Source organism: Roseovarius sp. MMSF_3359, from assembly GCF_030733385.1.
GTDB lineage: Bacteria > Pseudomonadota > Alphaproteobacteria > Rhodobacterales > Rhodobacteraceae > Roseovarius.
On sequence record NZ_JASHJC010000013.1, the window covers coordinates 1 to 115,343 of the forward strand.

Annotated in this window: 98 protein-coding genes and 1 tRNA gene (1 of these 99 running past the window's edge); 50 read left to right on the forward strand and 49 right to left on the reverse strand. The window is 59.8% G+C overall.

All coding sequences use genetic code 11. The features are described 5' to 3' along the window. Window positions 1–120 precede the first annotated feature (120 nt). On the forward strand, window positions 121–1,011 hold the full coding sequence (crtC, locus tag RBB29_RS17060) for a carotenoid 1,2-hydratase (RefSeq protein WP_306115652.1): 891 nt from the start codon (window positions 121–123) through the stop codon (window positions 1,009–1,011). Here crtC and RBB29_RS17065 read toward each other — a convergent pair. From RBB29_RS17065 to RBB29_RS17075, 3 genes are read right to left on the reverse strand one after another with little or no spacing between them, the layout of a single operon-like run. After that, the gene (locus RBB29_RS17065; RefSeq protein WP_306115648.1) at window positions 1,002–1,460 is read right to left on the reverse strand and encodes a TspO/MBR family protein; all 459 of its coding nucleotides are present in this window, start codon (window positions 1,458–1,460) and stop codon (window positions 1,002–1,004) included. The genes crtC and RBB29_RS17065 overlap by 10 nt on opposite strands. After that, the gene (gene crtB / locus RBB29_RS17070; RefSeq protein ID WP_306115647.1) at window positions 1,457–2,506 is read right to left on the reverse strand and encodes a 15-cis-phytoene synthase; all 1,050 of its coding nucleotides are present in this window, start codon (window positions 2,504–2,506) and stop codon (window positions 1,457–1,459) included. The genes RBB29_RS17065 and crtB overlap by 4 nt, the downstream gene beginning before the upstream one ends. Beyond that, the gene (locus RBB29_RS17075) at window positions 2,503–4,056 is read right to left on the reverse strand and encodes a phytoene desaturase (protein ID WP_306115646.1); all 1,554 of its coding nucleotides are present in this window, start codon (window positions 4,054–4,056) and stop codon (window positions 2,503–2,505) included. Before RBB29_RS17075 ends, crtB begins: the two co-directional genes overlap by 4 nt. Before the next feature lie 117 nt (window positions 4,057–4,173). Between RBB29_RS17075 and crtA the strand changes: the two genes are divergently transcribed. The 9 genes from crtA (at window position 4,174) to RBB29_RS17120 (ending at window position 14,249) form a co-directional block, all read left to right on the forward strand. Next, complete coding sequence (crtA, locus tag RBB29_RS17080) at window positions 4,174–4,872, forward strand: spheroidene monooxygenase (protein ID WP_371931520.1); 699 nt, start codon at window positions 4,174–4,176, stop codon at window positions 4,870–4,872. Further along, complete coding sequence (gene bchI / locus RBB29_RS17085; protein WP_306115645.1) at window positions 4,869–5,873, forward strand: magnesium chelatase ATPase subunit I; 1,005 nt, start codon at window positions 4,869–4,871, stop codon at window positions 5,871–5,873. The genes crtA and bchI overlap by 4 nt, the downstream gene beginning before the upstream one ends. After that, a complete protein-coding gene (locus tag RBB29_RS17090; RefSeq protein ID WP_306115644.1) occupies window positions 5,870–7,543 on the forward strand; it encodes a magnesium chelatase subunit D in 1,674 nt (557 codons plus the stop codon). Before bchI ends, RBB29_RS17090 begins: the two co-directional genes overlap by 4 nt. A gap of 4 nt (window positions 7,544–7,547) precedes the next feature. Further along, window positions 7,548–8,414 carry an alpha/beta fold hydrolase BchO gene (bchO, locus tag RBB29_RS17095; RefSeq protein WP_306121187.1) on the forward strand — a complete coding sequence of 289 codons (867 nt, stop codon included), beginning with the start codon at window positions 7,548–7,550 and terminating at the stop codon, window positions 8,412–8,414. A gap of 173 nt (window positions 8,415–8,587) precedes the next feature. Further along, complete coding sequence (locus RBB29_RS17100) at window positions 8,588–8,965, forward strand: nuclear transport factor 2 family protein (RefSeq protein ID WP_306115642.1); 378 nt, start codon at window positions 8,588–8,590, stop codon at window positions 8,963–8,965. A 217-nt stretch (window positions 8,966–9,182) separates the two neighbouring features. Next, entirely contained in the window at window positions 9,183–10,688 is a 1,506-nt protein-coding gene (locus tag RBB29_RS17105; RefSeq protein ID WP_306115641.1) for a trimethylamine methyltransferase family protein, read from the forward strand. Then, window positions 10,685–11,143 (forward strand): SRPBCC family protein, encoded by a 459-nt coding sequence (locus RBB29_RS17110; RefSeq protein WP_306115640.1) that lies wholly within the window; start codon window positions 10,685–10,687, stop codon window positions 11,141–11,143. The genes RBB29_RS17105 and RBB29_RS17110 overlap by 4 nt, the downstream gene beginning before the upstream one ends. Beyond that, complete coding sequence (locus tag RBB29_RS17115; protein WP_306115639.1) at window positions 11,136–11,840, forward strand: hypothetical protein; 705 nt, start codon at window positions 11,136–11,138, stop codon at window positions 11,838–11,840. The genes RBB29_RS17110 and RBB29_RS17115 overlap by 8 nt, the downstream gene beginning before the upstream one ends. After that, window positions 11,841–14,249: an FAD-dependent oxidoreductase gene (locus RBB29_RS17120; protein WP_306115638.1), complete on the forward strand. Its 2,409-nt coding sequence runs from the start codon at window positions 11,841–11,843 to the stop codon at window positions 14,247–14,249. Here the strand turns inward: RBB29_RS17120 and RBB29_RS17125 are convergent. From RBB29_RS17125 to RBB29_RS17145, 5 genes are all read right to left on the reverse strand, one after another. Next, window positions 14,246–15,166, reverse strand: a complete 921-nt coding sequence (locus RBB29_RS17125) for a LysR family transcriptional regulator (protein WP_306115637.1) — start codon at window positions 15,164–15,166, stop codon at window positions 14,246–14,248. The genes RBB29_RS17120 and RBB29_RS17125 overlap by 4 nt on opposite strands. Before the next feature lie 494 nt (window positions 15,167–15,660). Beyond that, a tRNA-Trp gene (locus tag RBB29_RS17130) sits at window positions 15,661–15,736 on the reverse strand. A gap of 215 nt (window positions 15,737–15,951) precedes the next feature. After that, window positions 15,952–16,431: an ATP-dependent Clp protease adaptor ClpS gene (locus RBB29_RS17135; protein ID WP_306121188.1), complete on the reverse strand. Its 480-nt coding sequence runs from the start codon at window positions 16,429–16,431 to the stop codon at window positions 15,952–15,954. Between the two features lie 411 nt (window positions 16,432–16,842). Next, window positions 16,843–18,018: an elongation factor Tu gene (gene tuf / locus RBB29_RS17140; protein WP_306113447.1), complete on the reverse strand. Its 1,176-nt coding sequence runs from the start codon at window positions 18,016–18,018 to the stop codon at window positions 16,843–16,845. A gap of 113 nt (window positions 18,019–18,131) precedes the next feature. Then, window positions 18,132–18,872, reverse strand: a complete 741-nt coding sequence (locus tag RBB29_RS17145; RefSeq protein WP_306115635.1) for a hypothetical protein — start codon at window positions 18,870–18,872, stop codon at window positions 18,132–18,134. Between the two features lie 115 nt (window positions 18,873–18,987). Between RBB29_RS17145 and RBB29_RS17150 the strand changes: the two genes are divergently transcribed. Continuing rightward, window positions 18,988–20,340 (forward strand): cytochrome P450, encoded by a 1,353-nt coding sequence (locus RBB29_RS17150; protein ID WP_306115634.1) that lies wholly within the window; start codon window positions 18,988–18,990, stop codon window positions 20,338–20,340. A 149-nt stretch (window positions 20,341–20,489) separates the two neighbouring features. Beyond that, a complete protein-coding gene (locus RBB29_RS17155) occupies window positions 20,490–21,767 on the forward strand; it encodes an NADH:flavin oxidoreductase/NADH oxidase family protein (RefSeq protein ID WP_306115633.1) in 1,278 nt (425 codons plus the stop codon). Window positions 21,768–21,842: 75 nt separating this feature from the next. Here the strand turns inward: RBB29_RS17155 and RBB29_RS17160 are convergent, their stop codons facing one another. After that, window positions 21,843–24,146: a DNA topoisomerase IV subunit A gene (locus RBB29_RS17160; protein WP_306115632.1), complete on the reverse strand. Its 2,304-nt coding sequence runs from the start codon at window positions 24,144–24,146 to the stop codon at window positions 21,843–21,845. A gap of 136 nt (window positions 24,147–24,282) precedes the next feature. Between RBB29_RS17160 and RBB29_RS17165 the strand changes: the two genes are divergently transcribed. From RBB29_RS17165 to RBB29_RS17190, 6 genes are all read left to right on the forward strand, one after another. After that, window positions 24,283–24,879 carry an SH3 domain-containing protein gene (locus RBB29_RS17165; RefSeq protein WP_306115631.1) on the forward strand — a complete coding sequence of 199 codons (597 nt, stop codon included), beginning with the start codon at window positions 24,283–24,285 and terminating at the stop codon, window positions 24,877–24,879. 36 nt (window positions 24,880–24,915) lie between these two features. Then, window positions 24,916–25,749: an SDR family NAD(P)-dependent oxidoreductase gene (locus tag RBB29_RS17170; protein WP_306115630.1), complete on the forward strand. Its 834-nt coding sequence runs from the start codon at window positions 24,916–24,918 to the stop codon at window positions 25,747–25,749. 88 nt (window positions 25,750–25,837) lie between these two features. Beyond that, window positions 25,838–26,047 (forward strand): twin transmembrane helix small protein, encoded by a 210-nt coding sequence (locus RBB29_RS17175; RefSeq protein ID WP_306115629.1) that lies wholly within the window; start codon window positions 25,838–25,840, stop codon window positions 26,045–26,047. 1 nt (window position 26,048) lies between these two features. Then, entirely contained in the window at window positions 26,049–26,621 is a 573-nt protein-coding gene (locus RBB29_RS17180; RefSeq protein WP_306115628.1) for a cob(I)yrinic acid a,c-diamide adenosyltransferase, read from the forward strand. 325 nt (window positions 26,622–26,946) lie between these two features. Then, complete coding sequence (locus RBB29_RS17185; protein ID WP_306115627.1) at window positions 26,947–28,104, forward strand: extracellular solute-binding protein; 1,158 nt, start codon at window positions 26,947–26,949, stop codon at window positions 28,102–28,104. 32 nt (window positions 28,105–28,136) lie between these two features. Further along, window positions 28,137–29,738 carry a BCCT family transporter gene (locus RBB29_RS17190; protein ID WP_306115626.1) on the forward strand — a complete coding sequence of 534 codons (1,602 nt, stop codon included), beginning with the start codon at window positions 28,137–28,139 and terminating at the stop codon, window positions 29,736–29,738. A 67-nt stretch (window positions 29,739–29,805) separates the two neighbouring features. Here RBB29_RS17190 and RBB29_RS17195 read toward each other — a convergent pair whose 3' ends face one another. Continuing rightward, a complete protein-coding gene (locus tag RBB29_RS17195) occupies window positions 29,806–30,273 on the reverse strand; it encodes an Lrp/AsnC family transcriptional regulator (protein WP_306115625.1) in 468 nt (155 codons plus the stop codon). Between the two features lie 110 nt (window positions 30,274–30,383). Between RBB29_RS17195 and RBB29_RS17200 the strand changes: the two genes are divergently transcribed. The 3 genes from RBB29_RS17200 to RBB29_RS17210 all read left to right on the forward strand — a co-directional run bounded on the left by RBB29_RS17200 (window position 30,384) and on the right by RBB29_RS17210 (window position 33,318). After that, complete coding sequence (locus tag RBB29_RS17200) at window positions 30,384–31,340, forward strand: ABC transporter substrate-binding protein (RefSeq protein ID WP_371931521.1); 957 nt, start codon at window positions 30,384–30,386, stop codon at window positions 31,338–31,340. Between the two features lie 293 nt (window positions 31,341–31,633). Beyond that, complete coding sequence (locus RBB29_RS17205; RefSeq protein WP_306115624.1) at window positions 31,634–32,392, forward strand: electron transfer flavoprotein subunit beta/FixA family protein; 759 nt, start codon at window positions 31,634–31,636, stop codon at window positions 32,390–32,392. After that, window positions 32,392–33,318 carry an electron transfer flavoprotein subunit alpha/FixB family protein gene (locus tag RBB29_RS17210; protein ID WP_306115623.1) on the forward strand — a complete coding sequence of 309 codons (927 nt, stop codon included), beginning with the start codon at window positions 32,392–32,394 and terminating at the stop codon, window positions 33,316–33,318. Before RBB29_RS17205 ends, RBB29_RS17210 begins: the two co-directional genes overlap by 1 nt. 42 nt (window positions 33,319–33,360) lie before the next feature. On the opposite strand, the gene RBB29_RS17215 is transcribed toward RBB29_RS17210, so the two are convergent. Next, window positions 33,361–34,209, reverse strand: coding sequence for a DUF6473 family protein (locus RBB29_RS17215; protein ID WP_306115622.1), 849 nt, complete (start codon window positions 34,207–34,209; stop codon window positions 33,361–33,363). Between the two features lie 160 nt (window positions 34,210–34,369). Here RBB29_RS17215 and RBB29_RS17220 point away from each other — a divergent pair, with 160 nt between their 5' ends. Further along, window positions 34,370–35,245, forward strand: a complete 876-nt coding sequence (locus RBB29_RS17220) for a 3-hydroxybutyryl-CoA dehydrogenase (protein WP_306115621.1) — start codon at window positions 34,370–34,372, stop codon at window positions 35,243–35,245. A 59-nt stretch (window positions 35,246–35,304) separates the two neighbouring features. On the opposite strand, the gene RBB29_RS17225 is transcribed toward RBB29_RS17220, so the two are convergent. From RBB29_RS17225 to RBB29_RS17250, 6 genes are all read right to left on the reverse strand, one after another. After that, window positions 35,305–36,705 (reverse strand): MATE family efflux transporter, encoded by a 1,401-nt coding sequence (locus RBB29_RS17225; protein WP_306115620.1) that lies wholly within the window; start codon window positions 36,703–36,705, stop codon window positions 35,305–35,307. 217 nt (window positions 36,706–36,922) lie between these two features. Continuing rightward, the gene (locus RBB29_RS17230; protein ID WP_306115619.1) at window positions 36,923–38,047 is read right to left on the reverse strand and encodes a zinc-binding dehydrogenase; all 1,125 of its coding nucleotides are present in this window, start codon (window positions 38,045–38,047) and stop codon (window positions 36,923–36,925) included. Window positions 38,048–38,079: 32 nt separating this feature from the next. Next, window positions 38,080–39,366, reverse strand: coding sequence for a 4-aminobutyrate--2-oxoglutarate transaminase (gene gabT / locus RBB29_RS17235; RefSeq protein WP_306115618.1), 1,287 nt, complete (start codon window positions 39,364–39,366; stop codon window positions 38,080–38,082). Between the two features lie 34 nt (window positions 39,367–39,400). Further along, window positions 39,401–40,759, reverse strand: a complete 1,359-nt coding sequence (locus RBB29_RS17240) for a TRAP transporter large permease subunit (protein WP_306115617.1) — start codon at window positions 40,757–40,759, stop codon at window positions 39,401–39,403. Between the two features lie 6 nt (window positions 40,760–40,765). Next, window positions 40,766–41,356 (reverse strand): TRAP transporter small permease subunit, encoded by a 591-nt coding sequence (locus RBB29_RS17245; protein WP_306115616.1) that lies wholly within the window; start codon window positions 41,354–41,356, stop codon window positions 40,766–40,768. 27 nt (window positions 41,357–41,383) lie between these two features. Continuing rightward, the gene (locus RBB29_RS17250; protein WP_306115615.1) at window positions 41,384–42,409 is read right to left on the reverse strand and encodes a TRAP transporter substrate-binding protein; all 1,026 of its coding nucleotides are present in this window, start codon (window positions 42,407–42,409) and stop codon (window positions 41,384–41,386) included. 220 nt (window positions 42,410–42,629) lie between these two features. Here RBB29_RS17250 and RBB29_RS17255 point away from each other — a divergent pair, with 220 nt between their 5' ends. Further along, window positions 42,630–43,574: a LysR family transcriptional regulator gene (locus RBB29_RS17255; RefSeq protein WP_306115614.1), complete on the forward strand. Its 945-nt coding sequence runs from the start codon at window positions 42,630–42,632 to the stop codon at window positions 43,572–43,574. Here the strand turns inward: RBB29_RS17255 and RBB29_RS17260 are convergent. Beyond that, window positions 43,541–44,584: a GlxA family transcriptional regulator gene (locus tag RBB29_RS17260; RefSeq protein ID WP_306115613.1), complete on the reverse strand. Its 1,044-nt coding sequence runs from the start codon at window positions 44,582–44,584 to the stop codon at window positions 43,541–43,543. The genes RBB29_RS17255 and RBB29_RS17260 overlap by 34 nt on opposite strands. A 19-nt stretch (window positions 44,585–44,603) precedes the next feature. Beyond that, window positions 44,604–45,914 carry a uroporphyrinogen decarboxylase family protein gene (locus tag RBB29_RS17265; RefSeq protein WP_306115612.1) on the reverse strand — a complete coding sequence of 437 codons (1,311 nt, stop codon included), beginning with the start codon at window positions 45,912–45,914 and terminating at the stop codon, window positions 44,604–44,606. Between the two features lie 132 nt (window positions 45,915–46,046). Here RBB29_RS17265 and RBB29_RS17270 point away from each other — a divergent pair, with 132 nt between their 5' ends. Further along, a complete protein-coding gene (locus RBB29_RS17270) occupies window positions 46,047–47,528 on the forward strand; it encodes a PLP-dependent aminotransferase family protein (RefSeq protein WP_306115611.1) in 1,482 nt (493 codons plus the stop codon). 133 nt (window positions 47,529–47,661) lie between these two features. On the opposite strand, the gene RBB29_RS17275 is transcribed toward RBB29_RS17270, so the two are convergent. The 8 genes from RBB29_RS17275 to RBB29_RS17310 all read right to left on the reverse strand — a co-directional run bounded on the left by RBB29_RS17275 (window position 47,662) and on the right by RBB29_RS17310 (window position 58,076). Then, the gene (locus tag RBB29_RS17275; RefSeq protein ID WP_306115610.1) at window positions 47,662–49,770 is read right to left on the reverse strand and encodes a bifunctional diguanylate cyclase/phosphodiesterase; all 2,109 of its coding nucleotides are present in this window, start codon (window positions 49,768–49,770) and stop codon (window positions 47,662–47,664) included. A gap of 5 nt (window positions 49,771–49,775) precedes the next feature. After that, the gene (locus tag RBB29_RS17280; RefSeq protein ID WP_306121193.1) at window positions 49,776–50,723 is read right to left on the reverse strand and encodes a cytochrome-c peroxidase; all 948 of its coding nucleotides are present in this window, start codon (window positions 50,721–50,723) and stop codon (window positions 49,776–49,778) included. Window positions 50,724–50,988: 265 nt separating this feature from the next. Then, window positions 50,989–52,440, reverse strand: a complete 1,452-nt coding sequence (locus RBB29_RS17285; protein WP_306115608.1) for a trimethylamine methyltransferase family protein — start codon at window positions 52,438–52,440, stop codon at window positions 50,989–50,991. Further along, window positions 52,433–53,053, reverse strand: a complete 621-nt coding sequence (locus tag RBB29_RS17290) for a hypothetical protein (RefSeq protein WP_306115607.1) — start codon at window positions 53,051–53,053, stop codon at window positions 52,433–52,435. The genes RBB29_RS17285 and RBB29_RS17290 overlap by 8 nt, the downstream gene beginning before the upstream one ends. 9 nt (window positions 53,054–53,062) lie before the next feature. After that, window positions 53,063–54,160 (reverse strand): hypothetical protein, encoded by a 1,098-nt coding sequence (locus RBB29_RS17295; protein WP_306115606.1) that lies wholly within the window; start codon window positions 54,158–54,160, stop codon window positions 53,063–53,065. An 88-nt stretch (window positions 54,161–54,248) separates the two neighbouring features. Next, a complete protein-coding gene (locus RBB29_RS17300; RefSeq protein WP_306115605.1) occupies window positions 54,249–55,280 on the reverse strand; it encodes a LacI family DNA-binding transcriptional regulator in 1,032 nt (343 codons plus the stop codon). A 201-nt stretch (window positions 55,281–55,481) separates the two neighbouring features. Continuing rightward, window positions 55,482–57,077, reverse strand: coding sequence for an ABC transporter substrate-binding protein (locus RBB29_RS17305; protein WP_306115604.1), 1,596 nt, complete (start codon window positions 57,075–57,077; stop codon window positions 55,482–55,484). A gap of 105 nt (window positions 57,078–57,182) precedes the next feature. Then, window positions 57,183–58,076: a dimethylarginine dimethylaminohydrolase family protein gene (locus RBB29_RS17310; RefSeq protein ID WP_306115603.1), complete on the reverse strand. Its 894-nt coding sequence runs from the start codon at window positions 58,074–58,076 to the stop codon at window positions 57,183–57,185. A gap of 105 nt (window positions 58,077–58,181) precedes the next feature. Between RBB29_RS17310 and RBB29_RS17315 the strand changes: the two genes are divergently transcribed. Then, window positions 58,182–59,096 (forward strand): LysR family transcriptional regulator, encoded by a 915-nt coding sequence (locus tag RBB29_RS17315; RefSeq protein WP_306115602.1) that lies wholly within the window; start codon window positions 58,182–58,184, stop codon window positions 59,094–59,096. Between the two features lie 78 nt (window positions 59,097–59,174). Here the strand turns inward: RBB29_RS17315 and RBB29_RS17320 are convergent, their stop codons facing one another. From RBB29_RS17320 to lpdA, 4 genes are all read right to left on the reverse strand, one after another. Beyond that, the gene (locus tag RBB29_RS17320; RefSeq protein WP_306115601.1) at window positions 59,175–59,588 is read right to left on the reverse strand and encodes a universal stress protein; all 414 of its coding nucleotides are present in this window, start codon (window positions 59,586–59,588) and stop codon (window positions 59,175–59,177) included. Between the two features lie 68 nt (window positions 59,589–59,656). Further along, window positions 59,657–61,027, reverse strand: coding sequence for a sodium:alanine symporter family protein (locus RBB29_RS17325; protein ID WP_306115600.1), 1,371 nt, complete (start codon window positions 61,025–61,027; stop codon window positions 59,657–59,659). A gap of 24 nt (window positions 61,028–61,051) precedes the next feature. Continuing rightward, window positions 61,052–61,996: a lipoyl synthase gene (gene lipA, locus RBB29_RS17330; RefSeq protein ID WP_306115599.1), complete on the reverse strand. Its 945-nt coding sequence runs from the start codon at window positions 61,994–61,996 to the stop codon at window positions 61,052–61,054. A 12-nt stretch (window positions 61,997–62,008) separates the two neighbouring features. Continuing rightward, on the reverse strand, window positions 62,009–63,391 hold the full coding sequence (gene lpdA / locus RBB29_RS17335) for a dihydrolipoyl dehydrogenase (RefSeq protein ID WP_306115598.1): 1,383 nt from the start codon (window positions 63,389–63,391) through the stop codon (window positions 62,009–62,011). 171 nt (window positions 63,392–63,562) lie between these two features. Between lpdA and RBB29_RS17340 the strand changes: the two genes are divergently transcribed. Further along, window positions 63,563–64,177, forward strand: coding sequence for a helix-turn-helix domain-containing protein (locus tag RBB29_RS17340; RefSeq protein ID WP_306115597.1), 615 nt, complete (start codon window positions 63,563–63,565; stop codon window positions 64,175–64,177). Window positions 64,178–64,271: 94 nt separating this feature from the next. Here the strand turns inward: RBB29_RS17340 and RBB29_RS17345 are convergent, their stop codons facing one another. Genes RBB29_RS17345 through RBB29_RS17360 form a run of 4 tightly spaced genes read right to left on the reverse strand, consistent with a single transcriptional unit; the run spans window position 64,272 to window position 68,168 of the window. Further along, window positions 64,272–64,835: a membrane integrity-associated transporter subunit PqiC gene (locus RBB29_RS17345; protein ID WP_306115596.1), complete on the reverse strand. Its 564-nt coding sequence runs from the start codon at window positions 64,833–64,835 to the stop codon at window positions 64,272–64,274. 2 nt (window positions 64,836–64,837) lie between these two features. Next, window positions 64,838–66,922 (reverse strand): MlaD family protein, encoded by a 2,085-nt coding sequence (locus RBB29_RS17350; RefSeq protein WP_306115595.1) that lies wholly within the window; start codon window positions 66,920–66,922, stop codon window positions 64,838–64,840. After that, window positions 66,919–67,566, reverse strand: coding sequence for a paraquat-inducible protein A (locus tag RBB29_RS17355; RefSeq protein WP_306115594.1), 648 nt, complete (start codon window positions 67,564–67,566; stop codon window positions 66,919–66,921). The genes RBB29_RS17350 and RBB29_RS17355 overlap by 4 nt, the downstream gene beginning before the upstream one ends. Then, window positions 67,542–68,168, reverse strand: a complete 627-nt coding sequence (locus tag RBB29_RS17360) for a paraquat-inducible protein A (protein WP_306115593.1) — start codon at window positions 68,166–68,168, stop codon at window positions 67,542–67,544. The genes RBB29_RS17355 and RBB29_RS17360 overlap by 25 nt, the downstream gene beginning before the upstream one ends. A 144-nt stretch (window positions 68,169–68,312) precedes the next feature. Here RBB29_RS17360 and RBB29_RS17365 point away from each other — a divergent pair, with 144 nt between their 5' ends. Genes RBB29_RS17365 through RBB29_RS17395 form a run of 7 tightly spaced genes read left to right on the forward strand, consistent with a single transcriptional unit; the run spans window position 68,313 to window position 74,819 of the window. Beyond that, entirely contained in the window at window positions 68,313–69,050 is a 738-nt protein-coding gene (locus tag RBB29_RS17365) for a GntR family transcriptional regulator (RefSeq protein ID WP_306115592.1), read from the forward strand. 10 nt (window positions 69,051–69,060) lie between these two features. After that, window positions 69,061–70,095 (forward strand): ADP-ribosylglycohydrolase family protein, encoded by a 1,035-nt coding sequence (locus RBB29_RS17370; protein WP_306115591.1) that lies wholly within the window; start codon window positions 69,061–69,063, stop codon window positions 70,093–70,095. Continuing rightward, entirely contained in the window at window positions 70,092–71,024 is a 933-nt protein-coding gene (locus RBB29_RS17375) for a PfkB family carbohydrate kinase (RefSeq protein ID WP_306115590.1), read from the forward strand. The genes RBB29_RS17370 and RBB29_RS17375 overlap by 4 nt, the downstream gene beginning before the upstream one ends. A gap of 38 nt (window positions 71,025–71,062) precedes the next feature. Continuing rightward, entirely contained in the window at window positions 71,063–72,103 is a 1,041-nt protein-coding gene (locus RBB29_RS17380) for a PotD/PotF family extracellular solute-binding protein (RefSeq protein WP_306115589.1), read from the forward strand. Window positions 72,104–72,124: 21 nt separating this feature from the next. Then, window positions 72,125–72,988 carry an ABC transporter permease gene (locus tag RBB29_RS17385; protein ID WP_306115588.1) on the forward strand — a complete coding sequence of 288 codons (864 nt, stop codon included), beginning with the start codon at window positions 72,125–72,127 and terminating at the stop codon, window positions 72,986–72,988. Continuing rightward, entirely contained in the window at window positions 72,985–73,770 is a 786-nt protein-coding gene (locus RBB29_RS17390; protein WP_306115587.1) for an ABC transporter permease, read from the forward strand. The genes RBB29_RS17385 and RBB29_RS17390 overlap by 4 nt, the downstream gene beginning before the upstream one ends. Next, a complete protein-coding gene (locus tag RBB29_RS17395; protein ID WP_306115586.1) occupies window positions 73,770–74,819 on the forward strand; it encodes an ABC transporter ATP-binding protein in 1,050 nt (349 codons plus the stop codon). Before RBB29_RS17390 ends, RBB29_RS17395 begins: the two co-directional genes overlap by 1 nt. Window positions 74,820–74,914: 95 nt before the next feature. On the opposite strand, the gene RBB29_RS17400 is transcribed toward RBB29_RS17395, so the two are convergent. The 3 genes from RBB29_RS17400 to RBB29_RS17410 all read right to left on the reverse strand — a co-directional run bounded on the left by RBB29_RS17400 (window position 74,915) and on the right by RBB29_RS17410 (window position 79,598). After that, window positions 74,915–76,099, reverse strand: coding sequence for an MFS transporter (locus RBB29_RS17400; protein ID WP_306115585.1), 1,185 nt, complete (start codon window positions 76,097–76,099; stop codon window positions 74,915–74,917). Window positions 76,100–76,115: 16 nt separating this feature from the next. After that, a complete protein-coding gene (locus RBB29_RS17405) occupies window positions 76,116–76,904 on the reverse strand; it encodes a hypothetical protein (RefSeq protein WP_306115584.1) in 789 nt (262 codons plus the stop codon). Window positions 76,905–77,720: 816 nt separating this feature from the next. After that, on the reverse strand, window positions 77,721–79,598 hold the full coding sequence (locus tag RBB29_RS17410; RefSeq protein WP_306115581.1) for an EAL domain-containing protein: 1,878 nt from the start codon (window positions 79,596–79,598) through the stop codon (window positions 77,721–77,723). 563 nt (window positions 79,599–80,161) lie between these two features. Between RBB29_RS17410 and RBB29_RS17415 the strand changes: the two genes are divergently transcribed. Further along, window positions 80,162–80,701 carry a GNAT family N-acetyltransferase gene (locus RBB29_RS17415; protein WP_306115580.1) on the forward strand — a complete coding sequence of 180 codons (540 nt, stop codon included), beginning with the start codon at window positions 80,162–80,164 and terminating at the stop codon, window positions 80,699–80,701. Window positions 80,702–80,912: 211 nt separating this feature from the next. Here RBB29_RS17415 and RBB29_RS17420 read toward each other — a convergent pair whose 3' ends face one another. Continuing rightward, window positions 80,913–82,235, reverse strand: coding sequence for a tetratricopeptide repeat protein (locus tag RBB29_RS17420; protein WP_306121189.1), 1,323 nt, complete (start codon window positions 82,233–82,235; stop codon window positions 80,913–80,915). A 291-nt stretch (window positions 82,236–82,526) separates the two neighbouring features. Here RBB29_RS17420 and RBB29_RS17425 point away from each other — a divergent pair, with 291 nt between their 5' ends. The 5 genes from RBB29_RS17425 (at window position 82,527) to RBB29_RS17445 (ending at window position 87,915) form a co-directional block, all read left to right on the forward strand. Then, entirely contained in the window at window positions 82,527–83,141 is a 615-nt protein-coding gene (locus RBB29_RS17425) for a TetR/AcrR family transcriptional regulator (RefSeq protein WP_306115578.1), read from the forward strand. A 51-nt stretch (window positions 83,142–83,192) separates the two neighbouring features. Continuing rightward, complete coding sequence (locus RBB29_RS17430) at window positions 83,193–84,428, forward strand: adenylate/guanylate cyclase domain-containing protein (RefSeq protein WP_306115577.1); 1,236 nt, start codon at window positions 83,193–83,195, stop codon at window positions 84,426–84,428. Window positions 84,429–84,507: 79 nt separating this feature from the next. Continuing rightward, entirely contained in the window at window positions 84,508–85,680 is a 1,173-nt protein-coding gene (locus tag RBB29_RS17435; RefSeq protein ID WP_306115576.1) for an adenylate/guanylate cyclase domain-containing protein, read from the forward strand. Window positions 85,681–85,710: 30 nt separating this feature from the next. Continuing rightward, a complete protein-coding gene (locus RBB29_RS17440) occupies window positions 85,711–86,916 on the forward strand; it encodes a DUF3095 domain-containing protein (protein WP_306115575.1) in 1,206 nt (401 codons plus the stop codon). Between the two features lie 147 nt (window positions 86,917–87,063). Continuing rightward, on the forward strand, window positions 87,064–87,915 hold the full coding sequence (locus tag RBB29_RS17445; protein ID WP_306115574.1) for a hypothetical protein: 852 nt from the start codon (window positions 87,064–87,066) through the stop codon (window positions 87,913–87,915). A 52-nt stretch (window positions 87,916–87,967) separates the two neighbouring features. Here the strand turns inward: RBB29_RS17445 and RBB29_RS17450 are convergent, their stop codons facing one another. After that, the gene (locus RBB29_RS17450; RefSeq protein WP_306115573.1) at window positions 87,968–88,591 is read right to left on the reverse strand and encodes a Crp/Fnr family transcriptional regulator; all 624 of its coding nucleotides are present in this window, start codon (window positions 88,589–88,591) and stop codon (window positions 87,968–87,970) included. A gap of 117 nt (window positions 88,592–88,708) precedes the next feature. Next, window positions 88,709–90,127: an MATE family efflux transporter gene (locus RBB29_RS17455; RefSeq protein WP_306115572.1), complete on the reverse strand. Its 1,419-nt coding sequence runs from the start codon at window positions 90,125–90,127 to the stop codon at window positions 88,709–88,711. 500 nt (window positions 90,128–90,627) lie between these two features. Here RBB29_RS17455 and RBB29_RS17460 point away from each other — a divergent pair, with 500 nt between their 5' ends. From RBB29_RS17460 to RBB29_RS17485, 6 genes are all read left to right on the forward strand, one after another. Further along, window positions 90,628–92,322 carry an adenylate/guanylate cyclase domain-containing protein gene (locus RBB29_RS17460; protein WP_306121190.1) on the forward strand — a complete coding sequence of 565 codons (1,695 nt, stop codon included), beginning with the start codon at window positions 90,628–90,630 and terminating at the stop codon, window positions 92,320–92,322. Window positions 92,323–92,852: 530 nt separating this feature from the next. Beyond that, window positions 92,853–93,629 carry a hypothetical protein gene (locus RBB29_RS17465; protein ID WP_306115570.1) on the forward strand — a complete coding sequence of 259 codons (777 nt, stop codon included), beginning with the start codon at window positions 92,853–92,855 and terminating at the stop codon, window positions 93,627–93,629. A gap of 279 nt (window positions 93,630–93,908) precedes the next feature. Beyond that, entirely contained in the window at window positions 93,909–95,048 is a 1,140-nt protein-coding gene (locus RBB29_RS17470) for an AAA family ATPase (RefSeq protein WP_306115569.1), read from the forward strand. Window positions 95,049–95,057: 9 nt separating this feature from the next. Next, on the forward strand, window positions 95,058–95,483 hold the full coding sequence (locus RBB29_RS17475) for a hypothetical protein (protein ID WP_306115568.1): 426 nt from the start codon (window positions 95,058–95,060) through the stop codon (window positions 95,481–95,483). Then, window positions 95,480–97,354 (forward strand): hypothetical protein, encoded by a 1,875-nt coding sequence (locus RBB29_RS17480; protein ID WP_306115567.1) that lies wholly within the window; start codon window positions 95,480–95,482, stop codon window positions 97,352–97,354. The genes RBB29_RS17475 and RBB29_RS17480 overlap by 4 nt, the downstream gene beginning before the upstream one ends. Next, window positions 97,339–100,338 (forward strand): hypothetical protein, encoded by a 3,000-nt coding sequence (locus tag RBB29_RS17485; protein ID WP_306115566.1) that lies wholly within the window; start codon window positions 97,339–97,341, stop codon window positions 100,336–100,338. Before RBB29_RS17480 ends, RBB29_RS17485 begins: the two co-directional genes overlap by 16 nt. Before the next feature lie 238 nt (window positions 100,339–100,576). Here the strand turns inward: RBB29_RS17485 and aguB are convergent, their stop codons facing one another. The 5 genes from aguB to RBB29_RS17510 form a co-directional block, all read right to left on the reverse strand. Further along, window positions 100,577–101,458: an N-carbamoylputrescine amidase gene (gene aguB, locus RBB29_RS17490; RefSeq protein ID WP_306115565.1), complete on the reverse strand. Its 882-nt coding sequence runs from the start codon at window positions 101,456–101,458 to the stop codon at window positions 100,577–100,579. A gap of 85 nt (window positions 101,459–101,543) precedes the next feature. After that, window positions 101,544–102,581, reverse strand: a complete 1,038-nt coding sequence (locus RBB29_RS17495; RefSeq protein WP_306115564.1) for an extracellular solute-binding protein — start codon at window positions 102,579–102,581, stop codon at window positions 101,544–101,546. A gap of 20 nt (window positions 102,582–102,601) precedes the next feature. Next, window positions 102,602–103,405 (reverse strand): ABC transporter permease, encoded by an 804-nt coding sequence (locus RBB29_RS17500; RefSeq protein ID WP_306115563.1) that lies wholly within the window; start codon window positions 103,403–103,405, stop codon window positions 102,602–102,604. After that, on the reverse strand, window positions 103,405–104,298 hold the full coding sequence (locus tag RBB29_RS17505) for an ABC transporter permease (RefSeq protein ID WP_306115562.1): 894 nt from the start codon (window positions 104,296–104,298) through the stop codon (window positions 103,405–103,407). The genes RBB29_RS17500 and RBB29_RS17505 overlap by 1 nt, the downstream gene beginning before the upstream one ends. Beyond that, a complete protein-coding gene (locus tag RBB29_RS17510) occupies window positions 104,295–105,350 on the reverse strand; it encodes an ABC transporter ATP-binding protein (protein WP_306115561.1) in 1,056 nt (351 codons plus the stop codon). The genes RBB29_RS17505 and RBB29_RS17510 overlap by 4 nt, the downstream gene beginning before the upstream one ends. A gap of 1,497 nt (window positions 105,351–106,847) precedes the next feature. On the opposite strand from RBB29_RS17510, the gene RBB29_RS17515 reads away from it, so the two are divergent. Both RBB29_RS17515 and RBB29_RS17520 read left to right on the forward strand, forming a co-directional pair. Then, the gene (locus RBB29_RS17515; protein WP_306115560.1) at window positions 106,848–107,840 is read left to right on the forward strand and encodes an App1 family protein; all 993 of its coding nucleotides are present in this window, start codon (window positions 106,848–106,850) and stop codon (window positions 107,838–107,840) included. Window positions 107,841–107,850: 10 nt separating this feature from the next. Continuing rightward, on the forward strand, window positions 107,851–108,318 hold the full coding sequence (locus tag RBB29_RS17520; RefSeq protein ID WP_306115559.1) for a CreA family protein: 468 nt from the start codon (window positions 107,851–107,853) through the stop codon (window positions 108,316–108,318). Window positions 108,319–108,356: 38 nt separating this feature from the next. Here RBB29_RS17520 and RBB29_RS17525 read toward each other — a convergent pair whose 3' ends face one another. After that, on the reverse strand, window positions 108,357–109,733 hold the full coding sequence (locus tag RBB29_RS17525) for a mechanosensitive ion channel family protein (RefSeq protein ID WP_306121191.1): 1,377 nt from the start codon (window positions 109,731–109,733) through the stop codon (window positions 108,357–108,359). 298 nt (window positions 109,734–110,031) lie between these two features. After that, window positions 110,032–110,988, reverse strand: coding sequence for a PRC-barrel domain-containing protein (locus RBB29_RS17530; protein ID WP_306115557.1), 957 nt, complete (start codon window positions 110,986–110,988; stop codon window positions 110,032–110,034). 382 nt (window positions 110,989–111,370) lie between these two features. On the opposite strand from RBB29_RS17530, the gene RBB29_RS17535 reads away from it, so the two are divergent. Further along, window positions 111,371–112,447, forward strand: coding sequence for an AI-2E family transporter (locus tag RBB29_RS17535; protein ID WP_306115556.1), 1,077 nt, complete (start codon window positions 111,371–111,373; stop codon window positions 112,445–112,447). A 585-nt stretch (window positions 112,448–113,032) separates the two neighbouring features. Here RBB29_RS17535 and RBB29_RS17540 read toward each other — a convergent pair. Then, window positions 113,033–113,377 carry a DUF202 domain-containing protein gene (locus RBB29_RS17540; RefSeq protein WP_306115555.1) on the reverse strand — a complete coding sequence of 115 codons (345 nt, stop codon included), beginning with the start codon at window positions 113,375–113,377 and terminating at the stop codon, window positions 113,033–113,035. 260 nt (window positions 113,378–113,637) lie between these two features. Here RBB29_RS17540 and RBB29_RS17545 point away from each other — a divergent pair, with 260 nt between their 5' ends. Further along, window positions 113,638–114,537, forward strand: coding sequence for a mechanosensitive ion channel family protein (locus tag RBB29_RS17545; RefSeq protein ID WP_306115554.1), 900 nt, complete (start codon window positions 113,638–113,640; stop codon window positions 114,535–114,537). After that, window positions 114,538–115,343: the 5' portion of a DUF2254 domain-containing protein gene (locus RBB29_RS17550; RefSeq protein WP_306115553.1), read on the forward strand. 415 nt of this gene lie beyond the right edge of the window; 806 of the gene's 1,221 nt are visible here — the first part of the coding sequence; it begins with the start codon at window positions 114,538–114,540; its stop codon lies off the right edge, out of view.

The window sequence follows — 115,343 nt, forward strand, 5'->3', positions numbered from 1 at the left end:
GGGGGCGGGCATCCCGATGGCAACGCTTTCCGCCCGGCACGCGGCCGAGGCGATCTTGAACGGCCGAACTTCGACATCGACGTGCCGCCAAACGGCTACGCCTGGTGGTATGTCGACGGCATCCGCCACGGCGGCGGCTGCGCGATCAGTGTCATCGGGTTCATAGGGTCGGTCTTTTCCCCCTGGTACGCCTGGTCGGGGCGGCGCCGTCCACAGAACCACGTCTGCATCAACGTGGCGACCTATGGGCCCGGTGGCCGCTTTGCCATGACCGACCGTGGCGAAGCAGCCCTGCGGCAGAGCCGCGATGCGTTTACCGTTGGCCCATCGTCGATGCGCTGGCGCGATGGTCAACTTGTCATTCATGTCGATGAGATTTCCGCGCCCCCGCTTGTCTCCCGCATGCGCGGCACGATCACGCTCACCCCTGCCGCGCTCTCGTCGGTCGAAGTGACGCTCACCCCCGATGGCAGCCATGTCTGGCGGCCCTTTGCGCCGACCTGCGATATCAGCGTCGATCTGGAGGCGCCCGGCTGGCAGTGGGAGGGTCATGGCTATTTCGACGCCAATTTCGGAACCCGCGCTCTTGAGCAGGATTTCACCTATTGGACCTGGGGGCGCTTCCCGGTGGACGGCGGCAGCACCTGTTTTTATGACGCCACGCTCCGAAACGGCGACACCCTGTCACTTGGTGCGCATTTTGACCAGGACGGCCATGCGTCCGAGGTCACGCCACCTCCCAAGGCCCGCCTGCCGCGGAGCTTGTGGGCGGTCGCGCGTGAAACACGCGCTGACCCCGGGACCCACCCGCGACAGGTTCAAAACATGCTGGACGCGCCGTTCTATACCCGTTCGGTCGTGACGACGCATATCCATGGTCAGCAGAGTACCGGGGTTCATGAGGCGCTTGACCTGCGGCGATTCCGCTCGCCATTCCTGAAACCCATGCTGGCCTGCCGCGTCCCCCGGCGCGCAGGATGGCGTTTCGAGACGCCGAAGGCTCAGGCGTGACCCGGATTAAGCCGCATCACTGAATAGTTCAGCGCCGCCGCGATGGATACCCAGGCCAGGTAAGGGAGAAACAGCAGTCCAGCCAGCCAGTCCACCTGCCAAAGTGCGACCATCGCCGCAGCGACAGACATCCACAGGCAGGCCAGAACGAACAAACCCGCCCTGATCTTGCGCAACCCGAAAAAGACCGGTGTCCAAAGCGTATTCAACGCGATCTGAAGCGCCCAAAGCGCCAGGGCCAATCCATTTTCGGGGCTAACCGCAACCCGCGCACCAGCATAGGCCATGCAGAAGTAAAGCGTGGTCCAGGCCAGCGGGAACACGAAGTTGGGCGGCGTCCAGGTCGGCTTTTCAAGCTCGTCATACCATGTCCCCGGCGGGAACATGGCCCCGGTTGCGCCCGCCGCGAAACAGGCCGCGAGGAAGATGGCGAAGTAGACCCAGATCATACCGGTTTTCTAACAGGACGCCCGGCGCGCATCAACGCCGCGCGCTCGGCATTGTCCCGGGCCTTGAGACCGGCAAGGGTTGCATAGAGCGCGTCGGACCAACCGGTTTCCGGCACGGTCCGGTCCGATGCCGCCTCGACCAGAAAGGCGGTCTCGGACAGGGGTTTTGCGTGAATGACCGGCGAACGCGGCATCACCGTCGTGCCAAGCGCCCGGACAATCGACAGCGAGAGCCAGCCGAGCTTCTGCCGCCCCGACGTATGGGCCCGGTGGTTGATCGCATCGCATGCGGAGCGCCGCAACGCCCCGCCAATTCCGGCATAAACGTAACGCGCCGCAAAGATCCCGGGCCTGCAGGTCGGGGGCAAAGCGCCGATCCCGGCCTCGGACCGGACATAGAGCGCGTCCGCCTCCCGCAGGAGCCGTTCGATCAGGGACCGCAGCGCATCGGACATGACCGGTGCCGCCAGGAACGCATCGGGATCAAGCCCCGCGCCTGTCATCCAACCCGTCGGGATATAGAGCCTTCCTTCGCGGGCGTCCTCGCCCACATCGCGCGCGATATTGGTCAGTTGCATGGCCACGCCAAGATCACAGGCGCGGGCCAGCGCATCAGGGTCGCGCACCCGCATGAGCACGCACATCATGGCCCCCACCGCCGACGCCACCCGTGCCGAATAGGCGCGCAATTCCGGCAACGTGGCATAGCGGCGCTCCATCGCGTCCCACGCCAACCCTTCCAACAATGCCTCGGGCAGCGCGCTTGGCATCTGGAAGTCTTCGATGATCGCGGCAAAAGCCCGATCCGCGGGCGCGTTACGGGGCCGACCTGCATAAGCCAGGTCAAGCCGCTCGTGGAGGCGCAGAACCGCATCGGCCTTTTCCGGATGCAAATCGACCGCATCATCGGCCAAGCGGCAGAACGCATAAAGCGCCAACGCCGGATCACGCAAATTGCGCGGCAACAGCCGGGAGGCCGCATGAAAGGACCGCGACCCGTGTCGGATCGCCTCGACGCAATGGGCCATATCTTTCGGATCGATCATCGCGGCACCATCCTCTCGGCATCCGGAACCAACTGATCCAGCACCTCTGCACTGGTCACGACACTTGGCAGGCCCGCGCCGGGATGCGTTCCCGCCCCCACGAGGTACAGGCCCTTTGCCTCTTCGCTGACGTTATGCGGCCGGAACCACGCGCTTTGCAGGATCCGCGGCTCGAGCGAGAAACCGGCCCCATGCGGGCTTAGGTAGCGGTCACGAAAGGTATCGGGCGTGAAGACCAGCGACTCGGTCAGATGCGCCCCCAGACCGGGCAGCAATTGATCTTCAAGGACCGCCTGCATCTTTCGGCGGTAAGGGTCGGCCATCGCAACCCAATCCACCGGGTTTTCATGTCCGAGATGCGGTACCGGGCTGAGCGCATAGAACGTATCGTCCCCGTCCGGCGCAGCATCCGGGTCAGTCACCGAGGGGCGGTGGACGTAAAGGCTCATGTCCTCCGCCAGTTTGCCGTGGATGAAGATATCGTCCAGCAATCCCTTGTAACGTGGTCCGTTGACGATCGTATGGTGCCCCACATCCGGCCAGTTGTCCCGGGTACCCCGGGTCCCAAAGTACCAGACGAAAAGGCTCATCGACCAGCGTGCGCGGCGCAGACGCGCGCCGGTCCAGCGACGCCGCCGCATGTTGCGCAACAGATGGTCATAGGTATGGCCCGCATCGGCATTCGACACGACGATATCGGCGTCGAGCCTCTCTCCACCGGTGAGTTGCACCCCCTTCGCCGCGCCGTCGCGCACAACGATTTCGTCAACTTCCGCACCTTGCCGGACAAGCCCGCCTTGTTCTTCGATGACACCCCGCATGGCCTGCGCGATCGCATCAACACCGCCAATCGCGTAATGCACGCCAAACGCCTTTTCCAGATGGCTGACCAGGATATACATCGACGTCACCCGCGTCGGATCCCCGCCGATGAAAAGCGGGTGCAGAGACAACGCCATCCGGAGCCGCTCATCCCTGACGCGCCTGGCGGCATGGCCATAAACGGACCGGTCGGCGCGCAATGCGGCAAATCCCGGCAATTCCCGGACCACATCCCAAAGCCGGTTCATCGGCTTCCGGCCAAGCCCTTCGAACCCGAAATGATAGCGCCGCTCGCTGTCACGCAGGAACCTTTCGTAGCCCGCCACGTCACCCGGCGACAATCGCGCCACCTCGGCGCGCATCTTCTCGTCGTCGGGAAACACTTTGAACCTGCTGCCATCCGGCCAGCGGATTTCGTAATAGGGGTCGAGGGGGACAAGGGTGACATCGCGGTCGAAGTCCCGGCCGCACGCCCGCCAGAGATCGCGAAAGACCTGCGGTACAGTGACAATCGTCGGGCCCAGATCGAACCGGTAGCCATTTTGCCAGATGCACGACCCGCGCCCGCCCGGACTTTCAAGCCGGTCCAGGACCGTGACCCGATATCCCCTGGCACCCAGCCGCATCGCAGACGCCAGCCCGCCAAGGCCCGCGCCGATGACAACCGCATGCGGGCGCGCGGATGTCGCCAGTCTTTCGCCTTCGAAAGATTCGGGACGTGTCAACATTACTTAAGTGTACATGTGTCTAGTTTAGTTGACAATCTTTCCCTGCAACGCTTTTCTGTAGGTCAATAGCGTGCCACTATCCGAAAGCGCCCGTGAAGGAGGTTCGCCATCCAGACCGTGTCACTGAGTTTTTTTCGCTTTCCGCCCGGCCTTAGCCGGCTCTGGGCCTTTGCGATGATGGGTCTGGCCCGTCCGCAGATGCGCAAGCTACAGGGGGTCGGTTTCTGGAAACTCTGCGGATCCGGCACCGGGGAAGGGTTCACGCCGATCCCGAACACCGCGGTTTATGCCATCCTCGCGACCTGGCCCGATGAGGCAACGGCACGGCAGCAGACCCAATCGGCATGCATCTTTCGCCGGTACCGAAAACGTTCCAGCGAGTCCTGGACCGTCTTCTTGGCCCCTGTTTCTTCTCGGGGGGAATGGTCGGGCAAATCCCCCTTTGACCCCACCGAAGACGGATTGAACGGCCCCGTCGCCGCCCTCACCCGAGCCACGCTCCGGCCCCTGGCGGCGCTCAGGTTCTGGCGAAGGGTTCCCGATATCAGCGACGTGATCGGCGATGATGGCAACGTCATCTTCAAGATAGGCGTCGGTGAAGTGCCGTTGATGCACCAAATCACATTCTCCATCTGGCCCGATACCCAAACAATGGCGGCCTTTGCCCGTGCCGACGGCCCCCATGCCCGCGCAATCCGTGCGGTGCGCGACGGCAACTGGTTCAGGGAAGAGCTTTACGCCCGCTTCCGGATATTAGGCGACAGCGGTACATGGCATGGCCATAGCCCCCTGACACTGACGGAGGGGGCAACATGACCCAACCCTTCCCCTTTTCCGCCATCGTGGGGCAGGAGCAGATGAAGCTCGCCCTGATCCTGACCGCAATAGATCCCGGCCTCGGCGGCGTTCTGGTCTTTGGCGACCGCGGCACCGGCAAATCGACCGCGGTCCGCGCCCTGGCGGCCTTGTTGCCGCCAATCACGGCAGTCTCGGATTGCCCTGTCAATTCAGAATCGAGGGGCGATTGCCCCGACTGGGCCGAGATCACATCGGACAATCTGGTCAAGCGTCCCACGCCGGTGGTCGATCTGCCCCTTGGCGTGACCGAGGACCGCGTGTCCGGTGCGCTTGACATCGAACGTGCGCTCACCCGCGGGGAAAAGGCATTCGAACCCGGGCTTCTGGCCGCCGCCAATCGCGGGTATCTCTATATCGACGAGGTCAACCTGCTGGAGGATCACATCGTCGACCTGCTGCTCGACGTGGCGCAATCCGGCGTGAATGCTGTCGAGCGCGAAGGGCTGTCCATCCGCCACCCTGCCCGTTTTGTCCTGATCGGCTCCGGCAACCCGGAAGAGGGCGAATTGCGGCCGCAATTGCTCGACCGGTTCGGCCTGTCCGTCGATATCGCCACGCCGGACAGTATCGACGACCGGATCGAAGTGATCCGCCGCCGGGATGCGTTTGAGACCGACACCAAGGCCTTCATGACCCGCTGGCGCCGGGCCGACGGGCGTATCCGCAAGAAGATAATGACCGCGCGCGACACCCTGCACCAGACCGAGGCACCCGACGATATCCTGCGGGATTGTGCGGCGCTTAGCCTTGCGCTTGGAACCGATGGATTGCGGGGCGAGCTTACCCTGATGCGGGCAGCCCGCGCCTATGCTGCGTTCAAGGCTGCCGCCCGCATCGACCGGTCGCATTTGCGCAACATCGCGGCCATGGCGCTCAGCCACCGGTTGAGGCGCGATCCATTGGATGAAGCCGGATCAACCACCCGCGTCAACCGCGTTGTCAAAGACCTTCTGGGATGAGCGCGCCTGCCGCCTCCGCACGGTATGCGGCGCGGGCGCTGGCGGCTTTATCTGTCGATCCCATCGGCCTCAAGGGCATGGTTGTCCAAGCCCGCGTCGGACCCGCGCGCACCGCTTTCGAAGCGGTATTGCCCCGGTTACCCGGCCCCCTTCGCCGGATCCCGCCCTCGGTTTCTGACACGCAGCTTTTCGGCGGCCTCAACCTCGCGGCGACCCTTGCCGAAAATCGCCCCGTGCGCGATCCCGGATTACAGCAGAGCGCCGCGACGATCATCGTGCCGATGGCCGAACGCATCACGCCTGGCCTTGCCGCGCGCCTGTCTCGCATACTTGACGATGACAGCGGTCACATCATGATCCTGCTGGACGAGGGAGCCGACGAGGACGAGGCGCCGCCCGGCGCCCTGTTGGATCGCCTGGCCTTTCATGTGGATCTGAACGACGTACCGGCGCGTGGCGCGCGCTTCCTGCTCCCGGCCCCGGCGGATATCGCGGATGCCCGGGGGCGCCTGCCGCAGGTGGCCTATCACGACGATGCCGCAGGCAAGATGACCGCCATCGCCGCACGATTTGGCATCGACAGCCTGCGCGCACCGCTCCTGGCGCTGCGCACGGCCCGGGCGCTTGCGGCGCTCGATCACTGCGACCATGTCGAGGAAGAGCACCTGCGTGAAGCGGCCGAGATGGTCTTTCCAAGCCGCGCCCGCGCCTTCCCGGCGCCGGACGACCCGCAGACCACGGATGATCCCGGCACCGACGGCAGAACCGATGATGATGAAAGCGCCGATCCCACAACGATTCCCGACGAAATCCTTGTCGATGCGGTGGCGGCGCGACTGCCACATGACCTTCTTGAGCAAAACCTCCGCCGAGAACGGTCGCGAAATCGGTCAGGCGGCAACGGTGCCGGCGCCAGGAAGATCGGGAACAGACGCGGGCGCCCATTGCCGTCGCGCCCAGGCAAACCCGATGGCAGGAACCGTATTGACCCGGTCGCCACCTTGCGGGTCGCGGCCCCCTGGCAACGGCTCCGACGGCGCAACGATACGGCTGGAAGGTCCGTCATCATCGACCCATCGGATATCCGCATCCGCCGTTTCGAGGAACGCTCCGACCGGCTTCTGATCTTTGCGGTTGACGCCTCCGGGTCATCCGCCGCGGCGCGCCTTGCCGAGGCGAAGGGGGCTGTCGAATTACTCCTCGCGCGCGCTTACGCGAAACGCGATCAGGTGGCCTTGATTGCCTTCCGGGGCCAGGAGGCGAATCTGCTGCTGCCGCCGACACGCTCACTCGTGCAGGGCAAACGCCGTTTGGCGGCACTGCCCGGTGGCGGCGGCACCCCTTTGGCGGCGGGTTTGCAGGCCGCGGCATCCCTGATGCAGGTATCGCGCCGGCAAGGGATGCATCCCATGCTGGCGCTCCTCACCGACGCGCGGGCCAATATCGGGCTGGACGGCACGCCCGGACGCGCCGCCGCCTGGTCGGAGGCACGCACCCTTGCCGGGCAGATCCATGCGCTTGGCCTCGCCAGCGTGGTGGTCGATATCTCCGTAAGGCCGGGCCACCAGGCGGAACAGCTGGCGACGGACCTGGGCGGCGACTACCTTGCCCTGCCCCGCGCCGATGCCCGCCGGATCAGCCGCGCCGTCGATACCGCCCTGGACGGCTGAGGCCATGGATTGGGAACGCGATCTTCCAACCTGGCCACTCAACCATCTGTCCCGCCGGATCACCCATCGCGCGCATCGGTGGCATGTGCAGGAAACCGGTACCGGTGACACGCTTCTCCTGCTGCACGGTGCCGGTGCCTCGACCCATACCTGGCGCGATATCATTCCGATCCTGGCCAGATCACATCACGTCATCGCCCTCGACCTGCCCGGGCAAGGTTTCACCCAGGTGACCAGCCGGGGGCGACATGGGCTGCAAGCGATGGCCCGGGATATCGACGCGCTTTGCAAGATGCAGAATTGGGCGCCATCGGCGATTATCGGGCATTCCGCCGGCGCTGCAGTGGCGCTTGAAATGTCGCGATTGGCCGAGGATCAGACTGCCTCCCCACCGGCGGTCATCGGGATAAACCCGGCTCTTGAACGGTTCGATGGCATGGCGGGATGGTTGTTTCCGCTTCTGGCAAAGCTGCTGGCGCTGAACCCGTTCTCCTCCTACCTCTTTGCCGCCGGGCGAAACAGCCGCACCCGCGCCCGGCGCCTCATCGAACGCACCGGGTCTCACCTGAGCGATGAGGGTATCGACTACTATGCAAGGCTGATCTCGGACCGCGATCACGTCGAAGGGGCGTTGCAGATGATGGCGCAATGGCAAATCGACGGCCTGCTCGACCGCCTCAGCAGTCTCAGCACACGCTGCCTGTTTATCGTCGGTGACAAGGACGGCGCGGTCAAACCGGAGACCTCTGAAACCGCCGCCAGCAGGATCGCGCAGGCAGAGGTCGTGCATTTTGTCGATCTGGGGCATCTCGCCCATGAGGAGCGGCCCGACGATGTGACACAGACGATCGACGCCTGGCTAAATAGGTAGCAACCATCGGAACCAAAAAAACCCGTCGCGGAACAAGAATGCCCTCGTCAATGCGCTCGCTGATCCGGCCTACATGGCCTCTCTCCCAATTGGCCCATCAGGCATCTTGATCCTGGTCAAGTTACACGGCGGCTTTCATTGTTACCCTCGGCGGACAAACGAGGAGAAGTCGCATGGAAGACCTAATCCAACTTGGCCGCGAATTCGTTGAGGCGATGCGGAACCGCCGTGGCATCGCGCATGTCGACGACATCTATGCCGAAAACGCGGAGTCGATCGAGGCAGTTGTACCACCCGGACGCGATGTGCGGATTGCCAGGGGGCGCGGCGCGATCAAGGCGAAGCGTGAGGATTGGCTGGCAACGCACGAAATCCAAAAACTCGAAGCCGATGGGCCTTATGTGCACCCGCCCAACCGCTTTGCCGTGCGTTTCGACGCCGAGGTGACGCAGAAAGCCTCCGGTGAACAGATGAAGCTCCGTGAGGTCGCAATTTATACCATTGAAGGTACGAAGATCGTACGCGAAGAGTTCTTCATGTTACCGAAATAGGCGAGACGCCAAGCCATGGTGCATGGCGGTAGCGCCGACGCGTAGCCGGTGTCTGTCCGCCTGACGGTGGCACCGCAAGTTGGTTGGCCTTTCTTGCCGAATGACCCCGAAACTCGGGGCTTTCCCGGATTGATGAATTCCACTCATCATCTTGACCGATTTATTGAATTTTCGGCAAATCAGTTTTGCGCTCTAATGGCGACACTGAGGAGCGAGAATGGCAAACCGCGCGGGAAAACGGCAGCGCAATGCGACCGGCACGGTCCGGGAGGTTTCAACAGACATCCACACAGGTGGTGATCTGCGGCCTTTATCTGCCGCCGATTTGTCGATGATCGTTTCACATGCGTTTGACATCCTTTCGACTGTCGGCATGTCCGGTCTGACGGAAATGGCGACAGAACGCGCGTTGACCGCTGGCGCAAGGCTCCGGCCGGACGGAAGGATCTGCTTTCCGGCCGGGATGGTCCGGGAGGCGCTGGAACGGGCCCCGAAGCGGATCGCGCTGCCCGGTTTCACGCCAGACCGAGATCTGCAAATCGGCGGTGGGGCTGTTCACATCGGTACCGGGGGCGCGGCGGTACAGACGCTCGACGCCGCGACCGCCAAGTATCGTGACAGCCATCTCAGCGACCTCCACAACCTGATGCGCGTCGTCGATGCCTCGCCCAATATCCATTATGGTGTGCGCCCTGTCATCGCGCGCGACATGGAAGACCCGTTCGAACTGGACGTGAATTCCGCCTTTGCCTGCCTGAAGGCAACCTCGAAGCCTATCGGCATCAGCTTTTGCCAGCCGGGCCATGTCGCCCCGATCGTCGAGATGTTCGACACCGCGCTTGGACGGTCGGGCGGTTTCCGCGAGCGGCCCTTCTGCATGGCGGTCATCGTGCATGTCGTCCCACCCCTGACCTATGCGCCCGAGGGAATCCTGACCCTCGAAAACGCGGTGCGCGCGGGCATGATACCGCAGATTTGCTCCGCCGGTCAGGCCGGCGCCACGAGCCCCGTCACCCTGGCCGGCGCTCTTGCACAGGGGTTGGCGGAGTGTCTCGCAGGTCTCGTCGTGGTTGACGGCATCCGCCACGGCGCGCCCTGTATCTATGCGCTGATGCCGTTTATCTCGGATCTGCGCACCGGCGCGATGAGCGGCGGCGGCGGAGAGGCCGCCATCGCCAATGCCGCAGCGGCGCAGCTTCTGGCGCATATCGGCCTGCCATCGACCGTGTCGGCCGGCATGACGGATTCGAAACTGGCCGACGCGCAGGCAGGCTATGAAAAAGGCTATACCATCGCGATGGCCGGGCATGCGGGGGCCGACATGATAAACCTTTCGGTCGGGATGCTGGGCTCGATCATGGTGGCCAGCCCGGAAGCGATGGTTATTGATGACGACATGTGCGGCGCAATCCTTCGGTCGATCAGGGGCATCGAAGTATCCGAGGCCACGCTGGACCTTTCGGCGGTCGAACGAGTGGTTAGCCAGGACGGGCATTACCTTGGTGAGGAGGAAACCCTCAAGCGCATGAAATCGGACTACTATTACCCTTCCCTTGCGGACCGCCAAAGCGTTGATGATTGGATCGATTCAGGCCGCCCTACGATCTGGGACCGCGCGCAGGAGCGGGTGGCAGAGATCCTTGCCGCTCCACACCCCGCGCATCTGAGCCCCGCGGTCGAGGCGCGAGTTCGCGCCGATTTCCCCATAAGGCTTGAGCCATGAAAGGAGCCGATATGCATGTCTTTCGCAGCATGATCATCGACGCAGATATCGACCGGGTCTGGTCCAGCGTCCGCGCGTTCGATGGCGTGGTCAACTGGAACCCGGGCGTCGTGAAGGCCACGTTGGAGGGCGGCGCACCTACCGCAACCGGGACGGTTCGCACACTCGACATCGTTGACGGGACGGTGTTTCGCGAAACCCTCCTGGCCCATTCGGACAACGCGCATCTCTACACCTATGACATCATCGAAAGCCCGCTGCCTGTGACCGGTTATGTCTCGACCCATCGCTTCATCCCGATCACCCATACAAGGCAAACGCTGGGGATCTGGGAAAGTCGTTTTGACTGCGCACCTGAAGATGCCACGCAGATGCAAAAAATTGTCGGTGACGACATCTATATCGGCGGTATGGCCGGGTTGAATGCGTATTTGAAGGAGAACGAAAATGGCTGACACCTTGGCCCCGCGCGCCGTGATCGGCGTCATGACACCGGCGATGAATACCGTCGTTCAACCGGAACTCGAACTCCTGCGGCCCGAGGGCGTGACCAACCAGATGCAACGCTTTCGCCTCGGTGGTGACGCAATCTCGGATGACCTGCCCGACGAAGTGGACAAGCTGATGGATTGCGCGCCCAAGGCGATCGCCATTGGCCTGACCACGGACGCCGGACCGGGCGGCCCGCAGAAACTCAAGGCCCGCTGCGCCGAGATCTCGGCTCGGGTCGGTATCCCGGTTCTGGGAGCGTCCCAGGCCGACTATGCGGCCTTGGGCATTCTGGACGCGCAACGTGTCGGTATCGTCACGCCTTTCAACGCCGACGTGGACGCGGTGGTGAGGGCAAATACCGAAGCGGCAGGGTTCAACGTCGTCGCCATCAAGGGGACGCAGGCCCCGTCCCTGCCGGCCATCTGCGAGACACCGCTTGACGACATCAGGGATGTTTTCGCACAGGTGGCCGCGTCGGAATGCGACGTCATTCTTCAGGTCGGGACCGCGCTTCCGGTCGTCGCGCTGCTCGCCGAACTGGAGACTACGCATGGAAAACCCATCGTGGCCTGCAACGCGGCAGTCTATTGGCAGACCCTGCGCAGCATCGGGATCACCGACCCCATAAAGGGCTATGGTCAATTGCTGGCGGATCACTGAATGCGCCGTCATGCCCAGGTCGTTGTCATTGGCGGCGGCGCTGTCGGGGCCTCCATCCTCTACCATCTGGCGCGCGCAGGGATCACCGATACCGTATTGCTCGAAAAGAACGAGTTGACTGCCGGATCAACCTGGCATGCCGCAGGCAACATTCCGACCTACGCGAATTCGTGGCTGGGCATGCGGGCCGGGAACTATGCCTGGCAGCTTTACAAGGAACTTGCCCAGGATCCGGAAGCGCCGATCACCTACCGCCATACGTCTGCGATCTGGCCCGCACACACGCCCGAGCGGATGCAACTGTTCCAGCACCTGTGTGGCGTGTCCCGGTCCGCGGGGTTCGAGCTGTCGATACTGAGCCCTGCGCAGATCGAAGAAATGCACCCCTACTGGAAAGCGGATGAGACCGTGCTTGGTGGCATTCTCGATCCTTATGAAGGCGATATAGACCCCAACCAACTGACCCAGGCGCTTGCCAGGCATGCGCGGGATCTGGGCGCCGAAATCCGGCGCTTTACCCGCGTAACCGGGCTTGCACAAAAACGCTCGGGTGAGTGGGAAGTGGAAACACCGGACGGCGCGGTCATCGCCGAAACCGTGGTCAATGCCGCCGGATCCAGCGGTGCGATGATCGCCGCCATGGCAGGGCTGCACCTGCCGGTCGTCACGCTTGAACATCAATACATGGTGACGACCGCTTTGCCGCAACTCGAAGCCGACACCAACCTGTTCCCCCTGATCCGCGACCCTGACATTCGCTTCTACCTGCGCCGCGAACGCAATGCATTGCTGCTGGGGTCCTACGCGCATGAAGGCCGTCCCGTTTGGCGCGATGGCGTTCCACCGGATTTCGACCACCAGCTTTTTGCCGATGATATCGACGGCATGATGGCCGTGTTCGAAGCGGCGGCAACCCACGTGCCGATCTTGGCGGAGGCCGGTGCACAGAACTTCGTCAACGGGCCAATTCCCTATTCGCCGGATGCCTTGCCATTGGTGGGACCCGCCGGTGGTGCGCGCAACTTCTTCCATGCAACCGGCGTCCAGATCGGCATCACCCATTCCGCCGCGATCGGCAAGGCGATTACGGAATGGCTCACCGATGGCGAGACGGAATGGGACCTGTCCGCCTGGGACCCGCGCCGCTTCGGGCCTTGGGCCACGCAGGACTACGCCACGGCCCGTGCGTCTGAGCATTACGATCTGCAATACGCGATCCCCTTCCCCCATCGCATCATGACCTCGGGGCGGCCGGTCAAGCGAACGCCGCTCCATGATCTCCTGAAAAACCAGGGGGCTATCATGGGTCAGATTGGCGGTTGGGAGCGTGCCTTTTGGTTCAATCACCGCAATGCGTCCCATCCCGATACGCTCAGCTTTGACCACGAACCCTGGCAGGACGCGGTACGGATCGAATGCGAAACCGTGCGCGATGCCGTCGGCGTCATGGATCACGGGGGTTTCACCAAGTTCGTCCTGGAGGGGCCCGATGCTGCGGAAGTACTGGGCACGGTTGTCTGCGGCACGCTACCGCCCCCGGGTCGTGTCCGTCTGGCCTACATGTTGACGCCGAAGGGGCGCATCTGGTCCGAGGCAACGATCGCCAGGCTGGCGGGGAACCGGTTCCTGCTCTGCGGCCCCACGCTCGCGGTGGATCGGGATTTCGATTGGATTTCGGCGCAGATCAGCGGCGCGGATGTATCGCTGAGCCAGGGCTATGCCCATGACGGCGCGCTCCTCGTGATGGGGCCGGAATCCCGCGCGCTTTTAAGTACCCTGACAACGGGCGACCTGAACGCGCCCTGGATGAGTGTCACCGAGTGTGAGGTCGCGGGCGTTCCGGTGACGGCCCTGCGTGTCAGCTATGTGGGTGAGCTTGGGTGGGAACTGCACGTGGCCTCCGACAACCTGTTGCCCCTCTACGATGCGATCCGGGACGCGGGCAGGTCGCACGGCATCTATAATTTCGGATCCTACGCGCTGAACGCCATGCGGATCGAGAAAGGGTATCACGGCTGGGGTGCTGATTTCGGCACCGAATACACGTTGTTTGATGCAGGCCTTGCGAAATTTGCCAACTTGTCCAAGGGGACGTTCACGGGCCGGGATGCCGCGTTGCGGCAGGCCGATGTGCCAACGGACTGGACCTTCATCGGCCTGGAAGTGATCGATCCCGGGCCTGAGCCTCTCCCTTCCGACCCGATCGTCAGGGATGGCCGTACCATCGGATACCTCACATCAGTCTCGATGGGGTATCGTACCGGCAAACTTCTCGCGCTTGGATATGTCGAGAGTGGCGCCCTGGCGATGGGGGACACCTGCTGCGTCCAGGCGTTCGGCGTCATGCGCGCAGCTCGGCGCCACGCGCCGCAGGTTTATGACCCGGCAAACGAAAAGCTGCGTGCCTAGCCAAAACCGCCATTACGTGATGCCCATTTGGCCAGCGCCTGCCCAACCGCAAGGATCGGCCCCGAGCTGCTGTCTTCCGAGCGCATCAGGGCCTGCCATGGCACCTCTATCCCATCCTTGCCGACACGCGCCCCGAAGATGCGCCCGGCCTTGATCGCGGGGCGCACCGCCCACCCGGCCAGGACACTGCTGCCCTGCCCGGCGGCGACAAGCTCGACAATGGCCTCGGGCAATTCCACTGTCGTGGTCCAACGGGGATACCGTTCAGATGGGCGAAACAGCCGTGCAAACTCCCGATCCGGTTCAGGCGTCAAGGCATAGGTGATAAAATCCTCACCCTCGATATCGTCGCCTTCGACGAAATCGCGACCGGCAAGATGATGGTCAGGCGGAAAGATAAATATCAACTCGTCCCTGAAGAGCGGGATTTGGTGCGTGCCGATAAGCGGCGTGTCACCAGAGGTCACGATGAGATCGACATGCCGGTTGGTCAACGCCCGCACCGGCTCGCGGGTACCGCTTGCCATCACCTGCAACTCGATCCCCGGCAGATGGTCGCGCAGATATTCGGTGAAGCCGGGCAGCCAATGATAGGAGCTGTAAGCCTCGATCGCGATGCGGACGATATGCTCGGCACCTCGGTCCATGCGTTTGACGTCCCGCTCGGCACGGTCCATCTCCGCGAGCAGTCGCTCCGCAGTCTCCGCCAGGTACTCCGCCGCCGGTGTCATACGCAGCCGCTTATGCGTGCGCGTGAAAAGCACCAGGTCAAGCCGGCGCTCCGCCTCCCGGATACGATGCGACAGGGCCGAAGAGGTAACTCCCAACGCCTCCGCCGCGTCCGTAACACGTCCGTGCTTTGCAATGGCACGGATCATCTTGAGATGGCGCAGATCAAGTAAAGGGCCGTCAGCCATCACCGTACCTGAAAAAATTTCACGAATTGCTTGTTTCTCTTTATATCAATTCATCTTGGATTAACGCAATTCTCAACCGTTGGCAGGATTTGATCTTACCAACTGCCCTCCCAACCCAACCTTCTCATTGAATTCTGCAAAAGAAAATCAAAAGGCGGCACCAACAATCGACACAAGATTTCAATCGTAAAGGCCCGTGTAGAGTATTTTACCCATCTCAAGGCGGTCGACCAAAGCAATCCAAAAGGCTGCAACTAGGAGTCCTTGCTTCGGGACTTACCCAAAGCGGCATCAATTTCGACCGGGAATCGCCTGTGTTTTACCGGGATGAAGACCTTGTCAGCCTCAAAACCAAGCGGACTCCGCCACAAGAGCGATCAAGTAAGACAATGCAGTCAGCGAATAGAACCGTCGCGCCAAAAAAATACGCCCTGCGACGCCAAACGGCAGACCCGGACGTCAAGGCGCAGGTGCAAGAAAGTTACTTGATTTGTTGGCAGGGGCAGCAGGGTTCGAACCCGCGACCTACGGTTTTGGAGACCGTCGCTCTACCAGCTGAGCTATACCCCTAAGGCCACGGCAGGGAGTATGACACCTTGAGCCGGGAATCAAGACGGCATTCGTGCAAACGTGGTCAGAAATTTCACATAGCCGTCCCGATCCACATCTTAAGGTGGCAAACATCGTTAACCGGCGAGAGGTCTGCTTGTTTTCCCGATACGATCGACCCCGCCCGAGCCATCATGTACCGAGGTCGAGACATCATCGGAACCGCATCCACCGAGTTATAGAAATACCATCAGCGCAACGACCAAGGCCAAGCAAACGCAAAGCATCAAGAACTCAACGTTCAATCTCGTTTCTTTTGCCAAGAACTGGTCAAAATCTCTTGCAGAATTGAGATGTCTTGACGTTACCAAATAATGCCCGGCGATGGTCTGAACCGGGTAGAACACATAGTCGACCGGGTGGCTTATCTTGGCGTTACTTTCCTCCAAGCGGCCCTGAATTCGATCAAGCAAGTCATCTTCACAAACAGCGGCGATTTCCTGGCCCGAATTGTGGACCCTCATCGCAATCTCAAAGGCTTCACAAGTCGGCATCCCGAAGGAATAGCTTAGCAGCGCCACAACATGATCGCCCCGTGTTTTGGAGTTGTTGCGAAATTCGAATACAAAATATGTCATATCTAACCCCCCGTACTGAGCCCGGCGTCTTTGCACGTTTCCCGTTCTAATGCCTCTAGGTATGACCAGCGCAGCCATGTGTGTTCTGCTTCGCCCACGCTTCACGCCGACAAGGATCGAGATAATGCTCACAATCCTGCCCGGGATGAAAACTACAAGAGACGGCAACACCCACATAGAAGCTCGGAAAGAAGAACAATATGAGAAGTACAACGAACCACCCAGTCGCCCTTATGGAACTTGTCGACCGCCATCTGAATTCGCCGTTTCGTCTGCGCACAATCAAATAGGTAAGTCCCGCCGGCACGAGCAGCCCGACAAACCATTGTGCAAGAATAGGAAAGTAAACGGTCATTGAATCGCAAGTTACCCAATTGGTACGCTAAGTTGTACCGTAGCAACTGGCCAGTTCTATGTCCTGTTTATGACATAGAAATGCAAAAGGGCGCCCCAAATGGGACGCCCTTTCAGAATGATCCGGGGTGCGGATTATTCGATAATTTTGGCGACGACGCCTGCGCCGACGGTGCGGCCGCCTTCGCGGATGGCGAAGCGCAGGCCGTCTTCCATTGCGATCGGTGCGATCAGCTCGACGGTGAACTTCAGGTTGTCGCCCGGCATCACCATCTCGGTGCCCGAGGGCAGCTCAACCGTGCCGGTCACGTCGGTGGTCCGGAAGTAGAACTGCGGGCGGTAGTTCGCGAAGAACGGCGTGTGACGGCCACCTTCCTCTTTGGTGAGGATGTAGGCTTCGGCCTCGAACTTGGTGTGCGGCGTCACCGAACCCGGCTTGCACAGAACCTGACCACGCTCAACGCCGTCACGGTCGATACCGCGCAGAAGCGCGCCGATGTTGTCGCCCGCTTCACCGCGATCGAGCAGCTTGCGGAACATTTCAACGCCGGTGCAGGTGGTCTTCTTGGTGTCGCGGATGCCGACGATTTCGATCTCGTCGCCCACGTTGATCACACCGCGCTCAACCCGGCCGGTCACAACCGTACCACGGCCCGAGATCGAGAACACGTCTTCAACCGGCATCAGGAACGGCTGATCCACGGCGCGCGCCGGCGTCGGGATGTATTCGTCAACGGCGGCCATCAGCTTCTTGATCGACTCTTCGCCGATCGCCTCGTCACGACCTTCCATCGCGGCCAGGGCCGAGCCCGGGATCACGGGAATGTCGTCGCCGGGGAATTCATACGAGCTCAGGAGCTCGCGGATTTCCATTTCCACCAGTTCCAGCAGTTCGTCATCGTCCACCTGGTCAACTTTGTTCATGTAAACAACGATGTAGGGGATGCCGACCTGACGACCCAGCAGGATGTGCTCGCGGGTCTGGGGCATCGGGCCATCGGCCGCGTTCACCACCAGGATCGCGCCGTCCATCTGCGCCGCACCGGTGATCATGTTCTTGACGTAGTCCGCGTGGCCGGGGCAGTCGACGTGGGCATAGTGACGGCTGTCGGTCTCGTATTCCACGTGAGCGGTCGAAATCGTGATCCCGCGGGCTTTCTCCTCGGGCGCGCCGTCGATCTGGTCATAGGCCTTGAAATCACCAAAATACTTGGTAATCGCCGCCGTCAGCGTCGTCTTGCCGTGATCCACGTGACCAATGGTCCCGATGTTCACATGCGGTTTAGAACGATCAAACTTTTCCTTTGCCATGTCTCGAGGCGCCTTGTCTGTTGGGGGGCCATGCGGGCCCGATTGTGTTCTCCGCGCGCCGTGTATTGGCTTGCGCGCAGAAAATCAAGCAGTTCGTACGGAAAACAGATGTTTCAGCCGTCTTCGTCCGCAGCGGGCGGCACCACGTCGGGCTCTTCCAACACCACCGCCGCTGCAGCCGCCGCCGCGGCCGCGTCGCTGCTGGGCTCCGTGGCGGTGCCCGAAGCCTCCGCGTCAGGTTCGACCGTCGCGTCATCTGCCTCATCCTCTATCCGGTTGCCCAGAATATCCAATTTTTCCTTGGCGGGGCGGCCATCCTTTTCGAACCAGCCGAATTCGTTGTTTTGCTTGATCAACCAGGTTTCGATCTGCTTGGCCGCGTTGCGGGTCAGGTTGTGCATCTGTTTCTGCTTCGACTGCGTCAGCCCGGACCCCAGAACCGTCCGACCTGAAACCGTTTCAACAACGGTGATCAGCTCCGGTTTTTCGTTCAACTTGGTCTGCGTGGCATCGTCCCAGGCGGTCACGTTCAGAATCAGGGCGGATTTCGGGGATGCCACGATCGGCACACCGGGAATCGCCAAGACATACCCTTCCAGGCTGATGCCCAGATGATAGAGCTTTTCGCCCTCGTACCTGGAAAACCGCTCGTCAATCGCGGTTTTCATCACCGCCAACCACTCACCCTTGCTGGCCTCCCGCGACGCGGGGCCTTTGGTCAGATTGGGCGCCACCACCACGTTATGCCCGAGGTGGAAATTGCCGAGATAGGCCGGCTCCTCTTCAAGGTCATTGGGGTTGGTACATGCCGCCAAGGCAAGGGCGGTCACGATCACGGCTGCCAGACGAAACATTTTCTTCCCCCACTCGATGTTTCCAACCCGGATACCGCAGCCCGGCGCGCGGCGCAACGATTTGCCCTGAACCGTGGCCCCACCTATATCTGGGGGAACAAGGAAAGGTTCGACCATGTCGTCGCTGCAACTCCCCGTTCATGTGCCTTTGGTGACCGAACCGATGGGCATCTGGCAAAGCCTGCAGGCAGCCCGGCACAACCTGCTGAGCATCATCCCACAGATTGCCACCAAGCAACCAATGGTGACCGGCCGCACCGGCAAACGCTGGCACATGGTCATGGACCCCGAAGCGATCCGCCGGATGCTTTTGGAGAACCTCGACAATTACCCCAAATCCATCGTCACCAAGAACCTCTTGCGCCCGGCCATCGGCGACAGCCTTTTTATTGCCGAAGGCGCACATTGGCGCTGGCAACGGCGCACCGCGGCGCCGGTCTTTTCCCATCGCAACGTGCAGAACCTGGCGCCCATCATGGCCGAGGCCGCAGAGCGCAGTTGTGACCGGATCGCCGCCGCTGGCCCCCGCGCCATCGACATGGCCGAGGACATGGTCCGGACCACCTTTGACGTCATCAGCGAAGTCACATTTTCCGGTGATGGCACCTTCGATGGGCAGGCGGTCCATCGGTCGATTGACGCCTATATCGCCGAGGCGGGCAAAATCTCTCTCTTCGATATACTAGGCTTTCCTGACTGGGTGCCGCGCCCGGGGCGGATGATGACCGGCAAGGCAGTCAACCAGATGAAGCGCGTGGCCGACGAGGCGGTCGAGGCGCGCCGCGCACGGGGCACGAAGGGTGTGCCGGACCTGCTGGACCTGCTTCTGGCCGGTGAAGACCCCGAAACCAAGCGGACCATGAATACCGCGGAGCTGCGCGACAACCTGCTGACCTTCATCGTGGCGGGCCATGAGACCACCGCGCTGACCCTGGCCTGGTCGCTCTATCTCTGCGCCTTTGACCAGGAGGTGCAGGACCGCGCCCGGGCCGAGGCGCAGGCCGTGCTGGAGGGGCGCACCGCCACGGGCGAAGACGTGGCAAACCTGCCCTTCATCCGCATGATCGCCGACGAGGCGCTGCGGCTCTATCCCCCGGCGGCGATGGTGTCGCGCACGGCGCAATCCGCCGATACGCTCTGCGGGCGCGAGGTGCGCGCGGGTGACACGGTCATTATCCCGATCTACGCGCTGCACCGGAATGAACTCCTGTGGGAAGACGCCGACGCCTTCCGCCCCGACCGGTTTGCCGACCGCAAGGCCATCGAACGCTACGCCTACCTGCCCTTCGGCGATGGCCCCCGCATCTGCATCGGTGCCAGTTTCGCCTTGCAAGAGGCCGTCATTATCCTCGCCACGCTTCTATCGCGCTTCAAATTCACCCGCGTCGAAGGCCGCGACCCCGATCCGGTGATGATCCTGACCCTGCGCCCCGAAGGCGGCGTCTGGCTTGAGGCGGAACCGGTCTGAATTTCCGACTGGCCGACGGCCTATCGCTCTGTCTGTCCGCAACACCCATCTCATTCAAACTTGCCAACACCTGTTGCTCTCGGGCACCTTCGCCCGGCGACACCCGGAAAATCCGCGTCGTTTGCATTGGTTCAAGAAGGTCGCATGTCATGACGAAAAACGCTCTGTCTGAACCAATTGAACTTCCATGCGGTGTCCGGCTGAAAAACCGGTTTTTCAAAAGCGCGATGACCGAAGCTCTCGCGGATGCGAATGACGACCCGACACACGCTCATGAAACTCTCTATCGGCGCTGGTCCCAGGGTGGCATGGCCGTGCAAGTCACCGGGAACGTGATGGTCGACAAGCGGTATCTCGAACGGCCTGGAAACGTGGTCGTGGAGAACGAGCGCAATATCGAAGCCTTGCGGAACTGGGCCAGTGCGGCGAAGGCCGAGGGCTGCCAGATCTGGATGCAAATAAGCCACCCCGGCCGCCAATGCCCGATTGTCGTGAATACACGACCGCTGTCACCCTCCGCCGAGAAACTCCGTATTCTGGGGCTTTTCGGGAAACCGAAGGCGATGTCCCACGTGGATATCGAAGAGGCTATCACCCGGTATGGCAGAACGGCGCAGATCGCCCGCGAGGCCGGGTTCGACGGTGTTCAGATCCACGGGGCGCATGGCTACCTTATCAGTCAGTTCCTGTCGCCGATCACCAATCGACGCTCGGACGAATGGGGCGGGTCGCTTGAAGGGCGCGCCAGGTTTCTGCGAAGGGTATATCAGGCCGTGCGCGCCGCCGTTGGGCCGGACTTCCCTGTCGCGATCAAGCTCAACTCGGCCGATTTTCAGAAGGGCGGGTTCACGCTTGAGGAAAGCTGCACCGTGGCAAGGTGGCTGGAGGAGGCCGGGATCGACCTCATCGAACTCTCCGGCGGCACCTATGAACAGATGAGTTTTGTGAATGGCACGCCCGACGAGCCGCGCGAGAGCACGAAGCGGCGCGAAGCCTATTTCCTGGACTATGCTAGAGAAGTTCGACAGGCGGTGAAGGTGCCAATCGTGGTCACCGGGGGATTTCGCAGCCTGCCCGCCATGGAGCACGCCATCGCGCAGGATGGCATCGACCTGATCGGCCTGGCACGACCGCTATGCGTCCATCCCGACGCCGCCGCTCATTTGCTTGGTGGCAGCGTCGAGCGGATCGGCGTGAACGAAGACGGATTGACCATCGGACGCGGGCGCCTCGGCGCGAACACGCGGAATTGGCTGGTCAACCTGATAAACACGGTGTCGCAGGTCGAGTTCTACGGCTGGCAGATGACCCGCATGTCACGTGGGCTGCCGCCGCAGACCGTGGCGCGCAACAACGCAATCGCATATTTCCTCTGGTATCTCAGCCGAACCACATGGCTCGGGTTGCGCCGCAAGGTGGGCCGTTGACGACCACCTCGACAGCCCGAACCGCTTTTGCGGCCTCTTGCGCACTCAAACCACGTCCGGCGCCACCGCCGGCGCTCAGGTAAACTTGTTATCCCGCGGGAACCCGCGCGGGGCCATACGGCCAGCGGATGCCCGTTTGCCGGTCCATTCGACCAATTCCGTCTCGGTCCGGGTGCGGCCAGCGGGGTCAAGCCAGCTCAGGCCCTCCGACAAAGTGAATGTCGTCGCGTCGCTCAGCCCGCCATCCTTGTACTTTTGCAACCTTACACCCTTGCCACGACCCATTTCCGGCAGTTCTTCCAAGGCAAAAACCAACACTTTGCGGTTTTCGCCAACGCAGGCCACATGGTCACCTGCAATCGGCTGACAGACCTGCGCCCGCACGCCTTCTTTGACGTTGAGCACCTGCTTGCCCGAGCGCGTCTGTGCCAGAACATCGTCTTCGGGCACCACGAACCCGTCGCCCGCGCTCGACGCGACCAACAATTTGCGTCCGGGCTGGTGAATGAACAGATCGACAATCTCGGCCTCGTTCGGCAGATCGACCATCAGGCGCAACGGCTCACCCATGCCCCGCCCACCGGGCAGGTTCGCAGCACTCACCGTGTAAAACCGCCCGTTCGACCCGAAAGCCAGAAGGCGGTCTGTTGTCTCGGCGTGGAACATGAAGCGCGGCGCGTCGCCATCCTTGAACTTCAACTCGCGGGTCAGGTCGATATGGCCGGTCATGGCGCGAATCCAGCCCATCTGAGAGCAGACCACGGTAATCGGCTCACGGTCGATCATCGCCTCGATCGGAACCTCTTCGACCTCTGCGGCCTCCTCGATCAGGGTCCGCCGCGCGCCGCCTTCGTAATCCTTACCGAAGGTTTTCTTCACCTCTTTGAGCTGATCCGAGATCGACTGCCATTGCAGGTCTTCGCTGTCCAGAAGGTCTTCGAGCCCCGCGCGTTCTTCCATCAACTCGGCCTGCTCGCGCAGAAGCTCCATCTCTTCGAGCCGCCGCAAAGAGCGCAGGCGCATGTTGAGGATCGCTTCTGCCTGAAGCTCCGACAATTCGCCCTCACCGGGCGGGGGCGGCACATAATCAGCCTCATCGCGGGCGCGGACATGGGTTTTCGACCAATCCTCCCGCATCAGCGCCGCCTTGGGGTCGTCGTCATAGCGGATAATGTCGATCACCCGGTCGAGGTTGAGGAAGGCCACGACCAGCCCTTCGAGCACCTCCAGCCGGTGGTCGATCTTTTCCATCCGGTGCTGCGACCGGCGGATCAGGACCTCCTGCCGGAAATCGAGGAAGGCGCGCAGCACCTCTTTCATGCTGCACACCTTGGGCGTCACCCCGTCGATCAGCACGTTCATGTTGAGCGAGAACCGCACTTCGAGGTCGGAGTTGCGGTAAAGCATCCCCATCAGCACCTCGGGATCGACGTTCTTGGAGCGCGGCTCGAGGATCAGGCGGATATCCTCGGCGCTTTCGTCGCGCACATCGGCGAGGATCGGCACTTTCTTGGTCTGGATCACCTCCGCGATCTTCTCGATCAGCTTGGATTTCTGCACCTGGTAGGGGATCTCGGTGACCACGATCTGCCACTGACCCCGGCCCATATCCTCGACCTCGTAGCGGCACCGCAGCCGGAACGATCCCCGCCCCGTGCGGTAGGCCTGCGCGATGTTTTCGGGCGGCTCAACCACGACACCGCCGGTCGGGAAGTCGGGACCGGGTACGTATTTCAGCAGCGTGTCGTCGCGCGCGTCCGGCGTGCGGATCAAGTGCAGGCAGGCATCGCACAGCTCAGCGATGTTGTGGGGCGGGATGTTCGTCGCCATGCCCACGGCGATGCCCGATGACCCATTGGCCAGCAGGTTGGGGAAGGTCGCGGGCAGCACCACCGGTTCGGTCAGGGTGCCATCGTAATTGTCGCGGAAATCAACGGCGTTTTCGGTCAACCCTTCGAGCAGCGCCTCGGCCACCGCGGTCATCCGCGCCTCGGTGTATCGGCTCGCCGCCGGGTTATCGCCGTCGATATTGCCGAAATTCCCCTGCCCGTCCACCAGCGGGTAGCGCACGGCGAAATCCTGCGCCAGCCGCGCCATCGCGTCATAAATCGCCGCGTCGCCATGCGGGTGATAGTTGCCCATGACGTCGCCGCTGATCTTGGCAGACTTTCTGAACCCTCCGTTGGAACTTAACCGGAGTTCGCGCATTGCATACAGGATACGGCGATGAACCGGCTTCAACCCGTCCCGTGCATCCGGGAGCGCCCGGTGCATGATCGTGCTCAGCGCATAGGTCAGATACCTGTCGCCGATGGCACGGCGCAGCGGCTCGGCCACTGTTTCGGGGCTGATATTGGGGTCATCCAGCGTTTCACTCATAGATGCTGTGATACCCAAGCCGGAATCGCCCGTAAAGCGGGTTCGGGGAAAGTTTTCCGCTTTTCCCATGATCAGAACCGGGGAATCGGATATGATACAGATGTTGTTACTTTGGTTTGGTAAATAGGAGTCGCGCATGTGGCGCTTTATTCTTGTGACATTTGCCTTTCTTGGCTGGTCTTTCTACGTACTTAGCGGCGGGGCCGATTATGAGCCGCGCACCCAATCCTGGCAGGCGCGTGCGAAACTCGATGACATTCGCCCCCTTGCCCGCCCCACGGCGGTAGACGTGGCCTCCCTTCCAACTGGCGAAGAGGTCACTGACGGTATCGACGAGGTGTCGCGCGCCCTCTCGTCGCTTGATGATCTCAACCTGACGAAAGAAGGCCGTTTCGAGGTCACCCTAGCCGCCTTGGGCGATGACGCCGCCCCTTCCACAGGTTTCGAAGCCGACGCGCAGAAGGCCGAAGACCTCACCGCCACGCCCGTTATCGAGCCCGAACCCGCCGTGGTCGAGCCCGCCCCGGTGCAGGATCTGCGGCGCGTCACGGGCAGTGTCGTGAACATGCGCGATGGTCCCAGCACGTTCTACCTTGCCATCGGCAAGCTGCGCGCAGGTGATGCGGTCGAGGTTCTTGAAAACCCCGGCGAAGGCTGGTTGAAAATCCGCGTGGCCGACACCGGACAGGAAGGCTGGATGGCCGATTGGCTGGTGACGGCGGCTGCAAACTGATTGCAACCGGACGCGCCCCGCGCCACTCTCGCGGGCATGACACAGAAATCCATCCTCATCACCGGTTGCTCATCCGGCATCGGCTATGACGCCGCCCATGGCATGAAGGCACGCGGCTGGCGCGTCTTTGCCGCCTGCCGCAAACAGGCCGACTGCGACCGCCTGATCGCCGAAGGGCTGGAAAGCCCGCGTCTCGACTACCAGGACGGCAAAACCATCGAAACAGCCGTGGCCGAGGTGCTGGAGGCAACAGGCGGCACGCTCGACGCGCTTTTCAACAATGGCGCATTCGGTTGCCCGGGCGCGGTCGAAGACCTGCCTGGCGACGCCCTGCGTGATATCTTCGAGGCCAACTTCTTCGGCTGGCACGAATTGACGCGACTTTTGATCCCGGTGATGCGGGCACAGGGCCACGGGCGGATCGTGCAATGCTCCTCGGTCCTGGGATTTGTCACCCTGCCCTGGCGCGGCGCCTATAACAGCACAAAGTTCGCGCTTGAGGGCCTGACCGATACGCTCAGGATCGAGATGATGGGGACCGGGGTCGAGGTCATCCTGATCGAGCCTGGCCCGGTCACCTCCAAAATCCGGGTCAATTCGATCCCACATTTCGAACGCTGGATCGATTGGGAGAATTCGCCGCGCGCAGAACAATACCGCGCCAAGCTGCTCAAACGTCTCTATGAACATAACGGCAGCAAGGACACGTTCGAACTGCCCGCCTCCGCCGTGACCAAGAAACTCGTTCACGCTGTCGAGGCCCGCCGCCCCAGGGCGCGCTATTACGTGACAACGCCGACCTACTTCATGGGCATATTACGGCGCATTCTGCCGACCCGCGCACTCGACTGGGTCCTCTCCCGCACATAGCGAAGGTTTGCCCGCGTCACATTTACCCTTTTGCTTTCTGCGCAACGCCGCCTACATGGGGTCACAGATTCGATGCGAAGGACAGAAAATGGCAGACGACCCCCTTTTCTACGTCGTGGCGGTGGCTTGTCTCGTGGTGGCCGGCATCATGATGTTCGGCGTCATAACCTTTGGCCGGGGCGGCGAATTCAACCGCAAACACGCCAACAAGATCATGCGCTGGCGGATCGGCGCGCAGTTTATCGCGGTGGTCCTGATCCTGCTCTTCGTATTCATCCGCAGACAGACGGGGCAATGACATGGTCGTTCTAAACAAGATCTACACGCGGACCGGCGATGCCGGGGAAACCGCGCTTGGCAACGGTGACCGGGTGGCCAAACATTCGGCCCGGGTAAATGCCTACGGCACCACCGACGAGGTGAACGCCACCGTGGGCCTTGCGCGTCTGCACGCTTCGGGCGACGTGGATGAGGCTCTGGCCCGGATACAGAATGACCTCTTTGACCTGGGCGCCGATCTCTGCCGCCCGGATATGGAGAAGGATGCCGAGGCCGAGTATCCGCCCCTGCGGATGAGCGACACTCAAGTTGATCGCCTGGAGGCCGAGATCGACCAGATGAACAAGGCGCTTGAGCCACTGCGCAGCTTCATCCTGCCCGGTGGATCGCCGCTGGCGGCCTACCTGCATCTCTGTCGTACCGTGTGCCGCCGTGGTGAACGCCTGTCGGTGGAGTTGTCGACAGTCGAAGCGGTCAACCCCGCGGCCATCAAGTATCTCAACCGCCTGAGCGACTGGTTTTTCTGCGCCGCGCGGATCGCCAATGACGGTGGCAAGACCGACGTCCTATGGGTCCCTGGCGCAAATCGCTGACCGCCCCGCAGGCCTCAACCACACCCCCCCGATTTGAACCGAAGAAAACCGACAATGCCGCGCGATTTCCCCGCGCGGCATTTGCATTTCACACCCGGGCATTTCGAGGCGACACCCCAGGGCATTGCCGAGACGATCCGCCGCTTTTGTCGGTTTCAAGATCATTTATGTCGATTCCTTATACCGGGTGGTTTCGGATTCAATTCAATCTTTCCTTATGAAATCTTCAGAACTTCTGAAGCTCTAAAGCGAACACCCCAGCACTCAGGCGAGCTCGCCCGGGTGACAAAAACCATGGGGCAATCGGAAACAAGGGAGGACGACAATGAAGTCAAACGACATGGGTTTGTCGGCAAGGGCGGGTATATTCTGCGCCTTGCTGACGATGACGGCGCTGCCAGCCGCGGTTACCGCGCAGAGCACCGCCGGCCTGGAAGGGGCCACACCACCCCCGGAAATTACCTTCACCTCGTGGACAGGCCCCTATATGCGCAGCCAGATGCTGGGCTTCGTGCGTCCGTATGAGACTGAGAAGCGCACCCGCGTTCACGTCGAACATTACAATGGCGGCATCGACGAAATCCGCGACCAGGTCGAATCCGCCAATGTCATCTGGGACGTGGTGGACCTGACCCAGGCGGATTCGCTACGCGCCTGCAAGGAAGGGCTTTTGGAGGATCTTTCCGATATCTCCCTGCCCGCCGGCGCCGATGGCACCCCCGCCGAAGATGACTTTGTCGAAGGCGCGCTGAACGATTGCGGTGTTGGCGTGATCGTCTGGGGCACGGCATTTGCCTACAAGAACGACGCGTTCGAGGGTAACACCCCCGCAACCATCAACGACTTCTTCGACACCAAGAAATTCCCCGGGGCGCGTGCCATTCGCAACGATCCCACCGTGATCATGGAATGGGCATTGATGGCCGATGGGGTCGCACGTGAAGATGTCTACGCGACGCTCGAAACCGATGAAGGTGTCGAACGCGCGTTTGAAAAAATGGATTCGATCCGCGCGGGCCTTCAAACCTGGCAGGCGGGACGCGAACCGGTGCGTATGCTGAACGCCGGCGAGGTCTCCATGTCGATGATCTGGGCCACGACCGGGGTCGTCGCCTCACGCGAGGAAGGGGCCGATTTCACGGTCAACATGGACGGCCGCGTGATCGAGCTTGACCTCTTCGGCATTCCAAAAGGCAGCCGCTACAAGGAAGAGGCCAAGGATTTCATCCGCTTCGCCAGCAGCACCAATTCGCTGGCAAACATGGTGGGCTTCCTGCCTAACGGCCCCACGCGCAAATCATCCCTGTCCCGCCTGACCGACGACACTCTGTCGCAGATCCCCAACGGACCTGCCTATGAAGACAAGCTGCACATCATGTCGGACGCCGCATGGTGGGCGGACAATCACGCCCGCCTCGAAGAGAAATTCGACATCTGGATGTCCGCCGGTGCCCGCCAGGGTGCCTCCGGAACAGTCCGGTGAGCGGCAAGAACGGGACAGAGAGGTAACAAGACATGAGTGATCAAACGACTAACAAACCCGACAATCTGGTCGCGAAATCAGGCCTGTTCGCGGGGATGAACCCGCTTATGGGCATCCTGTCGATGGTGATGATCATCGGCTTCGTGCTCTACACGATCATGGACGTGGAACGCTCCAGCGAAGTTTTTGCGCTCGGCAAGGATTTCATCATCAACACGATGGACTGGTTCTATGTGATCGTGGTCAACGTGGCGCTTTTCTTCGTCTTCTGGCTGCTGGTCAGCCGGTTTGGCGATGTGAAACTTGGCAAGGATGACGACGAACCCGATTTTTCAACTTTCTCCTGGATCTGCATGCTCTTCAGCGCGGGCCTGGGATCGGGCCTGATCTATTGGGGCGTGGCCGAACCGATGTATCATATCCAGGGCAGCCCGTTCATGGAGCGCGCTGGCGCGGAGGCGGGCAGTGTTGATGCGGCCATTTCGGCGGTGACTGTCACCAACTTCCACTGGGGTTTCCACGGCTGGGGGCTTTACGTCCTTGTCGGGCTGAGCCTCGCCTATTTCTCCTATCGCCGTGACCTGCCGCTGACCCTGCGGACAGCGCTTTACCCGGTACTCAAGGACAAGATCTATGGCCCCTGGGGTCACCTGGTAGATCTGATTGGCGTGTTCGGTACGATCTTTGGCCTCGCCACATCGCTCGGCCTTGGCGTCACGCCCATTGCCGCCGGTCTCGAGAACCTCGGCTGGATGTCCAACACCCAGACGAACCAGCTCATCCTCGTGGCGATCATCACCTGCCTCGGCACCGCCTCGGCGGCCTCGGGTGTGGGCAAGGGCGTTCGGATCCTTTCGGAATGCAACGTGATGGCCTCGATTGGCCTGCTGATCCTGTTCATCATCCTCGGCCCCACGGCCTTCTTGCTCGGCATCACCATTTCCGGCTTTGGCGACTACCTGTGGAACGTCATCCCGATGGGCTTCTGGATCAATGGCGATCCCGAGAACCAATGGCAAAGCTGGTGGACCATCTTCTATTGGGGCTGGTGGATCGCGTGGTGCCCGTTCGTGGGCCTCTTCATCGCGCGCGTCTCCAAGGGTCGCACCATCCGGCAGTTCTGCTTCTGCGTCCTGCTGATCCCGACCTCGGTCGTGATGCTCTGGATGGGTGTCTTTGGCGGTGCTGCCGCTGGCGTTGACCTGTTCTACGGGGCGGGCGTAATGGACGCGGTCAATGACGACTACGCCGCGGGCGTGTTCAAGACCGTCGCAGGCTTCGGCTATAGCTGGCTGACCTACCCGATCACGGTGCTCATCACGATCCTGCTGATCTCGTGGTTCGTCACATCGTCGGACTCGGGCACGCTGGTGATGTGCACGATGCTGTCGATGGGCGATGAGAACCCACCGGTCAAATTCCGCATCTTCTGGGGCCTGACGGCGGGTATCGTGGCCGGTGTCCTGATGCTGGCGGGCGGGCTCAGCGCGCTGCAAACCGCGTCGATCGTGGCCGGTCTGCCGATTGCGGTGATCTTGCTCTTCATGACCTACGGCATGGTCAAGTCGCTCTACGAAGACCACCCGGCACCGGATGTCGAGGACAAGTACGACCTCGAGTTCCTCAACCGGTAAAGCCGGAAAGGCACAAGTTCAGAAAGGGGCGGTTCACCGCCCCTTTTTTCATGTGATATCCCAGACATTAGGGGACAAGAGCAGTCTCTTTGACCTGACCAATCACGAACCGCGAATCGATGGCGTAGACACTGGGGAGATTGACCAGATATTCACGCAGATACTTGTCATAGCACTTCATGCTTTTGACCCGCATCGACAGAAGATAACAGTTCGGCCCCGCAAGCAGATCGCACCGCTGAACCTCGGGCATCTGTTTCACGGCGCTTTCGAACTCTGTCATCATCTGCGCGCTGCCAGTGGTTAATGTCACGAGGACATAGATCGCCAGGTCCAACCCGCATTTCTCTGGGTCGATTACAACACGGTACCCGGCAATGACACCGCTTTGTTCCAGCCGCTTGATCCTGCGGCGGACAGGTGTCGGGGAAAGCCCAACCCGTTCGGCCACCTTCTCGACGCTGGCGCGGCCATCCTCGCTCAACACCTGCAGGATTGCCCGGTCGATACGGTCCACCGCTCCTCCATCATCCATGATAGCTGAAATCCTCTACACTTTTTCAAATTACCCGGATTTTAGGTCAGATTTCTCCAACCCGATAGCTTCATGATGTTCAAGATAGCGATAACAATGGAGGAAATATAATGAACCCGGTGAAACTTACCACCATGTCCACGGTCCTGGCTTTGACGCCGCTGCTGGTCAGCGCGGCAGACAGCAGCGATCCGATCGTCATCCCGATCCATAACTGGTCCAGTCAGATCGTGATGAGCAACGTGGTCGGGCAGATCTTCGAATCCATGGGAAACAACGTCGAATTCGTCACCACCGACAGCCAGGCGGTCTACGAATCCCTTCGCCTGGGGGACGTGACACTGGAGCTTGAGGTCTGGGAAGGCGCGTTTGGCAAGTCCTTCACCGCCGCATTGGAGAAGGGCGGGCTGCATGATGCGGGTGACCATGATGCCGTCACCCGCGAGGACTGGTGGTACCCGATGTGGAGCAAGGACGCCTGCCCGGGCCTGCCTGATTGGAAGGCCCTTAACGACTGCGCCGAGCTTTTTGCCACGGCCGAGACCGGCGGCAAAGGGCGTTATCTTGATGGGCCGGTGGACTGGCTGAAACATGCGCAGGAAAAGGTTGAGGCCCTCGAAATGGACTTCGTGGTCATCAATGCCGGGTCAGCCGCGGCACTCTGGGCCGAAATCGGTGCTGCGGAAAAAGACAATCGCCCGGTGGTCGTGTTTAACTGGACGCCCAATTTCGCCGAAGCCGTCTGGCCCGGTGAGTTCGTCGAGTTCCCCGCCTGGGAAGACGGTTGCGACAAGGACCCGTCGCTTGGCCCCAATCCCGACAAACCACATGATTGCGGCAATCCGGCCAATGGATACCTTAAGAAGGCCGCGTGGGATGGCATGCCCGAAAAGTGGCCAAATGCCTACAAGGTTCTGCAAGCGATTTCCTTTACCAATCCGCAAATCGCGGAAATGGCCAAGCTCGTGGACATTGACGAGTTGGAGCCGGAAGATGCCGCCGCCGAATGGCTGGACGCCAACGAGGACATTTGGCAGCCCTGGGTCGCTGCCGCCAGTGGCTCGTAACGCGAGCGGCTGAGACGAACCGGGGCTCTCCCCGCCCCGGTTCACCGCCCCCGGAAACCCTCATTTGGTCTGACCGCCTCCGGGTGGAATTCGCCCCGGGCGGTGGCATTTGAGCATGAATCGGCGGATCAACCGCCCATTTTCTTGCGGTCATACCGGAAACGCGACGTCGTAGGACGCAAACGTGACGATTTTTCCCTGTTGCCGCGATTAACAGTTCTATATCAAACGCCAGAGAGCTTTCTGGGGAGTCGCAATCGCGGCTCTCCGTCATTTTAACGGAGACCATGCCAATGAAGGTGCTCGTACCTGTCAAACGCGTGATTGACTATAACGTGAAGGTTCGCGTGAAAGCGGATGGAAGCGGTGTCGATCTTGCCAATGTGAAAATGTCGATGAACCCCTTCGACGAGATTGCCGTCGAGGAGGCCATCCGCCTGAGGGAAGCCGGCAAGGCTGATGAGGTGATCGCGGTGTCGATCGGCGTCAAGCAGGCGCAGGAAACCCTGCGGACCGCGCTGGCCATGGGTGCGGATCGCGCGATCCTGGTTGTGGCCGCCGATGACGTTCACACCGATATCGAGCCGCTGGCCGTTGCCAAGATCCTCAAGGCCATCGTCGACGAAGAGCAGCCCGGCATCGTTCTGGCGGGCAAGCAGGCGATTGACAATGACATGAACGCCACCGGTCAGATGCTGTCGGCGCTTCTCGGCTGGTCGCAGGGCACGTTTGCCTCGAAGCTGGACATCGAGGGCGATCACGCGCTGGTCACCCGCGAAGTGGATGGCGGTTTGCAGACGATCAAGGTCGCGATGCCGTCGATCATCACGGTCGACCTGCGCCTGAACGAGCCGCGCTATGCGTCGCTGCCCAACATCATGAAGGCCAAGAAAAAGCCGCTGGACGAAAAAACCGCCGCCGATTACGGCGTCGACGTCACGCCGCGCCTGGAAATCGTCAAGACCGACGAGCCCGAGGCGCGCAAGGCCGGTGAAATCGTGGGCTCGGTGGACGAGCTTGTGTCGAAACTCAAAGAAGCGGGGGCTGTATAATGGCTGTTCTTCTTCTCGCCGAAGTAACCGATGGCGAACTGGCGCTGGACGCGACCGCAAAGGCCGTCACTGCCGCAAGCAAACTGGGTGATGTGACCGCGCTCTGCTGTGGCGGGTCCGCTGCCGCTGCGGGTGAAGCCGCGGCCAAGATCGACGGTGTGGCCAAGGTGCTGGTCGCCGAAGACGACAGCCTGGGTCACCGCCTGGCGGAATCGACCGCGGCCCTGATCGTGTCGCTGGCCGGTGATTACGAACACATCGTGGCCCCTGCGACCACCGACGCCAAGAACGTGATGCCCCGTGTCGCAGCCCTGCTCGATGCGATGGTGATCTCGGATGTCTCCGGCGTTGTCGATGGCAACACGTTCGAACGCCCGATCTATGCGGGTAACGCGATCCAGACGGTGAAATCGTCGGACGCCAAGAAGGTCGTGACCTTCCGGACGGCGACATTCGACGCCGCGGGCGAAGGCGGGTCGGCCTCGGTCGAAACCGTCTCTGCCGCCGCCAATCCGGGCCTGTCTGAGTGGGTCGAAGACAAGGTTGCCGAAAGCGACCGCCCCGAGCTGACCTCGGCCGGCGTGGTTGTCTCCGGTGGCCGTGGTGTTGGCTCGGAAGAGGACTTCAAGATCATCGAAGCCCTCGCCGACAAGCTCGGCGCCGCCGTGGGTGCGTCCCGCGCCGCGGTGGATTCAGGCTTCGCCCCGAACGACTGGCAGGTGGGTCAGACCGGCAAGGTTGTCGCGCCCGATCTTTATGTCGCTGTCGGCATCTCCGGTGCGATCCAACACCTTGCAGGCATGAAGGACAGCAAGGTCATCGTGGCCATCAACAAGGACGAAGAAGCCCCGATCTTCCAGGTCGCCGACTACGGCCTCGTCGCAGACCTCTTCCAAGCCGTCCCAGAACTCACCGAAAAACTCTGAGACCTACCCGGTCAGCAATAACCTACAAAAGGCCCGCAAAAATCAGCGGGCCTTTTTCGTTTCCTGCACCATGCCCTCGACCAGCGGTCCCAACGCCTCTGCCACCTGGTAGTGAACCGTTGGCCCAAGAACCTCTTGCGCAGCGGGCGTCTCCAGCTCGGAAAACCGCATGCCCTTGGTGCCTTCGGTCTTGATCGCATCACCGGCCACGACTTCGATCATCTGTTCGGCCATGGGGCGCAGGGTCTCGACCATTTGCCGGGACACGCAGATCGGGTCATATTCCACCCGCGTTTGCGCGGTATGTTCCTCGGGTTTGCGCGCCGACATCCATAGCAGGATGACCTTGCTGTCGATCTTCTGCAGAAGAAGCTGCATCCGCGATATCCACGCGGTCTGAATCTCTTCGATCACCGTGGCGAAGCGTTCTTCCGATACCTTTTGCAGCCGTTCCAGCATATGCCGGACAAAATGAAACTCGGTAAAGTCGACCTCTCCATAGATCGCGCGCAGGGTGCCCGAAGCCTCAAGAAACCTGTCATTCCGGCGCGGATGTACCGAGTAGAACCGGTTGGTCATGTTGGTCACACACGGCACCTGCAGGATCGTGACCGCAGAATTGGCCGTGGCCATCAGGACCCCGATATCGTTGAGATACACATCGACACCGGCATTCGGCCAACCAAAGTTGACGCATTTTACACCGGTTCGTGCTTCGATCAGGGCCGGATAGGGCTGTTCGATGAATTTGCCATAGGTGTCCGTCCCCCCCAGAAATGCGGCATATGGCGCCTGCAATTTCCGCTGCGGGCCGCGAAACTTGAGTTTCGACCCCGGATATTCACACGGTAGATATTCAAGGGGATTGCTCCCCAGTCTTTCGAAGGCCATTCCAAACCCCATTTCTCACTTACCCGGGCACAGATTCGGCCAAAGCGGTTGAGAATTATCTAATGCGCGAATTCACCACAGTTTTTAACGATCTCCGGCCCTTGCGGCTCGCCCCTCGGGGGGCCTATGTTGACCACAAATGACGTGAAAGGGCGTTCAAATGGCGATCCAGACAATCGGCGTGATCGGGGCGGGGCAGATGGGCAATGGTATCGCCCATGTGATGGCGCTTGCGGAATACAATGTCCTGCTGACCGATATCAGCCAGGATGCGCTGGACAGTGCCATGGAAACCATCAAGGGGAACATGACCCGCCAGGTCAGCCGCGAGAAAATCAGCCAGGCCGACATGGACGGCGCGTTGGGTCGCATCGAGACGACACTGACCCTGACCGATCTTGGCAAGACTGACCTGGTGATCGAGGCCGCGACCGAGCGCGAAACGGTCAAGCAGGCGATTTTTGACGAGCTGCTGCCCCATCTGCAACCGCATACGATCCTGACCTCGAACACCTCGTCGATTTCGATCACACGTCTGGCAAGCCGGACGGACCGTCCCGAGAAGTTCATGGGGTTCCATTTCATGAACCCGGTTCCGGTCATGCAACTGGTCGAGCTGATCCGGGGCATCGCGACCGATACCGAAACTTTTGATGCTTGCATGGAAGTCGTCGAGAAGATCAGGAAGACGTCGGCCACGGCCGAGGATTTCCCCGGTTTCATCGTGAACCGCATCCTGATGCCGATGATCAACGAGGCGGTCTATACGCTCTACGAGGGTGTGGGCAATGTGAAGTCGATCGACCAATCCATGCGCCTTGGGGCAAATCACCCGATGGGGCCGCTGGAACTCGCTGATTTCATCGGTCTGGACACCTGTCTTGCGATCATGAACGTGCTGCATGACGGGCTGGCCGATACCAAATACCGCCCCTGCCCGCTTCTGACGAAGTATGTCGAGGCCGGGTGGCTGGGCCGCAAGACTGGCCGTGGGTTTTACGACTACCGCGGTGAAGAGCCCGTTCCGACGCGCTGACATCCCCAGACCCTGACGATGGCAAGGTCAGACGCTCTGTCGGACCACCGGTCCTGACCCTAGCGAATGCACCTGTTGCTGACGATCTGAAGCCGATATTGCTGCGGGCAAAGATGCGGCATGAAGAGCCGTCTGCCGGGATCACCGATCACTCGGAAGCTCAGCCAGACCGCCACGACCGCGAAGAGGACACCGCCCACGGCCTGTCCGATCAACACGCCCGGCGCGCCCCACCAGGCCGCGAAGACCACGACAAACGGCCAGGTGCCTAGCGTGTGCCGCCCCCAGTTGATCCAACTGGAATAGACCGGGTAGCCCAGATTGTTGAAAGAGGCGTTGGAGACGAAAATGGCACCGTTGAAGAAGTTCGCCAGCGCCAGCGGGCCGCAGAACCAGTAGATCAAGATGCGCGCATCCCCTTTTGCCCCGAACATGTCGGCCAATGGGACGCGGACCAGATAAAGCACCAGCGCGGCAAGCAGCACGTAGATCGACAGGAATTTCAACCCGTCGATATAGCTTTCGCGGACCCGGTCCAGACGCGATGCCCCGAAATTCTGCCCGATGATCGGCCCGATGGCCCCCGAGAGCGCCAGGACCACCGCAAAAACCACCGGTGTCAGCCGTCCGATCACCGCCATGCCGGCCACCGCTTCGGTACCGAACCGCGCCATTTCGCGGGTGACGATGGCAGTACCCAAGGGTGTCGCGATATTGGTCAGAACCGCAGGTACGGCGATGCCGATCACTTCGAGCAAGTCCCTCGACACTTCACGGGGCCGGAACCCAGCAAAGGCATCGTATTCCCGGATCGCCGGGTAAAGCGCGAACCCCATGGTGGCCATCCGGGCGATGGCCGTGGCCCAGGCCGCGCCTTCGAGACCCAGCCCGAGGGAAAAGATGAAGATCGGGTCCAGAACCGCGTTTACCCCGCCGCCCAGAAGGGAGGGATACATCGCCCGTTTCGCATCACCGTAAGCCCGCAGCACCGCAACGGCGACCATCGCCATACCAGAAAAGACCGTCGTGGGCAGGATGATGAAAAGATATGACTTGGACATCTGCGCGATCTCGCCCGTTGCCCCCACAAGCCCCAGCAAGAAATCCGCGTTCGTGAGCATCACGACCGGCACCAGGATACCGACGATCACCGTGAACGCGGCGACGCTGGTTGCGTATCGGCGCGCCTCTTCATGGCGGTTACCCCCGATGGCCCGTGACACGAGGGCAGCGGCGGCGATGGAAAGCCCGATGTTGATGGCACTTGCGAAGAACATCAGCGTGCTGGCATAGCCCGCCGACGCCGCTAGTTCATCCACGCCCAGAAGCGAGATGAAGAAGAGGTCTATCAGATCGACCGCGAAGACAGCCATCAAACCGATGCTCGCGGTCAACGACATCGTCGAAACGTGACGCATCAGGTTGCCTTGGGTGAATTTTGCATCGGCGATATGGGCCAATTGCCTTCTCCTGATCGGACGGATGCGTCGGCGCGCACCCCTGAGACCCGAGGTAATCAACTGTGCGCAATATGCCAACGTGCCGAAATCCGCAGGTATCGGTGCATTGATGAACATATTTTCCGGCGCAGGCGCAAGTGTCGCTGCAACACAACCTGTCCAGCACGGCCCATTGGGGGCGCTGATGCGGCTAACGATTGCAGCCAGCGGCCTGCCTTCAGGGAACCAGAACCTCGCGCACGGTGACCGCATCCGCCAGTCGATCCATGGCCGCGTTCAGGTCGTCAAACCCGATGGTACGGGTCAGCAACCGGTCTACCGGGAGCTTGTCGTCCTTGAACATCGCCATGTAGCGCGGGATGTCGCGCCGGGGGATGCAGCTTCCCATGTAGGAGCCCTTGATCGTGCGTTCCTGCGCGGCGATGCTGAGATGCGACAGGGTGATCTCCGCATCGGGCCCCGGCATGCCGGCCGTGACGGTGGTTCCGCCCCGGCGGGTGACGTCATAGGCCGCCTGCAGTGCACGGGGGGAACCGGCGGTTTCAACCGCGACATGCACACCGCCTGACGTCGCTTCAAGGGTCTGCTGCACGCAGTCGGGATCAGCCGCGTTGACAGCGGTATGCGCACCCAACTGCCTTGCCAGTTCCAGTTTCTCGGCGCTGAGGTCCAGCGCGACAACCTTCCCCGCACCGGCGGAGACCGCCGCAAGAACTGCGCTCAGGCCCACACCGCCAAGGCCGATGATGGCAACGCTTTCACCGGCCTTGACGCCGGAGGTGTTGACCACCGCGCCCACGCCCGTCACCACGCCGCACCCAAAGAGCGCCGCATGTTCAAAAGGGATGTCCTTGTCGATCCGCACCAAGGCATCAGCGGGCAGGACGGAGTATTCGGCGAAACCCGCAATGCCGGAATGGTGGTGGATGGGCACGCCGTTCTGATGCAGCCTTGTGGTGCCATCCCGCAAAACCGCCGCCGCGTTCGAAACCGTCGCCGGTTCGCAAAGGGCTGGACGCCCGGTAATGCACATCTCGCACTGCCCGCAGCTTGCAACAAAGGAGGGCACGACATGATCGCCCAGGTCAAACCCCTCAACCCCCTCGCCCAATTCGACGATCACACCTGCCGCCTCGTGGCCGATCACGATGGGCATGGGCTTGCCGCGCTCTCCGTTGATTGCCACCAGGTCGGAATGACAAAGCCCCACCGCCTTGATCTGCACCAGCACCTCGCCCCGTTTCGGCGGATCAAGCTCGACCTCCTCGATGCTCAGGGGCTTGCTTGTCGCATAGGGCCGCGGGAGGTCGGAGCGCCTGAGAACGGCTGCCTTGATCTTCATGCCCATAACACCTCCCACATGGTCACTACGCCTCAGGCCACCGCCTCTTCGAGGGAGGCTTCAAGAATGTCCAACCCCTCATCGACGGTCCCAAGCTCCGCAGAGAGAGGCACAAGCAGGCGAATGACGTTTCGCGCTGGCCCCGCGGTGACAAGGATCAGGCCATTTTTCAGGGCCGTCGCCGCAACCCTGGCCGTCAACTCGCCATCGGGTTCGGCAGTGTCGCGGTCTTTGACAATCTCGATCGCATTCATGCAGCCAAGCGCCCGCACATCCCCGATGCAGGACAAGGTGTTGCGCTGCGCCATCCGGCGTAGCCTGGCATCAATATGCGTGCCCATCTCGCGGCCCCGCCGCAGCAAATCCTGCGCTTCTATTTCATCAAGCACGGCAAGGGCCGCGGCACAGGCCATCGGATTGCCGCCGAAAGTGCCGCCCAAGCCGCCCGGTGGGACCGCGTCGATCATGTCAGCCCGGCCCACGATCCCCGAGATCGGCAAACCGCCCCCGATGCTTTTGCCGATGCAGGTCAGGTCCGCGCAGACATCGTAATGCTCCATCGCGAAGAGTTTGCCGGTGCGTCCCATGCCGGTCTGAATTTCATCGGCGACGAGGACAATGCCATGCTCATCGCAGAGCGCGCGCAGATACCTCAGGAAATCGGGAGATGCGATGTTATAGCCACCCTCGCCCTGCACCGGCTCGAAGAACATGGCACCGACCTGATCGGGCGGGCAGTCGCTTCGAAACAGGGTCTCGAAGGCGCGCTTGGTGTCGTCCAGCGTGACGCCGTGGAATTCATCGGGGAACGGAAGCCGGTAGATCTCTGTCGGGAAGGGCCGGAACCCCTCCTTGAAGGGCACCATGCGGGCACTCAACCCCATGCCCATGTAGGACCGGCCATGATAGCCATTGGTAAAGGTGATGAGACCGGGCCGCTTGGTCACGTAGCGCGCGATTTTGACTGCGTTTTCCACGGCCTCGCCTCCGGCCGAGAAGAACAGCGACTTTTTGGCGAAATCACCGGGCAGAAGGGCGTTAAGCCGCTCGGCCAGCGCGATGTAACTCTCGTAGGGCGTGATCTGGAAACAGGTGTGGGTCAGCCGGTCCAGTTGGTCCTTGATCGCCGCCACAACGCGGTCGTTGCGATGGCCGATGTTCTGGCAACCGATGCCGCCACAGAAATCAATGTAGCGTTTGCCTTCGACATCCCAGACCTCGGCGTTTTCCGCCCGTTCGGCCACGAAGGTCGAAGAATAGGCAATCGCGCGGGCCACCGCATTGTCGCGCCGGGTTTCGAAATCCTGGTTGGTTGTCATTTCTGCCTCGTCGGAGATGGGTTAGAAAAGGAGGTCATAGCCGCACCAGCCACAGGACGATGTCCGGGAAGAGAACCAGGGCGGACAGACAGATCAGTTGCAGGACCACAAAGGGCACGGAGGATCGGTAGATCACCTTGATATCGACGCCTTCGGGGGCAACGCCACGCAGATAGAACAGCGAATACCCGAACGGTGGCGTGATGAAGGATGTCTGCATGTTGACGGCGGCAAGAACCGCAAACCATATCAGGAGTTCCGTCTCGCTTGCCTCGAACCCGAAATCCAAGGCCGTGACGATCGGGGCAAAAAGCGGCAGCACGATGAAGCTGATCTCGATCCACTCCAGGAAGAAGCCCATGACAAAGATCAGCCCCATCATCAGCAGCAGCAAACCATAGGGGCCGTAACCGGTGCCAAGGAACAGCTCTTCGATCATGTCATCTCCGCCGAGGCGTTTGAAAATCGCGCTGAAGCACGCCGCGCCGATCATCACGAAGATCACCATCGCCGTGGTTTTTGACGTGTCGCGCACCACCTCACGCATGACGCCGAAATTGAGTTTGCGCGACATGAGCGCCAAGAGAAGCGCGCCCCCTGCCCCGACACCCGCGGCCTCCGTCGGCGTTGCCAGTCCCACCATGATCGAGCCGAGGACCGCCACAATCAGGAAGAGCGGCCCGACAAGGTTCTTGAGCAGTTCGAAGAAAAGGCTGCCCTGCTTTTCCGCGATCTTGTCGATGACCTTGCGGTCGGGTACGGGCGCGCGGCTTGGCGCGAAGAAGCCAACCCCGAGGATGTAGAGGATATAGACCGACCCCAGCAGAAGCCCCGGCACAAAGGCTGCCTTGAACAGCCCGCCAATGGACACTTGCAGGATCGCGCCCATGAAGACCAGCATAATACTGGGCGGGATGAGGATGCCCAGTGTCCCGCAGGCCGCCGTCACGCCGGTGGCAAATTGCGGGTCATATCCCTGGCGGATCATCACCGGCAGTGCGATGACCCCCAGCAGCATGACCGACGCGCCGACAATTCCGGTGCTTGCTGCCATGACGATGCCGAGCAGCGCAACGGAAAGTGCCAGCCCGCCGGGCAGCCGCCCACAGAGCCTTTCGAGCGTGAGGAGGAGACGCTCGGCCAGGCCGGACTTATCCAGCATCAGCCCCATGAAGATGAAAAGAGGTGCCGCCAGGAGCAGCCAGTTCGACAGCGTTCCGGCATAGATCTTGGAAACGACCGTCCCCATGAATTTCAAAGGAATGCCCGACAGGATGGCAAAGAGGACGCCCAGGCCACAAAGCAGGAATGCCACCGGATAACCGGTGAAGACACCGACCACCAGGGCCACGATCATGGCTATGGCCCAACTGTATTCAGTGATGAATTCCATTTTGCGTCAGAGGCTTTCGTCAGTCGGAGAATAGTTTTCCTTGGCCAGATCATCATCCAGGAAGCGGCGGATCACGCGGGCCAGCAGAACCACGAACAAGATGGCAAACCCGATGGGGATCACGGATTTGATGGCGAACCGGTCGATCATGCCGCCGTAATCCGATTGCTCGCCCGACCGATACGACCGGCCAACGAAACTCATCGACAGCCAGCACATGACCGCGGCGAAGGGCATCATCAGGAAGACATCGCCGATTGTGTCGATCCATTTCTTGGCGCTCTCCGAGAGGCCGGAATAGATCAGGTCAGAGCGCACATGCCGGTCATCGAGATAGGCATAGGTCCCACCCGCCATGACCATCACCGCAAAGAAGTGCCATTCAAGGTCAAACACGTCGTTGATCGTGAGGTTGTCGCCAAGCAGGGGGATATGCACGCCCCAGCTTAGCATTTCGTTCGCGCCCATCGCCCCGGCGACCACCGCCGTCAGCACGGAGACCAGAATGCCCAAAGCGAACCAGCTTGTGATCTCACCCAGCTTGCGGCCAATCGTTTCGACCACGCGGGCAAAGGACAAGAGGACGGTTTTCAGCACGGGTCCGGTCTCCGGGCAAGGGTCAGCTTAGTCGAGGCTTTGCAGCTCGTTCCATGCGTCCACCTTAGCCTGGTGCGCTTGCAGGGACTCGTACATTTCCTTGACCACGGGCTTTTGCAGCTCTTCCTGCAACACCTCATCCCATGCCTCGCGCAGGCGCGCCATCACACTGTCGGGCAGGCGCTTGGTAATCGCCCCCTTTTCGGCCATCCGCGCGATCACGTCCATCTGTTCGGCGGGCAGGCGGTTGAACGTGTATTGGATGGTCGCATGGCAGGCCATTTCGATCTGCGCTTTGCGCTCATCGCTATAGCCGTCATAGACGTCTTTGTTGATGATGAACGAGAACCAGCTTGCGGATTGGTGCCATCCGGGGAAGTAGTTGTATTGGGCGATCTCGTAGAAGCCCATCGCCTCATCCACGGTGGGAATGGCGAAGTCGGCGGCATCCACGCGGCCCCGTTCAAGCGCCAGGTAGGTCTCGGAGCCCGGCACAAGCTGCGTCGAGGCGCCGAGCTTGGTCAGAACCTTCGCGCCCAGGCCCGAGATGCGGATTTTCATGCCGTCATAGCTCTCGGGGCCAGTGATCTCTTCGCGGTACCAACCCGCGGTTTCCTGCGGTTCGATGAAGCAGGGGAAGACCATCACATTGTGCTTGGCATATTCGCGGCGAATGATCTCGATCCCGCCGCCGTTCCACATCCAAGACGATGACACTTCCGAGGTCGGACCGAAGGGCAGACCGCCATAGAACTGCGCCACGGGCACGACGCTGGACCAATAGCCCATCCAGTCCCAACCGGCATCAATCGCACCACTGCTGACCGAGTCGAAGACTTCGAGCGTGGGAACCAGATCGCCCGGCTCATGCAGGGTCAGCGTCAGGTCGCCGCCCGTGGCGATGCTGACATTCTCGGCGAATTTCACACCCATCTGCCCCAGCAGGTTATTGGTGCCAAACGTGCTGGCAACGTCCAGCTCCTCGGCGATGGCCGGCGCCGACAAGGCCATGAAGGCGGCACTGGTCGCCGTCAGAATATTGAATTTTTGCATAATTGATCCTCCCGGTGTTTGGTTTTCCAGGCTTTTCTTGCCTACCAATTTGACACTCTCATGACACCCAAATGCGAGGGCTCAGTCGAATAATCTTTTGTCATAGCTCTCGCACCCGGTCCGTATCCGGCCCTGCGTTTGGCTATTTGATCATGTTGAAGGGAAATTGGTTAATCTGTAAAATAGTATATAATGTCAATCAATCTCAGGTTTTCTTATAATGACACCCTTTCGCCAGTTGACCTATGTCGTCGCCGTTGCCGATAACGGCAGCATTTCCGCGGCCGCTGAAAACCTGGCCATTTCCCAACCCGCCATCAGCGCCGCGATCCAGAAGGTCGAAGCCGAATATCAACTCAAGCTCTTCATCCGGGAGCGGCCCCACCGCGTTGTTCTGACCCCTGTCGGGCGCCGCTTCATCGCGCAGGCCAGGCGACTTCTTGAAAACGCTCAGGAATTCGACGATGCCGCCCGCAACCTGCGTCAAAGCCCCCGCGGGGTGATCGAGGTCGGGTGTTTCTTTCCGACCGCCGCTTTCATCGTGCCGATCATCCTGAAGGGCCTGCGCGACCGAGGGTTCGACATCTCGATCCGGGTGCATGAAGCGGATCTTGATGAGTTGAACAACATGCTCTCGCAGGGCAGCATCGAGGTGGCGCTGACCTACAACATGTATCCCAGTCCGGGGATCGAGTTCGAGCCGCTGATCGAAGCGCCGCCCTATGTGCTGCTGCCCAAAGACGACCCGCTTGCCGCGGAGGACGCGGTGTCTCTCCGGCAGTTGGCGGATCGTGACATGGTCGCGCTCAACCTGCCCATTACGCAGCAGTTCTTCCTGTCGCTCTTTTCGCAGGCCAATCTGCGGCCCCGGATCAAGCATCAGGCCAAGTCCTACGAACTCGTGCGCAGCCTGGTGGGCGCGGGCGAGGGGTATGCGCTCCTGATCATGCGGCCCGTCAACGAACGCGCCTATGACGGCAGCGAACTGGCCTATGTCCCGCTGAGCGACGACGTGCCGACACCGCAATACGGGCTGGCATTCACCAACCGCTCCGTTCCCACGAAACTCGTCGAAACCTTCGCCACAGTCTGCCGCGAGACCCTCAAATCAGAAAAAAGTGCAGAAAACTATTACGTGCAGCTCCCCGGAGAAGGCACCGCCTGAACAGGCTTCTTCATGTTTCTTCGAGCAAGGGGCGAGACGCCGAAGGCACGCTTGTAGTTCTTGCTGAAGCTCGATTGGTTTTCAAAGCCGCAAGCCACGGCGATCTCGATCAGAGACATCTGGGTCTGTTCAAGCAGCTGATGCGCCCGGTTCAACCGCAGCCGAACATAGTATTTCAGCGGTGGCGGCAAGCCGTTTTGCGCAAAGACCCTTTCGACCTGCCGGGTCGATAACCCGATCCGCTGCGCCAGCTCCGCCATGGTGACCGGCGCTTCGATATTTTCGGTCATAATATCGAGGGCGCGCAAGAACCTCTCATCCTTGCAGGTCGCGGCATCGGCGGCCAGAAACTGGAGCGTGTCGCCACTGCGCCTGCCGGATGCGAGAAAGTGATGGCAGATTTCGTTGCTGATCCTCGGGCCACAGACCTGCTCGATGAAATCAACGATCAGGTCAAAGGTGGCCAACTCACCTGCGCAGCTCGTGACCCTGCCATCGGAGGAATAGAGAACACTGTCGAATTGCGTTTGCGGGAAGCGTTCTTCGAGCGACGCGAGGGATTTCCAATGGGCGGCGTATTTCCCGCCATCTCTCCTGCCGGTACCAGCAACCACCTCGCAGGCCGATCCCAGCGTGAAAAAGGGGATGCAGGTACGCAGCAGCCTGCGGAGAAACCGTTGAAGTAGATCCCGCGAAACGGTGTCCATGCTCTGGCCGCAGCAAAAGATGACCAGATCGGGCCGGCCTATTGTATTGCAAAGCGCCAGGACCGCTTCAGCAGCCGCATCACACGGGATCGGAATCCCGGATTGCGTCGTGGGATCGTCATCGCCCAATGACACGAGCTGAACATCGAACCGTTGCCGCCCCATGCACGTATTAGCATGCTGGAAGGGCTCAAGCGCCGCCGACACCGTCGTCAGAGACACCCCGTCCGCCAGGAGAAGCACGACCCGGGTCTCGGACCGGGTGCTGCTGGGTGAATGCAATATGGGGATCGGTGCGTTCATGACAGGACCGGCCCCCGGACTAGCTGCCTATCGGCGGACAGTCGCGAACCTCCTTTAGGATCAATTCGACCAGCTCAAACTGCGATTGGCCGTTGACGTCCTCGAAATAGATATGACTTGGCCAGGACTGCCCCACGTGATTGTCCTCGGGCAGATCGACGGATTCACAAACCCGCTTGATCGCCGCCACATGCGCGCGCGCCTTTTCGGTCGCCTCCGCCTTGGCCGCCGGAAGGTCTTCGATGCTGTTGCGATCAATCTCCGGAGAGCCGATCCCGACAGTCAGGGGCATGTTCCGCTCTATCGCCTGCTCTTCGTAAAACGAGATATCGACCTTGTCGGATTCCAGGCGCATGATGAAAAGCGGGTTCACGCTGACCTTGGCGTCGGTCAACTCAAGCAGCTTGCCGCGATCCGCCGCACCGTCGCCATTGGGGACCGCCCGCCGCCTGCGCGACGCCCTAGCCTTCTTTTTGACCTCCGCCACGAAATCACCGCGATAGTTATTGTCAAAGACCCGGTCCGCATAAGGTTTGTCACGCAGCATGTGCCGGATCGAGCGGATCGACATGGTCTGGCAATTGTCCGGGCCGATAAAGAAGGGCGAGCCGGAGGCATCCGAAAGCTCCACCCAACCGTCGGGAAATTTCCCAAAGAAATGATCCATCCAGGGGCCCAGGACCACATCCCCAAGGTGGTCAAGCAGCGCGTTGACCGTATCGGGCTCATTCACCACATCGGCCAGAAGTGGCTCCTGCCCATAGATATCCGCGGCCAGGCTGTAGGGCGCGGAGATCTGCAACAGCGGCGCGATACCCGTCAGTTCCTGCGTGACGCTCAGGATGGCGTCGATCGCGGCGGGAACGCCGGTCGTGAAATCAGGCGTCCCCAATTCGCGCCAATTGTCCTTGGTAATGAGGATGGCGTCGGGGTCCGCGCCGGGAGGGAATTTGTCCGGGTACATCATCGTCTGGCCAAGCGGTTCGCAGGTCCAGGCGTAAAGCGCCCAGGTCATGTAAAACTTGCTGATGCCCAAAAGGCGGCTGACCGCAAGATTGCTGCGGACATAGCGGTACGGGTCGTGATGGTAATAGTCGTGCGACTCGATGGCATAAAGATCATGCAGCAGCGCAAGGCCGAGCATGTGAACCGAGGCCGTCGAATGCACCTGGTTCGCGGGTGCGCGGCGTTTGAAGTTGTCGTCAAACTTCCCGGCAATGGCCGCGTCAAAGAAATCCCTGATTTCCTCTTTGGCCGCGGGATCACCAGCCTGCCAGCGTTGCAAGAGCTCCAGGCCCTTCGGAAAAGCGTAATCTTCGATCTTTGCCATTGTCGGCCACCCTGTCCGTTTCTTGGCGACATGCCGAACCGCACGTCTTGACTACGCCGCAGGCTATTCAAAAGTGGAAAGCCACCGTATACCCATTATTGCAGAAACTATAGACCCATTTGGAGATTTCACATGGTCAAGCGTTCGGGCGGGGCATTGTTGCGGGGGATCTATATCGACCGCCAAAGTGCCGTGCCCATCTATCGTCAGCTTGATGCGGCGCTACGGCGGTTGATCCTCGACGGCACCCTGCGGTCTTCGCAGAAACTGCCCTCGACCCGTGAACTTGCCAGTGACCTCGGCGTGTCGCGGATCACGGTGAAATCCGTTTACGAACAATTACTTGCCGAGGGGTATGTTCAGGCCAAAACGGGATCGGGAACCTATGTGACCGAGGCGCTCAAACTGGAACAGACGCCGAAACTCACGCGAAAGAAGGGCGCCATTCTGGACCGCAATGTGCCACTTCCTCCACGCGCTGCGCCGATACTGTCGTCACATGCAAGCGCCCGGCATGGCGCAACAGATCCGTTTCGCCCGGGCGTGCCGGCCCTGGATCTCTTTCCCGTGAAGCTGTGGAACAAGTTCGTGCAGGAAGCGAGCTTCGACGCCGACAGGCATTATCTCAGCTATGGCGAGGTTCAGGGCAGCGAAGCCCTACGCAACTCGATTGCCAAACACCTGACCGACGCGCGCGGCCTCGATGTCGAACCCGATGAGATCGTCATCACCTCCGGGGCGCAGCAAGCCTTTGTGCTGATCGCCTTGGTCCTCCTGAGCCGGGGCGATACCGTTTGGTACGAGAACCCCGGTCACATCGCCGGACGTGACATCATGCAAATGATGGGCGCGCGCGTGGCGCCCGTTCCCATCGACGCGGAAGGCATGGACCTTGAATTCGCGGTGAGACAACACCCAAAACCCCGGATGATCTTCACGACGCCCTCACACCAACAGCCCCTTGGCACGACGATGAGCCTGGCGCGGCGACTGGCCCTGCTCGACTATGCCAAGATGAACGATGCCTGGATCATCGAGGACGATTACGACAGTGAATTCAGGTATCGCGGGCGACCGCTGCCGGCGCTGAGCGCGCTCGATAGTGAGCGCCGGGTATTCTATGTCGGCACATTTTCCAAATCCATGTTCGCCGCGATCCGGCTTGGGTATGTCGTGGTGCCGCGCAACATGGTCGAGACCTTTGCCAGAGCCAAAACCCTGCTTGGTCAGGGCACCTCTGCCGTGACCGAAAAGGCGATGTCTGATTTCATGGAAAACGGCCGCTTCGTCGAGCATATCCGCAGGATGCGGCGGATCTATCGCGAAAGGCGCGATCGCCTGTTTGAGTGCCTTGTGCGCGACTGCGACGGCTTGCTCACGCCGCAACCAACCGATGCCGGCATGCATATGCTGGCGTGGCTGCCGCGCGGCATGGACGATCAGGCGGCGCATCGGATCCTGCTCGATGATGGGATCGATTCGCTGCCCTTGTCGGTCTATTCGATCGGCGCGCCGGACCGCGCCGCGCTCGTCCTAGGATTCTCGGGCGTAAGCGAAAAGAAGACACCGCGGCTGGTGAAACGAATGTCGGAAACCCTGCGCACGCATTTTTGAGGCTGTCCGATGATAGTCGGTTTGGCCGACGCCAGCAGAGCGTTTATCGAAGGCAGAACCCCTTGGGGTGACGACCACGAGCTAAGCCGGACATTTAAGCCCACTCAATAGGACAGAACGGCGTGACGCCTGCTTAGACTGCCTCGGGACGTTGCCGTGGCCCTTCCCGCGATCTCACCCAATCAATGACCTCGTTCCGTGCCATCGGCTTGGCCACGGCATAGCCCTGGATCCTCGAACATCCGAGCGCGAGGAGTTTGGAGCGTTCCGCATCCGTCTCCACGCCTTCCGCGAGGCACCCGATTCCAAGATTTCGGCACAGATCAATCAGTGTCCGCAGGATCATCTCCTGCTCGGGATCGCTGTCGACACCCGTGACAAAAACCCGGTCCAGCTTGACCCCATCCACCCGGAACTTGCGCAGGTTCGAGATCGAGGCATGGCCGGTCCCGAAATCATCAAGCTCGATGCGATAGCCGCGGCGCTTCAGTTGCGAGATCGTGGCATGCGCCGGATCGGCGTCATCGCCGAAAAGCACACTTTCAAGGACTTCGATGGTAATATCGTCGGGCGACAGGCCCGCCTGGAACAGCGCATCATCCAGGTATTCGGTCAGGCCATTATCGCGCAGTTGCTTGGCGGCGAAATTGACGCTGACGCAAGGAATGTCGAGCCCCTTGCCCCGCCAATCCCGGAGTGCACTGATGGCTTCACGAACGATGATGTCCGACAACCGGTCCCCAAGACCGTTGTCAAAAGCAAGGCTGAGGAAATGGCCCGGGCCAAGGGTGCCACGGGTCGGATGGGCCCAACGCGCCAGGGCTTCGAAACCGATGAGCCTGTTGTTCGCCACATCAATCTGCGGCTGGAAATAGGCAATGATCTCACCGTTTTCCAGGCCCGTGCGCAGCTCCCGCAAAAGAGACATATCGGTTTCGAACTGCCTGCGGGTCTCCGCCGAATAGAAGGAGTAGCGCCCACGCCCCGCGCCTTTGGCGATGTATAGCGCCATGTCGGCGTTGGCCAAAATACGCTCGATATCGGCTTCGGCCCCGTCAAGAAATGCGATGCCAATACTGGCACCGACATTGACGACGTCGTTCCAGATCTCGATCGGTGACGAGATTGATGCGATCATCCGTTCGGCAATTCCCGCAGCAACCTCCTCCGACTCGACCTCCTTGAGGACAACGACAAACTCGTCACCACCGATCCGCGCGATCAGATCGTCAGGCCGCCTCTTGGTCTTCATCGCCTGGGCCGCATGGCGCAGGATTTCATCGCCCGCCGCGTGGCCATACATGTCGTTCACCTGCTTGAATCGATCAAGATCAATGTGAAAGAGCGCCGCTCTACCGGTCTCGCCCGTACGTCCGGCGATCATCGCCCCGAGATGTTCTTCCAGCGCGCGCCGGTTCGCCAGGCCCGTCAGTTGATCGTGCATCGCCAGGTGCTTCACCCGCTCATTCGCCTTCGTGAGCGCCTTGAGGGTTTCGCCGAATGCTTGCACACCGCGGGCGATGTTGCCAATTTCGTCCTTGCTGAACTCCCGTTCGATACCTGGATCAAAATCGCCTTTCCTGATGCGTTCCATCGATCGCGCAACATGCCCAAGCGAGCGCGTCAGGCGCCTGCCGAACAGCAGGAAGAAGAACCCGAAGACCGCAAAGATCGCCATCATCGTATGAAAAATCGTATTCACCCGCGCCTTGTAGCTTTCACTTTTCATGCTTGATCGGGTCAAAGCACCGGTTTTGGCAGTGCCATAGATCTCTGCCAAGGCATGATCGGCACGGTGCCGCAATTGGTCCAGCCGGATGCGTGTCGGGATGGCCGCTCGGGCGGTCAGTCCAAGCGCGATCTCCAGCTCCTGCCGCCAGGCATCGACTGCGCCCGAAAACCGGGTGAGTGATTCAACGACGGCAGGTTCGTTGGCCAGGTTTTCAATGGCCTGAATATCCGTCTCCAGCGTCTCAAGAAGAGACTGGTAGCGCGTTGCGACCGTCGGCGCCGGTACAACGCGGTTGAAACTGAGAATGCCGTTGGAAAATTCTTCCATCGCCACAAGCGCCTTCTGGGTCCGCTCGACCGAGAAGAGGAATTCATAGGCGCGTTCTTCCTGCGACTGCAGGTCATCATGCGCGCGGACGGCTTCATGGGAAATCAAGGCCGTCGTCGCGGCACCGATTGCGATGAGAAGCGCGATAGGCCCGAGGATCTTGTGTGTGACTGACAGGAACATGCGACTTACTCTGCTGGCAAGGCCGGGGCGCGGACATGCGGATCATGGGCTGTCAACGACTCGAGAAATGCCTGCAAGTCTCGAATATCGTCCTCCGTCAGATCGAGGGGAGCGATCGACATATCGCGACGGGCGGTGCCCACACCACCACGTTGGTAATGCCGAAGCACCCCGCGCAAAGTGGCGATGGAACCATCGTGCATATAGGGCGCGCGCAGGGCCACGTTCCGCAGGCCCGGCGTCTTGAACATCCCCATGCTGTCCGGGTCAATCGCGCCGCGCCCCGGATCGCCACTCGGGATACCGACAGCGTGAAAACCGTGATCGGTAAAGGCCCACCCATTGTGGCAACCCGCGCAATTCGCCGCGCCCACAAAGAGGTCAAATCCACGCTTCGCCGCCTCAGAAATCGCGGCATCGTCCCCCTGCACCCAGTCATCAAAAGACGACCACCCCGACCGCAGCGTCCGCTGGTAGGTTGCGATCGCGCGCAAAACGGTGTCACGGGACAATCCCTCGCCCGGAAAAGCCACGTTGAACAATCGTCTGTAGGTCGCGATGCCGCCCAAACGGCTGACGACCTCTTCCAGTGTCGCATTCATCTCTTTCGGATGCGTGATCGGGCCAACCGCCTGTTCTTCGAGTGTCGCGGCGCGTCCGTCCCAGAAGAGCGCGGGCGCTTCGGCAAGGTTTTCCACCGTTGGCGCATGACGGTCCAGCGGCTGGTTCAGCGCGCCAATGGCACGGGCGACCGGCGTTTCCCACCCGAAAGATGGGTTATGACACGTGGCGCAACTCATGTTTTGCGCGCCGGACAGACGCGGATCGAAAAACAGCATCTTTCCCAAGGCGGCGATTTGCGGCGAATAGGGGGATGCGTCAGGAAATTCGATACGTGCTGGGCGTTCGAAATCCTTCCGAATGTCGTGTTGAGATGAAATGGCGGGAGCCACCAGGAGACCGGCAACAAAAACCAAACCAATCAAGATCTTGTACATATGCGATGAACTCTTTCTTCGCCCGCGATCGCCACGAGCAAAGTTCAACAAACGCGCTAACGAAGCGTTTCCCGGCGGACATTGTTTATCGACAAATCAACACAAATTTCATTTGCCAAAGTACAGGACCTGAACCCGTGCGCGTTGACGTTGCCGGGGCAGGACAGGGAATTCTCAGACGTCTATTGGCGCGCCTGGTCCCGGAACCACCGGGCTGAATTCAATCCAGAACTTGCGATAGTTTTCCCCTGATCCGGGCCTGCAGATCGACGCCGCCGTTTTCAAGCCAGGCCTCGGCATCGGAGCGTTCGAACATCGCCGGATACCAGTTTTCGCCAAGATACCTGTCCTGCGTATGCGGATCGGTGAGGAACGAATTGTCCGGCGCGGCGCGTTTCACCACGTCAAAGGCAACCGCATCAGCGTCCACGGCGCAGCCGGCGGCCATCTGGTTGCTCCAGCCGATCAATTCGTCACAAAGCGCCAGCATTTCAAGCGATCCGGTCCTGCCGCCCGACAAGAAACCCAGATTGTGCACGAAGGGTGTCCCCGCCAGCGCGGCAATGGCCATATTGGCGCCCGCCTCCGCGGCGGCCTGCGCGTCGAACGCATGGGAATCCGAGCAACCGGCCCCGACCCAGGACGGCACGCCGATGAACGAAAAGTAATCCGCCGCCCCGAGCCCGTTCAGCATGTATTCGGGCGCCCCATAGGCCAGATCGGCCTGCCGCATGTCCATGGGCAAGACCGCCGAGCCGCTCATGATCGGCGCGCCCGGTTCAGTGAGCTGATGAATGACGATCCCCGCTATCGCCTCCGCCGAGGATTGCGCGATGGCACCGGCGACGCTGATCGGGCTCGACATCCCCGGGAAGGTCGCCGGATAACACACGATCGGCAGATGGTGCCGCGCGGCGTTGATGATACGTTCGCAAAACTCCCCCGGCAGGCGCAGTGGGGAAATCGGCCCCATCAGCTCAAGCGCCACGGGTTTGTCGGCCAGGTTGCCATAGCCGCCCACAAGCTCGGACAGATGCGACAGGATACGGGCCTGAATATGCTCGTCATGGGCCAGGATCGCCGCCGGCTTGGTACAATGGGCAAAAAGGGTCCTGACGGTTTCGACCGCTTCATCCTCGGCCGGGATATCGCCGGGATACCCCAGCGAACACGACATGCTGAGGTTGGGCAGCGCCTCGCAAAGCCGGGCCGTCTCACGAATGTCCTGCAAGGTGCAAGGCCGCAGCGTGCCGGTCCGCCAGTCCAGAACCCGCACGCAGTTATGGCCGGGACAATAGGCGGTGACGCGGCTGGAGGTGTCGACCTTGAGGTTGCCGTTCAGATCATAAAGCCGGATGGCCGGAGGCACCGTTCCCAGCGCGCGCTCGACCAGATCCGGCGGCATCCGCAGATAACCGTCATCGCCCAACCGGCACCCGTGATCGGCGATCAGCATGGCCCGGGTGGCCTCATGCTCGAGCACGACGCCAATCTCCGACAGGATTTTCAGCACCGCATCGTGGATCATCGTCACCTGCTGCTGGTCCACCAGCCGCAGCCGCAGCGCCTGATCCTTGAGGCGCGTCATGTCAGCGATATGCGCCTTTCGGTTCAGCTTTGCGGCGCGCGAGCTTTTGCGCCGCCCCGGGCGCCGAGCCGCAAGCTCAGCCATCCATCTGCCCCCCGGTGATACCGGCGAGGGTCGAGGCACCAAGGCCTACGTCTTCATCGCCAAGACTGATGCCCAGCCCGTTAATCATCCGCGTCCAATACCCGAAGCTGGCGGCGATCTGATTGACGTGCAGGATCTCATCGGCGCGCAGCCCCCCCTGCGCAAGCGCCTCGACATCCGACCGGCGCATCGCCTCGGGCGTCTGGCTCAATTTGCGCGTATAGGTCGCGATGGCGCGCTGCCGGTCTGACAGGGCCTCCGATTGCAGATCATTGCGCGCCAATGCGGCCAGCTCGGCCTCGGCCGCTGCACGATCAGGGGCGGTCGCACAGTAATTTGCACCGTGATGCGCCCGCGCATAGGCGCAATCATTCAGGATCGCCACATGGGTTGCGACGAACTCCGCGCTGTGCAGGTCTAGAGGGGCGTCCGGCGCATGCAGGATCGCCTGGTAGAACTTGTGGACCGGCACGATCGCGGACGGCCAAGGTGCCAGCGCCTGATAAAGACGATGAAGCGTGCCGTCTTCGCGGCAGACGTCGCGGCGCATCTCCTCGGTCAGGATATCTGGCGAAGGGCCATCATCGCTGAGCCAACTGATGGGATTGGTCATTGGCTTTCCTTACACACCTATGTCCTGATGGGTCGCCATGTCCTCTGCGCCCAAACCGTAGTGCCGCAAGAGGTCTGACGCGGCGGCGCTTTCAAAGAACGCAACCTGCCCGGCCTCAAGAAAGACCTCACCATCGAAACGCACCGTCGGATCAAGAATGTGCCAGTTTATCTCGCCAGGCGGGTAATCCCCGCAGGTATGGAAATGCAGGTGACGTGGCGAGCCGAAGATCATCCCGTTCCACCGCACGGGATCTTGCCCGGCAGAGGCGAAATAGCCGGTGCCGGGGTTCAGCCCGTGATGCCATGAATGGATCAGGGTTTCATCCAACCCGAACTTGTCGGCCACCATCCGTCCATGGGCGCGAAACGCGGCAACATCGGGGGCAGCGCCTTGCAGGTCCACGACATGGCCCTTTTCGACATCCACCGTGATCGGCGTATCAAGGAAATGAACCTCGGGCGAATACGCATGGGTGTTGGTCCCCGTCACCCAGCGTTGCAACACGATCTTGCCCACCATCGTGTCCGCCGGAATGGGCTTGTGCACCGACATCGGAAAGAGGCGCACCGCAAATCCGCCATCGACCTCCGAAACCGGCTCCGGCGCGGGCATCTGACCCGAAACATCCGTGCCCGCCGGGCAGGTGATGTGCCAGTCGGTCTTGTCCTCTAGGGCTTGGTTGAACAACGCCACAAGGCGCTGCATCAACCGGTGATCGTATCCGGCGGCCCGCGACGCCAGCGTGTCAACGTCGAGCGTGTAAACCATCGTCTTGGTCCCCTCGCCCGGCAAGGACCGGAACCGCATCTGATCGCCAATTCGGTTGAGAAAGACGGTATGATCGACATGCGTCATCGCCGAGGTCAATGCCTCAGGTACAGCGTCCGGTCCATCAACCCGCGGCGTTGCAAACCGCAGAACCGTCGCCCCCAACTCACGCGCCTGCCCGGCAATGATATCCGCCACGGCATTGTCGAAATAGTCGATCTGCCGATCCTCTTCGACCAGAAGCAGGGTCTGCGCCGTCTTCAGCTCAACACAATGGCGCAGCAGATTTTGCGCACCCGCAACCGCCCGGGCGAGATCGTGCGTCCCATCTTCCATGTCGGGAATCCTCCGAAGAACCAAAGATTATCCTTATTGTAACGATAAAATCTATGGGTTCAACACATACCCGACCAAAACCGGCACGTCAGGCGGTGTCGCCTTCGATCAAGTCGACCGGCAACGTGATGACATCTTGTGAGAACGCCCCCTTCTCAAGGGCTTGCAGCACTTCACGCGCACCAATGCAGCCCATTTCATAGGCCGGGGACTGCATCGTGGTGAGGGCGGTCGCCGTAATGTCGTGCAGACCAAAGGCGTTGAAGCCGGTCACGCTGGTCTCCTCGGGGACGCGCCTGCCCGCGAGGGTAAGCGCCTTGAGCACGCCAAGGGCAATCTCGTCATTGATGCACATGATGGCCGAGGGATACCCATTTGCGGCCACATAGGCTTCCAACGCCTGGATCACATCGTGCTGACGACCGTCTCCAGCGGTGATGATATCCAGCGCCTCCACTGTCCTGGCAGAGTCGATTTCGCCGGTGATGCCTGCCACCCGCCGATTGACCGCAGCCCATTCGTTTTCACCCGATGTCACGATCAGCACCGATTTTGGTCCACGCGCCAGAACCCGCCGCGCCAGGCGCTGTGCCGCCGCCTCGTCATCCTGCATGACCGAACACAAAAGATCAGATTTCTGCTCGAAGGCTTCAAGGAACAAGACGGTCGGCTGTTGCAATGCCTGGATCGCCTCGAACTGTCGGGCGCGTTGCACCTCGGAGCCCGACAGCAACACACACAACCCGTCCGTCTGCAGGTTGGTGAGCATGTTGGAGGTCTCGAACGCATCCGGTTTAACCCCCTGCAACATCACCGAGAATCCGTTTGCGTTCAGGGTGTTGCTGACCCCCGCGATGATCTGCGTTGTGTATCCGTCAGAGAGGTATTGATCCGACGCATCCACCACGATGATCCCGATCGACCAATGTTTGGACGTCCGCAGAAGGTGCGCCCCGAAGTTACGCCGGTAGTTCAGCACCTTGACCGACTGCCCCACCTTTTCGCGCATCTCCGGCGTCATCAGGTCGAACCGGCCATTCACGAAATTGGACACGGTCATCGGAGAGACCTTGGCATGTTCCGCGACCTGCCGAAGCGTCACTCGTTTCGTTCGTGCCATGAAATGCGTACCCTGGTTTGCCGGTCTCTCTGCCGCACGACCATAGCAGCGAGGTCGCGATTGTGAACTCTGCTGCGTTTGCTGGATCTGTCGTGTTCCGAAGCCACCGCTGCCTCGCAGAAGGCGACTGCGTTTAGCGAAAACGAGAAAAGCGCCGACACTTGGCCGGCGCTTTGGTCTTTTGGAGGTTCTCAGGCGCGCTTAGTTGAGCCACCAACGCTCCATGAAGCGTTCGCCATCGAGATCCCAGTTGGTTGCGACCTGATCGGGCATGCCAACATCGTCGGTCACGCCAAACACGTAGGAGGCGAACATCGGGATCGCCGAGCCACCCTCTTCGTTCAGGATCTTCTGCATCTCGAAATACATGTCGCGACGCTTGGTCTCGTCCAACTCGGCCCGCGCTTCGAGCAGGAGCTTGTCGAACCGCTCATGCGACCAGCGCGACTCGTTCCAGGAAACGCCGGTCTGATAGGTGGTCGAGAACATCTGATCCTCCACCGGACGTCCGCTCCAGTAGCTCGTGATGAAGGGCGATTTGATCCAGTGATCGGACCAGAAACCGTCATTGGGCTCGCGACTGACCTTGAGGTCGATGCCCGCGCCCTTGGCCGAGTTCTGGATCAGAACCGCAGCATCCAGCGCCCCCGCAAAGGCCGCGTCAGAAGCGTGCAGCGTGATCGCCAGCGAATCGAGACCCGCTTCCTTAAGGTGGAACTTCGCCTTGTCCGGATCGTACTGGCGCTGCTCTAGCTCGGTGTTGAAGAACCGTTGACCCGACCCGATCGGGTGGTCGTTGCCGACCTCGCCGTAGCCGAACAGGATCTTCTCGACCAACTCCTGCCGATTGATCGCGTATTTCACGGCCAGACGGACGTTGTTGTCGGTGTAGGGCGCGGTATCGCACAGCATCGGGAAAGAATAATGCAACGTCCCGGTGGCGGTCTTGAGGTTCACGCCAGGCTTGCGGCCCAGCAGGGCGGCGGTCTTGAGGTCAACCCGGTCAATCACATGCACATCGCCGGAAACGAGCGCGGTGGTGCGGGCGTTCTGGTCGATGATCGCAAGAACCTCGACCGTATCGAAATGCGCAACCTCATCGGTCCAGTGATTTTCATGGCGCGAAAGCGTGGCGCTGATGCCCGGCTGGAAACCGTCGAGCTTGTAGGACCCGCACCCGACCTTGTCCTGCCAGTTCATGCTGCCATCCTCATTGGCGGGCATGATGGCGAGGTGATAGTCGCTCAGGATAAAGGGGAAGTCCGCATTGCCCGCTTCGAGGTCAAAGACCACCATGCCCTTACCATCCGCGCGCATGTCGGTGATGGCCGACACAAGCGGCTTGGCGGCGGAGGTCGAATCCTCGGCCCGGTGGTGGTTGATCGACGCGATCACATCATCGGCGCTGACCGAGCGTCCATTGTGGAATTCCGCCCCGTCACGCAGCTTGAACGTCCAGGTCTTGGCATCGGGCGACGCCTCCCAGGATTCGCCAAGCGACGGCTCCAGACTGCCATCGGCCCCGATCTGCGTCATGTAGCCCTGGTACCCTCCAAGGGCGAGGCCGATGGTGTAGCCGTTTTCGATCACACCGGGATCGAGAATATCGGTCGAGGCGCCGTGCCCCCGGGCAACGCGCAGATGACCGCCCTTCTTCGGCGTCGCCGCGTGCACCTGATCGGCCGCCATTGTCAGCGCCGATACACTCACCCCGGCAGCCAAACCCTGCTGCATGAAACTGCGCCGCGAAATGCGCCGGGACGTCAATTGGTTCTTTAGGCTTTTTAGAGCTTCCATTTCATTCTCCCTGATATTGTTTTCGAAACGAGCTGCTCAAACTCAATCATACGGATAACGTAGCACTTCTATATCCTGATTCCGGCTTTCTTGCACTTCTGGCGGTTACGCATCCTCACGACAGAGCGCCTGGCTGAGGCAATGCACACCGCCACCGCCCAGCGTGAACATCGACATGTCCGGATCATAGACCTCGAAACCAAGTGCGCGCATCTTGGCGTTCAGATCTTCGGCGCCCGCCATCGACAAAACCTTGCCATCGCCCAGCGCGACCAAGTTCACCCCGAGGTTCTTTGCCTCGCGATACTCGACTTCGACAATCTCAATGCCCCAGCCGCGCACGATCTCGACAAGCCACGGCTCCATCGCATCGACACAGGCAACCGCCAGTTTTTCCGCCAACGGCACGATCAGCCCGTCCATATGCACGAACTCGCGGCTGATCGGTGCGACGACTGCTTCCCAGCCTTCGGCGCGGACAAATTCGGCCACCTGCTCACTGCCCTCCTTTTCCGACCGCTCCCCGCAATAGCCAATCAACACCCGGCCCGGTTCGATGATGTTGAAATCGCCGCCTTCGAAATGCCCCGCGGTGGCGAATTGCCAGATCGGCACGCCATGTTCCTGGTAGAACTTGATGACCGTCGCATAGTCTGCGCGACGGCATTTGAGCTGCATATGACAGACAAGCGGCCCCCAGGGCGTCATGGCGGAACTGTCGCGGGCAAAGAAATTCCGGTGCAGGACCTCGTCGGCCTCAAGGTAATGACAGGTGACGCCGTTCTCTTCGTAGATCGACACCATCTCGGCATGCTGTTTCATGGCCAGTTGCAGATCAAACCGATGGCCGGTCTTGTCGGCATTGGCCAACGTCCGACCGATCAGCGGCCCCGCCTCGACCCAGCGGAAATACTCGGGCTTGCCCAGAAGCACGTCATTCAGTTTGGCGTAATCATTGGTGATGCCCCAGCGGGACGGCGGTTTTACCTGGTCTTTCACGGTCAATCTCCCGGCATTGGCTGACAGGTCCGAGATTGACGGAAGATTTCATTGCATTAAACTACAAAATACAAAACGTCACTTGCAAACTTATACATCTAACTGATGCTGCCACCATCCCTCTCAAAGGCCGATCTGCACCTGCTTCACGTTTTCCAGACCGTTGTCGACGCCCGTGGCTTTTCCGCCGCCCAGATCGAACTCAACGTGTCCGCATCGACCATTTCACGACAGATCACCAACCTCGAAACACGGCTGGGCCTGAAACTGTGCCAGCGTGGCCGGTCCGGTTTCCGCCTCACGGAAAAGGGCGAAGTGGTCTACCGCGCGGCACAGCGGCTTTTTGCGTCGGTGCGGGAATTCAGCGAGACGATAGATGGCTCCCGGGGGCGGCTCATGGGCAACTTGGCCATTGCCGTTATCGACAACTGGGTTTTCAACGACACATCGCCCTTTGCCAAGGCACTGAGCCGGTTCACCGAACGCGCACCGGACGTCACCATCGAACTCTTCTCGCTTGCGCCGGATGATATCGAACTCGCCGTGCAGGACGCGCGGGTATCTCTTGGCATCGGCGTCTTTCACAAACACAAACCCGGATTGGTCTATGATCCGATCGGCCGGGAAAAGATGGACCTCTATTGCGGTCGGGGGCACCCGCTCTTTGGTCAGAGTGATCCGTCAGTCATCAAGGAAATCCTGCGGCAGACGCAATATGCCAAGCGCGCTTACCTGAAAGAACGCGACGTGGCGCCGATTTCGCGGGACCTCAAGACCGCCGCGGTCGCCCATCAGATCGAAGGCATTGCCCATCTAATCCTGACGGGTCGGTTCATCGGCTACCTCCCAGAGCACTTTGCAAAAGTCTGGGTGCGCGAGGGAAAGATGGCGCCGGTCGGGGCCGGCGCGTTCGATCAGCCGTCGGAAATCAAACTGGTCACGAAACGCGGTGCGGCACTTAATCTTGTGTCTCAGACCTTTCGGGATCTGGTGGGTGACTGCGCCATGACCGAGGCGTGAATAACGCCAATCTTTGGGCAACCCGATCCTTGGAGAGCCGGATCACCCTGAATTCTTACGGGTGCAGAACGCCGCCCATTACCCCCGGATCACCATCACTGTGCAATGGGCATTGCGCACGACACGCGCGAGGTTTGGACCGATTTCATAATTCGGAAAATCGCCCTTGGAAGAGGCCATGACGATCATGTCAAAGCCTTCCCTATGCGCCAGTTTCAGGATCTCGCGATAGACGCTGCCTTCCTCGATATGGATTTCGAGGCCGGAGGCGTCATTATGATCCAGGATCACCTGAACCGCGCTTCGGACGTGATCCTTTGCACCCGCACCGTAATTCGCAGGCAAGTTGGGCAGCAGGATGATCTCGGGGATCACTGACACGACATGGAGCTCGGCCCCATGGAACCGGGCCTGATCCAACGCCGCCGGGAGGGCCGCCTTCCAGGACCGCTCATCCGTATGATCAATGGGCAGAAGTATCTTCGTTGCCATCTTGTTTTCTCCTCGAAGAGTGATTGTGGCCGAGGTGTCAGGGGGCCGTGACAGCCCCCTGACCCGGCTTACTCAGTGGCGCGCCCGGCTTCTTCCGTCTGTCCGCCCGAGGCAAAGAACTCGCGCGTCAGCTTGAAGACGATCGGGCTGAGCAGGGCCAGCGCGATCAGGTTGGGGATCGCCATCATGGCATTGAGCGTATCCGCCAGCAGCCAGATGAAACCCAGATCGGCGGTTGCGCCGAAATAGATCATCGCGATCCACAGGATGCGGTAGGGCATCAGGGCCTTGGAGCCGAAGAAGAAACCAACGCATTTTTCGCCGTAGAACGACCAGCCAAGGATGGTGGTAAAGGCAAAGATCGACAGCGCCACGGCGATGAGCGATCCGCCAAGACCCGGCAACGACAGCTCGAACGCATGGGCGGTCAGCGCAGCACCGGACTCGCCAGAGGTCCAGGCACCCGATGCGATGATCGCCAGACCGGTGATCGAGCAGACGATGATCGTGTCGATGAACGTCCCCAGCATCGCAACCAGACCCTGGTTGACCGGGCCTTTGGTCGAGGCCGCGGCATGCGCGATCGGGGCCGAGCCCAGGCCCGCTTCGTTCGAGAAGACACCGCGTGCCACGCCGAAGCGGATCGCGACCCAGACGGCGGCACCGGCAAAGCCACCTTCGGCTGCCGACGGGGTGAAGGCATGGGTGAAGACCAAGCTCAGCGCGGTGCCAATGCCCCCGATGTTGATGAGCAGCACCAGCAGACCGGTAATGATATAGGCCACGGCCATGAACGGCACGAGCTTACCGGCGACCGCGCCGATCCGACTGATGCCGCCCAGGATCACGGCGGCGGTCAGGACCATCAGGATGACGCCGGTCACCGAGGCGTTGACGCCGAAATTCGATTCCAGAACGCTGGCAACACCGTTCGCCTGCACACCGTTACCAATGCCGAAGGCCGCAATCGCGCCAAAGAGGGCAAAGGCCGGCGCGAGCCAATACCATTTCTTGTCGAGGCCGTTCTTGATGTAATACATCGGGCCGCCGACAAAGTTGCCCAGCTCGTCCGTCTCACGGTATTTCACCGCGCAGACCGCTTCGGCGTATTTCGTGGCCATGCCCACGAGCGCGGTCATCCACATCCAGAAAAGAGCGCCCGGCCCCCCAAGGAAAACGGCCGTGGCCACACCGGCGATATTCCCGGTCCCGATGGTCGCCGAAAGCGAGGTCATCAGCGCGTTGAACGGGCTGATCTGGCCATCGCCCTGCTCTTCGCGGCCGCTGAACAACAGCTTGAAGCCCGTGCCCAGCTTGAGGATGGGCATGAATTTCAGACCGACCTGCAGGAAAAAGCCGACGCCCAAAATCAGGAGCAGCATCAACGGCCCCCACACGACGCCGTTTATCTGACCGACTATGTTGTTTAACGCTTCCATGGTGTCCCTCCCAATTGCGTCTGGTTAAGCCCCTTTGGTCAACGCCGCCCGGCGTGCCTTTTTGAGGGCGGAAAAATCTTCGTCCGCGTGAAAGGACGACCGTGTCATCGGCGTCGCCGAGACATGCAGGAATCCCTTGCTCCGTGCGATCTGCTCAAGCTGCGCGAACTCGTCCGGCGACCAGAAGCGGTCGATCGGGTGGTGTTTCGGCGTGGGCTGCAGATATTGCCCAACCGTCAGGAAATCGACGCCCGCCGCGCGCAGGTCATCCATCACCTGCCGCACATCGCTCAGCGTCTCTCCCAGACCGACCATCAGACCGGATTTGGTGAAGATATCGGGACGGACCCGTTTCGCGTCGTCCAGAAGACGCAGCGACGTGTAGTAGCGCGCGCCGGGACGGACCGACGGATAAAGATGCGGCACCGTTTCGAGGTTGTGGTTGAACACATCCGGCGCGGCATCGAATACCTGTTGCGCCGCTTGCCCCTTGCCCAGGAAGTCAGGCGTCAGCACCTCGACCGTCGTCTCCGGTGTCTGGTGGCGAATGGCGCGGATGGTCTGGGCGATGTGAGCCGCACCACCATCGTCCAGATCATCGCGATCCACGCTGGTGATGACCACATGCCGCAGGCCCAGCTTCTTGACCGCTGCCGCGACCCGGCCCGGTTCGAACGCATCGAGCGCATCGGGCCGTCCGGTGGCGACATTGCAGAACGCACAGCCGCGGGTACAGACCTCGCCCATGATCATCATCGTGGCATGCCGTTTCGACCAGCATTCTCCGATATTGGGGCAGGCCGCCTCCTCGCAGACGGTGACCAGGTCATGATCGCGCATCAGGCGGCGCGTCTCGTAATAAGTTTCGTTTTCGATCTTCTTGCGCCGGATCCAACGGGGCTTGCGCGGAATGACGCTGTCTGCCTTTTTGGCCTTTTCCGGGTGGCGGGGGCGAAGCTGAACAGTCATCTGCTACCGTCCTCAGGCGTGAATGGCGCGGCCAAGCGCATCTAGGCAGGCTTCCTTGACCGCCTCGCCCATGGCCGGATGCGCGTGGCAGGTCCGGGCCACCTCTTCGACGGTTGCACCCTTGGTCATGGCCAGCACCAGTTCGGCGATCAGATCACCACCATGCGCGCCGCAGATATGAGCACCGAGGACCCTGTCATCCGCCCCGATCAGAACCTTGACCGCGCCATCGGTTTCACCGGATGACCGCGCGCGGGAGTTTGCCATGAAGGCGAATTTTCCCACCCTGTACGGCGTGCCGGCTTCCTTCAGCGTCTCTTCGGTGGCACCGACCGAGGCCACTTCGGGATCGGTGTAAACCACGCCCGGCACGGTGTTGTAATCGACATGGCCGTGAAGCCCGGCGAGGGTTTCGACGCAGGCAACGCCGTCCTCTTCGGCCTTATGCGCCAGCATCGGACCCGGAACGCAATCCCCGATCGCATAGATGCCCGGAACCGAGGTCTGGAATGCGCCATCCACCTCGATAAAGCCGCGATCGTCCACCGCGATACCGAGCGCCTCAAGACCAAGGTCAGCGGTCACCGGACGACGGCCAACGGCGATCAGGACCTTGTCGGCCTCAAGCACTTCTTCGGTATCTTTCGCGACCCGGTTAAGCGACAGCGACAGGCCGTTCTCCGTTTTGGTGACCGACTGCAGCGCGCGACCCAGTTGAAATTTCAACCCGCGTTTCGACAAGGCGCGCTGCGCCAATTTTGCAATGTCCCCGTCGATGCCCGGCAGGATGCGGTCGAGATATTCCACCACCGTCACCTTCGCCCCAAGCCGGGACCAGACCTGCCCAAGCTCCAGCCCGATCACCCCGGCACCGATGACAACCAGGTGTTCAGGCTCCTCGGTCAGCGCCAGGGCACCGGTGCTGCAAAGTACATCAACTTCGTCGATTGCGATGCCAGGCAACGAGGCCGGCTCGGATCCCGTGGCGATGAGGATGTTTTTCGCGTCAAAGGACTGCGCTCCGACCTGCACACGACCCGGCGCGGGTATGCTTGCCCACCCTTCGATCAGATCGACGTTGTTCTTGGAAAACAGGAAACCGATCCCCTTGGTCAGATCGGCCACGATCTTGTCCTTACGGGCCATCATCGCCGTGACATCGAGGGCGTTTTCACCGACCGTGATGCCGTGCGCCTCAAGGTGAGAGAGTTCGGCATATTTCGCGGACGACGTCAGCAGCGCCTTGGAGGGAATGCAGCCGACATTGAGACAGGTACCGCCCAATGCGCCACGCCCCTCGACGCAGGCGACCTTCAAGCCAAGCTGTGCCGCCCGGATGGCCGCGACATAGCCGCCGGGACCGCCGCCAATAACGATGAGGTCATAATCGGACATGAGTCCCTCCGGATTTTGCCTGATGTGGTGTCGAGATGGTTGCCGTGCCGGGCGCGTAATGTCGCCTATAGGAAACTTTTCTCTTATAATCAACATTTGAATCAATATAGAAACTTTGACCCCTGCATTGATGCTGGATAAACTCCTAGAAAAGCAGGGGATTTTTTGCACATGGAGCCTATTCAGGCAGAAGAAACAGCCATTGCGGCGGAGGCCATCGAAGCACCGGATGGAGAGGTCTTGGGAAAAATGATTCGGGAGGCGCGCAAGGAAAAGGGGCTGACACTGGAAGAGACCGCCAAGGCGGCAGCGATAGGACGCTCAACCCTCTCGAAGATCGAGAATAATCAAACCCGGCCGAGTTTCGAAATCATCCGACGGCTGATGCAGACCCTGGAGCTTGAAACACCGCAACTCTTTGTTCAGTCAGCGAAAAGTGATATTTCTGGACGCCGGGATTACACCCGGTCCGGCAAAGGAGAACACCAGGCAACACGCACCTATGACCACGAATTGCTCTGCACCGAGCTGACCAGTAAACGCATGTTGCCCTACATCAGCACCATCAAGGCCCGCGACGTGACGGAGTTCGATTCCTGGGTGCGCCACCAGGGTGAGGAGTTCCTCTTTGTCATCAGCGGCGCGGTGACACTCTTCACCGAACACTACCGGCCTTTGCAGATGAAGGCGGGCGACTCGGTCTATTACGACAGCAGCATGGGCCACGGCTGCATCTCCACCAGCGAGGAAGACGCAAAGGTCTTGTGGGTGTCGCTGGAAGGTTAGGCCGGGACCGTCAAATCAAATGGTGCGGCGCTCAGGCCCCGGGGCTTGATGTCGGAAATACGCAGGGCAAGCTGCGAGATGGCAACACGCCGGTCTAGCGCAATCCGTTGCGGGCGATAAAGGCTGCCAGATCAAGGATCACTTGCCCCCGGGCCTGCGCGATGGCCTGCGGCCCACCCGCCGGATCATAGGGTACCGCGAAATCGAAAAGCCCCGAACGCTCTCGACCGCCATCGGTGACGCCCACGAAGTACTGCCCCGAGGACCGGAACTGCCCATCGGCACCCGCAACCAGGCTTTCGAATCGCACCTCGAGCCGCGCGTCCGGGAACGCCTCGAACGGCCAGGGCTCCGAGGCTACGCGCGCACCGGACAACCGCGCCAGGTGACGGGCCAGCTCGAGCGCGACCGCACGCTCGGTGCTGTCCGCCCAGAGCACATCCGATTGGGTGACCAGCTTGCCATTTGCATCCAGAACCGCGATTTCGTCAGCCGCGGCATAGGTCGGCAACGAGACATCGCGCACCTCTACCGCGCGAAAACCTATGCGGATCTTTTCCGTCACCTGCGGCGCGGTCACCGGATAGAGGTCCGGCGTGCCGCCACAGGCGGAAAGCGCCAGGGCAATCCCGAGGAGGGCAGATTTGAAAACAGACATGGTCATCGTCCCCTGATTAGCGCGCTGGGATTGCGCTCCAGCATGCGTGCCAACGACGTCATCGCATCGGCGGCCTTGGAGATGTCGCGCAGCGCGGCACGGGCATCGCGGCTCAGGACATCCCCCTTGTTGTATCCCGTGATCGTGGCGCTGGCCTGATCGAGAACGGCACGAACCCGGTCCACCAGCGCCGGCAGATCCTGGGTCGAGGTCGCCACGGCATCCGCCGCCTTGCGGGTAGAATCGAGCGTGGCGTTTATGTTCCCAATCGCCCCGCCTTCGCGCAACTCGCTCAACGTCGCCTCGATCTCCTTGAGCGCGGCACCGAGGTCAGCGGGCAGCCTGCGCGCGGCGTCGGTATCAAGCACTTTTTCCGCGGAGCTTGTCAGCGCGGCAAGTCGGGTCGCCAATTCCTCCAACGGCAATTCTTCGGCTTTGGCGGCAACGGCTCTGATCTGATCGACCAGGGCGGGGACGCCTTCGACCGATGTTGTCACCCCATTGGCCGCCGCTTCTGCCGCGTCGAGCGCCGCGACCAGGCGCGCGGCGACCTTTTGCTCCTCAAGCTCTGCAACCAGCCCCTCGATCCGGGTCAAGGCCGCATTCAGCTTGGCCGGGATATCGCGCACATCGTCCGAAGCCACGATGTCACGCACGTCGCCCAGCAAGGCGCGCACATCCTGCGGGGTCTCGCGCAGATCCTCGTCGGACACGAAGGCTTCGGCACTGTCCAGAAACCTTATCGCGCTGTTGAGCAACTCTTCGACGGGCAGGTTGTTGATGCGGGTGACAACGCCTTCAACCGTTGCAGTGGCATCCGAAATGACGCTTTCCGTGGTCGGTATGATCGGAATGATCCCCTCGCCGGTCAGAAGCACCGCATCGGGCGCATCATCAACCTGGATCAGCTCGATTTTCAACCCGCCCGTCAAAAGACTGGCCGAGGCCAGGCGCGCGCGCAGCCCCTCCTCGATCCGCGTGGACAGAAAGGCGAGCGCCGCCTCCGGCGTCACCTCGCCCTGCAACCCAAGCCGCGCAGGCTGGATCGAAAGGACAGCATTGAGGCGGACGCGGCTGTCACCGAATTCATCCGCATCGACCACGCCCGAGATGCTTTGAACCTTGCCGATCTTCAGCCCGCTCAACTCGACCGGCGCATCCACCGCAAGGCCCGAGATATTTTCATCGAACACGACCCGCACCTCGAGGGCTTCAACCTCTGACGCGATAAAGAGGCTGTTGCGGGCAGCGACCTCATCGGCGAAAACCTCGAACACCGTGCCATCCGCAACGCGCGCGCCACCGGACACAAACGTATCGAATGTCAGACCGCCCGCAACCAGGGTCGCGACCGAGGAAAAGTCGATCTCGGCCCCCTGCGGCCCCACGGAGAAGGTGAAACCCGATGTGTCCCAGAACCGCGTGGTGGGTGAAATCAGACGGCTGTGAGGCTCGAAGATGATCGCCTCCGCAATAGCAAAATCACCCTGCTGCGAGATACGCGCCTTGCCGACCCGACCGACTTCGATACCGCGGAAGGTGATCGGGCTGTCATCGGTCAGGTTTCCGCCGGGCGTCGTACGGAGGACGATTTCAAGCCCCTCCTCACCGTTACTCCTGAGGGGGGCTTCCACCAGGCCTTTGAAACGGTTCTGCTTCGGGCCGATCTCACTGTCCCACGAGCCTTCGATATAGACGCCCGACAAAACCGTATCCAGACCGCTGACCCCTGTCGTGGTCAATTCCGGACGCACGACCCAAAAGGTCGAGGACGCATCGACATAGGGCGCCACTTCCTTGTCCACGCGCACGGCGACGACAACGCCGGAAAGATCCTCGGCAAACCGGACATCTTCGACAACGCCCACCGCGATATCGCGATACCGCAATTCGGTTTCCCGCTTGGCAATGCCAGCGCCATTTTCGAACACGATCTCAACCAGCGGGCCGCGATCATTATAGGTTTGCCAGGCCACGCCGAGCGCCATCGCAAGCGCGAGAATGGGGATGATCCAGACGACGGAGGCCCGCCCCAGAAAAGACTTGCGCGCCGGTTCAATCGTCACGGGCGGAGGGGCATCACTCATTCCTCGGGCGCTCCTTTTTGCTTGGCCTGCACATCCCAGATCATGCGACTGTCAAAGGCCTGCGCGGAAAGCATCGTAAAAATGACCGACAGGGCGAAAAACAGGCTTGCCCGTCCCGGGTTCACCGCGGCCAGGGTGTTCAGTTGCACCAGAGACGACATGATCGCAACAACAAAGATGTCGATCATCGACCAGCGTCCGATATACTCGACAACCTCATAAAGAAGCTGCCGGTGGTGGTTCGAGACGCTGGACGGACGTGTTACGGAAATCGCCAGAAAGGCGATTGCCATGAACTTGGCCAGGGGGATGACAACGCTGGCGATCAGGATGATGACCGCAACGCCGACAGCGCCGTGGTGCATGAGTTCGACCGCGCCGCCAACGATCGTGTCTTCCTGCACGCTGAGCAATGTGCGCGTCTGCAACATCGGGTACATGTTGGCGGGCACATAGCACATCAACCCGACCAGCCAGAGCGCCCAGACCCGTTGCAGGCTCTTTTCATCGCGCGCCACAAGGGCTTTGCCGCAACGGCCACAGGTGGCCGTGCCCGCCGGCCAGACCTTTGTGCAGCGTGTGCAGGCAACGACACCCAGATCGCGCGCGCTTTTGATAGCTAGGTTTTGTCCAGCGATGTCCATACCGACCACCTGCACAGGAAATTGTCCTGCACCACAACAAGAACGACAAGCGCGGCAAACATCCAGAATGCCGGGCCAAAAGCCACATCGGCGAGGTCACTGATCTTGGTCAACGCCACCGCGCAGCCGATTGCAAAGATCTCCGCCATGGACCACGGCCTGAGCGCCTCTGACAAGCGAAACGCCTGGGTTGCGCCGCGTGCGGGCGGCCTGTCCAACACGATGGGCACAAGCACATAGATCGACAAGAGCACGCGCGTCAGTGGAATGAAGATAATGAGCGCCGCCGTCGTCAGCGCCAGCGCGATCAGCGGTCCATCACTGAACGCCAGCGCCGCGTCCAGGATCGAGACGGAATTGGCCGTCCCCCCAGCCTTGATGGTGAGGAACGGAAAAACGGTCGCGGCCACGATGAGGATCGCAACGGCCAGGGACACCGCGATGATCTGCAAGCCCGCCTTGCGACGCGGCGTTATCAGAACAGTGCCGCAACGCTGGCATTTTGCCTTCTCGCCAACGCCCGGACGCTGCAATTGGTAGGCCGCATCGCAGTGCGGACAAACAATCAACGTATCGAGGGGAATCGGTTGAGGCGACGTCATCAGGTCAAATTATCGCATTTCGCCATCCCGAAACACATCTTTCGGCCTGATCGGCAAGCAATCTCAATTGGTTGCAGGGTGCGATCCCCCTACCTCATCCACTGGCAGTTGACGGATGGCGCGCGGCCACCCTATGGTACAGGTATGAACAAGTATGAACAGGATCAAACAAGATCGGACCTGATCGGCGCCCCGAAATCCGTCAGGATCGCCGACATACTTGAGACCGAAATCCGGTCTGGCACCTTGGGCAACGGCGCGCCGCTCGAAAGTGAAAACGCCTTGGTGGAGCGATTTTCGGTCAGCCGAAACACCGTGCGACGCGGTCTTGAAATCCTGAACGACAAGGGGCTTATCACCACGAAGAAGGGCATCGGGTCCTTCGTCACCTTTGGCGGCAAGACGATTGATGACCGAAGCGGATGGAGCGTGGCGCTCTCCGCCAGCGATGTGGAGCTTGCGACGCGGATCGTCACCCTCCGGCGCGGCGCGATGGACCTTCTGAACGCCCCTGAGGCGTTTGCCAACGATTGCCTGATCGTTGATCGCCTGCGGTTTCGCATATCGACCGGCGAGGGCGTGTCGCTTGAGCGCAGCCGCATGATTTGGCGGGAAAGTTTCACAACAATCCTGGCGCAGGGCCTGACCGATGGCTCATTGACAGCAACATTGCGCGAACACGGTTTATCTGTGGCCAGCGGTGATGAATGGGCCAGTGTCCTGCCTGTTCTGCCGCAGGAAGATGCCGAGTTGATGGGACGCGAACGGGGGGACCCGATGCTCTTCCTTCGCCGCCTGACCCGCGCCTCCGATGGCTCGGTCGTCGAATATGTCGAAAGCACGCTGGACCCCGATCTTTTTGGCCTGCATATGGTGTTCTGAGGGCAGGTTGATGGATCACGATACACAGTTTGACCGTTCCTGCGCCGCGCTGATTGGCATGGCGATTGGTGATGCTTTGGGCATGCCATCTCAAACCCTGACGCGGCAAGAAATTCAGCAGCACTACGGCACGATCACGGAGTTTACCGCGCCGTTCGACGACCACCCGGTTTCCCACGGCCTTGAGGCAGCGCAAGTAACGGATGACACCGAGCAGAGCCTTCTGTTGGCACGCCGCCTGATCGCGGATCACGGCCAAATCGTTGAAACCGCCTGGGCGCGCGACCTGCTGGACTGGGAGGCGGACATCCGCGCACGCGGGCTGCGCGACCTTCTGGGGCCATCATCCAAGGCAGCACTGGACAAGATCCTTGCAGGCGCGCCGCCGTCGGAGACCGGTAAACACGGTACCACCAATGGCGCGGCAATGCGCATCGCGCCCATCGGCATTGCAAACCCGGTATCACCACAAGAGGCATTTCTGGATCAGGTCGAAATGGCCTGCCGCATGACCCACAATACCGGTGAGGCCATTGCCGCGGCCGCAGCCGTCGCCACCACGATCAGCGGCGGGATCAGTGGCCAATGCTTTGAGGACACCTTGGAGCACGCGGTTGCCGCCGCCAAGACCGGTCAACAAAGGGGATACCATGAAGGCGCACCCGACATGGCTGACCGCCTGTCCCGCGCTCTCTCGCTGGCGGAAGCGGGTCTACCTGCGGAGAAGTTCGCCGATGAGGTCGGCACGTCGGTGCATTCCCGCCACTCTATTCCGGCGGCGTTCGGGATCGTTCGGCTGGCGAATGGTGATCCATGGCAGGCCACGGTGATCGCGGCGAACATCGGCGATGATACCGACACGATCGGCGCCATTGCGGGGGCGATGGCAGGTGCCTGCTCCGGCCTCAAATCCTTCCCGCCCGAACAGGTTCGCACCATTCGGGCGGCAAATGATCTGCCGGTCGAGGACATCGTTCGCGGCCTCCTGAACCTTCGCCACATCAGGGCGCAGGCGGCCCTTGAGAATCCGGAGGTCGTCACATGACGGGCCGCCTACTCCAGTTGTCCGGCGTGATTGTCGACCTGATCTATGACGTGGTCGCCGTCCCCAAGGCGGGGGAAGAAGCCAGTGTGACCGGGTTTTCGATCTCACCCGGCGGCGGGTTCAACGCGATGATTGCCGCCAAACGTGCGGGCATGGAGGTGTTCTATGGCGGGTCAATCGGCACAGGTCCATTTGCCGAGATCACGAAACAGGGGCTGTCAAAAGCCGGGATCGACGCCCTGCGCTCACCTGTCCCCACGTTAGATCAGGGCTGCAGCACGGTGCTCGTCGACGCAAAGGGCGAGCGGACATTCATCGCCATGGAGGGCGCAGACGGGCATGTCACCCCAGAAGACCTATCGGGGATCGAGCATGCCCAATTCGACTGGGCATTGCTTTCTGGTTACGCGCTGCACTACGCCGGTTCGCGGGCGGCATTTCTTGGCTGGCTGGAACGCGGCGATGCGATCCCCAACCTGGTCTTCGACCCCTCCCCGATGGTGTCCGAGATATCCCGGGATCTGCTTGAGGCCGCGCTGAACCGCGCCCATTGGGTGAGCGCAAATGCGCAGGAAGCCACGATCCTGACCGGTGAGGCGGACCCCGTGAAATCCGCCGCGGCACTGGCGGCGCGTTGCCCGGCCACAGGGGGTGCTGTTGTCCGAACTGGCGCGCAGGGATGCGTGGTTGCTACCTCTCAAACCATCCGCCAAATCGCCCCCTATACGGTCACGCCGATCGACACCAACGGCGCCGGTGACGCGCATCTCGGCAGTTTCATCGCGCAGCTTTCCGAGGGCAAAGATCCTTTTAAGGCTGCCGCATATGCAAATGTCGCGGCGGCGCTTTCGACAACGAAAAAAGGGCCTGCAACGGCACCTGAGCGCGCGGTGGTCGAAGCCGCGATGCAGGGCGAAGCGGCCATCTGAACAGGCATTGATAGAAATCACATCACGGAGGAACAACAATGAACAAGAGCTTTTTCGCCGCATCGGCTTTGGCGGCATTTTCCATCGGATCGGCGGTTGCGGCTGACGAAATCCGGGTCCTGAACTGGCAAGGGTATGGCACCGATCTTGACTGGGCAGTGGCCGCCTTCACCGACAAGACCGGCCACACGGTCGTGCATGAGTATTTCAATTCGGAGCAGGAAATGCTGACCAAGCTCCGGACCAATCCCGGCGCCTATGACGTTGTTCTGATCAACGCGGCCTTCACGCCGCAAGCCCAAGACGAAGGGTTGATCGGGCCTATCGACGCGTCGAAAATCTCGAACATCGCGGATGTTCCCGAAAACCTGACCGGCAATGAGGACCTGAATGCCGGTGGCGCGCTCCATGGTGTCCCTTGGACCTGGGGCCTGACCTCTTTCGCGGTCAACACCAACGAATTCGACACCATGCCCAGTTCCATCGAAGTGTTCTGGGACCAAAGTCACCAAGGCAAGGTTTCGATCCGGGACGACGCGCTTGAGGCCGTGCAATTTGCCGCCATCGCGACCGGCCAGGATATCAACAACATCGAAAACCTGGATGCGGTGAAAGAAAAACTCGCGTCGCTGATGCCGCAGATCAAGACATATTGGGGATCAGAAAACGACTGGAACCAGTTCATGGCCGCCGGTGACCTGTCGGTCGCAACCTTCTGGTCAGGATCGGCCAGCCGGTCGATGTCCGCCGGTCTGCCCGTGCAATTCGTCGTGCCGCAGGAAGGCGCGATCGGCTGGCTCGACGGGCTGTCCATCCCGGCCTCGTCAACGAAACAGGACGCGGCTCATGCTTTCATCGACTGGATGATTGATCCGGAATTCTATGTGAAATGGGCCGCCGAAGGTGCGCCCGCATCGGCAAACGCCAAGGCCGCGGCCGCCTTGCCCGACGATGCCTTCAACAAGCGCGTGCTGGGTGATCCCGAAGTTGTCGCTCGGGTGCAATTCCAACGCCCGGTTTCGGACGAAGATCGCGAAGCATATCTTGCGCTCTGGCAGGAGCTCAAGGCCGCGCAGTAGAGCACCGAGGGCGGCGGGGACATGTCAACGGTTCTGGCAAAACAGGACAGGCTGAAGATCTTCGGACTTCTGTCCCCGGCCTATCTCTGGCTGACAGTGGCGATTTTCCTGCCACTGTCGGCGATGCTCTATTTCAGTTTTCTGTCGGACGTGCCTTTCGGCCAAAAAGAATGGTTTCACACGACGGAAAACTACAAGGCGTTCTTTACCACCCCGACCTATTCGATCCTGCTTTGGAAATCCCTGCGCTTGGCCCTGATGGTCACGGTGATTTCCGTTTTTATCGGTTTCCCCTGCGCCTATGTCCTGGCCAAAACGATCAAGGGGCGGGCACGTGAGGCCCTGTTTTTACTCGTCATCCTGCCGTTCTGGTCCAATTCCCTTGTCCGGATCTTTTCCTGGGCGATCGTTCTGCGCGGAAACGGCATCCTCGAGGTCGGGCTGAACGCCGTTCTGCCTTTCGAAGTGGACGTGAACCTGATGTTTTCGACACCGGCGATCGTCATCGGGCTGGTCCATTCCTATCTTCCGTACGTCATCCTCACCTCATACCTCGCGCTACAGGCGATCGACGACAACCTGATTGATGCGGCGCGCTCGATGGGGGCGGGCAAGCTGACAATCCTGTGGCGCATCATCCTTCCCCTTTCGCTGCCGGGCCTTCTTGCCGGTGCGGTGCTGATCTTTGTCCCGGTTGTCGGATCGTTCATGGAACCCCGCATTCTCGGCGGCAGGGTGGGCACCTATTTCGGCACCGTGATCGAGGATCAGTTCGTCGCCGTCTACAACTGGCCTCTCGGCGCGGCGCTGTCCTTCGTGCTGCTGGCTGTGGTCCTGCTGATCCTCGCGATCTCCAGCCCGATCTTGCGAAAGGCCCGGACATGAACTCCCGTCTTCTTGCTAACCTCGGGCGGCTATGGCTTGGCCTGATCCTCGTCTTTCTCTACGCGCCGATCCTGGTGATGGCATTCATGTCCTTCAACGCCTCGCAATACTATCAATTGCCCTTCGAGTTTTCGATGCGATGGTATGAGAAATTGGCCAGCAATGGCGAAATCATTGATGCGGCGACGCGCTCGGTCCTGATTGCCATCGTGACCACAATCCTTGCCACAACCCTCGGAACCGCAGCGTCGGTCGCGCTCTTTCGATTTGAGTTCAGGGGCAAACGATTTTTGCAGGTGATGCTGTTTCCACCCATCGCGATCCCGTGGCTCATTACCGGCACGGCGATGCTCATTTTCTTCTTTGGTGTCGGACTTGGCCGCGGCACGCCATCGGTCATCATCGGACATGTCGCACTGGCGCTGCCTTACGTCATCGTCGTGGTCAGCGCCCGGCTCGCCACGTTCGACGCCACGCTGGAAGAGGCCGCACGCTCCATGGGGGCTGGCGGCTGGACGATTACCCGGCGCGTCACGCTCCCCTGGATCGCCCCCGGCATCATCGCGGGCGCCCTCTTCGCCTTTGCCGTCAGCTTCGATCAGTTCGTGGTGTCGTATTTCCTGTCGGAGCCGGGCGACAGCACGTTGCCGGTCCTGATCTACACATCCATTCGCAAGGGTTTCACCCCGGAGATCAATGCAATCTCGACCATCATCATTGTCATCTCGATGGCTGTGATGCTGTTCGCGGCGCGGTTCTCCAATTTCGGAGGAGAGCGGTAATGGCCGAAGTATCCGTGCAGAACGTCACCAAGAAATTCGGCACCCTGAAGGCGCTGGATGACGTGTCGATGGATTTCCCTGATGGCGGGTTCTTTGGGCTTCTCGGTCCGTCGGGGAGCGGTAAGACAACGCTCTTGAGGGCCATCGCCGGGTTCATTTTCGTCGATGGCGGTACGATCCGGATCGGTGAACAATCGGTCGAACACGTGCCGGTCGAAAAGCGGGACATCGGCATGATGTTCCAGAATTACGCGCTTTTTCCCAACATGACGGTGGCCGACAATATCGGCTTTGGGCTCAGGGTGCGCAAGGTCGGCGCGGCCGAGGAAAGGCGGCGGATTGGGGAGGCGCTCGAACTGGTTCAGCTGGCCGAGCACGGTCAACGCAAACCGCATCAGCTTTCGGGCGGGCAACGGCAGCGCGTCGCATTGGCCCGCGCAATTGTGACCAATCCGCGGGTGCTTTTGCTGGATGAACCGCTGTCGGCGCTCGATAAGGCTTTGCGCGTTGACATGCAGATCGAACTCAAACGCATTCAGCGCGAGATCGGCATTACCACGATTTTTGTCACCCACGATCAGGAAGAGGCCCTGACGCTGTCGGACAAGATCGGCATTCTCAAGGACGGTCGCATGACGCAAGCGGGGCCGCCGCGCGATGTCTATAATGCGCCGAACGATATCTTCTCAGCCACGTTTCTGGGCGACGCCAACATCCTTTCAGGCTCTGGAGCCACGGATGATCTGCGCAGGAACGAGGAGGCCGATATCAGGATGCCACAGGGGTTTGACGGAAAATCGACCCTGGTGGTACGCCCTGAGAACATGTCTATCTCCTTGACCAAACCGGATCAGGAGGGGCTCTCAAAGCTCAAGGCGACCGTGGTACAGCGCGTTTTCGCTGGGGCCATGGCAACCTGTATCCTGCAAAGCGGCGGCAACACGATCAAGGTGATCGCTCGGGATCAGGAGTTTCCGGACCTTTCGGAAGGCGCCCAGGTCTGGGTGAGCTGGCCACAGGACAAGACGATTGCGATACCCGCTAATTGAGCATCTTCTGACGCTCGAACAGGTTTCCCGGTGATGCACGAGCGGTTATTTGCGAAGACCACGTTCCTGCCTCGCGATCACCCGCCATCTGCATCTCACGTGCTTGTGGCAAGTCCTTTGCCCGCCGCCATGGCGCAGAAGGCTGCGATGAAACAGGACACGCATATCACCGGGGCGGCATAGGCGAAGTTCATATCGGCAACAGCCGCGACGGTGATGATCCCCCCCAGCCGTGCGAACGTAATGTCGAGACTCGTCGAAACCGCGCTCATCCCCTTGGGTGCCAGTCTCAGGATCAGTTGCGTCGACGGCGCATTGCTGCATGCAAGGCCCGAGCCGACCAGAACCGATGACACGATGACAAGCAGGAGGTTTTCGCTGAAGTAAGAGAGCAGAAATCCAGCGGCGATAAGGAAAGGCGCGGCCGCCATGATCGTCCGTAGATGGTGCCGGTCCACCATGTTGCGCAATAGGGTGCTGAGGCCCGAGAAGGTCAGCCAGACAACCGACAATGCAAAACCAACGCTTGCCGCCCCAACGTCACTGCTCGACAGCCAGACAGGGAGCCGGAACAGGTAGTAGGTGATGCAGCCATAGGTGCAGAAAACGTAGAGAAACGTCACCCAGAGACGGTGCGCTTTGAGGAGTTCCTTGTAGCTGTTCTTCGCCCGAAAATATGATGCAGACGTATCCGCACCCGGCGTCCCGCTCAGGATCACCAATGAGATGGACGCGATGATGGCGATGAAGACAAATGCGTTACTCCACCCATAGTCCACGAGGAAACTACCATAGAAAAGCGGCGCCAGAGCCGCCACGTATCCCGCGATACTGCCCCAGAAAATCAGCGCCCTGCCGGGCCTGAGCGGTGACGCCCGCGTCAGGAGAAGCGGCACGAGAGGTGAAAATATACCGCCGCCCAGGCCCTGCAATGCGCGCCCGGCGATGAGCATCGCGAAACTATCCGCCGAGGCCACGAGGAGCGAACCGGCAGCAAAGAAGGCAACCCCGTAGGCAAAGACTTTGCGCGTGTTGAAAACATCACCACACCAGCCGCCGACGAGAACGCCCACCGCGACCGCGATCCCGTAGGAATTGAAGACCCAGGCCAGTTCACCGATCGACAGGCCAAACTGACCCTGGATCGCGGGCAACAGGAGCGGGACCAGCGTGAGTTCCATCACGAAGGCGATGTTTGCCGCGATCGGTCCGATGATCGCGCTTCGCGGCGACGTGGCCACCTGCTCCGCCTTGTTGATGTCCGGCGTATGGGATGTCATTTATCTATCGCGCCCGTCAGACATTCGCTTTGGCATTCGTGCGGCCCTTTGCGCCGACGGCAATCGTGTCGGCTTGGACCGCCGAAACACTGGCCGTGCGCTGAAGACTGGCCGGCGCGCGCGCAATCATGTTGGCCATGTCATTGGCCCCCATCCAGATCAGGTAATCCTCTTCAGTCACCTGTTGATCCGGCCCCAGCCAGCGGCCTGGCTCACAATGGCTATACCCGTAGCGGAGATGTGCGCCCTTTGCCGCCAGTTGTTTCGGCACGAATGCAAAGACGAAGGACGGGTCCCAGGCGCCCACCATGAGTTCGAGCAGGACGCGCGACAACAGCGACGTCGCACCCTGGCTTCGGGGGCCGCCAAGGCCACTCGCGCGCAACCAAAACTCTCCCTGATAGCAGACCTTGCCGGTGATCGTTTTCAGGGCCTCGGGCCCCGAATAGAAGGTCAGATCCGGGTCGGGCGTCGTATCGGGTGTAATATACTTGTGACGGTGCGTATTCAGATGGGCCTCAAGGGAAGTTCCAGTGAGGTCGAGAAGACGCACGGCTTGTGTGTGGATCAACTCATCGCTTGAATTGAACCCGCAAACCCAGAAACCATTGGTGTGGTCGATATAGGAACTTGCCACATCAAACATCGGGTAAATGGGACCGCGATCAGGCTGCTGAGCCCGGTAGGCGCGGTATGCCGCGAAATCGTCACCGATTTCGATCCGGGTTCCCGCCTCCTCGAGATCGCGGAGGATACCAGACAGGTGTGACGTCAATTCAAACAGTTTACTTGGTGACATCCCCATCCTACTGGCCTTCTGATCCCGGTGCAGCGTGCAGGGTCTCATCAAATGGTTAACGGCGGGTTAGCCCCTGCCCGTATTCTGCCGGTTTATGATTTCGCCTTGTGGCCTTTACGGATTTCCCTGACCCGCATTCCCGATCATCCGGTAGAGAAAGTGGCCAAACCAAGGAAAACCTTTAGAATTGAGAGGATCAAAAATTCCTCCAAGACAATCTCCCAACTCATTGAGAAAATTTGGTTTTTGATAGTTTTCTGGTTTCAGAGAGATGACCGGATCAGGAGTTATTGCACGCGCCCCTGCCCCGTCCATCTGAAAATACGGCGCCGAAGTGGCATGCGGGCAGGTGCAGCCTTACTTCGGCCAGATCCTGCCTGTTGAATCTCCTCAGGAAAGGGGATCACCATGAATCTTGCCAAGTTTTTCGACACGTCGATGATTGTGTCTTGCCCGCCGCCGGGATCCGTCAATGTGCGGACCGGAACCGCTATCGAAGGCCCCGGAGGAAGATGGATTCCCTGCGCCTCCGAAGTCTCCGACGGGGCATATGTGTCCTGCGTCTACGAGGTTGGCCCCGGACGCAAGCAGGTTTGCGCGGGCACCAGGCCAACCTCCTGCGCGGAAGAAGCCCTCTCCAATGCCGCAGAACTCGCCGCCACCGCAGCCGCCTAGGCAATCCGCATAAGGGTATTTCTGGGAATGCGTCCTGCTGGCACAAACCAATTGCGTTTTCATCGGTCCGATGTAGAGAACCAGCGAAAGCATCTGACCTTGGGCTTGAAAGGTTAGTCGACCGATCCCTTGGTCAGTGACGCAGTTTCAGCCGGCTTTGCCGACGCTACGCACGGCGGTGCTCTGAGCTCCTCCGGACCAGAAATCTCCGCGGTTCTCGATCAGCGTGTCGCGAAGATTATCCTCGCTCATTGGCTTGCCGAAGTAGAAACCTTGGAGATAATCGCAGCCCATCTCGCATGCGAGCTGCGCATGTTCTTCGGTCTCGACGCCTTCGGCAACCACCTGCATATCCAGGCTTTTCCCGATTCCGATGATGGAGGCTGCCAGCCGTCTGCTGCTCGGGTTCTCGACGATGGGCTGGATGAAGTGGCGGTCGATTTTCAGGATCGACGGACGGATCTCGAGCAGGCCGCTGACCGATGCATGGCCCGTGCCGAAATCGTCGAGAGCAATCCCCACGCCCAGTTCATCAAGTTCGTCTATGGTCCAGCGGACCACATCGCCCATCCGGTCCAGATAGACCGATTCAAGGATTTCAACCGTCAGCCTTTCCGGTGCAATCCCGGAGCTCTTGATGTCATGGATGAAGGTCGGATCCGCAAGCCGTGCCGCGGACACGTTTACCGCGACGCGCGGCAGGTCGACCCCGGCCTCATCTAGATGGGTCAAGGCCCCATGCACGCTGGCAAAGATGATCTCATCAATCCGCTTGAGAATCCCGATTTGCGCCGCGGTATCGAGAAACGCAGCCGGCGCCAGAATGCCCTTGGTGGGATGACACCACCTGACGAGCATCTCCGCATAGGCGATCCGGCCAGTCCGGGCATCAATCAGAGGCTGAAAGTAGGGGATAAATTCACGCCGCTCGCAGGCGAGCAGCAGGTCCGACGCAAGTTGCTTGGTTGAAATTGATTTGGCATGCATCTCTTCGGTAAAGAATGACCATCGCCCCTTCCCCTGATCCTTCGCGTGATAAAGCGCCGCATCAGCATCTGCGACGACCTGTTCAGGGTTTGCCATGCTTGCCTTGGCAATCGCCACACCGACACTCGCGCTGCAAGCGGTTGATTTACCATCGAAACTAAAGGGCGCCTGCATCCGCTGAACGATTTCGTCGGCCAGGCTGCTTACGTTGAGGGCACTCTTACCAAGCGGCTTGAGGACGACGTATTCGTCACCGCCGAGGCGCGCAACGAGGTCGGATTTCTCAGTCAACTCCTTTAGCATTTTGGCGACGGAAACCAGCAACCGGTCACCGGCATCATGCCCAAGCGTATCGTTGACGAATTTGAAACGATCCAGGTCGATGTAAAGCACGGCAAACTCCGCGCCATGCTCCTTCAGGTTCTCGATCCAGGTCTTCAGCTCGACCTCGAAATGCCTGCGGTTGGAAAGGCCGGTCAAGGCATCTTCGTTTGCATCCTTGGCAACCGACCTGGCAAGCCGATGGAGGCGCACATTCTCCTTCTCAAGCCGATGAACCTTTTCAACGGCCCTCTCATAACTCTCCTGATCCGGTACCGAGGCATCCAACACCTCTGGCTTCGTGGGCTCGGCGCGTTCTTCTTCCAACTCGATGATCGAGCAGAGCCACCAGTGATTCCCCGTCTCGGGATCCGAAAGATGCGTCCAACTCATACGCTGCCAATAGGTCTCGCCATTCTTCCGGTTGTTGAGGGCCTTGGTCGAAAAATTCTCCCAGTTCATGAGCTTTTCGATGATGTAGAGGTGAATGCCCTGCTCCAGGTCGGCACCGATCAATATGGTGCCACGTTGCCCCAGGGCCTCATGCTCTTCATACCCGGTAATCCTGGTGAATGCCTTGTTGCACCACTGGAACTCCATGATCGCTCCGTCGTCGTTCGACGCCAAAGCAAGTGCAAGGCCTTCGGAGCACTTTTCGTTGATCTGATTGAGTATCTGCGCAGGTATCACAAGTCGGGCCCAAATCGTTCCGCTCACCTATCGCACCCAAATTAGTAGGAACGGTTAAACCGCAACTAAGCACCGGTTTTATTTATAGAAAATTGAATAGATTAACGAATGACCATCCAATTCGACCGCTTGACAGGAAGTACCAGACGGGCCATGGCACCGTCATTGGGAACTGAAAACCACCCCATCTCGTCGACCGAAAACCCGTTGACTTTCAACGCCGAAACCTCGTGAGACCATCGCGCGTTCCAGACCCCGGCCAACGTCATCCCTTCCCCGTTGACCACCGATTTCAAGATCGTTTTTGCGTTAACGTTCTCGCCCGTTTCAGAGCAATGCCTCTGGGGTGGCAAAACATACCGGGCTTGGATGTCTGGCCAACCCGGCGATCAGAGGACGCCCACAACTTGGTCATTCGTCTGGAGATTCTGAGATCGTCGACTGACGGGGTTGCGCGCCACCTGATCCCATGGGCGCTGATGTAAGGCAGGCTCTCGGGGCTCATTCGGCGCTTTCGCTGCCCATACGAAATCGGGCATATCGTCAAAAGCCAGAGGAAGCAGAACGCGCCCGTCGTCGGAGACAAGAACTTGGAAAATTCCACAGAATACAAGGCGCATGCCGCAGCGATCACTGACCTTTTCACGGCCACCTTCACCACGTCCGAAGGCGTGGAGGAAGGTGCGCTGATCGGGGAATTGACCTGCCGCCTGATGGCGGAAACACCATTGCAGGATCTCCGGGTTTTCACTGCCTGGAACGGTGGTGAACTGGACAGCGCCATCATTTTCTCGCGCCTCATTTTCGAGAGCGACAACCGCACGGTTTTTGTTCTCGGTCCGGTCGCGGTGGCGACCAATCGGCAGGGCCAGAATATCGGGCAGAGGTTGATCACCCATGGCCTCGAGGCGCTTCGGACCGAAGGCGTCGATCTGGTGGTCACTTATGGCGATCCAAACTTTTACAAGCGCATCGGTTTCTCGGCCATCACCGAGGAAGATGTGCCCGCACCTTTTCCCTTGCAGTACCCTGAAGGCTGGCTGGGTCAGTCTCTCGACGATATGCCTCTGACGCCACTCAATGGGCCGTCACGCTGCGTACCGGCCTTCAACGATCCAGTTTTCTGGTAGCCGTCGACATCCACGATCCGGTGCGAGGGAGACGTTTTTCCGATTGCTTCGGTGTCGTCAAGCGTCACAGCATTCCTGACCTTCTCGGCATTGGCAAGGTTTCACCGAGCACAGGCTTTGCCGAGGATCTCTCTAGTTTACCGCCTCGAATTCGCGCATCTACCTTGCCCGAACCAACCGGTCGGGCAAGGTATTCTTGGCCATTAGGTCATCATTCACCCACAGCCTGGTGAGAGGCGGTTGCGCGCTTGAGAAAGCGCCGGTTGATCGGGCTGTGCGGTTTCACCGCCAGTCTTTCAGAGGCCATGGCCTCCGCAACCCCACTCTTGCCCGATCGCACGGCTGCTTCGGTCAAGGTCCAGTCGATGATGTCACGCTGGGCGTGGCTCCCCCCGAAGGAATTTGCGACATATCTCGCCGGATGAAGGATATCGACCGTGTCGTCGTAGCGGCCCTCCCAGAATGCGCGGAAGCCCTGGATCAACGGAAGACCCGTGGCCTGCGCCCAGCGGGCAGTTTCACCGCCACTCTCACCAGCGGATCGGTACTGATCCAAGATCCGGCTCACCTCGTCTTCACGACCAGCGCCCAGATAAGACATGACTGCGTGCCAGTCGTTGAAGGGGTAGAGCTTTCCATCCGCATGCGCATCCCAGCACTGTGCCACCTCGGTCCAGCGATCACCGACATCATGCCCTTCCATATGTAGCCGCCACAGCAAGGCTGAGGCATCCACCAGATCAAGCGCAACTTGACTTTCGTCGCCACGGATCCGCGCATCGTAAAGCTCAATCACGGTGTCGGATTTGCCGACGTCCAGATGGTAGAGCGCGTTATGCCACCAGTTATGCACCTTGAAAAAATTGTCATCGCCAGTCCAATGCGGCTCGCGCGAGGCCATCCATTCAATGCCGTCCTCGGCACGGCCCTGCATCTCAAGGACATGCGCGACCGCGTGGTGCGCCCAGCAATCAAGTGGCTCGCGCTCGGTTGCCTCGCGACCGACGGCCTCGGCCCGGGCATAGTCTCCGGCCTCTTCCAGACCGAAGGAATACATGCCCAGAACGACGGAGTATCCCGGCTGATCTTCGGACCATTTCGGCAGGACTCGCGCCACCCGGTCGCGCAAGTTACGCGCGTTCGCGCGGTAGAAATCCATCAGGTGGCCCGCCTGCAGGCCAACGATATCATGCGGGAATTCGATGTTGTGGCGGTCAAGCTGAACCGCGGCATCGGTCCAGTTGTTGCCCAACAGGGCCTCCAGTGCCGCAATGTGGGACATCTCGTTTTCGGTCTTCGCAAGGGGCGTCACCGTCTCCAGAATAGACTTGGCCTCGGCGGTTGCCTCGGGTTCTGTCGCCAGGCCAAACAGATAGGCCTTGAGAATATGTGCCATTGCAAAATCGGGCGCGGCTTCAATCGCCTGATCCGCCAGCGCCACCGGATCGCCCCGATAGATGTTGAATGCCCGCACCGCGGCGTCGAAATGCTCGATGGCGGTCCCGTCGACCCCGTTCGCGTTTGCCAAATACATACTGTCTTTCATCATTTCCTCCATGAATGGCTAACTGAAATTCGTAATCTATCCGCCCGGGTCACAAATCCTCGGGCGTGTCCAAGGCAATACTGGTTTTCGTTCACATCGGGCAGTGTACCCGTTGGTCGGTTGGTGGTGTTTTATTTTTTCACAATAGAAACAATATTTTGATCGACCTCCCGCGATGGAAAACACTATTGGCAGAGCGAGATGCGATCTGCAACTGGACCATTGGTACAGTAGTTGTGGTAGAGTTTTGCCGATAGGGCCAGAGGACGAGGACGAAACGTGACCAAGCCGACCCCGCAGACCAAAGAGCACATCCTCGTGGCCGCCGAAACTGCCATCCTGGCGAAAGGGTTTTCTGCAACCTCGATTGATGAACTGATTGCCGAGGTGGGCATCTCCAAGAGCGGTTTCTTCTACCACTTCCGCGACAAGACGACATTGGCCCGCGCGTTGCTTGAACGCTATATCGAGCAGGATGCCGAGGTCATTGATGATGTATTCACCGAAGCTGACGACCTCAGTGAGGATCCGCTGCACAATTTTCTGATCGCCCTCAAGCTCCTTGCGAAGGTGTTCGACGACCTGCCAAACGGCCATCCCGGATGCGTGGTGGCATCTGTTTGTTACCATGAACAGCTTTTTGACCAGGAAGTGCGCGATCTCAATGCAAAGGCGTTGCTGTTCTGTCGGGCACGTTTTCGCGAGCGCATCGACAAGATCGCGGACCGATACCAGCCACGGATCGACATCAATCTCGACGACCTCGCCGACATGCTATCGGGCGTCGCAGATGGCGGCATCATCCTGTCCAGGGTATTGGGCGACAGATCCCTGCTGCCCAAACAGTTGCTTCTTTACCGCGACTTCATACGTCTGGTCTTCGATCCTGCCTGATGGTCTGTGGTACCTGATCTTCGGTCACCCTTGTCACGAAAAGAGGATAGTATGGCTGCGCCAATACGCGAAACCCAAGAGATAACGGCGGCGCTGGATGATCTTGCGCATTGGTTGATCCAGCAGGGGCTTGAAAACACGCCCGTCGAGGTCTGGCTTGAGGCGTGCTGTAACCGGTTGGTCACGGCCGGCATACCCTTGCAGCGCGTGAACGTTACCATGCAAGCGCACCACCCCGAGATCGGCGCTGTCGGTTTTCTCTGGCACCGCGGCGGCCACAATGAACGAGAGGACTTTGAGCGCACAACAGAAGTACAGGAAGATTTTCTGCGCAGCCCGATTTACTACCTGCTGAGCAAGAATACGGAAGAGATCCGGCAAAATCTGACAGTGCCGGACCCGGTATTGAATTTCCCGATCTTCGATGAGTTCCGTGCATATGGCGCCACGGAATACTTTGCCGCGAAGAGACTGTTTCTTCGTGACGACAGCACGGCCCTCGAAGACCCGCTGCAATCTGAAGAGGGCGTGGTCATCTCCCTGACGACAGATGCACCCGATGGTTTCTCCGACGCCCATCTTGATGGACTACGCGAGATATTCGCACCCCTTTGCCTGACCCTCAAATCCGCGGCAAACCGGCAGATGGCCGAAGATATCACAGCCGCCTACATGGGCCGCGATGCAAGCAGAAGGGTCCTGTCCGGTGATATCACCCGCGGATCGACACAAACGATCCCGGCGGTGATTTGGTATTTCGACTTGAAGGGGTTCACCAAACTTTCGGAAGCGATGCCCGGCACCGCGGTTATCGACATGTTGAATGACTACTTTGCCGTGGTCGTTGAGGTTGTTGAGGGTCACGGGGGCAATGTCCTGAAATTCATGGGTGATGGCCTGCTGGCAATCTTCGACATGGATCAGGTTGCCAACGCGCGGCGGGTCGCCATCGAGGCCGCTCTGCAGTTGCGCGATACGTTTATCTCCGTGAACGAACGGCGCGAGGCTGACGGATTGACGACCACAGGCTTCACCCTCGCTCTGCATGCGGGTGACGTTCTCTACGGGAATATCGGTGGCAAAACCCGGCTTGATTTCACGGTGATCGGCCCGGCGGTCAACACCACCTCGCGCATCCTGGGCATGTGCAGCGCCGTCGATCAGGCCATCGTGATTTCCGCCAAGGTGGCCGCTCCGATGTTGGAGACCATTCCAAACCTGGTCTCACTCGGCCAATATCGCCTCCGCGGTGTGCGTGACCGTCAGGAGCTTTTCACACTAGATTAGACATGACCGCGAACCAATCGAAAGAATTCATCAGAACTAATCTCTATGCGTCGCTATCGTCAGGACCTATTTTAACGCCATGGAACATTTGGCCAAACTCACCAACTGGATGATCAATGACGGCCGCCGCTCGGGCGATCCGGTCAAGGTCGTGTCGCATTTTTGCGCGTCGCTGATTGACGCGGGGGTGCCGCTCTGGCGCGCCAATATTGGCCAACGTTTCGCCAATCCCCTGCTCATTGCATGGGGTGTCGTCTGGAAACCTGAGGAAACCGAAACCTATGACGTCACTCATGAAGTCACATTGACGGACAGCTACGTGGGCAGTTCTTTCGAATACATCCTGGAAAACAGAAAACCCCTGCACAAAAGCCTGCGCCAGCTTGACCCGAAAACCGACCACATCTCCTACCTGGAATTCGCCGAGCAGGGCGGCACGGATTATTACGCCACCCTGCTCTACTATGGCGATGAATCGCTCCACGGCTGTACATTTGTGACGCAGGATCCGAACGGGTTCTTGCCGCAGCACCTAGAGATGATCGAAGCGGCATTGCCGGCCCTCTCCTGTGCGCTTGAACCCGTGACCATGCGCAAATCATCCAAAGGTCTCTTGCGCACCTATCTCGGGGATGGGCCGTCCGAGGCCGTTTGGAACGGCACGATCAAACGCGGGGAACGCACAACGATCGAGGCCGTCGTCATGTTCTGCGATCTGCGCGGCTTTACGGCAATGTCCGACAACGCGACCGAAGAACAGGTTTTTGAGGCGTTGAACGGGTATTTCGACCTGGTGGTGCAATCCGTCGAGGATCATGGCGGCGATGTGCTCAAATTCATGGGCGACGGCATCCTGTCGATTTTTCCGATTTCAGATCATGTTGGGCGGGCTGAACAGTGCAGAAACGCGGCGCGCGCCGCACAAGACTCGCTTGCCGGCCTTGATGCGCTCAATGTCAATCGAAAGGAGGCTGGTCTACCGCCTTTGGATTTCGGCGTCGGGATCAATGTTGGGCAGGTCAGCTATGGCAATATCGGCAGCCCAGGCAGGTTGGATTTCACGGTCCTTGGCGGTGCGGTGAATGTTGCCAGTCGGATTGAAGGGTTGACCAAGACAGCAGGCCACCAAATCTTGGCCACGTCCGCTGTCGCAGATGCGGCGCCTGAGTTGTTTTCGTCATGTGGACCCCACGCGATACGTGGCCTCGCTGATCCGATGGAATTGTTCACGCCTATTGACGTGTCTCATTAGGCAGAGGCGGACGATCCAGGCAAACGTCAGGTGACCGGTCCCCGCGAAGACTCTAGGCTCAAGGCGCCATCATGGCTATGGTGCAGCATGGACACTGCAAACACCGACGTATCATTTTACAAGAGTTTAACCACCTATTCCGATTTCGCAGAATTGTCCGATTCCGGGAGTTATTCACCATTGCCAGATGATTGGTGGATCGGAACCTCGGATGTCAGGGGATCGACCAAAGCTGTCGAAGATGGACAGTACAAGACGGTCAACATGATCGGTGCCGCGGTCATTTCCGCCCAGATCAACACCCATCGTGGCGCGTCATTCCCGTATATTTTTGGCGGAGATGGCGCAAGTTTCGCCATCCCGCCCTCCTGGAAAGACCGTGCCAGCGATGCGTTGGCTGCGGTGCGGCTTTGGGCGCATGAGGAATTCGGAATGGAGTTGCGCGTCGGCATGGTGCCCCTTTCCAGGGTTCGCGCAGCGGGATTTGATGTGAAGGTCGCCCGCTTCCAGGCCTCGGAAGGCGTCGACTATGCGATGTTTTTCGGAGGCGGGCTCAACTGGGCAGAAATGCAAATGAAAGCGGGTGAACACGCCGTTCCGGAGGCGGCCCCTGGGTCGACACCAGATCTCACGGGATTGTCCTGTCGGTGGAGCCATATGCCCAGCAAAAACGGTGTCATTCTGTCGATGATCGTCATGCCAAAAGACGATGTCGCCTGGCCGAGGTTCACCCAATTCGTGTCTCGTCTTCTTGATCGGATAAGCCACCTTGAGGCGAACGGCCATCCTGCGGGGAATGAGCCGCCCGGTATTTCATGGCCGCCCGCCGGGGCCACCCTTGAGGCGCACGCCCAGCGCGGGCAAGGGTCTTTGGGCAAAGCGCGTCGAAAGGCACTGTTCGAGAGTTTTTTGGCCTGGGTCCTCATCAAGACCGGCTTGAAAGTCGGAGGTTTCGATGCCCGCAGGTACCGCCGCATGGTCGGCGAAAATGCCGATTTTCGCAAGTTTGAAGACGGGCTGAAAATGACGCTGGATTGCGACAGCGCGACCGAAGCAGATTTGCGGTCTTTGCTCGAAGACGGCGCAAAAGACGGCATTATCCAGTTTGGCCTCCACACCCAGTCCGAGGCCATGCTGACCTGTATCGTCCCCTCTATCATGGAAGACAATCACGTCCATTTTGTCGATGGCGCCTCTGGTGGATACACGGCAGCCTCGCGGTTCTTGAAAACCTGACGTAAGTATTTGTCTTGTAAGGTAGCCGTGGTCACATGTGTTCACATCAAAGACGGTCGGAGCCTTTGAATGTCCGGTTTGGTTGATAAGGGGTCAACTTGTGCCTAAGCTGCCTTGGAGCGTTTCAGCGATGTTGGGAATGCAATAATGTTCAACCCCGCCGCAGTTTTATCTGCTGCTTTTGGCGATCATCTTGCTGAAACTTACCTGCAGGTCTTTCCGGATCAGAAACCGCAATACGCCGATTTCTTGAACCATATGGCGCGCGAGGCGCTTGAACATATCAGTAGGTCCGACGCCCCCTATCATAATTCAGAACATACGATGATGGTCACGCTGGTGGGCGAGCAGATCATCCGGGGGAAGCACAAAACGGACACCGTGGAGCCAGAGGATTGGGTGCATTACATCGTGGCACTTCTGCTCCATGACATCGGCTTTGCGCGGGGCGTTTGTGAGGGCGACATGGCCAAGGCGGTCGTTATCAACGATAAGGGAGAGCGTTTTTGCCCACCCCGCGGCGCCACCGATGCCTCCCTGGGACCCTACCATGTTGACCGGGGCAAGATCTATGCCCGCAACCGCTTTGCGGCGTGTGAAGTCATTAACCCGGAACGTATCGCGAGAGCCATCGAATACACGCGCTTTCCCGTGCCGGATGACCCGGCTTATGCCAGTTTGGACAGCGAACCCGCGCTGGTACGGGCCGCGGACCTGATTGGCCAAATTGCCGATCCTTACTATCTGCGCAAGGTAAGCGGACTATACAACGAGTTCCTGGAAACCGGCTTTGCAGAGACACTTGGATGCCAGTCTCCCATGGATTTGGTAGAGCTTTTCCCAAGCTTTTTCAGCGAGCAAGTAGAGCCACTCATTGGTCCGGCCCTTGAGCATTTAAGGCAAACCCCGGACGGCAAAGAAGTGATTGCAGAGCTCTACAATCGTGTGTCCGAAGCCTCTGGGCGCGACAACAAACTCGGACCGTTCGCGGGTCCTTAGAACTCGCGGCTTGGTGTCGCCGATGAACAATGTAACCTTGGTATGTTGAAGGCTAAGCCTCCTGCGTATGCGCAGCATTCGCCACAAGCCGCTTGGTGACGAGGCGCATCACCGACATCGCAAACTTGGGGTCTTCATACTGCAACCGCGCAAAGCGTTTCTCGTTGACCTCGTAAACAACCGTATCCTCCACGCACCGCACCGTCGCCATGCGCACCGCACTGCTGTTGAAGAACGCCATTTCACCAAAGATATTCCCCGCGGGCACAGTCACATCCTGCCCTTCAATTTCAACAAGGCCCTCGGCCAGATAATAGAGGCTGTCAACCGGATCGCCCTTTTCGAAAAGGACGTCGCCCGCCTGGATGTCGCGTCGTTTGCCATAGGCCATGGCGGCGGAGAAATCAGCCTCCGAGTCGTCCGTCATATGCGTCACCAACCTGCGCAGCGCGATGAGTTCATAGAGGCGATAGGCGTTGACGCAAAGCAAGACGACTTCAATCGCCAGAAGCGGCCAGATCTGAAACAGGGCGCTATAGATGATGAAGCAGACCGACGACAAAATCACCAGGACCCGCAGCCAGATCATCGAATTCATCGACAGTGTTGCCAACTTGAACAGAACAGCGAGCCAGCCAACGGCCTCAATCATGTAGTTTGTGGTGATAGATTCCATTGGCTTGCTCTCCTAATGCGCCTGTCGCGCCAATATACAGGTCAGGGTTTTGTTGTCGCGTCTATGCGGACATGTACGGGTTTAGTTAATGTTTGGCATTTGGTCTCACGGTCAGGATTATTTGTCTTCCAAATGCTTGTGCAAGGTATGGGCAATGAGGCTGCCATGACCAAAAAGCGCGCTGTGGCTGCGATGGCGCATGTTTTCCTGCGGCGGGTTCTTTATCAACCGCCAGCCCAGCCATAACGCGACGGATGCGAAGATGACGCTGCCAAGCGCCTGCCCGATCAAAACCCCCTGCGCCCCCATCAGGATCCCGCCGACGACGACAAACGGCCAGGTGCCCAGGGTGTGCTGTCCCCAACTCAACCACGTCGAATAAGACGGGCGGCCCAGCGTGTTGAATGACGCGCTTGCTACAAATACCGAGCCGCTAAAAAACGCGGACAGCGCCACCGGGAAGCAATAGAGGTAAATCAGCTCCCTCGTCAGGTTCTGGGCACTGAAGAGATCGGCAATCGGGCCACGGAGGGCAAACAATATCAGGGTGATGCACAGTACATAGATCGCCACAAAAGTGATGGCATCGAGATACGCGCGTCTGACCCGATCCACATGACCGGCCCCGAAATTCTGCCCGATGATCGGCCCGATGGCCCCCGATAGCGCCCAAATGACCGAAAAGGCAACGGGCGTCATCCGGCCGATCACAGCCATCCCGGCCACCGCCTCTGGTCCGAATTTTGACATTTCGCGGGTCACGATCGCCGTGCCGATGGGTGTGGCAACATTGGCCAAAACGGCGCGGCTGGCGAAATGGGTCACCGTCTGGAGGTCGCGCCAAAGCAGGCGCAGGCTTGGGCGAACGAACGCATTGTGCTTGCGCAAGGCCGGATAAAGGGCAAGCCCGAGCGTCACGAACCGCGCCGCCACCGTGGCCCAGGCAGCCCCTGGCAAACCCATTCCCAGGGCAAAGATGAAAATTGGGTCAAGCACCCCATTGGTCAGCGCCCCGAAGAGAGATGGATACATCGCCAGCCGATGCTCACCGTAGCACCGCAAAGACGCGACAGTCACCATGGACAGACCCGATACCCAAGTGAAGGGCACGACAATCCAGAGATAGGTTGCCGCCAGCTCCGCCACCTGTCCCGTGGCCCCGAGAAGGCCCACGAAGAACTCGACATTGATCAATAGAATCAAAGGAATGGCGATTCCGGTCAGCATCACGAGCATCGCCGTACTTGTGGCGTATTCGCGCGCCTCCAGCTCATCATCCTCGCCGATGGATCGCGACACCAAAACGCCTGCCGCGACCGACAGGCCGATATTGATCGCGCTGGTAAAGAACATGAGGGCGCTGGCATAACCCGCCGCAGCGGCCATTTCCTCGTAGCCCAGCATCGAGATGAATATCAGGTCAATCAGATCGACCGCATAGATCGCCATCAGGCCGATGCTGGCCGTAAATGAAGAGACCGAAACGTGACGCATGATACTGCCGGTCGTGTACTTCGCGGTTTTCCCGGTCGTCATCTCTGGTCTTTCGTAATTTGAACCGTCATCGGCAATAAAACTCTCTTGGGGCGCATAATTTCCCCGCTGCACACAACCAGTTTACAAAGATTAATCAAATGCGGGTAGCCTCGAGTTTCCGAGGCCCCAAAGCCGCTCGACCTCTTCCATTAGCTCAGAGAAATCCTTCGCGGTGAAGGGATGATCAAGTCAATACCGGCTCAACGCCGGCATTCGCTCTGCAGTGTAGCACCGTGGCCCCGCCTCTGAGCTAAAATTCTCTGGGGGCTTGGCGGATCAGGGGTTTCGTCATGGACACGCCCGACCTACCCTCCATTTGCGCTTTCGAAATGCCAATTAGATCCAACAAGGGCAAAGATGCTCCAGATGCGACATCTGTTGTTTGCGACCCTTGGATAAATACTTTGAGGAACGCTTCCCCGCGTTTATCATGCAAAAGGGCGTTCCCGTCGGGCAATGCCGGTTGAACAGTGCTATTGACGTCGAAGAGAGATCCAAAGTTGGACACTCCTGACCAGCCGACCTCCGACTCGGCGATAAGGCGGACCTTTTATGTGCCGCAGCTACGCATCGCGTCGGGGCTGATCCTTTTCACCTTTGCCATCACCCACTTCATCAATCACGCTCTGGGCTTGGTCTCGCTTGATACCATGCAGGCGGGTCAGGACATCAGGGTGTGGGTGACGCAAAGCGCGGCGGGAACGGCGCTGCTGATTACGGCCGCGACAGTTCACTTCGTGCTGGGCATCGCGAAATTCATCGGAACGCGCACCTGGCGACTCGGAAGACGGGATTTCATTCAATTGATCTTCGGGCTTCTTATCCCCCTATTCCTGATCCGTCATGTGCTCGGCACCCGCGGCGTTCAAGAGATGTTTGGCATCGAGGCCGACTATACCTATGCCATGTGGGCCATGTGGCCGAATGAGGCGCTGTCGCAGGCCTTGCTGATGACGCTTGTCTGGGTTCACGGCTGTATCGGCATGCATCACTGGCTGATCGTCCGAGCTTGGTACCGCCGGTCACTCTGGCTCTGGTACGGGTTGGCGGTGGGCATACCCGCATTGGCCTATGCAGGCTATGTCGCCGCAGGCCGGGTCAGTGCGTTGCAGTCAAGCTATTCCAACCCGTTCTCGGCAGAGCAATATGCGACGTTCGTGTCGACGCTTCAGGCGACCAACACAGTTTACTACGCCATCCTCGCGGGCGCCTTGGGGATATGGCTGCTGCTGTTGACGAGGCAGCGTTTTTCCGGACGCGTTATCGTCACTTACGCCAATGGCCCCATCATCCCGGCATCCCGAGGGCTTTCAGTGCTGGACATCAGCCGGATCAATCGTGTCCCACACGCCTCGGTCTGCGGCGGGCGGGCACGATGCTCCACTTGCCGCGTTCGGGTGATCGAGGGCCACGAGATGTTGCCTCCGCCAACCGAGATCGAAACCACGGTGCTAAAGCGGGTCGCAGCGCCGGCAAATGTCCGGCTGGCCTGTCAATTGCGCCCGACCGCCAATCTGACCATCTCGACGCTGATGCCGGGCAACATAGACGCTACGCGCGGGGTCGCGATTGATCGCTACCATTGGGGCGTCGAACGGGACGCAACGATCCTGTTCTGCGATCTGCGCGGATTTACGAAGATGTCCGAGGGCAAGCTATCCTACGATGTGGTTTTTCTCCTGAACCAGTTCCTCGGTCGGATGGCCGAGGCCATTCAGGATTCCGGCGGGTATGTCGACAAGTTCATGGGCGACGGGATCATGGCGATCTTCGGGATGGAGACGTCGATTCAAGACAGTGCGGTTCGCGCGATCAAGGCTGCACGGGCGATGGGCGGCGTTCTCGACGGACTCAATCAAAGCCTGCAAGAGGAACTTCCGGAGCCGCTTCAGATCGGGATCGGGTTGAATACCGGACCCGTGGTTCTGGGCCGCATCGGGGCGGGTCACAGAACCGACGCCGCGGCGCGTATCACGGCACTTGGGGAAACGGTGAACACGGCAAGCCGCCTGGAGGGGCTAACAAAATCGATGGAAGTACAGATCATCGTCTCAAACACAACGATTGCAGCGTCAGGTCTGACCCCCGGCGACAAGATGGCGCGCCAGAGTGTCGATGTCAGAGGGCTCAGCCAGCCGATCATCGTCTACACCGTCAAGCGGGCAACCGACCTGCCCTCTTCGGAAAGCCCCTGACCTTGCGCGACGGGTCAACCCAGCCCCCAACACCATTGGCACGGTCGTCTTGCGAAACCATATGGACCACCTGTAGCTCCAGGGCGATTTGGACAGATTCAACCAATTGTCCAGTTAACCAAGAACAAATCTAAACGTATTCGGGTAAAGTTTTCCGAAATATAAAGGGAAAACTTTAGACGTTTCTTTCGTTTCTTGGAGTGAACATGGCAGCGACGCCAGAATATGCAGCCTTTGCCTTGGGCCTTAGCTTCGCAGCCACGCTTGAAAGCAGCAGGCACGGGCGCTGCAAAACTGACGAGGCAAAGACAACCTCATCCGCAGAAAGCGCCTTCCTATTTTGCGCCGCATTTCACCTTCTACGAAACCAACCGTCGTGCACCATCCACAGTGTCGAGGGGGCCGACATGAATTGCGGACCCAATGCTTATGAGAACGGCACATGAGGGATGCGCCAAACTGAAAAACGAACTTACTGTTGACCGATTGACCGAGGTCAACAGCCAAACCGGGAAGAGAGGGCGAGCTCCATGAGGACGTCACCAAAGAGACTTTTTGAACTAGTTACAAATATTTCGGGCGTCCTTCGCGATCTGGAACAGATGGGAATCCGTCTGGAGATTGGCGATGATTTCGCCAAGTACCGCACGTTGAGAAGCCAACTGCCAGATCGCGGGCCGATCTATCCGATGTTCGATGTCGCGAGTTCGTATATTGACGAGGGCAACGGGTTCTGGATCTGCGGGTTCGACCCCAGCGGCGAGCTGGTCCACACGCAGGCAGTACGCCTTCTCGATCTCGAGGGCGTTTCACTGGCCCAGCACCTGAATACCCACCGCCACAAGTACATCACCCCTGATTCAACCCCGGACCCAGATCTCACGTTTTATTCAGGCCCCCAAGCACTCCAGACGATCACGGGCAAAGTCTGCTACCAGGGCGAATTCTGGCTTCGTGCCAGCGGTCTCGGCGGTCCGCGCAGCCACGGTGCGACGTCGCTGTTGTCACGCGTCCTGCTGGAGATCATGGTCGGCGCCTGGAACCCGGCCTTCGTGTTTGCGCTTGTCCCCCAAAGGCTTGCCGCCAAGGGCGCACATCTCCGCTATGGCTACAGCCATTGCGAACCCGGTCGCTGGCTGGGGCAGGACCAACAGGTAACGGAAGAAGACCATTTGATCTGGATGGGCGCCAAGGACATGGCAAATCTGCTCGCGCGGACACCACAGGGTGTTAGACGTCCGAACAGTGTTTCCAAGCTCCGGGTCGCCGGGCCCTCCACCAAGACAAAGCACCATCTGCAAGCGTGATGCGGCTTTCCGATGACGCCTGCAAAACAGACAAAGCTGTCGTGCCCGGCGGCTTGGCTTGCGGTACTGACGCGGAATTCGGGTCTACTCGACCTGGCTGAGCCGTTTCCCGAAACGGTCGTTTGGGGAGAGCGCAACAGTACGAAAGAAATGCAGGGTTCTCGGGTCAACGCCAACAGACACGATGCAAGTTCGGCATCGCGCCCTTTCGCTTGACGCGCGCCCCTTAGTTCTTCACTAAACGCAGGTCATAATTTTCAGCGGTGGCAGTCTTCAGCAATGGCCGACAAAATTCTCGAAAAAGTAAACGATATCGTAAACGATGGCGCGAGAAATCTTGTTGACCGGCGGGTCATTTTCGAGCTTGCGGTACTTGGTGTTCTGGCAAAAGAACATGTGCTGATGATCGGTCCTCCGGGGACGGGCAAATCGGCCGCGGTACGTGCCGTCGCCCAACGGTTTTCAGGCCGCCATTTTGAGTATTTGCTGGGCCGGTTTACGGAGCCAGCGGAATTGTTTGGTGCGCTCAGCATCGAGGCCCTTCGAGACGGGCGCGTCGAGGTGGTGACCGAAGGCATGCTGCCGGAGGCCAATGTTGCGTTTCTCGACGAGATCTTTCTGGGCTCGACCGCAATTCTGAACACGCTTCTCGGGCTGTTGAACGAGCGCGTCTACCGTCGCGGCGCACAACAGATTGACGTGCCGCTCTGGACTTGTTTCGCGGCCTCCAATGCCATGCCGGATGATCCCATGTTGGCGGCGTTTGCCGACCGGTTTCTGATGACCACCTTTGTTGATCCGGTCGGCCTCGACAACGTGGCCAGCCTTCTTCGGTCAGGCTGGTCGCTGACCCAGGCCGTGGCACCCTCGGACCCTGGCCAGGTCTTGACCGAAGCTGAAGTGCGGGACCTGGTTCAGCGCGTGCACGAGGTGGATCTTGACCAGATCATTGATCCCTTTTCGCAGATAGTCGGCAAACTGTCTGTCAGAGGCATCAGTTTTTCTGATCGCCGGATTGTTCGAGGTCAGAAGCTGATCGCCGCGGCTGCCGTTCTGGCAGGCCGACAACAGGCAACGCTGGCCGATTTGTGGCCGGTCGTCTTCATGGTGCAGGACCGCAGTTTGCAGGAGCAGGCCAAAGAGATTTTGGCGGAAGAGCTTCAACTGGCCGAAAACCCGGTTCTGGACCAGGCCGCCAAGACAGCCGCCTATGGCCCTGCCGCTTATGCCGCTGATCTTGCCAAATCCGCGCAGGAGCATCTCGACAACAAACCGCAGTTGCGCGACGACCCTTCCTTCGAGCCCTGGTGTATCCGTGCCGAGAGCATGATTGCCCGCATTGATGCCGGGTTCGCAGAAGAAATGCGCCCCGAAACGCTTGCTTTGGCACGGTCGGCCCTTGTCGCAGCAATCCGCTAGGATCGTGTCATGGATCTGGCGGTCAAACTTGTCGATGATAGGGTACCCGCCAGGCCCTGCGGGTTGATCGCCGATATCGGGTTTCTGACCAAACTCGCACCGCGTGTCGCCGCTTTGGACGGTTTTCTGCTGGCCCGCCAAAACGCGAAATTCATCCTCTATCATCCCCATGCAACCGATCCTGATCTGCCATGGTTGGGGGACGATATCATTTACCTGAACCGGTATTCCCACGGCCTCTATGGTCCCGCCGGATCGCGCCTGAACATTCCCGCTCATCTGCTTGCGCAATTCCGGGTCGACATCACCTCTCGCAAGGGGTTCAAGGGTGACCTGCTGATGATGTCGGGTGATGAGTTGAAGGTGGTGGACCTGTCACCTGCAATGCCCGTGCACCGCGTCGATCTGGATGCCACGATGGGGCAGGTAAATTGACCATCGCAGAGACCGGCAAAGCCGCAAACGCCATTGAACAGACCGCCCATCTCTTTCGGCAGATGGAAAAGCCCCTGAGAACGGTTTTGGAGGGGCTGCTGAGGGATTTTGATGGCTTTTCCGACCTTGTGACCCATCACTCGGAGCCCGGGTTGGGGCAATTCAGTGGCTATGAAGGCATCGAAAACCGCGGCGAGGTCGGTGATATACTGGCGTCTGAATGGGCAATCCACGATCTGGATCCGGTCGAATTCATGCGCCGTGTCGCGATGCAGGAAACCCTGTACCGCCGCAGGATACACGAGACCGAAACCCAGGGTCGTGCCATCTGCCTGATTGTTGATAGTGGCGCATGGATGCTGGGTCATAACCGGCTTCTGGGGCTTGGGGCGGTCTTCTGGCTTGCGGCGCAGTCCGCCAGGCAGGGCGTTGACTTCTGCTGGTGTCATACGGCCGATCCGGGCACCTGGCATCAAGGCCTCGAGCGCAGGCAGATCGAAACGTATCTGAGCACCGTTTCGCAGCATGAACTCGACCAGGACATGCTCGAAGAGATCGTCACCGGTCTACAGCCAACCGAGAAGGTAACGCGCGAATACTGGATCGTTGGGCCAACGCGCTTGGAGCATCAGGTCAACCTGCTCAATCTTCGCGCGGCGCTTCTCGCCGATTTGCCAAAGAACCACGAAAGTACCAATCAGGTCGCCAGTGCGCTCAGGCTCTGGACAAAGGGCACTCTCAGGCGCCTTGCCCAGATGCACTTTCCCGAGGACGGTTTATGCATCGGCGCCTTGCGCAGACCCTTCGCGCTGGATCTTTCGCAGTCGAACGTGACAAGGGATTATCTGGTCGACAATTGGGCGCCCCGGCACTGGCTTGAGCTGGACAATGGCAAGGTTGCAGTTCGGTGGCGAAACGGCCTGCTTCTGACAAACCACTTTTCCGCCGACAAGGCATCGGACCATTGGTTTCCCTTGCCGGAAGACGCACAGATTTCTGCGGTTTTCTGCGAAGGGTCCACCTTCCATCTGCTGTGGCAGTCTGCCGAGTACCAACCGCATCAACTGAAATACGCCGTGGTTAACCTGACCGGCAACGACCACGAACCCAAGGTCCAGGAGGTCCCGGTTCATGCAAAGCTGGACGATTTCGCATTCGGTGCAACCGCATTGCCGTGGCAAGACCTGGGGTATGACAATCGCGAAGATGGCGCGTTAGCGGTTATTGATCGTCTGGGACAAAGCAGAACCATCAACCTGAAAACCGGTCTGGTGCGGCATGATGCGGAGCAGCCAACGCTCCTTGCGCGCGACGGCAGTAGCCAGCTATGGGCGGTTCCGATGGGCGACCCCCGACTGGGCGGTGAGATCTTGCAGTCAACAGCCGGTCATCCCTATCGGAACCTGACGATAAGGCTGGAGGATCCAGTGAATTGGACCTCGAACTTGCGCGACATTCGATTGGCAATCAGCGATATCGCCGTGCTGATGACTGAAGACGGCACACGTTATGTCATCCGCGACCGGCATGAAGAGATCGAGATGATCTGGCCTGACGGCCTGGTGCCACTTCAGGCGCTCGGCCCCAAGAAAGGTTTCGGCTATCATCCCTCCTCGGGCACCATCATCCAGTATCGCTGGCACGAGGGGGCGAAGCCGCAATTGCACCCCAAGAACCACAAAGGCCACAAGACCGGACTGTCGCATCTGCGCTCTTCGCGCATGGGGCGGTTTGCCTATGGCGTGGCGCTGGACGATGGGCAACCTCAGGAACTTGTGAGGTTGCGGCTTGGTGGCAAGGGGCCCGGGTTCGAGAGTATTTCCGTCGTGGACCTGATCGCGGAAGCGAGGACCGTATGGCTCAGCGATTGACCGCGATACGGCACCGCCGGAAGAAGCCCTTGCCGCCGCGCGAATGGGTTTGGCTATCCGTGGGCCAGTATGACGGCATTCTTCTGCCGGATGCCACCGGTCCAACGCAGGCGACGCCGCTCCTGCCATTTCTGAAAGGCATTACGGCGCTTTTTGAGACCCCTGTCGGGTTGATGGCGCTGTTTGAAGCGCCGATCGAACTCGACCCGGCGCAACTGGGATCAGCATTGCCGCTGCGCCGGAACGCGGCCGGCAGCTTGTCCAGTTACGCAGATGCCCCGCAAGCGGTGGCTGATACTCTCGACTGCTTTCTGGCAGGACAGCGTCACGTCATCGCGTCCAAGGAATGGGTTTCGATTGATCCCCTTGTCTTCTGGAACCTGGACGCCATCGGCACCGCCCGCTGTGACAGCCCGCCCTTGGCGAAGCGGCCCAAGATGGAACCGGCAAGCGCTGCCAAGCCCGACCCACGCATAAAAGCCACGATCGAGCGCACATCCGAATTGCAGATGGAAAGCGCCCGGATTTCCCAAACGAGTATTCGAAAGAGCGCAGTGATCGCCGACGGGGCGCGCCGCACGGTGAGATTTCTGTTCAAAACCTGCTTTACTATTGGCCTCATCCTTTTCGGGCTGGTCATGGTTCTAGGCCTGGCGAAAACGATCCTGACCGCTCCAAATCCGCAAGACGGCAGTTGGCTTTGGGCGGTGTTGCTGTTTCTGGCGTTGGCTTATGTTCTGCTCAGGATTTTCAGTGGCCCCGGCGGATCGGTGACCCGAATTCTTCGCGCCGGGCAACGGGGCGGGACACGGGACGGCCGGGCCGCGCGATCGGCCACGGCACCTGCCCAACGGCCCAAATCACCAGGACTTCTCGACAAGTTTCACGGCTGGCTTTTGTGGAACACGCCCGCGGGTGACAGCTTGCGGCGTGGCTTGGAGGGCCGCTTGAAGGAGATGGAAAAGCTGTTGAAGGCCGGGCACATAGATGAGGCGTTGAAGCGCGCCCTTTCCGCCGCGGCCAGCGAGCGCAAGAAGCCGCCTTCAATGGCGTCACGCCTGCCTGAAATCCGCTCAAACCTGGGGCTCAACTTCGGCCAAAAGGTCGATGGGCCGTCGATCCCGATCGGCATGAGCTCCTTTCAGGAAATGCGGCAAATGTACCTGGGTCTCGCCCGCGAATACGAAGCTAAGGGTGACCACGGGCGCGCCGCCTTTATCTATGACGAATTGTTGGGGGACTACGCCGCCGCCCTCCGGGTTCTGGAACATGCCAAGCGATACGAAGACGCGGCCAAGCTCGCGATGGCCCGCAACCAGAGTGGCGGTGACATCGTGTGCCTGTGGTACCTGGCAGGAAAGCGTGATGTCGCCATCGCGCTCGCCGAACGGTACAGCTGCTTTGACGTCCTGGTCCGTGCTGCGGAGAACAAGAACATCCAGGCGGGACAGTTCATTCGCAAGATCTGGGCCGAACGTCTGGTCCAGACCGGGGACATCGCGCAGGCGCTTCTGGTGTCCGACGATGTGCCGGGCCTCGAAGAGATCCGCCTAAGATGGCTGGCGCAGGCAATCGGGCAGGGTGAACTTGAAGACCCGGCCATTTTCCACCGCGCGTTGCTGGTCTTGCCCTGGCGGGCCGAGGTGGCTGACGGGGCCGCGATCGCCGATCCCGGGACCGTTGGCGCGGCGCTCGAAAGCAAGGTTTCGACGGTGCTCAATCCCTCGACCGACCCCGATGAACGGACCTCGCTCTTGGATCACCTTCTGGACGGAACCAGGAAAAAGGGTTGGCGGAGCGAGGTGTTGCAAAAGCCAAACATCAGCCGCCTCTGCGACAACATCATCCGGCAGACCATCACCGATGCGGTCCCGCTGACAAAGAAATCTCTCGAAGGTTACAGCGCCATTGCCCGGGCCGCCGGTCTGGGCCCCTTGGCGGCGGACCTGCGTCGCATCAAGCGTGCCCAACCGACCGAAACCGCACCGGGGAACGCATTGCTGTTGCCGCCTGTATCATTGGCACAGCCCAAGTGGTGCCATCTGGCCTGTTTGCCGCGCGGGCGGGTCTTGGTCGGCGATCCATCCGGGACGGTGCGCATTCTGGCGCCTTCCGGCAAGATCGAATGGGCGGATCAGGTCACGGACCTGGCAGGGTTTGTGCGCATCCGAACCGGGCGTTTCGTTATTCTGGTTCTCGGCCATGAGGCGCATGCCCGCCGTATCCTCATGCTCGACACGTTGCGCCACACTTACAGAAAGCTCGGCAACCTGCCATTGGAAGCGTGGCACAGCGAAAGCAATGAACACATCTGGATGGTCAAATCCGGTCGCCGTATCCAGGCACTGTCGGTGGTTGCCTTGTTCAACGAAGAGGCTCCTGAATTTCGGGAAAGCTGGGGCGTTACGATCAACGAGGATGTTGTGGTTCTAGGTTTTGTCCGGAACGACAGCGTGATCGGTTGGTACTTTCAACGCCGCGAGGGTGCGGCCGGGTTCGGATTGATCGAGTATTGGACCGCACCGACAAGAACGCTCAGCTTCTCCACCTATTTTCTTGTTCCCCCGGGCGAAAACGAGCGCGGAAAAACGAACATCTACACCGAACCGACAGCCCTCAGAGGTACAATTTTTTCGTATTCCGGCAACACCGCAGGCAAGGCGATCCATACGAACCTCAGAGCGTATACATGGGATAATGAAAGAGCCTTGAAGTCCGACCATTTTCGGTTTCTGCAGACGCTTTCCAACCCTGCTCCGATCCGCTCCTACGCGATGGGCCCACTGGTGATCGAAAGCTCGGGCGCGTTGATCCCGTCATTGCGCCTGCTCCGTCAGGGAACGGAAACATTTGTTCGTCTGGAACGAAGCTCCTGGCGTGCATCGGATGCGGCGCCCAACGGCAGGACCTGGGCGATCATTGATAACGAACATCGCGTGATCCTGATTGAACCGGGGAAAGCCACCAGCCGGATTGTTTCTTAGACGATCTTCAACCTGAATGTGCCAGATCCGGCTCGGTGCAAACGTGGTTGTCAACGACGGATGCGATACCCCAGGTCGAAGGGCAAAGTTCTCCGTATCTTTCGCCATGGGGCAGCTCAGCACGATCTGACGGGCGAAGTGGGCGGCGGCCTCCACCAACCCAGCACAACCAACATTTGAGACGCACGAAAACGCCGCGTTTCGACCCGGCACTCTTTTCCGTCGTCCGCCGGTCTCCTCAGCCAACAACGCGGTTCGCGCCATCAATCGTGCCAAGGGCTGCGTACATGTCGGGGCGGCGATCCCGAAACACACCCCAAGAGAGGCGATAGTCGCGTACCGCCTGGAGATCGAATGTCGCGGTCAGGTAAGTCTCATCCGTGCGGTTTGCCTCGGCGACTTTGGCACCGGTATGATCCGCTATGAAGGATGAGCCATAGAAGGTCATTTCGGTCTCACCATCCTTTTCCGATCCAATCCGATTTGAAGCGACCAGCGGCATGATGTTCGCCGCGGCATGACCTTGCATCGTGCGCTGCCAATGGGCGGCACTGTCCAGATCGGGATAATGCGGCTCGGATCCGATGGCGGTCGGGAACATCAGCACCTCGGCGCCCATCAATGCAAGGGACCGTGCGGTTTCGGGAAACCACTGATCCCAACACACCCCGCATCCCAACCGGGCATAGCGCGTATCGACCACCTGGAACCCGGTATCACCGGGCGTGAAATAGAACTTCTCCTCATAGCCCGCGGCCTGCGGGATGTGGGTCTTGCGGTAGTTGGTCAGTATCTCGCCGTCAGCATCTATCACCGCCAGCGAGTTGTAATGCGCGAGACCCGCACGCTCGAAATAGGAGATTGGCAGGACCACGTTCAGCCGTCTGGCCAGATCGCGAAAATGCTGCACCAAACGGCTTTCCTGCAATGTGCTGGCCAGAGCCAGGTGCCTCGCCGAGATCTCGAGACAGAAATAGGGTGTCTGGAACAACTCCTGCAGCAGGATGATCTGCGCGCCATCCTCGGCGGCGGCGGTGACGATATCCTCGGCTTTCTGGATGTTTTCATCCTGGTCCCAGGAACAGGCCATCTGGGTGGCCGCGATGGTGACATTCGACATGACAATCTCCGTTCGGCCCCGGTAGGTGGCCGGTCATTCAATTTGCAAAGCAGGTGCGCGGCACACACGGCACCGCGCGGTCAGGTCAGTTCATCAGTTTCGTCCAGACCCGATCATAAAGTTCGGTCGATTCCGGGCTGCAGGTCGGGATGAACTCAGGTGCCGGGGCATCTGCAGGCGGGGTCATTTCCGGCGCGCCGGAAAGATCCGCGTCCACAAACGCCTCCGACCCCTTGATGCCATTGGAATAGCGCGCGTAATTGGTGATCATCGCCGCATTTTCCGGTGCCATCACGAAGTTAATGAAATCCTTGGCGTTTTCGATGTTCTGAGCGCCTTTGGGAACTGCCAGGTTGTCCATCCAACCGGTGAACCCTTCCTTGGGATAGACATAGCGCAGCGATGGCTTTTCATCGCGGGCGCGCATGGCATAGCCGTTCCAGCTCATCGATACGACTGCCTCGCCAGAGACAAGCGGTTCCTTGGTCTCGGAATCGAAGCTCTTGACCCATTCTTTCTGGGTTTCCAGCAAGGCCAGCACTTTCTTCATGTCCGCGGGGTTGTCATTGCAGCGCGGCAGATCAAGATACCGCAGCGCCATGTTGATGACATCATTGATGTCGCGCAGCATGTTGATCTTGCCTTTGACCTCGTCCGACGGGTCAAACAACACCGCCAACGTGTCGATGTCGCCGGTCACGATCTCGGTATCGACAACGAAGGCGGTCGACCCCCAGGCCCAGGGCGCGGAAAATTCCCGCTCAGGATCCCAATAGACTTCACGCCACCGCTCATCGACATGTTCAAAGTTCGGCATCGCGTGCACGTCGATCTGCTCGACCATGTTTTCGGCGATCAGGATCTGCATTGTGCCGTCGCCCGGCACGATGATGTCATATCCGCCGGCCCCTGCACGCAGCTTGGAGATCATGGTTTCCATGCTGTCATAGGTGTCGATATGCACATCGACGCCAAATTCCGCCTCGAACTTCTCGACCAGATCGGGCGGCGTGTATTCCCCCCAGCTATAGATATAAAGGTCCCCCTCGGCGGCGGCGGCAGAGGCCAGCGTCGATGTTCCCAGAGCCAGAATGGCCATGCGGGTCAGGTTCTTCAGAATCATGGTTAGTCTCCCTTGGTAGATCAGGTTTTGGTTTTGCGGCTGAGCACCGCGGAAATCAGGACAAGGATGGATGAGGCCGCGATCATCAGGCTCGACACCGCGTTGACCTCGGGCGTGATGCCAAGGCGCAGCATGGAATAGATATGAACCGGCAATGTGGTGGCACCGGGTCCGGCAACCATGGCCGAGATGATGAAGTCATCCAGCGAGATGATGAAAGCAAGCAGCCACCCCGAGATGATCCCGGGCATAAGGATCGGCAATGTGATCCGGCGAAACGCCATCATCGGACGGGCAAAGAGATCGCGCGCCGCCTGCTCCAGCCCGGCATCCATCGACGCCAAACGCGCCCGGATCGGCAGATAGGCGAAGGGGATGCAAAAGACGATATGGGCCACGATCACCGTCATCAGCCCCAGCCGGAAACCGATCGTCGCGAAGAAGATCAGCGTGGCGATGGCCGTGACGATCTCGGGGACCATCAGGGGGAAGTTGATGATGCCATAGGCCACTTCCTTGCCACGAAACCGCAGGCGCACGGTGGCCATGGCCGCCGCGGTTGCCAGCACGGTTGCGACGCTCGATGCGATGACGGCCACGGTCAGCGAATTCAGAGCGGCAGTCTGAATGCCTTCATTGGCAAAAACGGCCTTGTACCAACGCAGGGAAAACCCGTCGAGCTGGCTGATCGAGCGGCCCGAGTTGAAGGAATAGAGGGTCAAAAACGCGATCGGAGCGTAAAGAAACACCACTGCAACAACCGCCATCGTGCCAAAGCCGGGCAGGTTGCGGATATCCTTGTCGCGTCGATCCAGAAGCGCCATTACACCACCTCCGTACCGGCTTTGGCCGCACGACGGGCAGACCACATGAGCGCGATCAGTGTCAGCGTCATCAGCACGGTTGAAAGAGCAGCCCCAAAGGGCCAGTTGCGCGACCCCTGGAATTGCTGACCGATCAGGTTGCCAATCATGATGGTCTTGCCGCCGCCCAGGATGTCCGGGGCCAGAAAGGCACCGATGCCGGGGATGAAGACCAGAAGGCTGCCCGCGACAACGCCCGGCCGCAGGATCGGCAGAACCACGCCAACAAAGGCCTTCCACCGGTTGGCATGCAGGTCATAGGCCGCCTCAAGCAGACTGAAGTCGAACCGCTCGATCGCGGCATAGAGCGGCAGGATCATGAAGGGCAGAAAGCTGTAGGCAAGCCCCAGGCCAACGGCGAAGTTGTTATACGACAGCGGCAACGGGCCAGAGGTCAGGCCAATCGCCTGCAAACTGTCGTTGATCGGTCCTTCGTCGCGCAAGATGAGCAGCATCGCGATGGTGCGCACCAGAAGGTTGACCCAGTACGGCACCGTGACCAGCATCAACCAGAGTGTCTTTTGCCGGTCCGGGCGTGTGGCGATGAACCAGGCCGTCGGGATGCCAATGAGCAGGCAGAGCAGTGTCGCCACGCCTGCCTGCACGAGCGAGCGCACGAAAATGCGAATGTAGTCGGTCGAGAAACTGAGCGTGTCGTCAAAGATGTCACGCTCGAACAAGAGGCGGACATAGGCATCTGTCGAGAATTCCCAGATCACACCGCCATATCGGGCAGGTTCGAGAAAGGAATAGAGCGTCGTGATGCCGATCGGCACGATCATGAACACGGCAATGATGGCCAGAGCGGGTGACAAAAGCAGCGCCGCCAGTCTGGTGTGCCCATGCACCTTCATTGGATCAAAACCCTTAAGGCCCCCGCCTCGAAATCTGCATAGACCTGATCGCCCGGCTGGAAATCCAACTGCCCGCGCGCGCCACCCCGCGGCATATGCGCGGTGACCATTTGCCCCTCGGCTTTCAGATGAAAGGCGACGGCATTGCCCAGATAGGTGCGGTCGATCACCTGAAACGGACCAATGCCGTCTGCGCCTGACGCGCTAAGCACGAGTTGTTCCGGCCGGATGCACAGCGTCACCGGTTTTCCGCTTTCAACCTGTCCGGTCTCGGCATCGAGTTCCCCCAGGTCCGAAACACGAACGCGGCCTCTTGCGCTGACCCGAGCCTCCAGTAGGTTCGAGCCGCCAATGAAATCCGCGACGAAACGATTGGCCGGCGCGTCATAGATCTCCTCCGGCGTTCCCAATTGCTGAACGCGGCCATCGGCCAGCACCGCGATACGGTCGCTCATGGCCAGGGCTTCTTCCTGGTCATGGGTGACGAAGACAAAGGTGATGCCCGTCTCCCGCTGCAGCGCCTTGAGTTCCAGCCGCATTTTCTGCCGCAGCTTGAGGTCGAGCGCCGACAGGGGTTCATCAAGCAGAAGAATCTTGGGCTGTGGCGCAAGGGCGCGCGCCAGAGCGACACGTTGCCTTTGGCCGCCGGAAAGCTGGTCCGGCATCCTGTCCGCCATCGCGTCCAGCCCGACTAGGCCAAGCATACGATCGGTCACATCGGCAATCTCCGCCCGATCACGTCCCAGCATTTCAAGGCTGAACCCGATATTGCGGCGCACATTGAGGTGCGGAAACAAGGCGTAGTGCTGGAAAACAGTGTTTACCGGGCGCTGTTCGGGCGGTTGGCCTGCCATTTCCTCGTTGAAAATTGCAATGCTTCCGGATGTCGGTTGCTCGAAGCCCCCGATCAGACGCAGGAGCGTCGTCTTGCCACAACCCGAGGGGCCAAGCAGCGTGAAAAACTCGTTCTCGTGGATTTCCAGCTCGATGCCATCCAGGGCGACGTGAGGGGTACCGGCCGCATCGAAATACGTCTTGGAAACATTCCGCATGAGAGCCGCTTGTGACGGTTCTTTGCCAAGCCGTCCCCCGACATGAACTGGTTCCAACCGTGATGTGGCACCCACGTTTTCTCTCCAAGTCTCGTTCTTGTGGAGAAAGGGTGTCACTTAGATTTTGAGTCGCATATCACCTAGAGTGGGTATTGCAGCGGCTGGCTTGGCCGCCGCTACCGCCTTGCTCAACCGAGCGCGAGAAACAATCATACTGACCTTGGACACACTGTGAATCCGCTGGCAGAGGTCAAACTGAGAAGAAATTACCCTTTGACCTTGTCTGTTTCACGGACTTCGAAGCAGTCAGTAGGAACATCAACATTGCCGGCTTAGCGGACAGTCTGTTCTCGTAGATACTGCACGGCACACGAATGCCGGGACCATCTCACTCCCCCCCCCGCGGTATCCAAGTCGCAACAGCACCTAGTCATTCCCCAAAGATAATTTGGAACGCAACAAATGGTGCTACGGTTTGGTTGACAACGACCCGCCACAAAAGAGCGGTTACAAAAACCGCCTCAAACGGGTTAGTGCTGCATTACCGTCCGACACGGAGGTGCAGTGTCACAAACCTCAAAAAGCCGTCTATTGCAGGGCGAAATGGCGGACCGAGGATCAGCCTTATTGATATTGTAAATTATTGTAATAATTTTACTTTCTTAAAAGTCTAAAGATCCATACCACATTTTATACCACGCACAAAATCTCAAACATCTCCGATTACCGTTGTTTGCCCCAAAAGAGGACACCCGCCAACACTTTGCATTGCCGCAGCACAGTCGCTCAATCTGGACCTTCGCTACAATCACGAAACCATCGCTGTGATAGCCTCCCGCTTTGCGGACGAAGCGGACATCCACGCACGAGCCGTGCGATCGCCAGACCGGGGGATGGTGATCGACCGTTGGTTAAGTGCACTTTTATCTTTGCCAAGTCCGAAAAACCTCTGATCGGCGCTCAACCTCTTCAAGTCGTCAGCTCTCTCGGGAGGTCTGGCCATCGCGCGGCAGCGCTACGAAACATGCTAAACAAAAAAAGCATGACTCCTTATCATTATGTGTCTGGTGGCCAAGCGTCATTCTGGATCCAGGTACTGTCTGCCCTGACACTCGGAGTTCAGGCCGGAAAGATCAGAGGAGCGGCGGCAAGCAGAAATGCTTCGTAGAGAATCGCCCCTCGTTTGTTATTTGCCGGTGAGCCTGAGCCTCGCTCCCAACCTTGTCTCTGAGTGGTTCTGTTGGCCAAAATGCACTCTGCGGTCGCACGTTTTCCGGCTCCAGGTGATCAAGTCCTAGCGGGTCAATATCAGGACAGCAGTGCTCGTGGACGTCACTGAGAAAGCCGTGCACCATGAACCACGCGGGCGCGTGGCATTGAGGAACTTAATCCGATCTCGTTTGTTGGGGTCTCGACACGCTGAATCGACTTTCAGCTCCTAAGGTATGCTAGCCGGGGGAACAGCACTTGACCACAGCCAGTCCAAAGTTCTTGCGAATGGCCGTCAGATTGGAGGAAGCCCTCTCGGGCCTCCGCGGCGCCAACCGGCAACCCAAGATCATAGAACCTTACGCTGGCTACGCGACCCCCGAACACCTGGTTGTTCGGGGACGGGTTCATGACAGTTTTGCGCCCGCAGCGCCGAGGCCCGGACAGGGGCGGTTCACCAACCTGCGGCAGATGCTGGCCATGTTCCGAACCCAGGAAGTCGCCGGGGCGACTGTCACCGCTGGTGCTCAGGAGGCGATGACGGATGAGGAGGGGTACTTTACCCTTCAGCTCGAGCGACCATCGGTGGCAGGATGGCATGATGTTGAGCTTACCCTTGAAGCGAATGGCAGCACGGCGACCTGTCCGGTCTTGGTGCCGAATCCGCGGACATCGGCGATTGTCATCTCGGACATCGACGACACTGTCATGAAGACGGGCGCCTATTCTCTTCTGCGAAACCTGTGGACCACTTTCACCGGCAGCGCGCTGACCCGTCAGGTTTACCCCGATGCGGCCGTTCTGCTGCACGAGCTTGCTGCGAGGGGTGAACGCCCCGTCTACTACGTGAGTTCGTCGCCATGGAACCTTTACGCCTTTCTGCGATCCGTCTTTGAACGGGCATCCGTGGTACAGGGGCCGATGTTCCTGCGGGACATGGGCCTGAGCGAGACAAAACTCATCACCGATGGCCATGGCGACCACAAGGGGCAGAGTATCGATACGATCCTTGCAGCGACGCCCGACTGTTCAGTTGTCCTGATGGGTGACACCGGGCAAAAGGACGCCCTGATCTATCGTGACGTGATCGAGCGTCACCCCGGGCGCGTTAAGGCCGTTGTGCTGCGCGCACCCGGACCGGGGCTGGATGACGACGACCGCCGCGCCATCGCTGCGCTAGAGGAAACCGGTGTTCTGGTGCTCCATGGTCGGTCCTTTGCCGGTTTTGCCGGGCGGATCGAAGAGGCTCTCGCTCCGGATCGCAGTCAAGAGAAGCAATGAAAGGTCACACATGTTCCGATCAATTTTCACCGTAGCCGCCACCATGGCTGCCATGACCTCGTCGGTGACCGCCGAGACAGTCGGCAAGGTCGATGTCGACTGGCTGGGCAACGACATCGTGATCGAAGCCTTCGCTGACCCCGATGTCGAAGGCGTGACCTGCTACGTCGCCTATTTCGAACGCGGTCTCATCGACCGTCTGCAGAAAGGAAGCTGGTTCGAGGACCCCTCCAACTCCTCGATTTCCTGCGAACAAACCGGACCGATCGTCGTCGGAGATATCGACAGATCACGAGAGGGAGAATCCGTGTTCTCTGAGCGCCGGTCGATCATCTGGAAGTCCATCAAGATCACCAGGATCCTCGAATCGGAAAGCCAGACATTGATGTATGTGTCCCACGCGCGCGATATCCAGGACGGATCGGCGAAGATGTCATTGTCGACGGTGCCGCTCTACGCCCCGCCGACAAGCCCGTAAACCGGTTCACCGGATGCTGTTGAAATCGTCCGTTCTGCTTAGGCCCTGTCCGGTTCGCCCAGCAGATCTTCTTCGCCTTCCTCCACTTCCGGTGAAATCTGCTGCTGTAAATCCTCAGATTCGTTTGCCAGATCGACCTCGCTTGCAGAGTATTTCGGTTCTGCTTGCGCGCCGCTTTCGGAAATGCTGGGCTGGATGGCCTTACCCGGTTTGTCGGGGGACGACCCGGATGGAGGCATGATCGGTATACCTTCGGGGAAGATGACTTCGCGGGCCTCATCAGGCATCGAAATGCCTGCATCTGTCAGGGCACGTTTGCTCTGCCGCAGCAATGCTGATTTGAGCTTCAGGAACGAATACTGCATGCCGTCGAACCAATAATAGACCCGGATGTTGACTGTGGACGCCCCCAGTTCGTCAACTAGTACCAGGGGCGCAGGGTCCGCGAAAATCGCCTCATGTTCGCTTAGAAGCCCCATGAGCACATCCTGCGTCTCCGCCACCGACGCATCATAGCCGATGCCGATCAGGAAATCGCCCCGTCGCTTGGAGGCCGCTGTAAAGTTCTCGATTGTCGCCTTGAACACCGTCGCATTGGGGATCTGGATGTGGTTGCCTTCGATTGAGATCAGCACGGTGCTACGCGTGTTCATGCTTTGCACGATCCCTTCCTTGTCACCAACCCGTATCCAATCGCCCCGCCGGAACGGGCGCCGAATGCTCAGAAGCAGGCTGGCCAGGAAGTTCTCGGCAATATCCCGGAAGGCAAAGCCGATGACGATCCCGACAACCCCTGCGCCACCAACAATCGAAAGCGCCAGTTGCGTGAGGCCTGCGACCTGCAGCACCAGATAGACACCGAGCAGAAAGACCGGGAATGCAACGGCCCACGCGATCACGTCCTTCAGAAACGGACTGTCGATGCGATTGACCAGGAGCCAGCGCATGACCTTCGCGATCAACCGTGCGAGGATCCATGCCAGGGGAAGGATGAAGATCGCAAGAGCCACGAGGGGCATTGCAGCGATGATTTGTTCTGCCACCCGCTGCAATTCGGCCTGGGCGGGCTCGAAACTCCACGAGATCGGCTGCTCGACGGCGATGTTGTTGACAACGGCAACGACCCCGTCGGTTTTGGCCGCAAGGTCGCGCGCCCATTGTCGGTGATCCGAATTTTCTGCCGTGCCATTTAGAAAGGCGACACCCTCCTGAACCTCCACGCGCGGCTCTCTGAACCAACCGGTTGCTTCGAAAATATTCTCTATCCGCTGACTGATGCCCTCGTCGCTCGCCTTTGGCGTCACGTCTACGGTCTGCTCCGGCGCCGCCACCTCGGTGCCAGTCCCGGTTGTCTGTGCGGCTGATGGCGATGCGCAGACGGTGGCGATCATCAGCACACCTAGGGCAAGCCACAACAAAAAACCTCGTGCCGCTCGGCACGGCGGAGATGGTTCCATCACGCACACGCAGGCTGGGTTGTTTTTCACGTCAGCGCCCCTTGAAGCGAAATCTGCAAATCGCGGTATGGAAGTCTTCTGCCGCTAAATGCTGCAAGGGCACTGACGTGCGGCGACGTCAAAGAAAGCGATGACGCCGTCAGGGTGCTGGCGGCATCGGTCGTGGAGGCTGTATCGGCCTTCGCTTGGTGAAAAACAGGCGCCATGATTCTAACCCAAAAAAAGACCGGGCGGGAGGCCCGGTCTTGAGAGGTAATTAGCCTTCGTATTCAGGCTGTTGTTCCAAGGCTTCCTGCGTGCTGTCGATATAGACGCGCAGTTCTCCGCCGTCGCTTTCACGCATGATCTGCAGTTCCTCGAATGTCACGGCAACGGGCCGCTCGCCAATACCGAGGAAACCACCGACGTCAATCACCGCACGGTCGAGCTTTCCGCTTTCGGCGACCAGCAATTCGCTGATTTCACCGATGTCTTCGTCGCCCGGACCATAAACGCGCGCGCCGGTCAGTTCGTCCGCGGTCAGCTCTTCTGCCTTGGTCGTCTCGTACCCTTCACGTTCGATCGACGGAGGCGTCAGCATCGGACGCTCTGCATCCATTTCCGACATCGTATCGGCTGCTGCCTGTTCGGCTTCTGCTGCTGTATTCTCGGCTGCTTGCCCAGCCTCTGCAGCTGTGTCCTCGACGGTTTGCTCGGCCTCCGCCAATGTGTCAGCGACAGGTTGCTCTGTCTCAGACATCTCGACATTTTCGTCTGTGGCCGCTTCGTTTTGTTCACCGTGGCCGGAGTATTCATAGGCTGGTGCATTCTCCACATCGGCCTTTGCCGAGTTGAGAACCAGGAAGAAGTCGCCGTCAGTGCCATCCTCGCTCACGAACTTCAGCTCGGACATGTTCACGGCTACATCCTTTTCACCGATACCCAGAAATCCACCGACACCGACGATGATCGACTGCACGTCGCCGTCACGGTTCAGCACGATCTCGTTGATCTCGCCGATGTCGTCCCATTCTTTCTCGCCATCGGTCGCGATGGTGTCATCGGTCTTGATCTCGTTCTCGGTGGCGTAGACCCGCATGCCGATGAGTTCAGATGCATTGAGATTTGTCGCAGGGTCAAAAGTCAGATCGTTGAAAGCCGCAGAATGGCTGTCGGCATAAGCAGCGGTGCTCAGCACAAGTGCGGTTGCGGCGGTCGTCATAAAGCGTTTCATGATGTTTCCTTCCAGTTGGTTGCTGTGGAATCAACGTTGATGGTTATCCAACGATTTTGCGTCGAGCCGGTTCCGCACCAGTCGCAAAAAATCCGGAATTTTTTTCAAGGCCAAAAACCATTTGCACAAGATGCCGTGACGGCCGAACCATCCGGCAAAGGAGACTTCTGATTTGGCTTGAAGGTCGAAAACGTGACTCGGAATCCGGATCGAACCTACAGTTGTCGGACCCAATCTCGGTGGTACGGCATCAAGGAAACTTGGAACCAAATGCGATGCCCCGGTGTTCCAAACTACGTCTCAGCTGGACAATCGGGTTTGCGCAAGGCGGGGTTTGCCGGAGCCGTTTATCCAAGGTTGGCGCGTGAACGAGGGGTGGCAGATGGAAGAAGACATTAAGGCGTTGAAACGCGGCGTCACGGCACTGATCACGATTTCGCTTTTCGTGATCTGTTACTTCGCAAAGGACTTGCTTCTGCCGATTGTACTGGGGTTCCTGATATCGCTTACGCTTAGTCCCATCAGCCGGTCGCTGCAGAAGCTCGGCCTGCCGTCGGTCGTGGCGGCCAGCTTCCTGATCTTTGTTGCAACGTCCGCAGCCGTAGGGGCGGGGTACTTTGCAGGGGGCATCATCTCATCCTGGTCGCGGGATCTACCACGGATCGCCTACGAGCTGAAAGTGAAGCTGAGCGACGTGAGCGAGACAATCGACGCGGTCAAGGACGTTTCGGACGAGGTGGAAAACATGACTGCTACCGATCCCGAAGGGCCGCAAAAGGTCGTGATCGAACAGCCCGGCCTTCTGGATTCTGCGGTCACTGTCTTGGCCAGCACGGCGACGACGCTCATTGTCGCGATGATCCTGGCATTCTTTCTCTTGGCTTCGGGGAACATGTTTTATGCGAAGCTGGTGCAGGTATTCGAGACGATCAGCGAAAAGAAACGTGCTCTGGCCACGGTCTATGACATCGAGCGACGCGTCTCCGCCTATCTGCTGACCATCACGATCATCAATGCGTCGCTTGGTCTTGTGGTCGCGGTCGCGCTTTATCTCTTGGGTCTCGAACACGCCTATGTGTGGGGAATTGCCGCGTTCCTGTTGAATTATCTGCCGATCCTTGGCGGGCTGGCGGGCACCATAATGGTCGGCGTGCATGCAATCGTCTATTTCGACAGCTTGACCTACGCGCTTGCCATCCCCGTCACCTATCAGGCCCTGACGGCAATCGAGGCAAATTTCATCACGCCATACCTGGTGGGGAGACGTATGGAACTAAACATCGTCGCTGTTTTCCTGACCGTGGTGGTCTGGGCATGGCTATGGGGTGTCGCGGGAGCATTGATGGCCGTTCCGTTTCTCCTCGTCTTCAAAGTCGTCTGCGACAACTTCGAGGCACTGAACACGATCGGCATCTTCCTGGGCGGTCCGAACGCCAAACCGAAAGCGCACGCGGGATGAGACTGCCGCCGGAAGCGATGATGCCGCGCGTTTTCGGTGATTTAAATGCCACATGGTGCGGTTCGATGGCTGGAATTCATCCGCTTAAAGGTTCTCGTGGCAACTATGCTGCTTGCAGCGATCACACGAGTGACCTTGGACCCGATCAGGCGGATGGCGCACACGCTCTGTTTACACTGGCGGTGTGAAAAGCGACCAAAATTGCAAAGCTAACATCGATACAGCCGTCGCAGTTCAGGTGCCCTTATCGCCACATGATGGAGCGAGAGGATCGCACCGTCTCGGCACTTGCGGGCAAACATCGAGATCCCCAACCAGCGACATGACCGGTTCATATCCGTCGTCGAAGATAGTGATCCGGATATCCTGATCGTGGTGCAGGTTGACGACAACCTGGCGGATACGGCGACGATCCGGTTTGCTCTACATGTAAACAAAGCCGGGGAGATTTATCTGCAATTGCGTTTGGTGTCCGTTTGGTTCGAGTTCAATACGACTAGGTGCGAGTTCGCAGCTGAATGCCCTTAAATGGTCGCGCCCGCTCCTTCATCCTTGGCTGGGAAGATACGCGATGCCTAGTGGAATTTATCGGATCCACAAAAAGCCCCCGACCAGCAGCGCAACCGTAGACAGAACGCCGGCGGTGAGCGTCATTTTGGTGCGTGCGGCGCGCGTCCTTGGGCGATCCGAAATACCTTTGAGCGAGTGTCGCCCGCGGCGTGCGGAGATCAAAAATGTGAACAAGGCGATCACGAGAAAGAAACCTGCGACGCTGCGTGGGATCGCTGGGTTTGGTGCATTGTCGAGGACAACACTCAAGCCGAGCGCAATCCCGATGCAGGACGCGCCGAGGCGCATCCAGGATGCAAATGTCCGTTCGACCGCCAGCAATGTACGATCCTCCGCGTAGTCATCCTTGGTGTCGGTCATTCATTGCACCCTTCAGAGTCCAAAGGTTTGCGAGGGCAACTGTGCGACGTGCTGTCTGGCATATCGCCCCCACCGGATCGCGATTCCAACGACGCGCAGTTATTCGCCTCTCACTACCTAAGCGGTTAATGGGGCCATTTTGTTCCAGATAATCGGATATCGCCGGGTCAAGCTGCCCCGTTGTGGCGCCGAGATTAAGGTGTGCGTGGAACCAATTTGGCGGATCATGCGTTCCGACGGTGACAATATGCAGGGACGCAATGGACATTGAAGTCGTCACAACGACACTGACCGATCAACTGAACGCCTATGCAACGGGGTTGATCGAGGCAACGCCGAGGTTGGTGGTGGCCATCATCATCATCCTCGCCACCTGGGCCATCGTCGCGCTCGCCAAAATGCTGGTGCGGCGCCTCGGCGGCAGGTTCAGACTCCGGCGAAACCTCATCAATGTGCTCGCAATGATGGCAGGGGTCGGGCTGTGGTTCGTCGGCCTGCTGACGGCGCTGACCGTTGTTTTCCCGTCAATTACGCCAGGCAAGGCGCTGACGACACTTGGGCTAGGATCTGTTGCCATCGGGTTTGCCTTCAAGGACACGTTCGAGAATTTCCTGGCGGGCATTCTGATCCTTCTTCGGGAACCCTTCCAAATCAGCGACCATATCGAATGTGACGACGTGGAAGGGCAGGTCGAAGAAATCACCATCCGCGACAGCCATATCCGACAAACGGATGGCCAGTTGGTGGTCGTTCCAAACCACATGCTGTTTCAGAACGCAGTTGTTGTGCGCACCGACCGGGATTTGCGCCGGACGACCGTGATGTGCGGCGTGGCCTATGGCGAAGATGTCGACGAGGCGCGATCGGTCATCCTGAACGCGGTAGAAGCGGTGGACAGCGTGCGAAACGACGTCAAGGATGTCGAGGTTTTCGCGCAATCCTTCGGCGCGTCGTCCATTGATTTCGAAGTGACCTGGTGGACAGGTTCCCGGCCAATCGACATCCGTCGCTCCCGCGACCAGGTCGTGGCCAAGGTCAAGGCGGCGCTTGATGAAGCGGGGATCGAAATTCCCTTTCCGTACCGTACACTTACGTTTAAGGAGCCGCTGGCGATCGCCACCGACCACGGGACCAAAGAACAGGCAACTGCGGACGACTAAATGGGTAAACGGGCGCAGCTTCTCAAGATCTGGCTGGATATTCGGGCAAGCTATTGGTTCTTGCCCTCGCTTTTGGTGATCTGCGGGCTGCTCCTTGCCGGGGTTACCGATTGGCTGGACCACAATGTCGGATACTTCCCGTTGGAATTGCCCGACACATTGCTGGACACGCAGTCGGAAGGCGCGCGGTCGACACTCGCCGTCATCGCACAATCCATCATCGGGGTCACGGGGGTGATGTTTTCGATGACGATCGTTGCCGTGTCCTTCGCCTCGGGCAATTTCGGCCCCCGGCTCATCGGCAATTTCATGCGGGATCGGGGCAACCAATGGAGTCTGGGTATTCTCATCTCCACGTTCGTCTATGCAATTTTCGTTCTGCGATCCGTGCAGGACGGTGTCGATGGCGGCGCCGAACAATTCGTACCGCAGTATTCGCTGATCGTGGCGCTGTTGCTGACGCTGGTCTGCGTGTTCACAATGATCTACTTCGTCCACCACGTCCCTGAAACCATCAATGTTAGCAGGATCTCGGCCAACCTCGGTGCGAAACTCGAAGATCAAGTCCGGCAATTGATCGACGCCCAGGAGGATGCGTTTGAACCCGAACTGTTACCGGAACGGCCGCCGGACCACACCATTGCTGCCGGCTCATCCGGATATATCCAGACCTGTTATGTCAGCCGTCTGGAGGAACTGGCGGAAGAAAACGCGTGGCACATTCAGATGCTGCCTGCGGTCGGAGATTTCGTAACCGAAGTAACTGATGTATTTCGCTTGTGGGCCGATGCCCCCCTTGATGACGA

Bases quoted from the DNA above. Each gene is read 5' to 3' on its own strand.
- RBB29_RS17065 (WP_306115648.1), bottom strand. From the start codon at position 1,460: ATGATCTGGGTCTACTTCGCCATCTTCCTCGCGGCCTGTTTCGCGGCG.
- crtB (WP_306115647.1), bottom strand. From the start codon at position 2,506: ATGATCGATCCGAAAGATATGGCCCATTGCGTCGAGGCGATCCGACAC.
- RBB29_RS17075 (WP_306115646.1), bottom strand. From the start codon at position 4,056: ATGTTGACACGTCCCGAATCTTTCGAAGGCGAAAGACTGGCGACATCC.
- bchI (WP_306115645.1), top strand. From the start codon at position 4,869: ATGACCCAACCCTTCCCCTTTTCCGCCATCGTGGGGCAGGAGCAGATG.
- RBB29_RS17090 (WP_306115644.1), top strand. From the start codon at position 5,870: ATGAGCGCGCCTGCCGCCTCCGCACGGTATGCGGCGCGGGCGCTGGCG.
- bchO (WP_306121187.1), top strand. From the start codon at position 7,548: ATGGATTGGGAACGCGATCTTCCAACCTGGCCACTCAACCATCTGTCC.
- RBB29_RS17100 (WP_306115642.1), top strand. From the start codon at position 8,588: ATGGAAGACCTAATCCAACTTGGCCGCGAATTCGTTGAGGCGATGCGG.
- RBB29_RS17105 (WP_306115641.1), top strand. From the start codon at position 9,183: ATGGCAAACCGCGCGGGAAAACGGCAGCGCAATGCGACCGGCACGGTC.
- RBB29_RS17110 (WP_306115640.1), top strand. From the start codon at position 10,685: ATGAAAGGAGCCGATATGCATGTCTTTCGCAGCATGATCATCGACGCA.
- RBB29_RS17115 (WP_306115639.1), top strand. From the start codon at position 11,136: ATGGCTGACACCTTGGCCCCGCGCGCCGTGATCGGCGTCATGACACCG.
- RBB29_RS17120 (WP_306115638.1), top strand. From the start codon at position 11,841: ATGCGCCGTCATGCCCAGGTCGTTGTCATTGGCGGCGGCGCTGTCGGG.
- RBB29_RS17125 (WP_306115637.1), bottom strand. From the start codon at position 15,166: ATGGCTGACGGCCCTTTACTTGATCTGCGCCATCTCAAGATGATCCGT.
- RBB29_RS17135 (WP_306121188.1), bottom strand. From the start codon at position 16,431: ATGGCTGCGCTGGTCATACCTAGAGGCATTAGAACGGGAAACGTGCAA.
- tuf (WP_306113447.1), bottom strand. From the start codon at position 18,018: ATGGCAAAGGAAAAGTTTGATCGTTCTAAACCGCATGTGAACATCGGG.
- RBB29_RS17145 (WP_306115635.1), bottom strand. From the start codon at position 18,872: ATGTTTCGTCTGGCAGCCGTGATCGTGACCGCCCTTGCCTTGGCGGCA.
- RBB29_RS17150 (WP_306115634.1), top strand. From the start codon at position 18,988: ATGTCGTCGCTGCAACTCCCCGTTCATGTGCCTTTGGTGACCGAACCG.
- RBB29_RS17155 (WP_306115633.1), top strand. From the start codon at position 20,490: ATGACGAAAAACGCTCTGTCTGAACCAATTGAACTTCCATGCGGTGTC.
- RBB29_RS17160 (WP_306115632.1), bottom strand. From the start codon at position 24,146: ATGAGTGAAACGCTGGATGACCCCAATATCAGCCCCGAAACAGTGGCC.
- RBB29_RS17165 (WP_306115631.1), top strand. From the start codon at position 24,283: ATGTGGCGCTTTATTCTTGTGACATTTGCCTTTCTTGGCTGGTCTTTC.
- RBB29_RS17170 (WP_306115630.1), top strand. From the start codon at position 24,916: ATGACACAGAAATCCATCCTCATCACCGGTTGCTCATCCGGCATCGGC.
- RBB29_RS17175 (WP_306115629.1), top strand. From the start codon at position 25,838: ATGGCAGACGACCCCCTTTTCTACGTCGTGGCGGTGGCTTGTCTCGTG.
- RBB29_RS17180 (WP_306115628.1), top strand. From the start codon at position 26,049: ATGGTCGTTCTAAACAAGATCTACACGCGGACCGGCGATGCCGGGGAA.
- RBB29_RS17185 (WP_306115627.1), top strand. From the start codon at position 26,947: ATGAAGTCAAACGACATGGGTTTGTCGGCAAGGGCGGGTATATTCTGC.
- RBB29_RS17190 (WP_306115626.1), top strand. From the start codon at position 28,137: ATGAGTGATCAAACGACTAACAAACCCGACAATCTGGTCGCGAAATCA.
- RBB29_RS17195 (WP_306115625.1), bottom strand. From the start codon at position 30,273: ATGGATGATGGAGGAGCGGTGGACCGTATCGACCGGGCAATCCTGCAG.
- RBB29_RS17200 (WP_371931521.1), top strand. From the start codon at position 30,384: ATGAACCCGGTGAAACTTACCACCATGTCCACGGTCCTGGCTTTGACG.
- RBB29_RS17205 (WP_306115624.1), top strand. From the start codon at position 31,634: ATGAAGGTGCTCGTACCTGTCAAACGCGTGATTGACTATAACGTGAAG.
- RBB29_RS17210 (WP_306115623.1), top strand. From the start codon at position 32,392: ATGGCTGTTCTTCTTCTCGCCGAAGTAACCGATGGCGAACTGGCGCTG.
- RBB29_RS17215 (WP_306115622.1), bottom strand. From the start codon at position 34,209: ATGGCCTTCGAAAGACTGGGGAGCAATCCCCTTGAATATCTACCGTGT.
- RBB29_RS17220 (WP_306115621.1), top strand. From the start codon at position 34,370: ATGGCGATCCAGACAATCGGCGTGATCGGGGCGGGGCAGATGGGCAAT.
- RBB29_RS17230 (WP_306115619.1), bottom strand. From the start codon at position 38,047: ATGAAGATCAAGGCAGCCGTTCTCAGGCGCTCCGACCTCCCGCGGCCC.
- gabT (WP_306115618.1), bottom strand. From the start codon at position 39,366: ATGACAACCAACCAGGATTTCGAAACCCGGCGCGACAATGCGGTGGCC.
- RBB29_RS17240 (WP_306115617.1), bottom strand. From the start codon at position 40,759: ATGGAATTCATCACTGAATACAGTTGGGCCATAGCCATGATCGTGGCC.
- RBB29_RS17250 (WP_306115615.1), bottom strand. From the start codon at position 42,409: ATGCAAAAATTCAATATTCTGACGGCGACCAGTGCCGCCTTCATGGCC.
- RBB29_RS17255 (WP_306115614.1), top strand. From the start codon at position 42,630: ATGACACCCTTTCGCCAGTTGACCTATGTCGTCGCCGTTGCCGATAAC.
- RBB29_RS17260 (WP_306115613.1), bottom strand. From the start codon at position 44,584: ATGAACGCACCGATCCCCATATTGCATTCACCCAGCAGCACCCGGTCC.
- RBB29_RS17265 (WP_306115612.1), bottom strand. From the start codon at position 45,914: ATGGCAAAGATCGAAGATTACGCTTTTCCGAAGGGCCTGGAGCTCTTG.
- RBB29_RS17270 (WP_306115611.1), top strand. From the start codon at position 46,047: ATGGTCAAGCGTTCGGGCGGGGCATTGTTGCGGGGGATCTATATCGAC.
- RBB29_RS17275 (WP_306115610.1), bottom strand. From the start codon at position 49,770: ATGTTCCTGTCAGTCACACACAAGATCCTCGGGCCTATCGCGCTTCTC.
- RBB29_RS17285 (WP_306115608.1), bottom strand. From the start codon at position 52,440: ATGGCTGAGCTTGCGGCTCGGCGCCCGGGGCGGCGCAAAAGCTCGCGC.
- RBB29_RS17290 (WP_306115607.1), bottom strand. From the start codon at position 53,053: ATGACCAATCCCATCAGTTGGCTCAGCGATGATGGCCCTTCGCCAGAT.
- RBB29_RS17295 (WP_306115606.1), bottom strand. From the start codon at position 54,160: ATGGAAGATGGGACGCACGATCTCGCCCGGGCGGTTGCGGGTGCGCAA.
- RBB29_RS17300 (WP_306115605.1), bottom strand. From the start codon at position 55,280: ATGGCACGAACGAAACGAGTGACGCTTCGGCAGGTCGCGGAACATGCC.
- RBB29_RS17305 (WP_306115604.1), bottom strand. From the start codon at position 57,077: ATGGAAGCTCTAAAAAGCCTAAAGAACCAATTGACGTCCCGGCGCATT.
- RBB29_RS17315 (WP_306115602.1), top strand. From the start codon at position 58,182: ATGCTGCCACCATCCCTCTCAAAGGCCGATCTGCACCTGCTTCACGTT.
- RBB29_RS17320 (WP_306115601.1), bottom strand. From the start codon at position 59,588: ATGGCAACGAAGATACTTCTGCCCATTGATCATACGGATGAGCGGTCC.
- RBB29_RS17325 (WP_306115600.1), bottom strand. From the start codon at position 61,027: ATGGAAGCGTTAAACAACATAGTCGGTCAGATAAACGGCGTCGTGTGG.
- lipA (WP_306115599.1), bottom strand. From the start codon at position 61,996: ATGACTGTTCAGCTTCGCCCCCGCCACCCGGAAAAGGCCAAAAAGGCA.
- lpdA (WP_306115598.1), bottom strand. From the start codon at position 63,391: ATGTCCGATTATGACCTCATCGTTATTGGCGGCGGTCCCGGCGGCTAT.
- RBB29_RS17340 (WP_306115597.1), top strand. From the start codon at position 63,563: ATGGAGCCTATTCAGGCAGAAGAAACAGCCATTGCGGCGGAGGCCATC.
- RBB29_RS17345 (WP_306115596.1), bottom strand. From the start codon at position 64,835: ATGTCTGTTTTCAAATCTGCCCTCCTCGGGATTGCCCTGGCGCTTTCC.
- RBB29_RS17350 (WP_306115595.1), bottom strand. From the start codon at position 66,922: ATGAGTGATGCCCCTCCGCCCGTGACGATTGAACCGGCGCGCAAGTCT.
- RBB29_RS17355 (WP_306115594.1), bottom strand. From the start codon at position 67,566: ATGGACATCGCTGGACAAAACCTAGCTATCAAAAGCGCGCGCGATCTG.
- RBB29_RS17360 (WP_306115593.1), bottom strand. From the start codon at position 68,168: ATGACGTCGCCTCAACCGATTCCCCTCGATACGTTGATTGTTTGTCCG.
- RBB29_RS17365 (WP_306115592.1), top strand. From the start codon at position 68,313: ATGAACAAGTATGAACAGGATCAAACAAGATCGGACCTGATCGGCGCC.
- RBB29_RS17370 (WP_306115591.1), top strand. From the start codon at position 69,061: ATGGATCACGATACACAGTTTGACCGTTCCTGCGCCGCGCTGATTGGC.
- RBB29_RS17375 (WP_306115590.1), top strand. From the start codon at position 70,092: ATGACGGGCCGCCTACTCCAGTTGTCCGGCGTGATTGTCGACCTGATC.
- RBB29_RS17380 (WP_306115589.1), top strand. From the start codon at position 71,063: ATGAACAAGAGCTTTTTCGCCGCATCGGCTTTGGCGGCATTTTCCATC.
- RBB29_RS17385 (WP_306115588.1), top strand. From the start codon at position 72,125: ATGTCAACGGTTCTGGCAAAACAGGACAGGCTGAAGATCTTCGGACTT.
- RBB29_RS17390 (WP_306115587.1), top strand. From the start codon at position 72,985: ATGAACTCCCGTCTTCTTGCTAACCTCGGGCGGCTATGGCTTGGCCTG.
- RBB29_RS17395 (WP_306115586.1), top strand. From the start codon at position 73,770: ATGGCCGAAGTATCCGTGCAGAACGTCACCAAGAAATTCGGCACCCTG.
- RBB29_RS17400 (WP_306115585.1), bottom strand. From the start codon at position 76,099: ATGACATCCCATACGCCGGACATCAACAAGGCGGAGCAGGTGGCCACG.
- RBB29_RS17405 (WP_306115584.1), bottom strand. From the start codon at position 76,904: ATGGGGATGTCACCAAGTAAACTGTTTGAATTGACGTCACACCTGTCT.
- RBB29_RS17420 (WP_306121189.1), bottom strand. From the start codon at position 82,235: ATGTATTTGGCAAACGCGAACGGGGTCGACGGGACCGCCATCGAGCAT.
- RBB29_RS17430 (WP_306115577.1), top strand. From the start codon at position 83,193: ATGGCTGCGCCAATACGCGAAACCCAAGAGATAACGGCGGCGCTGGAT.
- RBB29_RS17435 (WP_306115576.1), top strand. From the start codon at position 84,508: ATGGAACATTTGGCCAAACTCACCAACTGGATGATCAATGACGGCCGC.
- RBB29_RS17445 (WP_306115574.1), top strand. From the start codon at position 87,064: ATGTTCAACCCCGCCGCAGTTTTATCTGCTGCTTTTGGCGATCATCTT.
- RBB29_RS17450 (WP_306115573.1), bottom strand. From the start codon at position 88,591: ATGGAATCTATCACCACAAACTACATGATTGAGGCCGTTGGCTGGCTC.
- RBB29_RS17455 (WP_306115572.1), bottom strand. From the start codon at position 90,127: ATGACGACCGGGAAAACCGCGAAGTACACGACCGGCAGTATCATGCGT.
- RBB29_RS17465 (WP_306115570.1), top strand. From the start codon at position 92,853: ATGAGGACGTCACCAAAGAGACTTTTTGAACTAGTTACAAATATTTCG.
- RBB29_RS17470 (WP_306115569.1), top strand. From the start codon at position 93,909: ATGGCCGACAAAATTCTCGAAAAAGTAAACGATATCGTAAACGATGGC.
- RBB29_RS17475 (WP_306115568.1), top strand. From the start codon at position 95,058: ATGGATCTGGCGGTCAAACTTGTCGATGATAGGGTACCCGCCAGGCCC.
- RBB29_RS17485 (WP_306115566.1), top strand. From the start codon at position 97,339: ATGGCTCAGCGATTGACCGCGATACGGCACCGCCGGAAGAAGCCCTTG.
- aguB (WP_306115565.1), bottom strand. From the start codon at position 101,458: ATGTCGAATGTCACCATCGCGGCCACCCAGATGGCCTGTTCCTGGGAC.
- RBB29_RS17495 (WP_306115564.1), bottom strand. From the start codon at position 102,581: ATGATTCTGAAGAACCTGACCCGCATGGCCATTCTGGCTCTGGGAACA.
- RBB29_RS17500 (WP_306115563.1), bottom strand. From the start codon at position 103,405: ATGGCGCTTCTGGATCGACGCGACAAGGATATCCGCAACCTGCCCGGC.
- RBB29_RS17505 (WP_306115562.1), bottom strand. From the start codon at position 104,298: ATGAAGGTGCATGGGCACACCAGACTGGCGGCGCTGCTTTTGTCACCC.
- RBB29_RS17510 (WP_306115561.1), bottom strand. From the start codon at position 105,350: ATGCGGAATGTTTCCAAGACGTATTTCGATGCGGCCGGTACCCCTCAC.
- RBB29_RS17515 (WP_306115560.1), top strand. From the start codon at position 106,848: ATGGCCGTCAGATTGGAGGAAGCCCTCTCGGGCCTCCGCGGCGCCAAC.
- RBB29_RS17520 (WP_306115559.1), top strand. From the start codon at position 107,851: ATGTTCCGATCAATTTTCACCGTAGCCGCCACCATGGCTGCCATGACC.
- RBB29_RS17530 (WP_306115557.1), bottom strand. From the start codon at position 110,988: ATGAAACGCTTTATGACGACCGCCGCAACCGCACTTGTGCTGAGCACC.
- RBB29_RS17535 (WP_306115556.1), top strand. From the start codon at position 111,371: ATGGAAGAAGACATTAAGGCGTTGAAACGCGGCGTCACGGCACTGATC.
- RBB29_RS17540 (WP_306115555.1), bottom strand. From the start codon at position 113,377: ATGACCGACACCAAGGATGACTACGCGGAGGATCGTACATTGCTGGCG.
- RBB29_RS17545 (WP_306115554.1), top strand. From the start codon at position 113,638: ATGGACATTGAAGTCGTCACAACGACACTGACCGATCAACTGAACGCC.